Source organism: Undibacterium sp. GrIS 1.2 (genome assembly GCF_040544435.1).
In the GTDB taxonomy this organism is placed as follows: domain Bacteria; phylum Pseudomonadota; class Gammaproteobacteria; order Burkholderiales; family Burkholderiaceae_D; genus Undibacterium.
The window spans coordinates 1-115,343 of sequence record NZ_JBEONP010000006.1; the positions used below are offsets into that span (position 1 = coordinate 1).

At 46.6% G+C, this 115,343-nt stretch carries 93 protein-coding genes, 7 tRNA genes and 1 pseudogene (1 of these 101 running past the window's edge); 68 read left to right on the forward strand and 33 right to left on the reverse strand.

Annotation, left to right across the window (positions count from 1 at the left end):
- Positions 1–362 precede the first annotated feature (362 nt).
- From aroC to nadC, 25 genes are all read left to right on the forward strand, one after another.
- Positions 363–1,442, forward strand: coding sequence for a chorismate synthase (gene aroC, locus AAKU61_RS03715; RefSeq protein WP_354329765.1), 1,080 nt, complete (start codon positions 363–365; stop codon positions 1,440–1,442).
- A 551-nt stretch (positions 1,443–1,993) separates the two neighbouring features.
- A complete protein-coding gene (leuC, locus tag AAKU61_RS03720) occupies positions 1,994–3,397 on the forward strand; it encodes a 3-isopropylmalate dehydratase large subunit (protein ID WP_354329767.1) in 1,404 nt (467 codons plus the stop codon).
- A 21-nt stretch (positions 3,398–3,418) separates the two neighbouring features.
- Entirely contained in the window at positions 3,419–3,541 is a 123-nt protein-coding gene (locus AAKU61_RS03725) for an entericidin A/B family lipoprotein (protein WP_322118570.1), read from the forward strand.
- A 2-nt stretch (positions 3,542–3,543) separates the two neighbouring features.
- Positions 3,544–4,191, forward strand: coding sequence for a 3-isopropylmalate dehydratase small subunit (gene leuD / locus AAKU61_RS03730; protein WP_323492386.1), 648 nt, complete (start codon positions 3,544–3,546; stop codon positions 4,189–4,191).
- A gap of 39 nt (positions 4,192–4,230) precedes the next feature.
- Complete coding sequence (gene leuB, locus AAKU61_RS03735; protein ID WP_354329769.1) at positions 4,231–5,301, forward strand: 3-isopropylmalate dehydrogenase; 1,071 nt, start codon at positions 4,231–4,233, stop codon at positions 5,299–5,301.
- 54 nt (positions 5,302–5,355) lie between these two features.
- The gene (gene asd / locus AAKU61_RS03740) at positions 5,356–6,483 is read left to right on the forward strand and encodes an aspartate-semialdehyde dehydrogenase (RefSeq protein WP_354329771.1); all 1,128 of its coding nucleotides are present in this window, start codon (positions 5,356–5,358) and stop codon (positions 6,481–6,483) included.
- Positions 6,484–6,773: 290 nt separating this feature from the next.
- Positions 6,774–9,557 carry a motility hub landmark protein FimV gene (locus AAKU61_RS03745; RefSeq protein WP_503012574.1) on the forward strand — a complete coding sequence of 928 codons (2,784 nt, stop codon included), beginning with the start codon at positions 6,774–6,776 and terminating at the stop codon, positions 9,555–9,557.
- A gap of 316 nt (positions 9,558–9,873) precedes the next feature.
- Positions 9,874–10,701, forward strand: coding sequence for a tRNA pseudouridine(38-40) synthase TruA (gene truA, locus AAKU61_RS03750; RefSeq protein ID WP_354329775.1), 828 nt, complete (start codon positions 9,874–9,876; stop codon positions 10,699–10,701).
- Between the two features lie 206 nt (positions 10,702–10,907).
- Positions 10,908–12,701: a translation elongation factor 4 gene (lepA, locus tag AAKU61_RS03755; protein WP_354329777.1), complete on the forward strand. Its 1,794-nt coding sequence runs from the start codon at positions 10,908–10,910 to the stop codon at positions 12,699–12,701.
- The gene (lepB, locus tag AAKU61_RS03760; RefSeq protein WP_354329779.1) at positions 12,698–13,606 is read left to right on the forward strand and encodes a signal peptidase I; all 909 of its coding nucleotides are present in this window, start codon (positions 12,698–12,700) and stop codon (positions 13,604–13,606) included. The genes lepA and lepB overlap by 4 nt, the downstream gene beginning before the upstream one ends.
- A 19-nt stretch (positions 13,607–13,625) precedes the next feature.
- On the forward strand, positions 13,626–14,021 hold the full coding sequence (locus tag AAKU61_RS03765; RefSeq protein WP_354329781.1) for a DUF4845 domain-containing protein: 396 nt from the start codon (positions 13,626–13,628) through the stop codon (positions 14,019–14,021).
- Positions 14,022–14,032: 11 nt separating this feature from the next.
- Positions 14,033–14,920 (forward strand): ribonuclease III, encoded by an 888-nt coding sequence (rnc, locus tag AAKU61_RS03770; protein WP_354329783.1) that lies wholly within the window; start codon positions 14,033–14,035, stop codon positions 14,918–14,920.
- Positions 14,917–15,819 carry a GTPase Era gene (era, locus tag AAKU61_RS03775; protein WP_354329785.1) on the forward strand — a complete coding sequence of 301 codons (903 nt, stop codon included), beginning with the start codon at positions 14,917–14,919 and terminating at the stop codon, positions 15,817–15,819. Before rnc ends, era begins: the two co-directional genes overlap by 4 nt.
- 43 nt (positions 15,820–15,862) lie before the next feature.
- Entirely contained in the window at positions 15,863–16,699 is an 837-nt protein-coding gene (recO, locus tag AAKU61_RS03780) for a DNA repair protein RecO (protein ID WP_354329787.1), read from the forward strand.
- Positions 16,696–17,454, forward strand: a complete 759-nt coding sequence (gene pdxJ / locus AAKU61_RS03785) for a pyridoxine 5'-phosphate synthase (RefSeq protein WP_354329789.1) — start codon at positions 16,696–16,698, stop codon at positions 17,452–17,454. Before recO ends, pdxJ begins: the two co-directional genes overlap by 4 nt.
- An 11-nt stretch (positions 17,455–17,465) precedes the next feature.
- The gene (gene acpS / locus AAKU61_RS03790) at positions 17,466–17,873 is read left to right on the forward strand and encodes a holo-ACP synthase (RefSeq protein WP_354329926.1); all 408 of its coding nucleotides are present in this window, start codon (positions 17,466–17,468) and stop codon (positions 17,871–17,873) included.
- Positions 17,866–19,734 carry an excinuclease ABC subunit UvrC gene (gene uvrC, locus AAKU61_RS03795; protein ID WP_354329790.1) on the forward strand — a complete coding sequence of 623 codons (1,869 nt, stop codon included), beginning with the start codon at positions 17,866–17,868 and terminating at the stop codon, positions 19,732–19,734. Before acpS ends, uvrC begins: the two co-directional genes overlap by 8 nt.
- Positions 19,735–19,796: 62 nt before the next feature.
- Positions 19,797–20,381, forward strand: a complete 585-nt coding sequence (pgsA, locus tag AAKU61_RS03800) for a CDP-diacylglycerol--glycerol-3-phosphate 3-phosphatidyltransferase (protein ID WP_354329792.1) — start codon at positions 19,797–19,799, stop codon at positions 20,379–20,381.
- A gap of 41 nt (positions 20,382–20,422) precedes the next feature.
- Positions 20,423–20,498: transfer RNA gene (locus tag AAKU61_RS03805), tRNA-Gly, on the forward strand.
- A 26-nt stretch (positions 20,499–20,524) separates the two neighbouring features.
- Positions 20,525–20,600 (forward strand) — tRNA-Gly (locus AAKU61_RS03810).
- A gap of 33 nt (positions 20,601–20,633) precedes the next feature.
- Positions 20,634–20,709: transfer RNA gene (locus AAKU61_RS03815), tRNA-Gly, on the forward strand.
- A 141-nt stretch (positions 20,710–20,850) separates the two neighbouring features.
- Positions 20,851–20,924, forward strand: a tRNA-Cys gene (locus tag AAKU61_RS03820).
- A 71-nt stretch (positions 20,925–20,995) separates the two neighbouring features.
- Positions 20,996–21,088 (forward strand) — tRNA-Leu (locus AAKU61_RS03825).
- Between the two features lie 96 nt (positions 21,089–21,184).
- Positions 21,185–22,318: a quinolinate synthase NadA gene (gene nadA, locus AAKU61_RS03830; protein ID WP_503012575.1), complete on the forward strand. Its 1,134-nt coding sequence runs from the start codon at positions 21,185–21,187 to the stop codon at positions 22,316–22,318.
- Positions 22,315–23,190, forward strand: coding sequence for a carboxylating nicotinate-nucleotide diphosphorylase (gene nadC / locus AAKU61_RS03835; protein WP_354329794.1), 876 nt, complete (start codon positions 22,315–22,317; stop codon positions 23,188–23,190). Before nadA ends, nadC begins: the two co-directional genes overlap by 4 nt.
- A 191-nt stretch (positions 23,191–23,381) precedes the next feature.
- Here nadC and nadB read toward each other — a convergent pair whose 3' ends face one another.
- Positions 23,382–24,986 carry an L-aspartate oxidase gene (gene nadB / locus AAKU61_RS03840; RefSeq protein WP_354329796.1) on the reverse strand — a complete coding sequence of 535 codons (1,605 nt, stop codon included), beginning with the start codon at positions 24,984–24,986 and terminating at the stop codon, positions 23,382–23,384.
- Positions 24,987–25,117: 131 nt separating this feature from the next.
- A complete protein-coding gene (gene purT / locus AAKU61_RS03845; protein ID WP_354329798.1) occupies positions 25,118–26,332 on the reverse strand; it encodes a formate-dependent phosphoribosylglycinamide formyltransferase in 1,215 nt (404 codons plus the stop codon).
- 379 nt (positions 26,333–26,711) lie between these two features.
- Here purT and AAKU61_RS03850 point away from each other — a divergent pair, with 379 nt between their 5' ends.
- The 4 genes from AAKU61_RS03850 to AAKU61_RS03865 all read left to right on the forward strand — a co-directional run bounded on the left by AAKU61_RS03850 (position 26,712) and on the right by AAKU61_RS03865 (position 29,213).
- Positions 26,712–26,984 (forward strand): HU family DNA-binding protein, encoded by a 273-nt coding sequence (locus tag AAKU61_RS03850; RefSeq protein ID WP_322118780.1) that lies wholly within the window; start codon positions 26,712–26,714, stop codon positions 26,982–26,984.
- A gap of 52 nt (positions 26,985–27,036) precedes the next feature.
- Positions 27,037–27,112: transfer RNA gene (locus AAKU61_RS03855), tRNA-Val, on the forward strand.
- A 29-nt stretch (positions 27,113–27,141) separates the two neighbouring features.
- A tRNA-Asp gene (locus AAKU61_RS03860) sits at positions 27,142–27,218 on the forward strand.
- Positions 27,219–27,290: 72 nt separating this feature from the next.
- Entirely contained in the window at positions 27,291–29,213 is a 1,923-nt protein-coding gene (locus tag AAKU61_RS03865; RefSeq protein WP_354329800.1) for a SurA N-terminal domain-containing protein, read from the forward strand.
- Between the two features lie 165 nt (positions 29,214–29,378).
- On the opposite strand, the gene AAKU61_RS03870 is transcribed toward AAKU61_RS03865, so the two are convergent.
- The 5 genes from AAKU61_RS03870 to kbl form a co-directional block, all read right to left on the reverse strand.
- Positions 29,379–29,711, reverse strand: coding sequence for a flagellar basal body protein (locus AAKU61_RS03870; protein WP_354329802.1), 333 nt, complete (start codon positions 29,709–29,711; stop codon positions 29,379–29,381).
- Positions 29,712–29,799: 88 nt separating this feature from the next.
- Complete coding sequence (locus tag AAKU61_RS03875) at positions 29,800–30,639, reverse strand: universal stress protein (protein WP_322118246.1); 840 nt, start codon at positions 30,637–30,639, stop codon at positions 29,800–29,802.
- Positions 30,640–31,135: 496 nt separating this feature from the next.
- Entirely contained in the window at positions 31,136–32,521 is a 1,386-nt protein-coding gene (locus AAKU61_RS03880) for an L-serine ammonia-lyase (RefSeq protein ID WP_354329804.1), read from the reverse strand.
- Between the two features lie 28 nt (positions 32,522–32,549).
- The gene (locus tag AAKU61_RS03885) at positions 32,550–33,521 is read right to left on the reverse strand and encodes an NAD-dependent epimerase/dehydratase family protein (protein WP_322118248.1); all 972 of its coding nucleotides are present in this window, start codon (positions 33,519–33,521) and stop codon (positions 32,550–32,552) included.
- Positions 33,522–33,534: 13 nt separating this feature from the next.
- Positions 33,535–34,746: a glycine C-acetyltransferase gene (gene kbl, locus AAKU61_RS03890; protein ID WP_354329806.1), complete on the reverse strand. Its 1,212-nt coding sequence runs from the start codon at positions 34,744–34,746 to the stop codon at positions 33,535–33,537.
- 231 nt (positions 34,747–34,977) lie between these two features.
- Between kbl and AAKU61_RS03895 the strand changes: the two genes are divergently transcribed.
- The 6 genes from AAKU61_RS03895 to thrC all read left to right on the forward strand — a co-directional run bounded on the left by AAKU61_RS03895 (position 34,978) and on the right by thrC (position 43,201).
- Positions 34,978–35,550 carry a helix-turn-helix domain-containing protein gene (locus AAKU61_RS03895; protein WP_354329808.1) on the forward strand — a complete coding sequence of 191 codons (573 nt, stop codon included), beginning with the start codon at positions 34,978–34,980 and terminating at the stop codon, positions 35,548–35,550.
- 525 nt (positions 35,551–36,075) lie between these two features.
- Entirely contained in the window at positions 36,076–37,716 is a 1,641-nt protein-coding gene (locus AAKU61_RS03900) for an OFA family MFS transporter (protein ID WP_354329810.1), read from the forward strand.
- 219 nt (positions 37,717–37,935) lie between these two features.
- Positions 37,936–40,302 carry an FdhF/YdeP family oxidoreductase gene (locus AAKU61_RS03905; protein WP_354329812.1) on the forward strand — a complete coding sequence of 789 codons (2,367 nt, stop codon included), beginning with the start codon at positions 37,936–37,938 and terminating at the stop codon, positions 40,300–40,302.
- Entirely contained in the window at positions 40,302–40,583 is a 282-nt protein-coding gene (locus AAKU61_RS03910; protein WP_354329814.1) for a hypothetical protein, read from the forward strand. Before AAKU61_RS03905 ends, AAKU61_RS03910 begins: the two co-directional genes overlap by 1 nt.
- Before the next feature lie 15 nt (positions 40,584–40,598).
- Complete coding sequence (gene fdhD, locus AAKU61_RS03915; RefSeq protein ID WP_354329815.1) at positions 40,599–41,528, forward strand: formate dehydrogenase accessory sulfurtransferase FdhD; 930 nt, start codon at positions 40,599–40,601, stop codon at positions 41,526–41,528.
- Between the two features lie 212 nt (positions 41,529–41,740).
- Positions 41,741–43,201, forward strand: a complete 1,461-nt coding sequence (gene thrC / locus AAKU61_RS03920; RefSeq protein ID WP_354329817.1) for a threonine synthase — start codon at positions 41,741–41,743, stop codon at positions 43,199–43,201.
- A gap of 173 nt (positions 43,202–43,374) precedes the next feature.
- On the opposite strand, the gene AAKU61_RS03925 is transcribed toward thrC, so the two are convergent.
- Together AAKU61_RS03925 and AAKU61_RS03930 are read right to left on the reverse strand one after the other, a co-directional pair.
- The gene (locus AAKU61_RS03925) at positions 43,375–44,289 is read right to left on the reverse strand and encodes an EamA family transporter (RefSeq protein WP_322118800.1); all 915 of its coding nucleotides are present in this window, start codon (positions 44,287–44,289) and stop codon (positions 43,375–43,377) included.
- Between the two features lie 65 nt (positions 44,290–44,354).
- Positions 44,355–44,588 (reverse strand): DUF1272 domain-containing protein, encoded by a 234-nt coding sequence (locus tag AAKU61_RS03930; RefSeq protein ID WP_354329819.1) that lies wholly within the window; start codon positions 44,586–44,588, stop codon positions 44,355–44,357.
- Positions 44,589–44,840: 252 nt separating this feature from the next.
- Here AAKU61_RS03930 and AAKU61_RS03935 point away from each other — a divergent pair, with 252 nt between their 5' ends.
- The 9 genes from AAKU61_RS03935 (at position 44,841) to AAKU61_RS03975 (ending at position 52,694) form a co-directional block, all read left to right on the forward strand.
- The gene (locus AAKU61_RS03935; RefSeq protein WP_354329821.1) at positions 44,841–45,245 is read left to right on the forward strand and encodes an NUDIX domain-containing protein; all 405 of its coding nucleotides are present in this window, start codon (positions 44,841–44,843) and stop codon (positions 45,243–45,245) included.
- Positions 45,246–45,582: 337 nt separating this feature from the next.
- Positions 45,583–45,975 carry a VOC family protein gene (locus tag AAKU61_RS03940; protein ID WP_354329823.1) on the forward strand — a complete coding sequence of 131 codons (393 nt, stop codon included), beginning with the start codon at positions 45,583–45,585 and terminating at the stop codon, positions 45,973–45,975.
- A gap of 509 nt (positions 45,976–46,484) precedes the next feature.
- Positions 46,485–48,206: a 2-isopropylmalate synthase gene (leuA, locus tag AAKU61_RS03945; RefSeq protein WP_354329825.1), complete on the forward strand. Its 1,722-nt coding sequence runs from the start codon at positions 46,485–46,487 to the stop codon at positions 48,204–48,206.
- A 240-nt stretch (positions 48,207–48,446) separates the two neighbouring features.
- A complete protein-coding gene (locus tag AAKU61_RS03950; protein ID WP_354329827.1) occupies positions 48,447–49,670 on the forward strand; it encodes a molybdopterin molybdotransferase MoeA in 1,224 nt (407 codons plus the stop codon).
- Between the two features lie 103 nt (positions 49,671–49,773).
- A complete protein-coding gene (moaD, locus tag AAKU61_RS03955; protein WP_323492002.1) occupies positions 49,774–50,031 on the forward strand; it encodes a molybdopterin converting factor subunit 1 in 258 nt (85 codons plus the stop codon).
- 5 nt (positions 50,032–50,036) lie between these two features.
- Positions 50,037–50,486: a molybdopterin synthase catalytic subunit MoaE gene (gene moaE / locus AAKU61_RS03960; protein WP_354329828.1), complete on the forward strand. Its 450-nt coding sequence runs from the start codon at positions 50,037–50,039 to the stop codon at positions 50,484–50,486.
- 183 nt (positions 50,487–50,669) lie between these two features.
- Positions 50,670–51,062: a fluoride efflux transporter CrcB gene (gene crcB, locus AAKU61_RS03965; RefSeq protein WP_354329830.1), complete on the forward strand. Its 393-nt coding sequence runs from the start codon at positions 50,670–50,672 to the stop codon at positions 51,060–51,062.
- 120 nt (positions 51,063–51,182) lie between these two features.
- A complete protein-coding gene (gene pip / locus AAKU61_RS03970; RefSeq protein ID WP_354329832.1) occupies positions 51,183–52,142 on the forward strand; it encodes a prolyl aminopeptidase in 960 nt (319 codons plus the stop codon).
- Between the two features lie 63 nt (positions 52,143–52,205).
- Positions 52,206–52,694 carry a hypothetical protein gene (locus AAKU61_RS03975; RefSeq protein ID WP_354329834.1) on the forward strand — a complete coding sequence of 163 codons (489 nt, stop codon included), beginning with the start codon at positions 52,206–52,208 and terminating at the stop codon, positions 52,692–52,694.
- A 51-nt stretch (positions 52,695–52,745) separates the two neighbouring features.
- Here AAKU61_RS03975 and AAKU61_RS03980 read toward each other — a convergent pair whose 3' ends face one another.
- Both AAKU61_RS03980 and AAKU61_RS03985 read right to left on the reverse strand, forming a co-directional pair.
- The gene (locus AAKU61_RS03980; protein WP_354329836.1) at positions 52,746–53,117 is read right to left on the reverse strand and encodes a T6SS immunity protein Tdi1 domain-containing protein; all 372 of its coding nucleotides are present in this window, start codon (positions 53,115–53,117) and stop codon (positions 52,746–52,748) included.
- 194 nt (positions 53,118–53,311) lie between these two features.
- Positions 53,312–53,785: a hypothetical protein gene (locus AAKU61_RS03985; protein ID WP_354329838.1), complete on the reverse strand. Its 474-nt coding sequence runs from the start codon at positions 53,783–53,785 to the stop codon at positions 53,312–53,314.
- A gap of 657 nt (positions 53,786–54,442) precedes the next feature.
- On the opposite strand from AAKU61_RS03985, the pseudogene AAKU61_RS03990 reads away from it, so the two are divergent.
- The 8 genes and pseudogenes from AAKU61_RS03990 to AAKU61_RS04025 all read left to right on the forward strand — a co-directional run bounded on the left by AAKU61_RS03990 (position 54,443) and on the right by AAKU61_RS04025 (position 66,769).
- Positions 54,443–54,688: pseudogene (locus tag AAKU61_RS03990) on the forward strand (type II toxin-antitoxin system CcdA family antitoxin).
- A 222-nt stretch (positions 54,689–54,910) separates the two neighbouring features.
- On the forward strand, positions 54,911–57,487 hold the full coding sequence (gene clpB / locus AAKU61_RS03995; protein ID WP_354329840.1) for an ATP-dependent chaperone ClpB: 2,577 nt from the start codon (positions 54,911–54,913) through the stop codon (positions 57,485–57,487).
- A 232-nt stretch (positions 57,488–57,719) separates the two neighbouring features.
- Positions 57,720–58,574 carry a hypothetical protein gene (locus AAKU61_RS04000; RefSeq protein WP_354329841.1) on the forward strand — a complete coding sequence of 285 codons (855 nt, stop codon included), beginning with the start codon at positions 57,720–57,722 and terminating at the stop codon, positions 58,572–58,574.
- A gap of 780 nt (positions 58,575–59,354) precedes the next feature.
- The gene (locus AAKU61_RS04005; protein WP_354329843.1) at positions 59,355–62,642 is read left to right on the forward strand and encodes an amidohydrolase family protein; all 3,288 of its coding nucleotides are present in this window, start codon (positions 59,355–59,357) and stop codon (positions 62,640–62,642) included.
- 560 nt (positions 62,643–63,202) lie between these two features.
- Positions 63,203–64,312: a bifunctional 3,4-dihydroxy-2-butanone-4-phosphate synthase/GTP cyclohydrolase II gene (ribBA, locus tag AAKU61_RS04010; protein WP_354329845.1), complete on the forward strand. Its 1,110-nt coding sequence runs from the start codon at positions 63,203–63,205 to the stop codon at positions 64,310–64,312.
- 95 nt (positions 64,313–64,407) lie between these two features.
- On the forward strand, positions 64,408–64,905 hold the full coding sequence (gene ribH / locus AAKU61_RS04015) for a 6,7-dimethyl-8-ribityllumazine synthase (protein ID WP_354329847.1): 498 nt from the start codon (positions 64,408–64,410) through the stop codon (positions 64,903–64,905).
- A 94-nt stretch (positions 64,906–64,999) separates the two neighbouring features.
- On the forward strand, positions 65,000–65,464 hold the full coding sequence (nusB, locus tag AAKU61_RS04020; protein ID WP_322119129.1) for a transcription antitermination factor NusB: 465 nt from the start codon (positions 65,000–65,002) through the stop codon (positions 65,462–65,464).
- 141 nt (positions 65,465–65,605) lie between these two features.
- A complete protein-coding gene (locus tag AAKU61_RS04025; protein WP_354329849.1) occupies positions 65,606–66,769 on the forward strand; it encodes a pyridoxal phosphate-dependent aminotransferase in 1,164 nt (387 codons plus the stop codon).
- Between the two features lie 121 nt (positions 66,770–66,890).
- On the opposite strand, the gene AAKU61_RS04030 is transcribed toward AAKU61_RS04025, so the two are convergent.
- Complete coding sequence (locus tag AAKU61_RS04030; protein ID WP_322119127.1) at positions 66,891–67,277, reverse strand: DUF3224 domain-containing protein; 387 nt, start codon at positions 67,275–67,277, stop codon at positions 66,891–66,893.
- 630 nt (positions 67,278–67,907) lie between these two features.
- Between AAKU61_RS04030 and AAKU61_RS04035 the strand changes: the two genes are divergently transcribed.
- Positions 67,908–68,816, forward strand: coding sequence for a LysR substrate-binding domain-containing protein (locus tag AAKU61_RS04035; protein WP_354329851.1), 909 nt, complete (start codon positions 67,908–67,910; stop codon positions 68,814–68,816).
- A 67-nt stretch (positions 68,817–68,883) separates the two neighbouring features.
- On the opposite strand, the gene AAKU61_RS04040 is transcribed toward AAKU61_RS04035, so the two are convergent.
- Positions 68,884–69,732: a transglycosylase SLT domain-containing protein gene (locus AAKU61_RS04040; protein ID WP_354329930.1), complete on the reverse strand. Its 849-nt coding sequence runs from the start codon at positions 69,730–69,732 to the stop codon at positions 68,884–68,886.
- A 634-nt stretch (positions 69,733–70,366) separates the two neighbouring features.
- On the opposite strand from AAKU61_RS04040, the gene ubiD reads away from it, so the two are divergent.
- A complete protein-coding gene (ubiD, locus tag AAKU61_RS04045; RefSeq protein ID WP_354329853.1) occupies positions 70,367–71,851 on the forward strand; it encodes a 4-hydroxy-3-polyprenylbenzoate decarboxylase in 1,485 nt (494 codons plus the stop codon).
- Between the two features lie 114 nt (positions 71,852–71,965).
- Positions 71,966–72,637, forward strand: coding sequence for a glutathione S-transferase (locus AAKU61_RS04050; RefSeq protein WP_354329855.1), 672 nt, complete (start codon positions 71,966–71,968; stop codon positions 72,635–72,637).
- A gap of 140 nt (positions 72,638–72,777) precedes the next feature.
- Here the strand turns inward: AAKU61_RS04050 and AAKU61_RS04055 are convergent, their stop codons facing one another.
- From AAKU61_RS04055 to AAKU61_RS04065, 3 genes are all read right to left on the reverse strand, one after another.
- Positions 72,778–73,389, reverse strand: a complete 612-nt coding sequence (locus AAKU61_RS04055; protein WP_354329857.1) for a LysE family translocator — start codon at positions 73,387–73,389, stop codon at positions 72,778–72,780.
- A gap of 100 nt (positions 73,390–73,489) precedes the next feature.
- A complete protein-coding gene (locus AAKU61_RS04060) occupies positions 73,490–74,296 on the reverse strand; it encodes an alpha/beta fold hydrolase (RefSeq protein WP_354329859.1) in 807 nt (268 codons plus the stop codon).
- A gap of 1 nt (position 74,297) precedes the next feature.
- Positions 74,298–75,608, reverse strand: coding sequence for an O-acetylhomoserine aminocarboxypropyltransferase (locus tag AAKU61_RS04065; protein WP_354329861.1), 1,311 nt, complete (start codon positions 75,606–75,608; stop codon positions 74,298–74,300).
- Between the two features lie 275 nt (positions 75,609–75,883).
- Between AAKU61_RS04065 and AAKU61_RS04070 the strand changes: the two genes are divergently transcribed.
- From AAKU61_RS04070 to AAKU61_RS04080, 3 genes are all read left to right on the forward strand, one after another.
- Positions 75,884–76,333, forward strand: a complete 450-nt coding sequence (locus tag AAKU61_RS04070) for a CBS domain-containing protein (protein ID WP_322118398.1) — start codon at positions 75,884–75,886, stop codon at positions 76,331–76,333.
- A complete protein-coding gene (locus AAKU61_RS04075; RefSeq protein WP_354329863.1) occupies positions 76,333–76,497 on the forward strand; it encodes a hypothetical protein in 165 nt (54 codons plus the stop codon). The genes AAKU61_RS04070 and AAKU61_RS04075 overlap by 1 nt, the downstream gene beginning before the upstream one ends.
- Positions 76,498–76,559: 62 nt before the next feature.
- Positions 76,560–77,558, forward strand: a complete 999-nt coding sequence (locus tag AAKU61_RS04080) for an NAD(P)/FAD-dependent oxidoreductase (RefSeq protein WP_354329865.1) — start codon at positions 76,560–76,562, stop codon at positions 77,556–77,558.
- A gap of 224 nt (positions 77,559–77,782) precedes the next feature.
- Here AAKU61_RS04080 and AAKU61_RS04085 read toward each other — a convergent pair whose 3' ends face one another.
- The 5 genes from AAKU61_RS04085 to AAKU61_RS04105 all read right to left on the reverse strand — a co-directional run bounded on the left by AAKU61_RS04085 (position 77,783) and on the right by AAKU61_RS04105 (position 83,475).
- Complete coding sequence (locus AAKU61_RS04085) at positions 77,783–78,256, reverse strand: cupin domain-containing protein (protein ID WP_354329867.1); 474 nt, start codon at positions 78,254–78,256, stop codon at positions 77,783–77,785.
- A complete protein-coding gene (locus AAKU61_RS04090; RefSeq protein WP_354329869.1) occupies positions 78,253–80,076 on the reverse strand; it encodes an ABC transporter ATP-binding protein in 1,824 nt (607 codons plus the stop codon). The genes AAKU61_RS04085 and AAKU61_RS04090 overlap by 4 nt, the downstream gene beginning before the upstream one ends.
- Positions 80,077–80,174: 98 nt before the next feature.
- Positions 80,175–81,713: a lysine--tRNA ligase gene (gene lysS / locus AAKU61_RS04095; RefSeq protein ID WP_354329871.1), complete on the reverse strand. Its 1,539-nt coding sequence runs from the start codon at positions 81,711–81,713 to the stop codon at positions 80,175–80,177.
- A 121-nt stretch (positions 81,714–81,834) separates the two neighbouring features.
- A protein-coding gene (gene prfB, locus AAKU61_RS04100; RefSeq protein ID WP_354329873.1) for a peptide chain release factor 2 occupies positions 81,835–82,939 on the reverse strand; the annotation gives its coding sequence in 2 pieces (ribosomal slippage) (positions 81,835–82,857 and positions 82,859–82,939; 1,104 coding nt in all).
- 245 nt (positions 82,940–83,184) lie between these two features.
- Positions 83,185–83,475 (reverse strand): hypothetical protein, encoded by a 291-nt coding sequence (locus AAKU61_RS04105; RefSeq protein ID WP_354329875.1) that lies wholly within the window; start codon positions 83,473–83,475, stop codon positions 83,185–83,187.
- 258 nt (positions 83,476–83,733) lie between these two features.
- Between AAKU61_RS04105 and AAKU61_RS04110 the strand changes: the two genes are divergently transcribed.
- Positions 83,734–84,393, forward strand: a complete 660-nt coding sequence (locus AAKU61_RS04110; RefSeq protein WP_354329877.1) for a DUF4124 domain-containing protein — start codon at positions 83,734–83,736, stop codon at positions 84,391–84,393.
- 90 nt (positions 84,394–84,483) lie between these two features.
- On the opposite strand, the gene AAKU61_RS04115 is transcribed toward AAKU61_RS04110, so the two are convergent.
- From AAKU61_RS04115 to AAKU61_RS04130, 4 genes are all read right to left on the reverse strand, one after another.
- Complete coding sequence (locus tag AAKU61_RS04115) at positions 84,484–86,802, reverse strand: YgiQ family radical SAM protein (RefSeq protein WP_354329879.1); 2,319 nt, start codon at positions 86,800–86,802, stop codon at positions 84,484–84,486.
- Positions 86,803–86,878: 76 nt separating this feature from the next.
- Positions 86,879–87,505 carry a pyridoxamine 5'-phosphate oxidase family protein gene (locus tag AAKU61_RS04120; RefSeq protein WP_354329881.1) on the reverse strand — a complete coding sequence of 209 codons (627 nt, stop codon included), beginning with the start codon at positions 87,503–87,505 and terminating at the stop codon, positions 86,879–86,881.
- Positions 87,506–87,536: 31 nt separating this feature from the next.
- On the reverse strand, positions 87,537–88,001 hold the full coding sequence (locus tag AAKU61_RS04125) for a nuclear transport factor 2 family protein (RefSeq protein WP_503012576.1): 465 nt from the start codon (positions 87,999–88,001) through the stop codon (positions 87,537–87,539).
- 129 nt (positions 88,002–88,130) lie between these two features.
- Positions 88,131–88,709 (reverse strand): carboxymuconolactone decarboxylase family protein, encoded by a 579-nt coding sequence (locus tag AAKU61_RS04130; RefSeq protein WP_322119210.1) that lies wholly within the window; start codon positions 88,707–88,709, stop codon positions 88,131–88,133.
- Positions 88,710–88,861: 152 nt separating this feature from the next.
- On the opposite strand from AAKU61_RS04130, the gene AAKU61_RS04135 reads away from it, so the two are divergent.
- Positions 88,862–89,767 carry a LysR family transcriptional regulator gene (locus AAKU61_RS04135; RefSeq protein ID WP_354329885.1) on the forward strand — a complete coding sequence of 302 codons (906 nt, stop codon included), beginning with the start codon at positions 88,862–88,864 and terminating at the stop codon, positions 89,765–89,767.
- A gap of 162 nt (positions 89,768–89,929) precedes the next feature.
- On the forward strand, positions 89,930–90,229 hold the full coding sequence (locus AAKU61_RS04140) for a YciI family protein (protein WP_354329887.1): 300 nt from the start codon (positions 89,930–89,932) through the stop codon (positions 90,227–90,229).
- A 38-nt stretch (positions 90,230–90,267) separates the two neighbouring features.
- On the opposite strand, the gene recJ is transcribed toward AAKU61_RS04140, so the two are convergent.
- Both recJ and AAKU61_RS04150 read right to left on the reverse strand, forming a co-directional pair.
- The gene (recJ, locus tag AAKU61_RS04145; RefSeq protein WP_354329889.1) at positions 90,268–91,956 is read right to left on the reverse strand and encodes a single-stranded-DNA-specific exonuclease RecJ; all 1,689 of its coding nucleotides are present in this window, start codon (positions 91,954–91,956) and stop codon (positions 90,268–90,270) included.
- A 1-nt stretch (position 91,957) separates the two neighbouring features.
- Entirely contained in the window at positions 91,958–93,025 is a 1,068-nt protein-coding gene (locus AAKU61_RS04150) for a hypothetical protein (RefSeq protein WP_354329890.1), read from the reverse strand.
- A 134-nt stretch (positions 93,026–93,159) separates the two neighbouring features.
- Here AAKU61_RS04150 and AAKU61_RS04155 point away from each other — a divergent pair, with 134 nt between their 5' ends.
- The 7 genes from AAKU61_RS04155 (at position 93,160) to pbpC (ending at position 107,658) form a co-directional block, all read left to right on the forward strand.
- A complete protein-coding gene (locus tag AAKU61_RS04155; RefSeq protein ID WP_354329932.1) occupies positions 93,160–94,422 on the forward strand; it encodes a lipoprotein-releasing ABC transporter permease subunit in 1,263 nt (420 codons plus the stop codon).
- The gene (gene lolD / locus AAKU61_RS04160) at positions 94,415–95,110 is read left to right on the forward strand and encodes a lipoprotein-releasing ABC transporter ATP-binding protein LolD (protein ID WP_354329892.1); all 696 of its coding nucleotides are present in this window, start codon (positions 94,415–94,417) and stop codon (positions 95,108–95,110) included. The genes AAKU61_RS04155 and lolD overlap by 8 nt, the downstream gene beginning before the upstream one ends.
- 22 nt (positions 95,111–95,132) lie before the next feature.
- Entirely contained in the window at positions 95,133–96,545 is a 1,413-nt protein-coding gene (locus AAKU61_RS04165; RefSeq protein ID WP_354329894.1) for a hypothetical protein, read from the forward strand.
- A 113-nt stretch (positions 96,546–96,658) separates the two neighbouring features.
- The gene (locus tag AAKU61_RS04170; RefSeq protein WP_354329896.1) at positions 96,659–97,390 is read left to right on the forward strand and encodes a polysaccharide deacetylase family protein; all 732 of its coding nucleotides are present in this window, start codon (positions 96,659–96,661) and stop codon (positions 97,388–97,390) included.
- A 187-nt stretch (positions 97,391–97,577) separates the two neighbouring features.
- Entirely contained in the window at positions 97,578–99,494 is a 1,917-nt protein-coding gene (locus AAKU61_RS04175) for an MFS transporter (RefSeq protein WP_354329898.1), read from the forward strand.
- A gap of 26 nt (positions 99,495–99,520) precedes the next feature.
- On the forward strand, positions 99,521–105,412 hold the full coding sequence (locus tag AAKU61_RS04180) for an alpha-2-macroglobulin family protein (RefSeq protein ID WP_354329934.1): 5,892 nt from the start codon (positions 99,521–99,523) through the stop codon (positions 105,410–105,412).
- A gap of 8 nt (positions 105,413–105,420) precedes the next feature.
- The gene (pbpC, locus tag AAKU61_RS04185; RefSeq protein ID WP_354329900.1) at positions 105,421–107,658 is read left to right on the forward strand and encodes a penicillin-binding protein 1C; all 2,238 of its coding nucleotides are present in this window, start codon (positions 105,421–105,423) and stop codon (positions 107,656–107,658) included.
- Between the two features lie 261 nt (positions 107,659–107,919).
- On the opposite strand, the gene AAKU61_RS04190 is transcribed toward pbpC, so the two are convergent.
- The 6 genes from AAKU61_RS04190 to AAKU61_RS04215 form a co-directional block, all read right to left on the reverse strand.
- A complete protein-coding gene (locus AAKU61_RS04190; RefSeq protein ID WP_354329901.1) occupies positions 107,920–108,708 on the reverse strand; it encodes a substrate-binding periplasmic protein in 789 nt (262 codons plus the stop codon).
- Between the two features lie 149 nt (positions 108,709–108,857).
- Positions 108,858–110,432 (reverse strand): sensor histidine kinase, encoded by a 1,575-nt coding sequence (locus AAKU61_RS04195; RefSeq protein ID WP_354329903.1) that lies wholly within the window; start codon positions 110,430–110,432, stop codon positions 108,858–108,860.
- A gap of 387 nt (positions 110,433–110,819) precedes the next feature.
- Complete coding sequence (locus AAKU61_RS04200) at positions 110,820–112,439, reverse strand: DHA2 family efflux MFS transporter permease subunit (RefSeq protein ID WP_354329905.1); 1,620 nt, start codon at positions 112,437–112,439, stop codon at positions 110,820–110,822.
- Complete coding sequence (locus tag AAKU61_RS04205) at positions 112,439–113,668, reverse strand: HlyD family secretion protein (protein WP_354329907.1); 1,230 nt, start codon at positions 113,666–113,668, stop codon at positions 112,439–112,441. Before AAKU61_RS04205 ends, AAKU61_RS04200 begins: the two co-directional genes overlap by 1 nt.
- Complete coding sequence (locus AAKU61_RS04210; RefSeq protein ID WP_354329908.1) at positions 113,665–115,182, reverse strand: efflux transporter outer membrane subunit; 1,518 nt, start codon at positions 115,180–115,182, stop codon at positions 113,665–113,667. The genes AAKU61_RS04205 and AAKU61_RS04210 overlap by 4 nt, the downstream gene beginning before the upstream one ends.
- A gap of 43 nt (positions 115,183–115,225) precedes the next feature.
- On the reverse strand, positions 115,226–115,343 hold the end of the coding sequence (locus tag AAKU61_RS04215) for a MarR family winged helix-turn-helix transcriptional regulator (RefSeq protein WP_322119196.1). The gene runs 365 nt beyond the window's last position; 118 of the gene's 483 nt are visible here — the last part of the coding sequence; its start codon lies beyond the right edge, outside the window; its stop codon occupies positions 115,226–115,228.

Consider the following 115,343-nt stretch of genomic DNA (forward strand, 5'->3'; position numbering starts at 1 on the left):
CTTTCATCTTGCCAGAAATGGCCGCTCCTTTCTCATCTATTTTGCGCTTCTCGCAATAAAATTACTCTCCGGTGTTTCGTTTTGCAAGAACCTCTATTGCTACGTGTATTACTTTCTTCGATTGTAACTTTACGTGAACTATCGCATTAAATGATCAAACAGCCAAGTCGGATTTGTTGTATTGAGTCAGTATAAAACAAGAAGTACAAATATTTCTCGACTTATGTGGACAAAATTCATAAAACCAAATTTTGTGTCGAGATTTACGTACTTTTCCTAGAGAATGCTATACCTGAAGGAGACTCTTAAGCCGTTATCGCTGTTAAAATCAAGGCAATTTCGAAACAAATACTGCAAATATTATGTCTGGTAATACATTTGGAACACTGTTCACAGTGACGACTTTTGGTGAGTCACATGGCCCTGCAATCGGTTGTGTAATTGATGGTTGCCCTCCGGGGCTTGAGTTGTCAGAGCTGGATATACAGCCTGAATTAGATCGTCGCAAACCGGGCACATCGCGCCATGTCACGCAACGGCAGGAGCCAGATACGGTAGAAATTTTGTCTGGTGTGTATCAAGGTAAAACGACAGGTACACCGATTGGTCTATTGATCCGCAACCAAGACCAGCGCAGCAAGGATTACGGCAACATTACCGAGACTTTTCGCCCCGGACACGCCGACTTTACCTACTGGAATAAATACGGCATCCGCGATCCACGCGGTGGCGGTCGTTCTTCTGCACGCTTGACCGCGCCAGTGGTTGGTGCCGCAGCTATTGCCAAAAAGTGGCTTTTTCAACAGTATGGTACGACCTTCAAAGGTGGAATGAGCCAGTTGGGCGATATCGTGATCCCGTTTGAATCGTGGGCGCATGTGTCTGATAACCCCTTCTTTGCGCCCAACAATAATCCGGCTTTAATTACACAGCTAGAGGATTACATGGACGCCCTACGTAAAGACGGTGATTCGATCGGTGCGCGGATTGATGTGGTAGCGAGCGGCGTCCCGGTTGGTTTGGGAGAGCCAATTTACGATAAATTGGACGCAGAAATCGCTTACGCTATGATGGGGATTAATGCCGTTAAGGGCGTAGAAATTGGTGCTGGTTTTAAGTGCGTTGCCCAGCGTGGTTCCGAGCATGGCGACGAACTGACGCCTGAGGGGTTTGTCGGTAATAACGCTGGTGGTGTTTTAGGAGGAATCTCAACCGGGCAAGATATTACGGTTTCGATTGCGATTAAGCCCACATCGTCTATTCGTACACCACGTCGTTCGATTGATAAGGACGGCAACCCAGTTATGGTGGAAACTTTTGGACGGCATGATCCCTGTGTTGGTATCCGTGCCACACCGATTGCTGAGGCGATGCTTGCGCTGGTATTGATGGATCATGCTTTAAGACATCGTGCACAATGCGGTGATGTTAGGCAATCATAAATATTGCTATTAGGTGATTTGATGCGACTATGCAGTTTTATGGGGAGTATAGCCACTAATGATTGTTATTGACCAGATAATCTCTGGACAGTTAATTTTACTGGGTAGGAGTATTGCAAATATTCTGTAGATGTTTTGTGGTGGTGCCGGTAGTTTTTCACGAATTGGGTCAACAGAATAAAAAATGGAAATTTCTTTATTTTTCTCCAATTACCCGGTGAAAGTTTGGCTTTAATTCAATATTTTCTATTTTTCTATGGAAAAACGTATGCCTTAAATTGATGCGCAGTATGGTTCTGCGTTACACAATTGTGGCATAATCTAAGGCAAATTTTGCATAAGAGTCTCTCCGATTTCACCTGAGTCGACTGCAAATCACCTGAGTAGTGCATATTGCACCGGTTTCCTGTCAATTGTTGTGTCGTTGATCTGGCCAGACCGCACGAAACTTCGTATTTCCCTGCTCCTTTGATTTGCGCTAATCCCAAAAGGATTATCCGGCTTCTTACGCGCGTTGCAGGCTCACGTATCTCATATCAGGTTCCAACATCATGCTTAAAACGCTTTACGACAAACTTTGGGAATCCCATATCGTCAATGAGGACGATGATGGCACCGCAATTTTGTATATTGACCGCCATTTACTTCACGAAGTCACCAGCCCGCAAGCTTTTGAGGGATTAAAAATCGCTGGACGTCAGCCTTGGCGCTTATCCGCGAATCTGGTAGTCGCTGATCACAACGTGCCAACCACTAACCGCGTCAATGGTATTGATGACCCGACTTCTCGCCTGCAAGTAGAAACGCTGGATGCCAACGCAAAGCAATACGGCTTGACGTATTTTGGTATGAATGACAAGCGTCAAGGGATCGTGCATGTGATCGGTCCAGAGCAAGGTGCGACTTTGCCAGGTATGACGGTGGTTTGTGGTGATTCTCATACATCGACCCACGGCGCATTTGCTTGCCTGGCACACGGCATTGGCACCTCAGAAGTTGAGCACGTGTTGGCCACACAAACACTCATTGCTAAAAAATCCAAAGCCATGCTGGTGCAAGTCGATGGTGCGATGCCGGCTGGCGTGACCGCAAAAGATATTGTCCTCGCCATCATTGGCAAAATTGGTACGGCCGGCGGTACAGGTTATGCGATTGAGTTTGCTGGCTCAACAATCCGTAGTTTGTCGATGGAAGGTCGCATGACCGTCTGTAATATGGCGATTGAAGCTGGCGCCCGCGCTGGCATGATTGCCGTTGATCAAACCACGATTGATTATGTCAAAGGTCGCCCGTTTTCACCGGCAGGACCGCATTGGGATAGTGCTGTTGAATACTGGCGTACCTTGCATACCGATGCTGGTGCAAAGTTTGACATGGTTGTTACCTTAAATGCGGCAGAGATCAAGCCACAAGTCACTTGGGGAACTTCGCCAGAAATGGTTGTCGCTGTAGATGGTCGCGTACCAGATCCAGATCAGGAAAAAGACGCTGTAAAACGCGATGCGATGGAAAAAGCGCTGATTTACATGGCCTTGAAGCCAAACACCGCGATTGAAGATATTCGTATCGACAAAGTATTTATTGGCTCTTGCACTAACTCTCGCATTGAAGATTTACGTGCCGCTGCCGCTGTAGTGCGTGGAAAATTCCGTGCATCCAATGTGAAGTTGGCGATGGTTGTTCCGGGCTCTGGTCTAGTCAAGGATCAGGCAGAACGAGAAGGCCTGGATAAGATTTTTCGTGATGCTGGTTTTGAGTGGCGTGAGCCTGGATGCTCTATGTGTCTTGCGATGAACGCTGATCGTTTAGAGCCAGGTGAACGTTGTGCCTCGACATCGAATCGTAATTTTGAAGGTCGCCAGGGGCAGGGTGGTCGTACCCATTTGGTCTCTCCTGCAATGGCGGCTGCCGCCGGTATTGCAGGTCATTTTGTTGATGTCCGCGCTTTGCGCTAATTTTATTTCTGAGGAACGTACATGAAAAAATTATTCACTCTCGCCATTTGCGTAGTCGTTTTAGCCGCTTGCAATACCGTCCAAGGTATCGGTAAAGATGTAAAAAAAGCAGGTGAAGTTGTTGAGGATGCTGGCAGAAAATAATTATGGAAAAATTTACCGTGCTTGATGGTCTTGTCGCGCCGATGGACAGAGCGAATGTCGATACTGATGCCATTATTCCAAAGCAGTTTTTGAAGTCAATTCAGCGTAGTGGTTTTGGCCCTAATCTGTTTGACGAATGGCGTTATCTGGATCATGGTGAGCCTGGTATGGACAATAGTAAGCGTCCGCTCAATCCAGATTTTGTATTGAATCAAGCACGCTATCAAGGCGCATCGATTTTGTTGACGCGCAAAAATTTTGGTTGCGGTTCTTCGCGTGAGCATGCACCGTGGGCCTTAGATCAATACGGTTTTCGTGCAGTGATAGCGCCAAGTTTTGCCGATATTTTCTTTAATAACTGCTTTAAAAATGGTTTGCTTCCAATCGTTTTGAGTGAGCAGCAAGTTGATCAGTTATTTAATGAAGTTAAAGCTTTTCCTGGCTTTCGGTTGATCGTTGATCTTGAGAAGCAGGTTGTGACAACGTCTAATGGCATTGTCAGCTATCCATTTGAAGTCGATACTTTCCGCAAATATTGTTTGTTGAACGGGCTTGACGACATCGGATTGACTTTGCGCCAGGCGGACAAAATTCGCGCATTTGAAGAGCGCCATATCGCGATGCAGCCTTGGTTAGCGAATACGATCTAATCGAATCTTAATGCGACGATTTATTGAAATGAATAGAACATGAAAATAGCAATTTTGCCAGGTGATGGCATCGGTCCTGAGATAGTCGAGCAAGCAGTCAGAGTTTTAAATGTGTTGGGCGAATCATTTGAAATGGAAACTGCACCAGTCGGTGGCGCCGGCTTTGAGGCAAGCGGGCATCCGTTGCCAGACGCTACACTCAAACTGGCATTGGAAGCTGATGCGGTGTTGTTTGGCGCAGTAGGTGACTGGAAATACGATACTTTAGATCGCGCTTTGCGTCCTGAGCAGGCAATTCTTGGTTTGCGTAAAAATCTTGGTCTGTTTGCAAACCTGCGTCCGGCAATTTTGTATCCTGAATTAGCGGGAGCTTCTACTTTAAAGCCTGAAATAGTTTCGGGTTTGGATATTCTGATTATCCGGGAATTGACTGGCGACATTTACTTTGGACAGCCTCGTGGTGTGCGGGAATGTCCAGATGGCCCTTTCAAAGGCCAGCGCGAAGGTTTCGATACGATGCGCTACGCTGAGGGTGAAATCCGTCGCATTGCTCATGTCGCTTTTCAAGCCGCGCAAAAGCGTTCAAAACGTTTGACCAGCGTGGATAAGGCAAATGTGCTTGAGACGTTCCAGTTCTGGAAAGACATCGTCACGGATGTTCATAAAGAATATCCAGACGTTGCGCTAGATCATATGTATGTCGATAACGCGGCAATGCAATTAGTACGCGCACCGAAAAAATTTGATGTGATCGTTACAGGCAACATGTTTGGCGATATTTTGTCCGATGCAGCGGCAATGTTGACTGGCTCAATCGGGATGTTGCCTTCCGCATCGTTGGATGCAAATAACAAAGGCTTGTATGAGCCATCGCATGGCTCTGCACCTGATATCGCGGGCAAAGGTGTTGCCAACCCTTTAGCGACTATTTTGTCTGCTGCGATGATGTTACGTTTCTCATTTGGCAAAGCCGATCAGGCGGATCGTATTGAGAGTGCGGTTAAGAATGTCTTATCTCAAGGTCTGAGAACTCCAGATATTTATGAGCCAGGAACGACGAAAGTCGGAACGGTCGAGATGGGTAATGCAGTAGTTAAAGCATTGGAATAATTGCAGTAGATGTGTCAATCAGCAGGCGTTGCCTGCAAATTTTAGGGAAAGATGATGAAACTAGTTGGTCTGGTAGGTTGGCGTGGAATGGTAGGTTCGGTTTTAATGCAGCGTATGCAAGAAGAGGGCGATTTCGCTCATATCGAACCAGTGTTTTTTTCAACTTCCAACACAGGTGGCACGGCTCCTGTAATGGCAAAGAATGAAAAGACATTAAAAGACGCAAATGATATTGATGCATTGAAGAAGTGCGACATTATTATTACCTGCCAGGGTGGCGAGTATACGACGGAAGTTTTCCCTAAGTTGCGTGCAGCTGGCTGGAATGGTTATTGGATTGATGCCGCCTCTAGCTTACGCATGGAGGACGATGCTGTGATCGTACTGGATCCAGTCAATCTGGACGTGATTAAGTCTGCATTGGGCCGAGGAGTCAAAAACTACATTGGCGGTAACTGCACCGTGTCTTGTATGTTGATGGGCCTGGGTGGCCTGTTTCAGTATGATTTGGTCGATTGGATGTCCTCAATGACTTATCAGGCGGCCTCTGGTGGCGGTGCGCAGCACATGCGTGAGCTATTGACTCAGTTTGGCAGCATTAACGCTGAAGTAAAGGCGTTGCTAGATAATCCCGCAGCAGCAATTTTAGAAATTGACCGAAAAGTTCTCGCTAAACAGCACTCTTTTACTGATGATGAAACGAAGCAATTTGGCGTTCCGTTAGCTGGTAATTTGATTCCTTGGATTGATAAGGATCTGGGGAATGGCGTTTCTAAAGAAGAGTGGAAAGCAGGCGCAGAAACTAACAAGATTTTGGGTAAGGGGGCAGCTTTTGGTTCGGCGCCAATTCCAGTTGATGGTCTATGTATTCGTGTTGGTGCAATGCGTTGTCATTCGCAAGCCTTGACAATCAAGTTGAAGAAAGATGTACCGCTGGATGAAATCTACGACATCATTGCCCAAAATAATCAGTGGGTTAAAGTTGTCCCTAATGAGCGTGTTGCTTCTATGCGTGATTTAACACCTGCCGCCGTTACTGGTAGTCTGACAATTCCGGTCGGGCGTTTGCGCAAAATGCAAATGGGCGGTGAGTATTTATCGGCGTTTACAGTCGGCGATCAATTATTGTGGGGTGCGGCAGAACCTTTGCGCCGCATGCTACGTATTTTGATTACCGATTAACTCAACAGTTTTCATTGTCGTTGTTAAAAAAGGAATGATTTCTCATTCCTTTTTGTTTTTGTCCTCATATTTAGTGCTTTTATGACTTGATTGTCAAACTGCAACAACGATTTATCCAAATTGGAAATGGTTTGGCTTCTTAATGTATTTACCATAGTAGTAAATCGAGTTAAGCTTGCAGCGCTAAGTTTGTAATGTTATCTTGAGACAATATGATGCATTCATCCGTAATTTAATACGATTGCTATCGCTAACTGGATTTGTCAAATTTCCCAAATATGTCCTATAAAATGCATAACCATAAACGCTCACCGGTGATTTCCCTCGGACGCAAAGTGCTGGGTACAGCGGTAGCCTCAACTTTGTTCATGTTATCCAGCGCACATGCCACCGGTCTGGGTAAGCTGACTGTGTTGTCCTCGCTAGGGCAGCCACTACGTGCTGAGATTGAATTAACATCGCCAAACAAAGATGAAATTGGTTCGCTAGTGCCGAAGTTGGCCTCTTCCGACGCGTTTCGCCAAGCCAGTATTGATTTAAATCCTGCATTGTTGTCCTTGCGCTTTAGTGTTGAGCAACGTGGTTCAGGGTACGTAATTCGCGTTTCCTCAAATCAAGCAATGAACGAGCCGTTTGTTGACATGTTGTTGGAGCTAAATTCCAGCAATGGTAAATTATTGCGTGAATACACATTCTTACTTGATCCTGCCGAACTAAGAAACAGTCAATCAGCCCAAGTCGCAAATCCTGTGAGTGTTGCAGGAGTTACCCAATCCAACACAAATCAAACATATACGCAGAATAAACCAAATACGAATTCGACAACTACTCCTGCTGTCCGGGAGAAAAGAGTCGCAGCACCAAAAAATGAATCGAGTGTTCCAGTAAAGTCATCTGGTGACTATCAAGTCAAAGCAGGGGACACTTTAAGCAAAATAGCGGGCGCATACAAAGGTGACGGCGTATCGCTTGATCAGATGCTGGTTAGTTTATATAAAGCCAACCCACAGGCATTCGCTGGTAATAATATGAATCGCCTTAAGGCGGGACAAATTTTATCGGTTCCTGATGCTGACGCAATTCGGTCCAGCTCTGCTGTTGAAGCGCACTCCGTTGTTATGGCACATGCGGCCGATTTCAGTGCTTATAGAAATAAATTGGCTAGGCAAGTAGAGAAGGCTCCCGCAGAGAAGGTCGCGGCTTCCAAGCAAACAGCAAATGGTGTAATTACTGCTAAAGTAAAAGAAGTTCCTACTGCTACAAGCGAAGCTTTAGATAAGTTGAAATTGTCTAAAGCGGCTCCGGCAGCATCTGTAAAATCAGCTACCGGTAAAGTATTTACTGAAGAAGATAAAGTTGCTAAAGATAAAGCAATTGCAGACGCAAACGCTCGCGTCAAAGAATTGGAAAAAAATGTTGAAGGTTTGCAGAAAATACTTCAAGTAAAAGATAAAGACTTGAGTGACAAGCAGGCTGCAGCGACAAAGCTGGCTGCATCAGCGTCAGCATCGGTCAGTCCTGTCGCTGTTAGTGCACCGGTAACCACCAGTCCAGATACTAAACCAGCTCCTGTTGTTGCGACTTCAGCCTCATCAACCAGTGCGTCAACCGCAGTGGTGCCGAAGCGCAAGGTTTTGCCGCCACCACCACCGCCAGAGCCGGGATTTTTCGATAGTTTAATGGATAGTGGCTTTTTACTTCCTGGTGCAGGTGTCTTGCTAGCTTTACTTGGTGGTTTTGGTATTTACTCTAGCCGACGCAAGAAAAAACTTCAGCAATTTGAGGACAGCATACTGACTGGCTCTAGTATGAAGGCCAACTCGATGTTTGGCTCTACTGGTGGACAAAGCGTTGATACTAACAACAGCGTTTTCAATTCAAATTTTGCGCCATCAGCTAGCCAGTTGGATGCTAATGAAGTCGATCCTGTTGCAGAGGCAGATGTGTACATTGCCTACGGACGTGATTCCCAAGCAGAAGAGATTTTAAAAGAAGCTTTGCGCACTCAGCCTGACAGGCATGCGGTCAGAGTTAAGTTGCTGGAGATTTACTTTACTCGTAAAGATGCCAAATCGTTTGAACGCTTGGCTAGTGAGTTATATGGCATGACAAGTGGTGAGGGTGATGATTGGGCGCAAGCTGCATCAATGGGAATTGCTTTGGATCCTCAAAATCCGTTATATGCAGGGGGCAAGGCTCTTGCCGATTCCATGGCAGCAGGTCTTGGTTCTGGAACCCAACCGTTAGAAGATTTAGATCCAGATGCCTTACTAGCGAATTCTTTGTCTCATGATATGCTTGAATCGATCAGCATTATAGATACGGCTGCAGGTCTTGATGAAGAGCCCGTTGCCCCGGTTTTAGATCAAACAAGCATGAGCTTTAATATGGTTGATACCAAAGACAATTTAGGTTCTTTGGATTTTGATTTAGATGTGCCGGGATCAGAGCCAAAACATGAGTTTGATGCACCAAAATTGCCAGTTAGCTCAGATAGTAATGAGGGGAAAATCAAACATGATTCTCCTGTAGATCAAGAACCTGTCGATTTTGCCTCAATTGATTTTGATCTCGGCGCTGATGATTTGCCGACGGAAGTTGCGTCTGAAACATCAAAAGTAGTTGGCTTGAATGACAAGCAAGGTGTTCACAGCGATATTGATCATTTGGCTCTAGATCTTGATCATGCTGGACACGATAATATTATCTCTTTCGACTCAGTACCCGCAATTTCAGAAGATCATGCTATTGATTTTCCTAAAGAAATTCCTTTGCAAGATAGTCCGGTTGAAGAAGCTCCGCACGCTAGTACTTCCCCAGCTGCATTTGAATTTGATTTGTCTGGAATTGATTTAGATCTCGGAAATGACGCTGAAAAGGCAGATATGCACGAGCCAGTCATCGAAGATACGCCATCTTACAATGCAGAAATGGCTACTAAGCTTGATCTTGCGGTTGCCTATCATGAAATAGGAGATAAAGAAGGCGCACGTGAGCTACTTGATGAAGTAATCAAAGGCGGTACATCTGACCAAGTAGTTAAAGCTCAGGAAATGCTGACTCATTTATCTTGATCTAACGCTGTAATTTTCCACGGGCGCGACTTTTAGTTTGCGCCCGTTTGTTTTTTGCGGTGACTGAATAAAGACGCCTGCGTAAGTTTTCTTCAGTTGAGTGTTTATTCTTTGTTATTAATTTTTAAATATACTCTGTATGAGTATATTTATTGGTCCTCAATATATTTGGATAAGCCGAGGGTTTTCTTAAAAAAGATAGGGAGTATATTAAAATTATTAACACTAAAAAATAATGTACCCGTTGTTCCGCAATTAATATGGATTTTTTTGTTAATCCAGTTCTTGTTTAAATAATTGAATTTGTGAGTTGGAATTGAAACGTCTTGTTCTAGGTGTGCAATATGATGGCAGTCGTTGGCATGGATGGCAAACTCAGCCATCCGGTCAGACTGTGCAGGACCAGTTGGAGAAGGCACTCTCTGCTTTTGCTAAGTCGGCTGTCAAAACAACTTGCGCTGGGCGTACTGACGCAGGTGTTCATGCTCTTGAGCAAGTAATTCACTTTGATACCGAGTTAGATCGAAGTATGTATTCTTGGATGAATGGGGTGAATGCATTTTTGCCAGATTCAATTGCGGTTCTTTGGGCAAATGAAGTGCCATTTGATGACCCCGATGCCCAAGATAATTTTCATGCTCGGTTTAGTGCTTACGCAAGGACTTACCATTACGTTCTTTACAATAATCCTGTGCGTTCCCCACTTTGGGCGCAGCGAGCTGGCTGGGTATTTCGTTCACTCGATGTGAGTAAGATGCGCGAGGCAACTTCTTATCTGCTTGGCGAACATGATTTTACGGTCTTCCGTGCTGCCGCATGTCAGGCTAAATCACCAATAAAGCATATGTATGACGTGCAAATACTCCAGCAAGGTGATTTGCTTATCTTTACCTTGCGCGCAAGTGCGTTTTTACATCACATGGTGCGCAATATTATTGGCTCCTTACTTTTTGTCGGTATTGGTAAAAAAGAGCCCGATTGGATTGAACATTTATTAATTAGTCGTGATCGTAGTTTGTCTGCACCAACTTTTATGCCTGACGGTTTATACCTTGCAAAAATTGATTACGATAAGAAATGGGATTTGCCACAAAATAAAAACGATAACTTCTTAGGACTGTTACCGCTTAACGATTCTCAGTGAGTTAGCTAAAGGCGAATACACATGCGTTGAATGTAAATGATTTAGCCCAATATTAGTTGTGCTTCCATGTCAGAACATGATTTTTGGGCTTTCCCTAGCGAAATCCGGTAAAATGTTGTTTTGCATAACCCAAAATTGATGCGCTCGCCTGGGGATCATTGCCCGGCTCAGAGCGCCTTTTTTTTAATAGGCCTTTCCTTTCCCTAATGAATAACATCCGCAATTTTTCAATTATTGCCCATATTGACCACGGCAAATCAACGCTTGCTGATCGAATTATCCAGCTATGTGGTGGCTTATCTGACCGCGAAATGGAAGCTCAAGTTCTTGATTCTATGGATATAGAACGTGAGCGTGGTATTACCATCAAGGCTCAAACAGCAGCGTTACACTATAAGTCGCTTGATGGAAAAATATACAATTTAAATCTGATTGATACTCCCGGTCACGTGGATTTTAGTTATGAAGTAAGCCGTTCTTTGTCCGCTTGTGAGGGAGCTCTATTAGTCGTAGATGCATCGCAAGGCGTGGAGGCTCAAACCGTAGCAAATTGCTACACCGCGATCGAATTAGGTGTAGAGGTTGTGCCGGTCTTGAATAAAATAGATTTACCGTCAGCAGACCCAGACAATGCAATCAATGAAATTGAAGAGGTTATAGGAATTGATGCCAGTGACGCGGTTCACTGCTCAGCAAAAACAGGTTTGGGTGTACAAGCTGTTTTGGAATCTTTGATTATCAAAGTCCCTCCACCAAAGGGTGACCCAGATGCTCCTTTGCAAGCCTTGATTGTCGATTCATGGTTTGACAACTATGTTGGTGTCGTAATGTTGGTGCGTATAGTTAATGGTACTTTACGGCCAAAAGACAAAATTCTGTTCATGGCAACAGAAGCGCAACATTTGGTCGAAAGTGTCGGAGTTTTTACGCCGAAATCTTTGTCCTGCCCAGAATTATCCGCTGGACAAGTTGGTTTTATTATCGCTGGTATTAAAGAGCTTAAATCAGCCAAGGTTGGCGACACAATTACTATTGTAGGTAAAGCAGCCAAAGAGCCTCTGCCAGGCTTTAAAGAAGTACAGCCGCAAGTGTTTGCGGGTTTATTTCCAGTTGAGGCAAATCAATACGATGCATTGCGTGACTCTTTGGAGAAGTTAAAGCTCAATGATTCAGCCTTAATGTATGAGCCAGAAGTTTCGCAGGCGCTTGGATTTGGCTTTCGTTGCGGATTCTTAGGTTTGTTGCACATGGAGATTGTGCAAGAGCGTTTGGAGCGCGAGTTCGACATGGACTTGATCACTACCGCCCCGACCGTTATTTATGAGGTCGTGATGGCAGATGGAAGTATTTTGATGGTCGATAATCCATCAAAAATGCCTGAGCCCTCAAGAACTGAAGAGATACGTGAACCTATCGTCACTGTAAATCTCTACATGCCGCAAGAGTATGTTGGTGCAGTAATTACTCTGTGCACGTCAAAACGTGGAGTGCAACTTGACATGAACTATCATGGCAGGCAAGTCAAGTTGACCTATGAAATGCCCATGGCGGAGATAGTGTTGGACTTCTTTGATAAACTGAAGTCAACATCCCGTGGCTATGCGTCTATGGATTATGAGTTTAAAGAGTACCGTGCGGCTGACGTCGTCAAAGTAGATATGTTGATTAATAGCGAAAAAGTTGATGCGCTAGCGATTATTGTTCATAGAGCGAATAGTCAATATCGTGGTCGCGCTGTCGCAGCCAAAATGCGTGAACTTATCCCGCGACAAATGTTTGACGTAGCTATTCAGGCCGCCATTGGCGCCAACATTATTTCCCGTGAAAACGTTAAAGCCTTACGTAAAAATGTTTTGGCAAAATGTTATGGTGGCGATATCAGTCGTAAGCGGAAATTATTAGAAAAGCAAAAAGCGGGTAAAAAGCGAATGAAACAAGTTGGCTCTGTGGAAATTCCACAAGAAGCATTTTTGGCAATTTTACAAGTGGAAGATAAATGAGTTTTCAATCAATTTTAGGTAACTTTGCATTAATCCTTTTTGTTCTGATGATAGCAACTGGTGTTATCTGGTTTCTTGACATGTTTGTGTGGTCTAAGCAACGACGATTGAAGGCAGACCAAGCTTTGGCCAGTTTTGATGCTCGTAATGCAAAATTGACTGCAGATGGGAGTCGTCTGCAAGAGGGTGGGCGCTTAGAATTAGAGTCGACCATGCTAAAGCAACCCACTTGGGTTGAATACTCAGGTAGTTTTTTTCCTGTGATTGCACTGGTATTCTTTTTACGCTCTTTTTTGTACGAGGCGTTCAAGATACCTTCAGGATCAATGTTGCCGACCTTATTTGTTGGTGATTTGATTTTGGTTAATAAATATACTTATGGGATTCGTTTACCTATCCTTGATAAGAAAATATTAAATATTAATGATCCTAAACGCGGGGATATTATGGTGTTTAAATATCCAAAAGATACTAGCCTGAACTATATTAAACGTGTGGTCGGTGTCCCTGGCGATAGAATAGTGTATAAAAACAAGCGTTTATCAGTTAACGGTAAAGCATTATCTTATGAGGCTATGCCGGATTTTTTAGACGATACACTTATGTATTCAAAGCAATTTAGTGAGAATTTGACTGGCGTACAACATAGTATTTTGAATGATGATCAGAAACCAGTTTTTGTAGATAATCCTGATCAATTTCCAAAACGTGAGTCATGCTCATATGATAGTTTTGGTTTTGCCTGCACAGTACCTGAAAATCAATATTTTATGATGGGTGATAATCGAGACAATAGTGCTGATAGTCGTTATTGGGGCTTTGTTCCAGATCAAAATATTGTTGGTAAAGCGTTTGTAATTTGGATGAACTTTAGTCATCCAAAAAGAATCGGTAGTTTTCAATAACGTTTGGAGTTGAATACTTATGCAAAATATTAAAAATCAGCACTTTGGTCGACAGCTAGGTATTACCTTCATAGGTTTAATATTTATGCTTGTAATTATTGGCCTGGTTGCGATGTTGGGGATAAAAATTTCGCCAACAGTTATAGAGTTTATGTCAATAAAAAAAGCGATACTGACGGCTAAGCAGTCCGGAACTACGGTGCGCGAAATACAGACGGCGTTCGATAAACAAGCCGAGATAGGTTATTTTGATGCGATTGCTGGTAAAGATCTTTCCATTGTGAAAAATGGTGATGGTATGGATGTGAGCTTTGCGTATACAAAAAAAATCCCCTTAGTTGGTCCTGCAAGCTTATTGCTTGAGTATGAAGGTACCACAGCAAAAAATGGTGCGGTCACCAAAAAGCAGGAATAAGCAGATCTCGTATGAATGAACAATTATTGCAAAAGAGATTGGGGCATCAATTCAAGAATGCAGCTTTATTGCAGCAAGCTTTAACGCACCGTAGCCACAGTGTTTTGCATAATGAGCGCTTGGAATTTTTAGGTGACTCTATTTTAAATTGTGTTGTTGCTTCGCTTTTATTCGATAGCTTCGCCAATATTGATGAGGGTGATTTATCTCGAGTTAGGGCAAATTTAGTAAAACAGCAATCTTTGTATGAGATAGCACAAAGAATTGAGTTGTCTCAGTTTTTACGCCTGGGCGAGGGGGAGTTGAAATCTGGCGGCTTCCGCAGGCCATCTATTTTGGCGGATACCCTAGAGGCCTTGTTTGGGGCAATTTTTTTAGATGCGGGATTTGATGCCGCACGTGAAGTGATTAAGTCTCTATACTCACCAGTCCTAGTTACAATAGACCCAACTACTTTAGGCAAAGATGCTAAAACATTGCTGCAAGAATTTTTGCAGAGTAAAAAAATAGCCTTGCCTCAATATAACGTTGTTGCTACACATGGTGCTGCTCATAATCAGGAATTCGAAATTGAGTGCCTGGTTCCAAAATTAGAGATACAAGTATTTGGCGCTGGCGGTAGTCGCCGTGCCGGTGAGCAAGCAGCAGCAAAGCTGGCTCTGGAAACGGCTTTAAATTTACTTGCTAAAACTCCAGCGTCTCGCAAAAAGAAACCCCGGACGTCACAACTTAAACTAGCTGGAATAGCGACGATACAATCAGATGCACAAGCCAACGCATCGGCTGATGATAATAAATCTAACGGTTCGACACAGAAATCTTTGTTAGACATACCTAGTAATCAGCCCGCTGCAAAAACTGACGTTCTAACGCATCAATCTCAACCTAAGACCGCATGACCGATATCATTAATAACGCAGACTTTCGCTGCGGCTATATAGCCATTGTTGGCCGTCCTAATGTAGGGAAATCTACATTGATGAACGCCTTGATTGGCGCTAAAGTCAGTATAACTTCACGTAAGGCACAGACGACGCGTCACAGAATCACAGGAATTCAGACAAAAGACAACACTCAATATGTGTACGTTGATACTCCTGGTTTTCAGACCCGTCACTCGAATCCCTTAAATAAGACTTTGAACAGAACTGTCACGACTACTTTGACAGCCTCGGATGTCATTTTATTTATTATAGAGGCAGGTACTTTTGGCGCCGCCGATCAACAAGTAATTGATTTGTTACCAAAAGATGTTCCTTGTATTTTAGTGATCAATAAGTCGGATCGAGTCAAAGATAAAGCAATCATGATGCCGTTTGCACAAAAAATTATGGCTTTGTATCCTTTTGCTGCAGTGGTGCCTGTGTCGGCTACTTTGAGATTTCAACTGGAAAATCTTGAGGGTGAAATAAAGAAATATCTTCCATTGAATCCTCCTGTTTTTGGCGAGGACGACATTACTGATCGTAGCGAAAAGTTTTTAGCAACTGAGATCGTCAGAGAGAAGTTATTTCGCTTTGTAGGTGATGAGTTACCTTATACAAGCACAGTTTTGATCGAGAAGTTCGAACAAGAAGGTAATTTGCGTCGGGTATTCGTTGCGATTCTTGTGGACAGAAATACTCATAAATCCATGGTGATTGGAAATAAAGGCGCTAGATTAAAAGATATTTCTACTCAATCACGTCAAGATATGGAGAAGCTATTTGGTGGACCTGTCTATTTAGAAATTTGGGTTAAAGTGAAATCTGGCTGGGCCGATAACGAAGCTGGTTTGCGCGCGTACGGATACGAATAGCGACATCATGAGTGTGCAGGTAATAGATCTGAATACAGATGCTATGTCAATCACAGAACTTGTGGCTAATGCTTCTGCTGAGTTATCCATAACGGTAAAACCTGCCACAAAATTTCCTCGAAAATCATCTGTAATCTCCAAAGCACCGCGTACTAAACCAATGACCAAAGATGTGCGCATCGTAGGTCAGCCTGGCTTTGTATTACATTCATATCCCTACAAAGAAACTAGCTTAATCATTGATGTATTTACTCGTGATTACGGGCGATTAGCGTTAGTAGCTAAGGGTGCCAAACGACCACATTCTCAGTTGCGCAATATATTGCAAACCTTCCAGCCTTTAACTATGTCGTGGAGCGGTAAATCAGATATTAAAACGCTTAGCGCCGCAGAATGGGTGGGCGGCATGCTGCCGTTAGAAAAATCGGCACTACTGTGTGGATTTTATCTAAATGAATTATTGGTTAAATTTTTGATGCGCGATGAGCCATGCCCATCACTTTTTGATCATTACGTTTCTACCATAAATCAGTTGGCACATCAGGAGCCTGCTCTAATTGTTTTGAGAAAATTTGAGCATGCGTTGCTACGAGAGTCAGGCTTTATAGGCGACTTGACTCGTTGTTACATGACGAAAGCGACTGTGCTGAATCAAGAGTTTTATATAATTGATCCTGAGCTTGGTGCGCGTCCAGCGCGCCCATCAGACACGACTCCCCGCGTCAACGGTAAAACTCTGATTGATATGCATGCCGGAGAATATCAAGATCCTATAACCCAATCTCAAAGTAAAATGTTAATGCGCTTTTTACTGGCTCATCACTTGCATGGCACGCCACTCAACACTCGCCAAATTTTGATCGATTTGCAAAATCTATGAACATACATCAACAAACTCAAACCATTGAACTTGGTATCAATATTGACCATATCGCTACCTTACGCAATGCACGTGGTACCAATTACCCTGATCCCTTGCAAGCTGCATTAATGGCGGAAGAGGCAGGTGCTGATTGCATTACTTTGCATATGCGTGAGGATCGCCGTCATATCAAAGATGCAGATGTTGAACGTATTCGTCCTCAACTCATTACGCGCATGAACTTAGAGGCTGCAGTAACAAATGAGATGATCGCCTTTGCTTGCAAAATAAAACCTCAAGATGTTTGTTTAGTGCCGGAACGCAGAGAAGAGGTGACTACAGAGGGTGGCTTAGATGTGGTTAAGTATTTTTCTCAAGTGCAGGCGGCGGTACGTCAGTTACAAGCGGAAAGTATTCGCGTCAGTTTATTTATTGACGCCGACGCACAACAAATTCAGGCGGCATCTGAGACAGGTGCAACGGTGATTGAGCTTCACACTGGTCGCTATGCCGATGCGAATGACAATACACAGCAAGCAGCAGAATTACTCCGAATTAAACAAGGAGCTTTGGAAGGTATAAAGCGAGGATTGAAGGTTAATGCGGGACATGGTTTGCATTTTACGAACGTGCAGGCAATTGCGGCAATACCTGACATTTCTGAACTCAATATAGGCCATGCTATTGTTGCTCAAGCGATTTTTGTTGGTTGGAAAAAAGCGGTGAGTGATATGAAAGCGATTATGAGTCAAGCTCGTTCACATGCGCTTTGATTGAATCAGTAATGATCTACGGAATTGGTACCGATATTGTTCAAACAAGTCGCATAGAATCATCTGTGAAACGACATGGTGACCGCTTTGCAGAAAAAATTCTCGGTGTCGACGAACTCAAGATATATCATCAACGCAAAGCTAGTGCAGAAGTCCGTGGTTTGCGATTTTTAGCTACACGTTTTGCGGCCAAAGAGGCATTTTCCAAAGCAATCGGACTGGGAATAACCGCGCCGATGAATTGGTCTTCTGTACAAATACTAAACCTCAGTAGTGGCCAGCCTATCATATCGACCATTAACGATTTATCTGACTGGATGAAAGCGCGCGGCCTTACTGCACGTGTATCCATTTCAGATGAAGCTGATTACGTAGTTGTTTTTGTCATCGTAGAGAAAAATAGTGACTCTGATGTCTGACGATCAATCAAAAAAAACAGTAGATAATGCTAGAGACATTGTTATTGATACTGTTGCTAAGCTACCTAATTTACCTGGCGTTTATCGCTATTTTGATTCGCAAGATCAAGTTCTCTATGTCGGTAAGGCTCGTGACTTAAAAAAGCGTGTTTCAAGTTATTTTCAAAAAACTGCAAGTAGTCCACGCATTGCAATGATGGTGGAGAAAATTGCGCGGCTTGAAACTACAGTCACGCGAAGCGAGGCTGAAGCTTTGATTTTAGAAAATAATCTGATCAAAGCTTTACGTCCGCGATATAACATTCTTTTTCGTGACGATAAATCTTATCCCTATTTAAAAATCACAAATCAAACTTCTCCGCGCATGACTTATTATCGCGGTGCTGTCGATAAAAAACACCAATATTTCGGACCATTTCCATCTGGATGGGCGGTCAAAGAATCGATGCAGATTCTTCAGAAAGTATTTTTGCTGCGTAGCTGTGAAGATAGCGTTTTTGCAAACCGCACACGTCCTTGTTTGTTACACCAGATTCATCGCTGCAGCGCTCCCTGTGTTGACATTATCTCGAACCGAGACTATTTGGTTGATGTGGAAAACGCGTCCAAATTTTTGCGTGGACGGCAATCTGAAGTAATGCAGGACTTAGAAAAGAAAATGCTTGCGTACTCGCAAGAACTTAAGTTTGAACAAGCGGCATTAGTTAGAAATCAAATGTCAGCTTTATCAAAAGTATTACATCAGCAAAGCATGGAAACTACCGGCGATGCTGACATCGATATCATCGCAGTGGTCGTTGAAGGTGGTCGTGCTTGCGTCAATCTAGCAATGGTGCGTGGTGGACGTCATCTTGGTGACCGTGCTTATTTCCCGTCTCATGTTGATGATGCGCAGTTTGCAGCGGAAGATTCTATTGAGGCCGAAGTCCTTTCAGCATTTTTGGCTCAGCATTATGTCGATCAATTTATTCCTTCCACCTTGGTTTTGAACATGGTGTTGGACGCACCCGATTTAATGCTGGCGCTGGCAGAGCAATGCGGACATCGTATCCATCTCTCGTTTCAGCCCCAAGAACAGCGTCGTGCTTGGCTTGAGATGGCGGTCAAAGGCGCGCAACTGGCTTTGGCGCGTATGTTATCCGAACAAGGCTCGCAGCAAGCGCGGACACGTGCCTTGGTCAATGTTTTGGAGTTGGAAGTCCAAGACATTGAAACCTTACGCGTAGAGTGTTTTGATATAAGCCATACTCAAGGCGAAGCCACGCAAGCTTCTTGCGTCGTATTTCATCATCATGCGATGCAAAATGGAGAATATCGCCGTTATAACATTAGCGATATCACGCCTGGAGATGATTACGCCGCTATGCGGCAAGTGCTGACCCGGCGTTATGAAAAAGTTGCGAACGGTGATGGTGTAATGCCTGACGTCGTATTGATCGATGGAGGCAAGGGACAAGTTGAGATCGCGCGTCAGGTCTTCGTTGAACTTGCACTCGATATTAGTTTGATTGTTGGTGTCGCCAAAGGGGAGGGACGCAAGGTCGGTTTGGAGACACTGGTATTTGTCGATGGCAGAGCACAAAAAGAGTTGGGAAAAGAATCTGCTGCCTTGATGCTGATAGCACAGATTCGGGATGAGGCGCATCGCTTTGCGATCACTGGAATGCGTGCAAAGCGAGCCAAGGCCAGACAAAGCTCACAGTTAGAGGAAATAGAAGGTATAGGTCCTAAGCGCCGTCAACGCTTGCTGGTGAGGTTTGGTGGCTTAAAAGGTGTTTCCGATGCGAGTGTTGATGATTTGGCTTCTGTGGAGGGTATTTCTCGTCAGTTAGCTGAAGAAATTTACAAGCGATTGCGTTAGCCAAATATAATACTACGAATAATATGATGATTCACAGGTATATACCTTTTCGATAATTACAGATGCCATTCAACATTCCTATATTGCTTACTTGGTTGCGCGTGGCACTGATTCCTTTGGTCGTTGGTGTTTTTTATTTGCCTAATACATGGCTCAGCTCATTTGACCGAGGCTTAGCATCAACCTTAGTATTTATCGTTGCCGCTGCGACTGATTGGTTCGATGGATTTTTAGCTCGTCGCTGGAATCAAACTTCCGCTTTTGGTGCTTTCCTCGACCCGGTAGCAGATAAGCTAATGGTCGCTGGTGCTCTTTTAGTTTTGGTTCAATTAGATCGGGTGAACGCAGTAATCGCCTTCGTCATTATCGGTCGTGAAATTACGATCTCTGCATTGCGTGAATGGATGGCACAGATCGGAGCATCAAAATCTGTTGCAGTGAGCTCATTAGGTAAGATAAAAACTACTGCACAAATGGTCGCGATCCCGATGTTGCTCTATTACGATAATTTATTTGGCGTGATTGATATGGCATATTGGGGTGCCTGGTTATTATTGATTGCTGCAGTTTTAACCGTGTGGTCGATGTTCTATTATTTGCGCCGCGCATGGCCTTTGATCAAAGAGTCCACGGACAAAATGTCTTGACAGTGAAATTGGCTGATATATAATGTGCCCCTGTCTTTGATGCGGGAGTAGCTCAGTTGGTAGAGCGCAACCTTGCCAAGGTTGAGGTCGAGAGTTCGAGACTCTTCTCCCGCTCCATTAAAGATGAAGTGATATAAAAATTTGCGGGAGTAGCTCAGTTGGTAGAGCGCAACCTTGCCAAGGTTGAGGTCGAGAGTTCGAGACTCTTCTCCCGCTCCAGATTTTTGTGCTTGCTTGCGGTAGATTGTAAATGCGGGAGTAGCTCAGTTGGTAGAGCGCAACCTTGCCAAGGTTGAGGTCGAGAGTTCGAGACTCTTCTCCCGCTCCAGATTTTGAAGGGAAGCAAGGCTTCCCTTTTTTATTCAGTTATATGCTGAATAAATTTTTAGTAAGATTAACCGCGTTTTAATGTAAATAATTTCACTGGCGTCAGCAAGTAAAAATTATTTGAATTAGAATAGCAACCCTTGGCGGGGTAGCAAAGAGGTTATGCAGCGGCCTGCAAAGCCGTTTAGAGCGGTTCGATTCCGCTCCCCGCCTCCAGAATAAATGCGTCGTTTGACGTATGTTTGGCTTTAATGAGTAGCGCATTAGCGCTACTTTTTGAGTAGCGTGCCCGAGTGGTGAAATTGGTAGACACATCGGACTTAAAATCCGCCGCTTCGTTAATAGCGGGCGTGCCGGTTCAATTCCGGCCTCGGGCACCAAATTAATCTGTAATAAAACGACCCGTCTTCTGGTTTCAGAAGCACGGGTTTTTTTATAACTGCTAGACTGAGTTTTTCACCTTGATGAGAATAGAGATGGAAGCAACCAAAGTCATTGAATTTGAGCGCCCGCAGATGGACTTGGGGACGAGTTGCACGGCTGCTGCCTGGGCTCGTATACCCGACGCTCCTAGTTTGGCGGAAAAAGAAATATTGAAGTCGCGCATCAAGCAGCTATTGCGTGAGAAAGAAGCGGTTTTGGTAGCGCATTATTATGTCGATGCTGACTTGCAAGACCTTGCTGAAGAAACTGGTGGTTGTGTTTCTGACTCTTTAGAGATGGCGCGTTTTGGCCGCGATCACTCAGCAAAAACTTTGATTGTCGCTGGCGTTAAGTTCATGGGCGAAACAGCCAAAATACTAAGCCCTGAAAAAACGATCTTAATGCCTGATCTGGATGCAACATGCTCGCTGGATCTTGGCTGTCCTGCGGATGAGTTTGCAGCGTTTTGTGATGCGCATCCTGATCGCACTGTCGTGGTGTATGCCAATACCAGTGCCGCGGTGAAGGCGCGTGCGGATTGGATGGTGACTTCCAGTATAGGCTTGGATATCGTCGCGCATTTGCATGCACAGGGTAAAAAAATTCTTTGGGCGCCGGATAAACATCTCGGCGCCTATATTCAAAAACAAACTGGCGCTGATATGTTGCTGTGGCAGGGTTCTTGTCTAGTACATGACGAATTTAAAGGTATTGAGCTGGATATACTTAAGGCCGAGCATCCTGATGCCAAGGTCTTAGTCCATCCAGAGTCACCTGCTGCAGTCGTAGCACTAGCGGATATGGTTGGTTCTACCTCGCAAATGATCCATGCAGCGAAAACCATGGACGCTACTGAGTTTATCGTGGCAACGGATAACGGTATTTTGCATAAAATGCAGATGGCAGCCCCCGGGAAAAAATTCATCGTCGCTCCGACTGCGGGTAATAGTGCTACCTGTAAGAGTTGCGCACACTGTCCTTGGATGGCGATGAACGGTCTGCGTAATTTATTGCAAGTATTAGAGCAAGGGAATAACGAAATTCTGGTAGATCCTGTCGTGAGTGTAAAAGCCAAATTATGTATCGATCGTATGCTTGATTTTGCAGCGGCGAAAAAAGCGAATGTGCGCCCTGGCGCTGATTTGGCTCAAGAGCAAAAACTATTTTCGGGTATAGGTCCAGCATGACTCATCCAATAAGTAATCTTAAAAATCCGTTCGAGCCATTCGATGCGGACTTGATGGCAGCCTTTGAACGCAATATCAGCACAGCGTTGGCGGAAGACGTCGGTACCGGTGATCTGACGGGCTTACTGGTGCCAGACCAGCAGTTAGTGCAAGCCCAAGTAATTGTGCGCGAAGAAGCTGTTTTGTGCGGTGCGCCGTGGTTTGATGCTGTGATGGAGCGCCTAGATGCAAGGATTAAGATTGAGTGGATGGTAGAGGAGGGCGCGTTGATGCTTCCGAATAGTCTGGTCTGTAAGATCACAGCGCCAGCCCGGGCTTTGCTGACTGCCGAGCGCAGCGCACTCAATTTTTTGCAGCTGCTATCTGGCGTTGCTACGGCAACACGTGACTATGTGCGCATAATTGAAGGCACAGCCGCAGCGATTTTGGACACCCGAAAAACCTTGCCTGGACTGCGCCTGGCTCAAAAATATGCAGTGCGTGTTGGTGGCGGTCAGAATCAGCGTCTGGCTTTGTATGATGGGATTCTGATTAAAGAAAATCACATCGCAGCAGCCGGCGGCATTGAGGCTGCAATGCAGGCTGCTCACGCCTTGCAGGCGGATGTCAGCATACAAATCGAGGTGGAAACGCTAGATCAGCTCAAACTCGCGTTAAAAGCGGGAGCAACGTCGATTCTATTGGATAACTTTACGACTGACATGATGCGTGATGCAGTCAATCTGAATGCCGGACGCGCATTGTTGGAAGCATCTGGTGGCGTCGATAAAAGTTCTGTGAGGGCGATCGCTGAAACCGGTGTTGACCGGATTTCGATTGGCAGCCTGACAAAAGACATCAAGGCTACCGATTATTCTTTGAGAATTATCTAACTTATTGCCTATACTCTCCCTTCTTTTTAAGAAAATACCCTTATTGTCCAGATATCGCTTGGACGATTTAAATTACTGGGTGGGAGTATTAATTTATTGGTTTTATGCTTTAGATTTATTTTTGCAAAAAAAAGCGCCGCAAATTCGTTTTGATACGAACTTGCGGCGCTTTTTTATTTGGTGGAGCTTTATTATTTTTTACGTTTAGGCGATAGCACGGTAGGCAAGGCTTTCGGTAAGGTGTCTGGATAATCGCGACTAAAATGCAGGCCTCGGCTTTCGCGGCGAGACAGTGCGCTATTCACGATCAGTGAGGCGACATCAACCAGATTGCGCAGTTCCAGCAAATTATTTGTAATGCGGAAATTAGCGTAATACTCATCGATTTCTTCTTTCAATAAACGTATCCGATGTTTTGCGCGCTCCAGTCGTTTATTGGTGCGAACGATGCCGACATAATTCCACATAAAGCGACGCAGTTCGTCCCAGTTGTGAGCGATGACGACTTCTTCATCTGCATCCGATACACGGCTTTCGTCCCATGCTGGTAAGTTGAGAGACGGTCGTAATTCTTGTGCCGCGATGTCTTGCGCCGCAGCTTTGCCGATAACCAGGCATTCCAACAAGGAATTGCTGGCTAATCGATTGGCGCCATGCAGACCGGTGTAGGCGGTCTCTCCTACGGCGTATAAACCAGGCAAATCTGTTCTGCCGGTCGTATCGGTCACAATCCCGCCGCAGGTGAAATGTACTGCAGGTACCACGGGAATAGCTTGCTTAGTAATGTCGATACCCAATTCCAGGCAGCGGGCATAAATCATTGGGAAGTGTTCTTTTAAAAATTCCGGTGATTTATGCGTAATATCGAGCTCTACAAAATCTAAACCACGTTTTTTCATTTCGAAATCGATCGCTCTTGCGACCACATCGCGCGGTGCGAGTTCTGCCCGGCTATCATGATCGAGCATAAAGCGTGCACCTGCGCTGGCACCTGCCTCTGCTGGCAACTTTAAGATGCCACCTTCACCACGTACCGCTTCAGTGATCAGAAATGATTTGGCATACGGATGATATAAACAGGTCGGATGGAATTGCATAAACTCCATATTCGCTACGCGACATCCAGCACGCCATGCCATCGCAATGCCATCCCCCGTCGCCGTGTCCGGATTGGTCGTGTACAAATACACTTTGCCAGCGCCGCCAGTCGCCATGACGGTATGTGGCGCTTCAAACGTATGGACTTTACCCGTTTTGACATCTTGCACATACAGACCCAAACAGCGCGGTGTCGCGGATGTTTCGCCCAGCTTGGCTGAGGTAATAACGTCGATTGCGTAGTGATGTTCAAACAAACTGATGTTCGGATGCGCCCGAACTTTTTGTTCCAGTGTCTGTTGTACGGCATGACCTGTGGAGTCAGCAGCATGAATAATCCGTCGCTGGCTGTGACCGCCTTCGCGCGTCAGGTGGAAGCCTAATTCAGCATCGTCGTCACGCGTAAATGGCACACCTTGTTCGATGAGCCAATCAATTGCTTCGCGTCCGTGTTCAATGATGTAGCGGGTCGCACCTTCATCACACAGACCACCGCCAGCGATCAGCGTATCTGAAATATGCTGCTCGTGACTGTCATGCGAATCCAGTACGGCGGCAATACCACCTTGCGCCCAATCACTGGCACCATCGAGTAAAGCACGCTTAGAAACCACCGCAACTTTGCGGGTCTTAGCGAGATGTAGCGCGACCGATAAACCTGCTAAGCCACTACCTACAATTGCGACGTCAAATTTCATAAGGATGACCGTTAATTCAAGCGCTTGCTTGTACTGCACTAAAAAATATCTTAACTAAACTCACCATGCTGAATTTATCGAGTTTAGTTATCGGTATAAAGCGGGTTGTTTTTTTGCGTATGCTTGTTGCGTTATTCGTCAACAATCACGGGCTTCACTTTGGCAGCAGCAGCTTTTGCCAGCAACCGAGCCGTATCGGTATCTGCCGCAGTGGCTAGTGCAACACCCATGCGGCGGCGACTAAATGATTCTGGCTTACCGAATAAACGGATATCGGTGCCTTCCACTTGCAAAGCTTCTGCCACACCTTCAAACGCAATTGCTTTGTGATTATGCTGACCGTAGATTACCGCAGATGCAGCGGGCGTGCGCAGCGCTACGTTAACCGGCAAGCCGAGGATTGCTTTGGCGTGTAACTCAAATTCATTCTGGACTTGGCTGGACATCGTCACCATGCCGGTATCATGAGGACGTGGGCTGACTTCAGAGAACCAGACCATATCGTTTTTCACAAATAGTTCGACGCCAAATAAGCCAAGGCCGCCAAGATCGTCCGTGACTTTTTTAGCGATATCACGTGCACGCTCTAATGCCTTACTGTGCATAGCTTGTGGTTGCCATGATTCGACATAATCGCCTTGTACTTGCACATGGCCGATAGGTTCGCAGAAATGGGTCTCGACTTCTCCGTTGCTTCCGATCGCGCGCACGGTCAACAAGGTGATTTCATATTCGAAGTCGATGAAACCCTCAACAATCACGCGACCAGAATTGACGCGACCACCTGCTGCAGCGTAGTTCCAGGCGGCTTCCACTTCTTCTGCACTATCAATTTTTGATTGACCTTTTCCTGATGAGGACATCACTGGCTTGATGATGCACGGAAAGCCGATTTCGCTTGATGCTTGTTGTAATTTAGCGAGACTATCAGCGAACCGGTAAGGTGAGGTTGGCAGGTTTAAGGTCTCAACCGCCAGGCGCCGGATGCCTTCACGATTCATGGTCAGCCATGCGGCGCGAGCAGTTGGGATGACGCGCGTTTTGCCGGCCTTCTCAAGCTCCATCAACATGGTGGTGGCTATGGCTTCGATTTCCGGTACGACTAAATCGGGCTGCTCTAACTCAATCAAGCGAGCGAGTGCTGCGCCATCAGTCATGTCAATCACGTGCGCTCTGTGCGCAACCTGATGTCCCGGCGCATTTTCATACCGATCTACTGCGATAACTTCGACGCCAAGACGTTGCAAAGAAATAATAACTTCTTTACCGAGTTCGCCAGAGCCAAGCAGCATAACTTTAGTTGCGGTAGCAGATAAGGGGGTGCCGAATCGTTTGATCGTTTTCATGGTCATTTGGAATAAAGAGATTGAGTTAGGATAATAAGGATCGCCGAGCTAATTTTTGGGCTTGAGATTGTGTATATGTCGATGGTTCAATTTGGTGCTGAACCAAATATTGTCAAACAACATCTGCAAGCACGCCGTATTCGAGTGCATTTTTAGATGCGATGATGGTGCAAATCAATTATTTGAAATTATACTTTTGATTTGAAGAAGAAAACCCAAGAAGATTGTAGGGAAACGCTGCAAACCGCTTGACACAAGGGTTTCCGGCTTGATTTAATACTGGATGCAGATTTTCTGCTTGGCGTGATCGATGCCCGACCAATAAATAATCGAATACATCATCGCGGAGTTAAATTGGACTTTTGTGAGGGGGACGTAAGTGAATAAAACTGAATTGATCGAACACATTGCTAACACGGCTGATATTTCCAAAGCAGCATCGGCACGAGCATTAGATGCAATTATTGGTGCTGTAAAAACGACATTGAAAAAAAGCGGTACTGTTACTTTGGTCGGTTTTGGTACATTTACAGTGGGTAAACGCGCTGCTAGAATAGGTCGTAACCCACGTACTGGCGAGGCAATTAAGATCAAAGCAGCCAAGGTTCCTAAATTTAAGCCTGGCAAAGCATTGAAAGATGCTGTAAACTAATGGACTTCGTGACGCAGTGATAAGCGTCACAAGTATTGGCAGTAGATGGATGGGGCGCTTAGCTCAGTTGGTAGAGCGGAGCCCTTACAAGGCTTAGGTCGGGAGTTCGAGCCTCTCAGCGCCCACCATGATTGTCAATATAAGTTGTAGCAAATAAGGAGTGGTAGTTCAGTTGGTTAGAATACCGGCCTGTCACGCCGGGGGTCGCGGGTTCGAGCCCCGTCCGCTCCGCCAAGATTAAAAAGGTGAACGTAAGTTCACCTTTTTTCATATTCGGTAACAGTTTGTCAGAGTGATCGGTTGACCATGTTTGAGTATATTCGTACACACCAACGCTTGATGCAGTTTCTCTTGCTGCTCATTATTTTTCCGTCGTTCGCATTTGTTGGATTGCAAAGTTATACAAGTTCACGCGGCGCGAGTGATGCGGTTGCGACCGTAGCTGGCCAGTCGATTAGTCAGCAAGAGTTTGATGCGGCACAGCGTGATCAGCTAGAACGTTTGCGTCAAGCCTATGGCGCTCAATTTGACTCCAAATTACTTAACACTCCAGAAGCACGTCAATCGATACTGGATGAATTGATTACTCGTAAAGCCTTAATGGCTGAGTTGACTAGCCAGCATTTGAGTGTGGCAGATCAAACTCTGCAGCAGACGATTATTGCTACCCCTGGTTTAACGAAAGCTGACGGTAGTTTTGACAATGAGAGATATAAAGCATTATTAGCAGCACAAGGTATGACGCCAATGATGTATCAGGAACGTCTGCGTCAAGATATGTCTTTGCAGCAGTTGTTGACGGCAGTTCAGGGAACTGCGTTTGTACCTAAGACAGTTGCCGAGCGTTTTTCTGCGATCAATGAGCAAGAGCGTGAAGTCCAGGCTTTGAATTTCCAATCAGGTGATTTCGCTGCTCAAGTAAAAATTACTGATGAAGCCTTAAAAGCGTACTACGAAAAAAATGCTGCACAATTTGAAATTCCTGAGTCGATCAAAGCAGAATATGTTGTGTTGAATACCGACGCACTGAGTTCACAAATCACGGTGACAGACGCGGAAGTGCAAGCACTATATGAACAAAATAAAAAAGCTTACTCAACTGAAGAGCAGCGTCGTGCCAGCCACATCTTGATTTCGACTAAGAAAGATGCCAGCGCTGCTGATAAAGCAGCGGCCAAAGCAAAGGCGGAAGGTTTGCTAGCAACCTTGCGCAAGAATCCTGAATTGTTTGCGAAGTTAGCGAAAGAAAATTCTCAAGATCCGGGTTCTGCAGAACGTGGTGGCGATTTAGATTTCTTCGGCAAAGGCGCTATGGTGAAAGCTTTTGAAGATACGGCTTTCAAATTGAAGCAGGGTGATATCAGTGATGTGGTGCAGACAGATTTCGGCTATCACATTATCCAGCTGACTGCGATAAAGCCTGCCAGCGTAAAGTCTTTGGATGAAGTTAAACCTCAGATTACTGCTGAGATCAAAAAACAAAAAGCAGCAAAAATTTATGCAGATGCAGCCGAGACTTTTACAAACTCCGTGTATGAGCAATCCGATAGTTTGAAAGATGTTGCTGACAAACTTAAATTAAAGATCGAGACAGTATCATCGTTGACGCGTCAGCCAAATCCAGCTTTGCCAGCGACAGCTTTATTTAATAATACTAAGTTTTTAAAAGCAATTTTTTCTGATGATGTCATCAAGAAAAAACATAATACTGAAGCAGTAGAAGTAGCCCCGAGCACCTTGATTTCAGGACGTATTGTTGAATATAAAGCAGCAAGCAAACGTCCTTTTGATGAAGTTAAGGCGTTGATCGTTGCCCGTGTTACTCAAACTGAATCTGTGGCGCTGGCGAAAAAAGCAGGCGAAGATAAATTGAAGTCCTTGAAAGCCGCTGATAGCACAGCTGGTTTTTCAGATGTAAAAGTGTTTTCTCGTTTGAAGAATCCAGAGATATCTCCAGCGGCGTTTGCTGAGGTGATGAAAGCGGATGTGCAAAAATTACCCGCGTTTGTCGGTATTGATGTTCCCGGTGCTGGTTATACGATCTACCGTATTGGCAAGGTCACTGCTGGCACGGTTGATGTAGCAAGACGTAAATCTGAGCAACAGCAATTGTCTGATGCTCTGGCGCAGCAAGATGTTTATTCTTATATAGAAGCTTTAAAGCAAAAGGGTAAAGTAACGATCAATAAGTCTTTGATTTCTGCGCCTGTTTCTAACGCTACTGAATAAAATATTTTGCTCAATAAAAAAGCACCGTTCGCGGTGCTTTTTTATTGCCTGGTTTTATACTTACTTATTACATTCATTTATTTCGCATAATTATTATGCTTCGTCAGGCTATATTAGTTTCTTGATTTTGGTTGTAAATTAAAAATCGGCAATATTATTTCAAACCTAAGCGGTAATGTTGAACAATGTTCCTAAAACTTGATCAGCAGTTTTAACGATCTTGGCTGAAAAATCGAAACCGGCTTTATATTCTAAAGACTGTACAAGTTCAGTGGCGAGGTCGGTACCACTAGTGGCGCTTGGCGCGGTAGCTCCCGAGCTGTTGCTAAAGCTGGTAATACTACTATTTACCCCGCCGTTTGTGGCTTCCTGAAATTGTACTTGCTGGGGTTGGAAGCCATTCGTATTGGCGTTTGCAATATTGTGAGCAGAGCTATCCAGTGCCCGTTGATAAGATTGAAGTCCTGACAGACCAGTTTGTAGTGCCGAAATAGACATAAATCACCTTTCTTACAAGGTCTAAATTAAACGTGAACGACGCATGAATGACGCATTATAAAAAATTGTTCGTCCACCTTAGTGTAGCTTAATGCGACATTAGCACAGGAATAGTCATGCTTTTAAGAATGGTTCTGGTTACGCCACCCATAATCATCTCGCGGAAGCGCGAGTGCCCATAACCACCCATCACCAGTAAATCACTATCCAGATCATGTGCCAGCGACAGCACGGCATTGCCGATATCAGTAGATGTTTTATGTACTGACACTTCAACTTTGATGCCATGTCTAGCCAGATACAGAGCGATATCTGCACCAGGTTGCTCTCCATGTGCGTCGGGTGTGGACTTGGGATTGAAGATCGCCACTTGTACTAATTCTGCCCGCTTGAGCAGTGGGATTGCATCAGTCACAGCGCGCGTCGATTCGCGACTTGCGTCCCATGAAATAAGCGGACGCTTTGCTACTGACGTGAAATCACCCGTGTAGGGAATGATCAGCACAGGACGTCCAGAGTTCATGATGATGTATTCTGGAAAATCAGGTAAAACCGATGGCGATGGCTCATCATTATTAGTTTGTCCGATCACGACCAGATCGCTGTAACGTGCTTGCAAGCCAATGCCACCACCAGCCTCGTCATTGGCAATCATGCTGGCAAAAGATTGCACACCAGATTCCTGCATACTTTTATTGAAACCAGAAATAGCTTTTTCTGCACGCTCACGTAGCAAGTTTAAATGAATCACTAAGTTAGGGTCACCCATGCTGATGTTGCCGTCCTGGTAGATAAAACGCGATACGCCAGTCACGGCAGTACCAATCAGGTGAGCATTTTCGGCAATCGCAAGTTCGGCCGCGACCTGGATTCTCAGGTGGGAGCGGTTGGATTCATCCACATGGACGAGTATGGTCTTGTAGGACATGGCGTACTCCTGATCGAAGATTACAAAGCTAAGCGACAAAAACTAAGTGATGTAGCTAAGTGATATCGCTAAGCGTATACCCATTTCATTTAACTGCAACTTTGATTATTTTTTGGATAACGTATTTATATTTCATCTTCAAAAAAGAGAACAGAGCAGATGCATTCAGACCAGAGTTAAAAATATACTCTCTGCCTGTATATATTCATTGTTCAGGTAAATATTGGACAATAGAGGGTTTTGGAGAAAATTTATGGGGAGTATATAGTCAAGGATATTTACTAAGACCTACTCGACTTGCATAAGCTCGATGAATAAGCAGGATCTGATTCTGCTTCTTCATTGACTAAAGTAAGTTTATTTGTGTAGGTTTAGTTGTATAGTTTTTCTATGCTGGTATAGCTGTTAAGCACAGTGTGATGTTGCAAATGCGGGTCGCAGATATCACATCTTAATGAGTGCAATAAAACAATAGTCGCAGAGCAGAGTACCGCAATTAGCAGGCTGCATGATTGACTGTGATGACATGCACAGCCAAACCACCGAGTGAGGTTTCTTTATATTTAGTTTGCATGTCCGCGCCGGTCTGTCGCATGGTTTCTATTACTTGATCGAGGCTGACATGATGCGTGCCATCGCCTCTGAGCGCCAGTGATGCTGCTGTAATCGCTTTAACTGCACCCATGCCGTTGCGTTCTATACAGGGGATTTGTACCAGGCCGCCGATTGGGTCGCAGGTCATGCCCAGGTGATGTTCGATACCGATTTCGGCTGCCGATTCGATTTGTTCATTAGTGCCGCCCAGCGCTGCGGTGAGCCCGGCAGCAGCCATGGCGCAGGCTACGCCGACTTCGCCCTGGCAACCGATTTCTGCTCCGGAAATAGAAGCGTTTTTCTTACAAAGCATGCCGATTGCCGAAGCAACTAACATAAAATTGCGGATACCTAATTCTGGATTACTTGGTTTGCAGTCTTCTGCGTAATATCGCAATACAGCTGGGATAATACCAGCGGCACCATTGGTAGGGGCAGTAACGACGCGACCGCCTGCAGCATTTTCTTCGTTTACCGCCATCGCATATAAGCTGACTTTATGCATGCCGTCATGTGGTAAGACGTCCGCACTTTCATTGGCGCTGCGCCACAATTTTGCTGCGCGTCGTTTCACGTGCAAACCGCCAGGTAATTCACCTGAGATTTGCAAGCCGCGTGAGATGCATCCCTTCATTACAGCCCAGATTTTGTCGATACCTGTATCGAGTTCTGCATCGCTGCAATGAGTGATCTCATTCGCCCGCAGCATCGCGGCAATGGAGAGCCCAGTGCGCTGACCGTGTGCCAATAATTCTGCCATTGTGCCGAATGGAAAAGGTCGGGAGGACGTGGCGTGATCGTTATCCGCGCTGGCCGATTGCAGCAGCTCTGCCTCAGTCGAAATAAAACCACCACCAGTAGAGTAAAAGACCTGATCGCAGCTAGTGCCATCGTTACGCGTCAAGGTAAAGCGCATGCCATTTGGGTGTCCTGGCAAAACTTCTTGTTTGTGCCATAAGAGGTCGTCCATCATGTCAAACTTGACGGGATATTCCCCCAGCAAATTCATACTGCCGCTGCTTGCGAGCGCAGTCAATTTATCTTCAATCGTATCGGGAATCACATCTTGCGGTGTCTCGCCCATCAGGCCGAGTAATACTGCTTTGTCAGTGGCATGACCATGCCCCGTTAACGCTAGCGAACCGTATAAGGCAACTTGTACTTTACTGACTTTAAATAATTCAGGACATTCGAGTAAAAACCGCCGCGCCGCAAGCATCGGGCCGACGGTATGTGAGCTGGATGGACCTACACCTATTTTAAATAAATCAAATACACGCATGTCCATACCAAACCTCACTTTGTCTCAAAAATTTTTATGCAGCCTGGGCTTGTGCTCCAGTGCTGATCTTTACGTTCTTCAGCATGTCATTGACTAATTGTGTCATGCCGATCTCTGCCTGCCATCCCCAATCCTTGCGGGCGGCACTGTCGTCAAGGCTCTGTGGCCAAGTAGCAGCAATCGCCTGGCGGCTATCTGGCGCGTAGTGTATGTCAAAGTCGGGCAAATTTTGTTTGATTGCGAGGGCCAATTCCCGTGGATTGAAGCTTAAACCAGCGACATTGTAAGAAGAACGTATACAAAGTTTGCTGGCAGGTGCATCCATCAAAGAAATCGTCGCCCGGATCGCATCAGGCATATAGATCATCGGCAATGTTGTCTCAGCTTCCAGGAAGCATTCATATGATTCTCCACGCAAAGCGGAGTGGAAAATCGCAATCGCATAATCAGTCGTGCCACCGCCCGGTGGCGACTTGTAGCTGATGATGCCTGGATAACGAATGCTGCGAACATCAACACCATATTTTTGGAAATAATATTCGCACAGACGCTCACCCGCTAATTTGCTGATGCCATAAATCGTACTTGGGTCCATCACCGTATATTGCGGTGTGTTGACGGCTGGCGTGTTAGGACCAAATGCAGCGATGGAGGACGGCCAGAATATTTTTAAAGGTTTACCCGCTTCACCTCGGATACGCGCCAGTTCTAAAATATTCAGCAAGCCATCCATGTTCAAGGTCCAGGCTTTTAACGGTGCTTGCTCGCCTGTGGCAGATAATAATGCAGCCAGTTGGTACACCTGAGTCACGGTATATTTTTCTACGACCTCTGCAAGACGGGCTGTGTTTAACACGTCGATGACTTCATAGATTTTTGCGCCATACAAACTGTTAGGGCTGATATCCGCCGCAATGACATTGTCTGCGCCATATTGTGTGGCTAATGCTTCAACCAGTTCACTGCCGATTTGACCATTCGCGCCGATGACTAAAATACGTTCCATGTGCTGTCCTTTATTAAATTAAACCAAGTTCACGGCCTGCTTGCGCAAAGGCGGCGAGGGCGGTATCGAGTTGTTCTGTTGTATGCGCTGCGGATAATTGCACTCGCACGCGTGCCTGACCCATCGGTACCACCGGATAAAAGAAACCAGTAACTAAGATGCCTAGTTCATACAAACGCGCAGCAAATTTTTGTGCTACCGGAGCATCGAATAACATCACTGGTACGACAGGATGTGTGCCGGGTTTGATAGTGAATCCGAGCGCTGCAATTTCACGACGGAAGTGTGCAGTATTGGCATGCAAGCGATCGCGCAATTCGGTAGAAGTCGATAAGCGTTCCAGCACCGCCAGCGATGCACCGGCAATCGACGGCGCTAAGGTATTAGAAAATAAATAAGGACGGGATTTTTGACGCAAGGTGTCGATCACTTCTTTACGCGCTGCGGTGAATCCACCCATCGCACCACCTAAAGCTTTGCCCAATGTACCGGTGATGATATCGATGCGACCTAAGACGTTGTGATGCTCGTGTGTACCGCGACCTGTTGCACCCATAAAGCCCGAGGCGTGACACTCATCAATCATGACCAAGGCATCATATTTGTCAGCCAGATCACAGATCTTGTCGAGCTGGGCAATTGTGCCGTCCATTGAGAACACGCCATCGGTCACAATCACGCGATGACGTTTGCCTGCCGCTGCTTGCAATTGAACTTCCAGATCTGCCATATCGTTGTGGGCATAACGGAAGCGGGCAGCTTTACATAAACGGATACCGTCGATAATCGATGCATGATTAAGAGCATCAGAAATAATCGCATCGTTCTCATCAAACAACGGCTCGAACACACCGCCATTGGCATCAAACGCCGCCGCATACAAAATCGTATCTTCAGTACCCAAAAAATCAGCAATCGCACGTTCTAATTGTTTATGTACCGTTTGTGTGCCGCAGATAAAACGGACTGAGGATAAGCCATAACCATATTGCTCAGTCGCCTTGATTGATGCCTGTACCATCGCCTCGTCGCCGGACAAGCCCAGATAATTATTGGCGCACAAATTAATCAGTTGGCGACCATCATCGCAAGTGACTTCGGCACCCTGACGCGACGCAATCACACGTTCCGGTTTGTACAGACCTTGTGAACGCAGGCCGTCTAAGTTCTGGCTTAGGCCGCTAAAAAATGATTGCTTACTAGATGTGTCGGTGACGTTGCTCATGCTTGGCTCCTGATGACTGGGTAGAACTATTCTATGACTTTTCAGGACTTACACAAGATCGCTTCAGCAATGCTGCTGGAGCAAGTTTATGCAAATCCTGGATTTAAAACTAACCCACCCATCGTAATGCTCTGGTAAGATGTTTTCAAATCATTGAAGTATTCGATATGAAGAACTAAAGTTCGATATAGTGGATATTATCTGTGCTTGTTCAACTATGCAAGAGGCAATATGAAAAAAGTTTTGAGTAATACGCCGCCAGAAGTAGGTGCTACTTTGCAAAGAATGCGTCTGGAGCGTGGTCTGACGCTGGACGATTTATCGCGTACAGCCGGTGTTTCTAAATCGATGCTGTCACAAATAGAGAGAGAAAAAGCCAATCCCACGATTGCAGTCGCGTGGCGGCTGGCGAATGCACTAGGCGTCAGTATTGCCGAATTACTGTCAGCAGAAGTGCCCAAGGTCGATGTCATCCGTATGCTGGAACCGCATGAGACACCAACTTTGCCAGGTGAACACGCCGGTTATGTTTTAAAAATTTTAGGCCCGATGGAACTGGCAGGTAAATATGAGTGGTATGAACTGATCTTGGCTCCGGGCGGCGCACTGGTGTCTAATTCACATGACCCTGGTGCGACTGAGCACTTGACCTTACTCAATGGTCAGATAGAAGTAGAAGTAGACAGTATTAAGAAAAAACTCAAAGTCGGCGGCACAGCGCGGTACGAGGCTGACAAAAATCACGCAATCCGCAATATTGGTAAGACGGAAGCTAAGGCGCTGATGGTGGTGATTCATCGTTAAAATTTCCTACTCTTTATGTGTGTAGAGTAATTTTTTTATGGATTTCAGTGCGGTTTTGCAACACATTTTTTCTTAATATTCATGCATTGCCAAATAAATCCTTCATTCTGCAATGCTGGATATTCTTCAGGCGTGACTTAAAAAGCGGGTCAGTAAGTATCGCTTTTTTATATACTCCCATAAAAAAATCATCAAATACTTCTATCGTCCAAGTTATTATTGGACAATCAAAATATACTCTGAGCAGTATGTTAAATTTATCACCACAGACAGTTCGTTTAAAAAGCCTTTTACTGGTTAACATCTGTGTGTGACGAATTAGGTTTATTTCTTACAGGAATGATCTAAGATATCTATTCATTCGCTTTGAAATTAGCTTTAAAAACTGTTGCCAAAAAGAATTTGCGATAACACAATGCACTCTCATGCCGAATGTAACAATTTGTTCGACCTGTTTTGAGCTGAACCTCTAAGCTAAACTTTTCCTAACCTTGATTTTCATCATCAACATAAAGGCAAAATTTTATGTCCCAATCGCAATTTTCTTTGCTAGCTAAGGAGCGCACCATTGCTGGTGAAGGCTTCAATCGTTGGCTAGTACCGCCTGCGGCTTTGGCGATTCATCTTTGTATCGGTATGGCGTATGGTTTCTCCGTGTTTTGGTTGCCGCTTTCGAAAGCAATCGGTATAGATAAACCGCTTGCCTGTGCCAGCGATGTTGGTCTATTGCAAGAACTGTTTGCCAGTGATTGCGATTGGAAAATCTCTACTCTGACGTTGATGTACACCTTGTTCTTCATCTTCCTCGGCTCTTCCGCTGCCTTATTTGGTGGTTGGCTGGAGCGTGCAGGCCCACGAAAAGCTGGTGTGGTTTCTGCATTGTGCTGGTGTGGTGGTCTAGTGATTTCCTCCTTTGGTGTGTACACGCATCAGGCCTGGCTGTTGTGGTTAGGCGGTGGTGTCATTGGTGGTATTGGCTTGGGTCTGGGCTATATTTCACCAGTATCGACGCTGATTAAATGGTTTCCGGACAAGCGTGGGATGGCAACTGGTATGGCGATCATGGGCTTTGGTGGCGGTGCTTTGATTGGATCACCATTAGCTGATTGGTTAATGCGTCATTTCGCGACACCTACTTCTGTCGGCGTATGGCAAACCTTCTTGGTCATGGCTGCGATTTATTTTGTATTTATGATGGCTGGTGCATTTGGTTACCGTGTACCCGCTTCTGGTTGGAAGCCAGCCGGTTGGACGCCTCCAGTACAAACTAACAATGCAATGATCACGAACAAACATGTCCACTTGAACAAGGCTTGGAAGACTAAGCAGTTCTGGTTGATCTGGGCTGTGCTGTGCTTAAACGTGTCTGCTGGTATCGGTATCTTGGGTATGGCATCGCCTTTGCTGCAAGAAGTGTTTGGCGGTAAATTGATTGGCGTCGATCTTGGCTTCAATGACTTAAATCCAGACCAAAAGAAACAGATTGCGACTATCGCAGCGGCATTTACTGGTTTGCTGTCCTTGTTCAATATTGGTGGTCGCTTCTTCTGGGCGTCGATTTCAGACTATATCGGTCGCAAAGGTACTTACTTCGTCTTCTTCGTACTTGGCTTCATTCTTTACGCATCGATTCCTACAGTAGCGCATGCAGGTAGTTTGGCTTTGTTCGTATTGTTTTTCTGCATTATCTTGTCTATGTATGGTGGTGGTTTTGCCACTGTGCCAGCGTATCTGGCAGATATGTTCGGCTCGCAAATGGTTGGTGCTATCCACGGTCGTTTGCTGACGGCATGGTCAACTGCGGGTGTGCTCGGACCTTTGCTGATTACGTATATCCGCGAATACCAATTGGCGCACGGCGTAGCAAAAGCGCAGGCATATGACATCACCATGTACATCTTGGCGGGTATGTTAGTTCTCGGCTTTATTTGTAATTTATTAGTGCGCCCTGTTAAAGACAGCACTTTTATGACAGATGAAGAACTGGCGACTGAACGCAAGCTGGCACATGATCGTGTTATCGCTAGCTCCACCGATGGTAGCGTTGTTGGAAAAGGCGGTTCGACTAGCCAGGCAACCGTATTGTTTGCTTGGGCAGCAGTAGGTATCCCATTAGCAATCGGTATTTGGATCACTTTGCAAAAAGCTGTTTTGTTATTTAAATAATAGATGTAAGCAAAAAAAGGTCGCCTCAGTGCGATCTTTTTTTTGGCGTAGACTTAGAAAATATTACGAAACTTGGATGCTTACGCTCATCGATTTTATTGATGATGTAGAAAAATTTAAGTTCTCAAAGCCCGTATTAAAGTCCCAATTTTTAAAGTCCAAGTTTTAAAAAGCCACGTTTTCAAAGTTCAAACCGTTAGTAAAATGAAGAGCGCAATTATGAGCAAAAAAATAGTTCAAGTGTATGACCGTCCCGCTGGTGGCTGGGGTGCCTTAAAAAGTGTTGCTGAGCAGATTTTCCAGCAAGGTATTCCCGGTAAAGGCGCGCGTACTTTATTGTCGGCGAATCAGCCAGATGGCTTTGATTGCCCTGGTTGTGCATGGCCTGATCAAGACCATACATCGACGTTTGAATTTTGTGAAAATGGTGCAAAAGCAGTCGCGGCAGAATCTACAGCACGCCGCGCTACACCAGAGTTAATTTCCAAGCATACGGTGCAGTGGCTAAGCGAACAAACCGATTTTTGGTTGGAAGGGCAGGGACGCTTAACGCAACCTATGCAATACGATCGTGCCACGGACAAATATCAGGTAATCGAATGGGCACAAGCATTTGATCTGATCGCTAAGCGCCTGAATGCGCTGGCATCACCTAACGATGCTATCTTTTATACATCAGGCCGCACCAGCAACGAAGCTGCATTCTTGTACCAGTTATTTGTACGCGAGTTTGGTACTAATAATTTTCCTGACTGCTCTAACATGTGCCACGAGCCTTCGGGCTTTGCAATGAAGGCTGCAATTGGTGTCGGCAAAGGTACCGTTCTGTTGTCAGATTTTGAAGTGGCAGATGCGATTTTAATTTTTGGACAAAATCCTGGCACTAATCATCCGCGCATGCTCGGTGAGTTGCGTGCGGCGTCTAAACGTGGCGCATCAATCGTCTCTTTTAATCCTTTGCGTGAACGTGGTTTAGAAAAATTCCAAAACCCGCAAAATATGGTGGAGATGATCGGAGATCAATCAACCTCAATCTCTTCCGATTATTTTCAGGTAAAAATTGGTGGCGATTTAGCGACGGTTAAAGGCATGATCAAGTGCGTGCTGGAGGCTGATCTGGCGGCCCAGCAAGCTGGTAAGGCGCGCATCATTGATCTTGATTTTATTGCCCAGCACACCGCTAATTTTGATAGTTTTGCTGCCGATGTCATGGCTGAGCCTTGGGATGTTGTGTTGCGTGAATCTGGTTTAGAGCGTGCACAAATCCAGCGTGCTGCTGATATTTATATCGGCGCAGGTAAAGTGATCGCTTGCTGGGGTATGGGTATCACTCAGCATAAACATTCTGTCGCAACAATACAGATGATCGTCAATCTGTTGCTACTTCGCGGCAATATTGGCCGACCTGGTGCCGGTCCTTGTCCTGTGCGTGGTCATAGCAATGTGCAAGGCGATCGCACAATGGGAATTTATGAGAAACCTAGTCCAGCATTTTTAGACCGCCTTGGGCAGGTGTTTGATTTTGCCCCGCCACGTGAAGACGGCTACGACACCGTTGGTGCAATACAAGCGATGCTGGATGAATCAAATAAAGTGTTCTTCGCAATGGGCGGTAATTTTGCCACCGCTACACCTGATACCGACTTGACGCATCGCGCTTTGCAAAATTGTGCTTTGACTGTACATGTCGCGACTAAGCTCAATCGTAGTCATTTGATTTGCGGGCGTGAAGCCTTGATCTTGCCATGTCTTGGCCGTACGGAGATTGATATACAAGAGACTGGTCCGCAAGCAGTTAGTGTTGAGGATTCGATGAGTATGGTGCATCTATCGTCCGGGATTAATGCGCCGGCCTCAAGCAACTTGCTCTCGGAACCTATGATCGTGGCGCGTATGGCAGCAGCGACGCTAAAGGGGCGTAGTAAAACTGATTGGATGTGGCTGGCAGCTGATTACGACCGGATTCGCGACAAGATTGCTGAGGTGTTTGATGATTTTGCTGATTTCAATAGCAAGGTAAAAGTGCCTGGCGGCTTCCATTTGCGTAACACTGCATCCGAGCGCAATTGGGTTACAGCGAATAAAAAAGCAAACTTTTACGCACATCCGGTGCCGACGGATTTGCCAATACATCAGGCCCGCCAAAGTCGTACTTCCCCAGTATTTAATCTGGGTACCATGCGTTCACATGATCAGTACAACACCACAATCTATGGAATGAACGATCGTTACCGGGGTGTGTTTGGCGAGCGCAGAGTTTTGTTCATCAATAAAGAAGACATCGCAGAATTAGGGATGAAAGTCGGTGATTGGGTTGATCTGGAAAGTTTGTGTGACGACAAAATTCAGCGTCAGGCAAAACGTTTCATGCTCGTGGAATACAATATTCCACGCGGTTGTCTTGCCGCCTATTTCCCCGAAACTAATAATCTAATACCGTTATCTAGTTTTGCGGACTTCGCTCGGACACCGACTTCTAAATCGATCCCCGTGGTAGTGATGCCGCATACAGCTAGTCAAAATTCATCTGAGAGCAAGGCGGTAAGCAAGCCGCAGATGGCATCGGATGCGGTAAGTCACGTTTGATGAGTAATGAAGTAAATGATGCTTCGCTCGCTGTTTCTGTTGATCTGATCGAAGCCTTATTGCTAGAGTTAGCTGCACAGAGCGAGCCAGTGTCACTGGCGCGTTTAAGTAAGCGTTTGCGTGTACGTCAAAGTAGCTTATTACGATGTATCGCTTATTTAGGTGACGAGGTCATAGGTACGCAAGCTGGCCCAGGTTTGGTTCAGGTTCAGCAAATCGATGACCGTACTCTCTGCTCTTTGACCGAAAAAGGTCGTATGGCTTGTGCGCTGCAGGAATAAACTAGATATAAAAGTATGAGCCAAGAAATTGAGCATGCCTACCGCGAAATGTTGGTCTTACGCCATAGCGCAAATCAGAACGATAGTCCGGTGTTACCTACGCCAGACCAGTTGGCAGAAGAAATCCCCATCGCCTTAGTCTTCAACGGCATCTCACATGCGGTGATGATGGCTACACCCTTGGACCTGGAAGACTTTGCTGTCGGTTTCAGCCTGGCCGAACAAATTATTGATCACGCCAGTCAAATTTACGATATCGAATGCATTAATAATGACGCGGTAGGTCAATCGGCAAATACTGTTGGCGTAGAAGTGCGAATGACCATCGCCAGTGAATGCTTTGTCCGTCTTAAAGATAAACGGCGTAGCCTGATTGGCAAGACTGGCTGCGGCGTATGTGGTTTAGAAAGTCTGAATGCGCTCGATCTTAATATACCGACCCTTGTACCTGCCGTTATGCTTGGCAATGCGTCTGCCAGCAACGGCGATGTTCAACCGGAAACTCGTTTAGATAAGCAAGCTTTGCTGAAGGCTTTCGACTCACTAAAAAGTAAGCAACCCATCAATGCCATCACCGGTGCCATGCATGCTGCCGCCTGGGTAGGCATGGCGGGGACAATCCAACTGCTAAGAGAAGATGTGGGCCGTCACAATGCCCTGGATAAATTGGTTGGTGCGTTAGCTATTGATGCCAAGCTCAACTCCAAAGGTAAATCAATCCGGCAACCCGGTTTTGCCATCATGAGTAGTCGTGCCAGTTATGAATTAGTGCAAAAATCTGCACGTGCCAATATAGCCATTCTTGCCACAATTTCTGCTCCAACCGCATTGGCAGTGAGGCTCGCTGAGCAGGCTGGGATGTGCCTTATAGGATTCGTCAGGCAGAAAAATTTTGTCGTATATTCACATCCAGAAAGATTGTTGCTGATCGATAATGCCGAATAAATAGCAATCACATGGCCGTTTTGGCCAAATTTGCGCAGGTTTTTGAGTGTTAAGAACGATATAATAGAGAGAATATTTGTCCAGGTAAATTTTAAAGGCGTTTCGCTGATTGCTCTCAGCACACGTTCTTGGTACATTTTCTGCGACATTCTCAGCTATCCATCAAATTACATTCAAATTCCTCCAACTTAGTCTCTTAAAATCAATTATTTATGCAATACGCCTCAACTCGCGGACATGCCGCAAGCCCCCATTTTTCTGAAATCCTGTTAGGCGGTCTGGCTCCTGATGGCGGTCTATATCTGCCTAAAAGCTATCCGCAAGTTACTAGCGATGAACTCAATGCTTGGCGCGAGTTGTCTTACGCTGATCTGGCATTTGCCGTGCTCAAAAAATTTGCTACTGATATTCCAGAGGATGATCTCAAAGCGATTACCGACAAAACGTATACTGCTGATGTTTACCGCAATGTCCGCGACGGCGAAGACGCCAGCCAGATCACACCTTTGCGTATGTTGGAAGACAAGGATGGTCGCAAACTATTGTTACAAGCCTTATCAAATGGCCCGACTCTGGCTTTTAAGGACATGGCGATGCAATTGCTGGGCAATTTGTTTGAATACACGCTGACAAAAAAAGAGGCTGAGTTAAATATTTTTGGTGCGACCTCTGGTGACACTGGCAGTGCGGCGGAATACGCAATGCGTGGCAAAAAAGGCATACGGGTTTTTATGTTATCGCCGCATAAAAAAATGAGTGCTTTTCAGACTGCGCAAATGTTCAGCCTGCAAGATCCAAATATTTTTAACATCGCTGTCGAAGGTGTTTTTGATGATTGCCAGGACATGGTTAAGGCAGTTTCTAACGATCTTGAATACAAAGCCCGTCAAAAAATCGGTACCGTCAATTCCATCAACTGGGCGCGTGTTGTTGCGCAGGTGGTGTATTACTTCCGCGGTTATTTGAGCGCCACTAGCAGTAATGATCAAAAGGTATCGTTCACAGTCCCGTCGGGTAATTTCGGCAATATCTGCGCCGGTCACATCGCCCGTATGATGGGCTTGCCAATTGCCAAATTAGTTGTGGCAACCAATGAAAACGATGTGCTTGATGAGTTCTTCCGTACAGGCATATACCGCGTGCGTAAATCGGCAGAAACCTGGCACACTACCAGCCCGTCAATGGATATTTCCAAAGCCTCCAATTTTGAACGCTTTATTCATGATCTATTAGACGGCGATAGTACGCGTTTGGTAGCCTTATTCCATAAAGTAGAAACACAAGGCGGGTTCGATTTATCCGGCAATCCGGGCAGTGATGGTGATGAATTTAAAAAGATTGCGCGCTTCGGTTTCGAGTCAGGCAAATCCGTTCATGCTGATCGCCTGACTACCATACGTCAGGTAGAAAAAAATTACGGCATCACGGTAGATACACACACCGCAGATGGCATCAAGGTTGCCCTGGAACGCATAGAGCCAGGTATCCCGATGATCGTATTAGAAACCGCCTTGCCGGCCAAGTTTAATGAGACGATAAAAGAAGCATTAGGGCGCGATGCAGAGCGCCCAGCCGGGTTCGAAAATATCGAGGCTTTGCCGCAGCGATTTGAGGTAATGACGACCGATATTGAAAAAATGAAAGCCTATATCGCAGGTCATACAGGTTTGTAGAACCTGCTGTTTTGATCAATAAAAAATCCAGAGATATTATTCAATATCACTGGATTTTTTTATGGTAATTTTTGCATCCTCCAGTATATATGCGGCCTCTGGAACGATATTGGCCTGAGAGCCGCAGAATCATTGGACGATCAAAATTTGGATTTTTGTTGATAAATTCTGATTCAGCTCGCAAACAAAACGCGAGTACGCTCTAGCAAACGTGCGCCAAACACATTGATCAGCAAGCCACACATCACGATCAGCGCCCCCACAATTTGTAAAGGCCGCAGTGCCTCACCAAGCAAAATCCAGGCGGCGGTCAAACCAATAACAGGCACCATTAAGGTCAGCGGCGCCACCATATGCGTGGGCAGACTAGACAATAAGCGGCCCCACAAGGTGTAGCCAATCAGCGTTGCTGCCAGCGCCAGATACACGATCGTCAAAGCAGAAGACAGACTCATATTGCTCAGGCTATGCGCAATCACGTCGGGACCTTCAAAAATGAGCGACAGTAGGGCGAAGGGAATAATCGGGATCAAAGCACTCCACGACACCAGACTTAATACCGCGGTCGGGCCAATTTTTTTATTGATCACATTGCCGCTGGCCCAAGAGAAGGCAGCGCAGATCGTCAGCACAAAACCCAACAAACTCACCTGACTGCCAGAACTTGCAATACTAGCGCTACCAAGAAGTATCAACCCCGCACTAGCGATCAACATACCAATCAAATTGCTGGCGCGCAGCTTGTCGCCAAACACGATGGCAGACAGACCAACCGTAAAAAATGCCTGCGCCTGTAGCACCAGCGAGGCCAATCCAGCAGGCATGCCAACCGCCATGGCCGAGAACAAAAAAGCAAACTGACCAAGACTAATGGTCAAAGCATAGGCCACCAGCAATTTAAACGGCACCTTAGGTCGTGGCAAAAATAAAATCGCAGGAAAGGCCACCAGCATAAAACGCAGTGCGCCCATCAAAAATGGCGGAATCCCTTTCAAACCAATCTTAATCACGACAAAATTCATTCCCCATAAACAGACAACAATCAATGCGGTTATTAAATGACGAGTGGTGAGGACATTTTTAGACATGAAAATAGATGTGCATGGAGTGAATAGGAAGTCGTCTTGACCAGAGCTTACAATAAAGCCATCGATCAGCTAACGGGTCTGTGTACACGTTCTTGTGAGGCTGGATATGTGGTCAATTTATTCGCTGGTCGGATTGGTCTGGCGACCAGATTGCCTCCGCAATTGGGGCAGATATTCTGGTACACCTGATCTGCGCAGCTTGCACAAAATGTGCATTCAAAAGTGCAGATACGAGCCTGCTGGGAATCGGGAGGTAAATCACAATCGCAATGCTCGCAGTTAGGACGAAGTTGTAGCATGTTTTTCTGATGGATGTGCTTAAGGTGAAAGTAGAATATCACGCATAGTTCAAAAAAACTGATCATAATACTTGTCCGATCAAGCCCCGTTCATTGAAAAAATTACCGAAGACTATGCTCCAGCAAATCCGAGACGAAATTTTGTCTATTTCCCCTTTCGACACTTTGGAGCGTGATGATATTTCTCGCTGCCTGACATGGATAGACTCCGGCGTTGAATTATGCAGAGTAACAAAACCGGCCACACCTCCAATGCACCTGGTGTCTTATTTTGTCGTAATAGATGATGGGTATGTCCTGCTGGTTGACCATCGGAACGCCAAGCTATGGCTACCGCCTGGCGGCCACGTAGAACAAGGTGAACACCCTCGCGTTACGGTTGGTCGAGAATTAGAGGAGGAGCTAGGTTTTGTCGCGTCGCATCCAATTGAGGCCCCTCTATTTGTGACTATAACTGCGACTGTCGGGCTTACTGCTGGACACACAGATGTCTCGTTATGGTACGTACTTCGTGCCAGCCGGCATCAAAACATTAGATTTGACGAACGGGAATTTGAGGGCATTTGTTGGTTTCCGTTTAACGAAGTTCCGTTTGAGCGTGCAGACCCGCATATGAAACGATTTCTGGCCAAATTGGCGATTAGCGAGAAAGTTTAGTCAAGGACTTACGTGATATCTTCCAATACTGCAGCTAACCAAACATTCATCATAAGGTCGGAAAATATTATTAATCTTGTTTATCCGCCTGGATTGTTTTTGCGTACGCGTGACGCTATCGCTGCTTGGCAAAATTGCCTCCATGTTCCGATTTAGATCGACTGTTTTGTACGCCCATCGTCTATACGTCGCTGTTGTTTGTAATGGTTGAATAGACCGACGGTATCAACCAATACTCTGGCTATGTTTTTTTTCGGTTCCCGGAACATTCTCTCGCTTGTAAAATATCATTAACTAAACCGGAATCTATCCCACATAACCGAAAAAAACATAAACCATGTTTTCCCACATCTCCATCGGCATCACCGACTTCCCAAAAGCATTGGCGTTTTATTCTGCGTTGATGGATGTACTGGCGTTGCAATTAAAATTTTGTGATCACGACAAACCTTGGGCTGGTTGGATGTCTCCGCTTGCTGCTCGTCCTCTGTTGGTAATCGGCCGACCTTTTAATGGTGAAGTTGCTACTCCGGGTAATGGGCAGATGACTGCTTTATTGGCTTCCGACCGCGCTACAGTTGATCGTGCTTATCAAGTCGCTTTGGCGTCTGGCGGTCGTTGTGAAGGTGCTCCTGGCTTGCGGCCTGAATATCATCCCAATTACTACGGTGCCTATTTCCGTGATCCTGACGGCAATAAGCTGTGTGTTTGTTGTCATGAGCCTTTGTAGGTAGTTATAAATTGGCACCGCTCAAACACAAGGCCAGTATTAAGTAATTTCCGACATTGTTGTAGTCCGCTATTGACAGCCACGCGCATCGTCGCCTACATTAGCGGCATGTATTCCGCAAAAACTCATTCTATACTAGCTTTATCGCACGGCGCCAGCACTCTGCTAGCGCTGCTGCTACTGGCTGCGCTACTACTAAGCGTTGCTCAGTAATTCTCCCTAGCTGTTGTTGTATCCCTCGGTGCTGCTGCACCAAATCCAAACAAAATAGTCCGACGTTGTAGAAAGCTGGCATATGCACTTTAAGTCCATACTCGTAACGCTCATCTCTGGCGATGTCATCGCTGTGATGATCTTTGCGCGTGCGCTAGCTCTGCTACCACTACCGATCGGTTACCTGGCCTAGTGTTCCGTGGCCGTCAGGTAGCCTGGTGCCACATTAGATTCTCCCCGATTCAAGATTTTTGCTTCACCCAAATTCACCCGCATTGACCAAAATAGGACTCATCATGATGTTGACTAATCCAGCAGCGAAGTACCGCGCTTTCCCACCTGTGCAATTGACTAACCGTACCTGGCCTGACAAGGTCATTACCCATCCGCCGATTTGGATGAGTACAGATTTGCGCGATGGTAACCAGGCTTTGATCGAGCCGATGAGTCCTGAGAAAAAATTACGATTCTTCGAGATGCTGGTGCAGATCGGTTTGAAAGAAATTGAAGTCGGCTTTCCATCCGCATCACAAACGGATTTTGATTTTGTCCGTAAGCTGATTGATGAAAATCGTATTCCCGATGATGTCACGATCATCGTATTGACTCAGTCACGTGATGAGTTAATCCGTCGTACTGTGGAGTCAGTTATCGGCGCAAAGCAGGCGATTGTGCATTTGTATAATTCCATAGCACCAGCCTTCCGCCGTATCGTTTTTGGTATGTCGCGTGAAGAGATTAAAGCCATCGCCGTCAACGGCACCAAGCTCGTTAAAGAACTGGTCGCACAACATCCGGAGACCAAATGGGGTTTTGAATATTCGCCAGAATCTTTCAGCCTCACTGAACTCGATTTCTCTAAAAATGTGTGTGATGCCGTGTCTGAGGTCTGGCAACCGACGCCGTACAACAAGATGATTTTTAACTTGCCATCCACTGTTGAGTCAAGTACGCCCAATGTGTATGCCGATCAGATCGAATGGATGCATCGCAAATTAGCACGTCGCGATTCCATCATCATCAGTGTGCATCCACACAATGATCGCGGCACGGCAGTCGCCTCGGCCGAGCTGGCTGTGATGGCCGGTGCAGATCGGGTTGAAGGCTGTTTGTTTGGTAATGGCGAGCGTACCGGCAATGTTGATCTGGTGACTTTGGCATTGAACCTTTACACCCAAGGCGTGCATCCTGGCCTCGATTTTTCTGATATTGATATGGTGCGTCAATGCGTAGAGGACTGTAATCAATTGCCGGTGCATCCACGTCATCCTTATGTCGGTGATCTGGTATTTACTGCTTTCTCTGGCTCACATCAGGATGCGATCAAAAAAGGTTTTGCCCAACAAAAACCAGATGCGATTTGGGAAGTGCCGTATTTGCCGATTGACCCTGCGGATTTGGGTCGCAGCTACGATGCGGTGATCCGAGTTAACAGTCAGTCAGGTAAGGGCGGCGTTGCCTATTTGCTGGAGCAAGATTACGGATTGTCTTTGCCACGTCGTTTGCAAATTGAATTTAGCCGCGTCGTACAAGCAGTAACCGACACCAGCGGAAAAGAAATTGTTGCCAGTGATATCTATGCCGTTTTCAAAAAAGAATATCTGGATCAGTTGGCGCCGTATGCTTATGTTGGTCATCGCATGAGCGAAGACACCGCACAAGCCGAATCAGTACAGATTGAAGTCGACATCACAGATCATGGTAAGAAAAAAACCTTGAAAGGTCATGGCAATGGCCCGATTGATGCCTTTGTAAATGCAATAGGTATCGACATCAAATTGATGGACTATCACGAGCACGCAATTACCTCGGGTGCTGACGCTCAAGCGGCCTGTTATGTGGAATTACGGGTAGAGCAGGGTGTGACTCAGTTCGGTGTTGCGCTGGATGGCAATATTGTCAGAGCGTCTTTTAAAGCGGTGATTGGTGCGATCAATCGTAGTGTGAACATCAGCAACAAAGTGACAGCAATTATCGCGGATAAAGATCAGCCCATCGCTATCAGTAAGGCGGCGTAACGTAGGCTTACTTAAGGAGCATATAAGCGGCACGTAATGAGCACTTAATGGGTACTTAATGGGTACTTAATGGGCACGTAATGGCCACGTAATGGCCACGTAAGCGCCCTTGATACTCACCGGCCACAGTTTGTGCGCTGCACATCGCTATGATGCAGCGCCAAATGGTGCGGAAGGCTACAATGTTGGGCAAATTACTCAACACTTTTCCGAACTATTTCCGCGATGACCGACAAGGCTATGACTGAAAAAAAACCGATGCTCAGCGTCGCCCAAGCTCTTGATTTTTTATTGAGTGCAGCGCGACCTTTGACCGAGACTGAAATTGTCTCCACGCTAGAGGCCAATGGTCGCGTGCTGGCGCAAGCGCAACGATCTTTGCTGCATGTGCCGCCGATGGACAATACCCAAATGGACGGATATGCCGTGCGCGCAGCTGATTGTGTCAGCGGCACTGCGCAACTGCGCGTGACCCAACGTATTCCTGCAGGGCATATCGGACAAGCGCTGGCTGCCGGGACTACAGCCAGAATTTTTACAGGGGCGATGATACCTGACGGTGCTGATGCCGTTGTCATGCAAGAGCAATGCAGTCTGGATGGCGACATCGTGACAGTGGCGCATGCGCCTAAGCCAGGTGAATGGATACGTCGGCAAGGCGAGGACATTCAATCCGGCGCCACGATTTTGCCAGCAGGTACTCGCCTGCGCGCGCAAGAACTCGGCTTGGCTGCCTCGGTCGGTCTGGCAACCTTGCCTGTGGTGCGCAAACTCCGGGTAGCGATATTTTTTACTGGCGATGAACTGGCAATGCCAGGCGAAGCCTTAAAGCCAGGTGCGATCTACAATTCCAACCGCTTTACCTTGACCGGCCTGTTGCAAAACATGGGCTGCGAGATCACCGATTACGGCATCGTGCCTGATAATTTGCAATCGACCCGCGACACCCTAAGGCTGGCCGCACAAACGCATGATCTGATCATTACCTCGGGCGGCGTTTCTGTCGGCGAAGAAGATCATATCAGGCCCGCAGTCGAGGCAGAAGGTCGTCTCAATATGTGGCAGATCGCGGTCAAACCCGGCAAGCCATTGGCTTTTGGTGAAGTCCAATCAGCCTTCTTCTTAGGTTTGCCTGGCAATCCGGTCTCCAGCTTCGTCACGTTTTTATTATTTGTGCGGCCGTTTATTTTGGCGATGCAGGGCGTGACTGATATCGCAACAAATATTGCGCCGCAATCGTATAGGATGCGCGCCGATTTTGATTGGCCCAAACCGGATCGCCGCAACGAATTTTTACGCGTTAAACTGAATCAGTCAGACGGGCTGGATCTGTTTACCAACCAAAGCTCAGGCGTACTTACCTCGACCGTTTGGGGCGACGGTTTGATCGACGTGGCGGCAGGGCAGGCGATTGCAAAAGGGGATTTAGTACGCTTTATCCCATTTGCCAGTTTGATGTCGTGATACGGTCGGTGGCGCAATTCATAATGCAATGAACGCTGTCGCTTTCAGCGTTAATTTTTTCTCCCGTTAGTCATCCCGTTAGTTAAACAGTTTTAGCTTTTTTATGAAAATTCAATTACGTTTTTTTGCCAGCATCCGCGAAGCACTTAATACCTCGGAAGAGACGGTCAATTTACCCGCAGAAGTTAAAACCATCGGCGATGTCCGTCACTGGTTAATCGCTCGCGGTGATGTTTGGGCCGACGCTCTGGCTGAGGGGCGTGCTTTGCGCATGGCCTACGACCAGCAGTTGACGGATGCCGATACCTTGATCGAAGACGGTGGCGAGGTCGCGTTTTTCCCCCCTGTGACTGGCGGTTGATCGCAATGCCTATCTTTGTACAAACCGACGATTTTGATGTCAGTACCGAACTGGCCAAACTCCGTTCAGGCAATCCTGCCATCGGTGCCATCGTCAGCTTTGTTGGTCTGGTGCGCGATCTGAATGACGGCTTGGATATTCATGCCATGGAGCTGGAGCATTATCCCGGCATGACAGAAAAAGCCCTAGAGCAAATTGTTCAGCAAGCCCACGCGCGCTGGCACTTGCTGGACGCTTTGGTGATCCACCGGGTCGGTTCGCTCAAGCCTTTGGATCAGATTGTGTTGGTAGCAGTTGCATCGGCACACCGAGGCGAAGCCTTTGCCGCCTGCGAATTTGTGATGGATTATCTGAAGACGCAGGCACCGTTTTGGAAGAAAGAGCAAACTCCGCAAGGCGCACGCTGGGTCGATGCGCGGGAGACGGATGATAAGGCGCTGGATAAGTGGAAGTAAGAGAGATTTAGCGCCATTAAATTAATACTGGTAATGGGTATATTTTAATCGTCCAGAGAATCATTGGACAATAAGGCATATTTAGTAAAAATAATGGGGAGTATGTGATTTTCTCTCCTGCATTCATTCTCACTCGCTTTTGTATTCACCTGCTTTAACTCTCACCAACCTTGATTGCTCATAATGATGAACACCCTCAGTTTTCTCGCAGTCGGTCTGGGTGCTGCCCTTGGTGCCTGGCTACGCTGGGGCTTGGGCATCTGGCTTAACGCCACGCATCCATCCTTTCCCATCGGCACCTTACTTGCCAATCTCGGCGGTAGTTACATCATCGGATTATCGGTCGCGTTTTTCTCTGCCAATCCGCACCTGTCGCCCGAATGGCGCTTGCTGGTGATTACCGGATTTTTGGGCGGCTTGACGACGTTCTCCACTTTCTCGGCAGAGTCCATGGGGCTATTACAGCGCGGCGATTATACCGTCGCCCTATTGCACACCAGCCTGCATTTGTTTGGTTCTATTTTGTTGTGTTTCGCCGGATTTGCCAGTTGGCGTGGATTGACTCATTTATCCTGAAATATAGTATTTATAGGGGAGTATGTGCCAATTTATACCTTTATGTCCAAATAATCATTGGACGATTAAAAATACAGTCCCCTAGTATTTATTTGCTGTTTAACCTGATCGAGCGTATTTATGTCCAACTTATCTCTATTTCCACCGATTGAACCCTACAAGACAGGCATGTTGCAAGTCGATGATTTGCACACCTTGTATTGGGAAGAATGTGGCAATCCTGACGGGCAGCCAGTGCTGTTTTTGCATGGCGGACCCGGTGGCGGCACCTCGCCTACGCACCGGCGATTTTTTGATCCGGCGCATTACCGCATCGTCCTGTTCGATCAGCGCGGCGCTGGCAAATCGACTCCGCTAGGTGAATATCGCAATAACACGACGCCGCTCCTGATCGACGATATTGAAAAAATTCGCGTCATGCTCGACATCTCCGAGTGGCTAGTTTTCGGCGGATCATGGGGTTCTACACTGGCTCTGGCCTATGGCGAAGCGCATCCGGAACGCTGCCTCGGTTTCATCCTGCGCGGCATCTTCTTGTGCACCAAGGCGGAAGTCGATTGGTTTGTCAACGGCATGGGCAATTTTTATCCCGAAGTGCATCAGCGCTTTGCCGACGCCATTCCCGCAGAAGAACGCCACGATCTGCTGCAAGCCTACGTAAAGCGCCTGTTTTGTGACGACCCGGCAATCTACATGGAAGCCGCCCGCAACTGGAGCCGCTACGAAGGATCTTGCCTGTTCCTGGAGCCGCAGCCGCAAGCGATTGAAGACTTTGAGTCAGACGCGGTTAGCCTCGGCATCGGTCGTTTAGAAGCGCATTACATGCTGCACGCAGCCTTCATGGAAGAAGACCAGTTGATCCAGAAAATCAGCAAAATCCAGCACCTGCCAGCCGTCATCGTACAAGGCCGCTACGACGTCATTTGCCCACCAATCTCAGCCTACCGCTTGCATCAGGCTTGGCCAGAAGCGGCTTACCACGTGATCGGCGATGCTGGTCACGCCGCGATGGAGCCCGGGATTGCGAGTGCGCTGGTGAAGGCGACGGAGGATTTTAAAACTGGTGGGCGGTTTTTTTAGGGAATTGAATATGAGTTTCACTTACGTTTCGGCTGCTGGTAATTGTTCGGTAAGTTTGTACGAATGAAATCAAATTTCCGCCGAAAGATTATCTGCTATGCTTTTTTGGCTGGGATACTCCATTGCTTTGCTTGGTCATTGCTTATTTATGAGCTGAGAAATAGCGAGTTTCAGGATATAGAGAAGCGTCCAGTACTACTCGTTTCTTCAGTTTTTACCGACCAAGACCCATATCGCCATGCAAGAAGTTATTGGCGTTTATATTTGACATTGAAAAGTTCGAACTCTCCTCAAGCCGAAATTCAAACGATTATTCCAGATCACCCGATTCCAATGTTGCACGAATTCCACGAGCGTCACGGGAAGGACATCACTCTGGTCGCTTGGGTGAATAAACGTACTGGTCAGATTGTTGATGTCTTTCCACCTGCGGCACCAGAGTTTCTGACATTATTTTATATTTTATTGCCTACTCTTGGTCTTGTTACGGCACTGTGTATTGCTGTTGGGTTCTTACCGGATGCAAAACCGTGTGATCAGAGAGTTAATTAAAAAAATGAGAATGAGCGTATGAAAGGCTTATTCTGCACTCGTACCCAAAGCTCAGTCTGAGATAGTCACTTGAACCTGTGCACCGTCTGGGAGCTTTCGAATGCTCTCATGCAGATGGCCGCTCATGGAGAAATGCTCGGCCGCCAGCACCGGGTACATGTTCTCTGCGCTGAAGCTGCCTTCCGAAAAAATTGGCAGAATGGCATAGGTGTAGCACTGATCTTCTCCGAGTTGTTTGCCTTGTGCGTACAACACCTCCACCAGACACGGCAGAAACCATTCGTCAACTGCGTCACCTTCAAGCAACGACGCAAACTGCTCACGCGATTCTGCCACTTGCTCTAATGCACCTGTCGCAGTGCTCAGCCACCAAACCGTTCCTGCCGAAACTTCAAAAAAGACGTCGCCGATGGCAGAGAACATGAGCGGCGTCCAAGCATCTCCAAGCTGCCATCGCCAACTTTCGCGAAGAACATTGACTGCTGCGTCGCTTGGGTGGATCGTGATCTGGGACCAACTTACCATTTGTAACCTAACGCAGAGGTGCCGGGATCGCAGCTACCAGAAAATTAATAAATGGTGAAATCGTCATTCGCGATTCCCCCTCGACCGTCCTGCTATCCATGATCACGGAACTTCTCTGCAAGAGTTTTAAGGTATTTGGCCCCTGAAATAGTTAGTCCATCGTCGAAAAAACCATACTTTTCTAAATCTTCGATGTAACCACCAGGAAGTTCGCCTGCGATTTCGGAGAATTTTTTACGGATAATTGAACTGGGGAGCGCGATAACTCTATCGGGCCCCATTTTTCGGATCACATTGTTGAAAGTGAAATCAGAAATGCCGCTCTCCATACTTGGCAAATCGTCGCGAGCTGCTCTTCGGCTCGCTCGCTCCAGCGCAAGGCGGCGGTTGAGCTTCGCTATCTCGTGTTGGAATTGAGCTAGCTCTTCTTCTTTCGCCTTTAACTGCGATAATATCTGCCCCTTTTCTTCTTGCTGGAGATGCGAGCGTTCCACCAATTGCTGAATAATTTCATTGCGCTCAGCTACAACTTTCTCAACTTCCTGCTCTTCTGATTCCAACTTCATCTTTGTTCGTTCGACGTTGTCTGTTTGATTCGAGGAACCATTTTGCAGGTAATTTCGCATCGACGAGTAACCCTCATCAAGGTGCCGCAAGCGCTCTCCAAATCCACTCTCAATCTTTACCAATAGCTGAGCGATATCACGTGTGAATTTATATGTGTTGTCGCAGAACGCGTTGCTTGTATCTGTTGCCTTAAAATAGAACAATGCCGACAGAGCCACTGAAAAAAGTGCTAGTAGCAGTGATAGAAGTGTTGGGAAGTCGATACTTAAAGATGTTGGCGTTATGTAGATCTTGTAGGCGATAACCCCAACTAAAATTAGGGTCGAAATGGCTTTTACCCAATCCCATAGTCTAAGTTCTGAAATTTTTTCTTGGTCCGTGGATTACCTTTAAGATAGTAGATAACGTGATTTAATTTTCATTTTGCGATAATACCCGACGGCATCAGAAAAGGATGCTTGCTTCGTACCTCATGCAACGTTCATGAATGTGAGCTGTATTTGGTTATGATGATTAAATACAAAGTATAACCAAATAGACAAAAACATCACACCTGCAAAATCACGCTTACCAATTTAATGTCACATCTTGATCCTTATAAACCGTCCGCATGATTACGTGTAAATATTGATCTTCAACTGAATATGGGGTAGGCAATGTCAGCCTTATACGATCAAAATACACCCAAAAAAACGACAAACCTGAGTATCAATAGTGATTTGCTCAGAGGTGTCAGGGACTTGGATATTAATCTATCTGCCACATTAGAATTCGCGCTGATTAATCAACTTAAATTAAAACAGGCTGAACTTTGGTTAGCTTAAAATCAGAACGCTATTGCGGCATACAATCAATTCGTGGATGAGAATGGCGTGTTTAGTGACGGTCTTCGGAGTTTTTGATGTCTTGGGTCATCATTCGTAGGAATCAAAATTCACAAAACAAAAAATAGCATTCCTTCCCCGCGGGCTAATCTTTCACTCACTAAGCAGTTCATCTTCTTAACTTATTCCTCACTTCTTTGATACAGAACAAGCTTTCCGCAGCTTGTTCCAACATCACGCCTTGAAATGCATCCCTAAAGTCCTAATCTATCGGACATACGATTACTTAGGGAGCATCCAGTGCGACTCGACAAACTAACTACCAAATTGCAAGAAGCCATCTCTGACGCGCAAAGTCAGGCGGTGGGTAATGACAACCAATATATTGAGCCAGTGCATGTGCTGCTGGCACTGATCAACCAGGAGGATGGCGGTAGCCGTTCGCTGTTGCAGCGCTCTGGCGTCAATGTGCCTGCGTTGACCAACGCTTTAAAAAGCGCCTTGGATCGTTTAGCCAAGGTGTCTGGTACCGACGGGCAAGTACAAATTGGCCGCGAGCTGATGGGCTTGCTTAATCTGGCGGATAAAGAGGCTCAGAAGCGGGGTGATGAATTCCTTGCTAGCGAAATGGTCTTGCTAGCTTTATCTGATGACAAATCAGAAGCCGGCAAGCTGGCACGTGAAAACGGTCTTACCCGTAAATCCTTAGAAGCAGCGATTGCCGCAGTACGTGGTGGCGGTACGGTCAATTCGCAAGAGGCCGAAGGTCAGCGCGAAGCCTTGAAAAAATATACGCTCGATCTGACTGAGCGCGCCCGCCTGGGCAAGCTTGATCCTGTGATCGGTCGGGATGACGAGATTCGTCGTGCTATCCAGATTTTGCAACGTCGCAGTAAAAATAATCCGGTATTGATCGGTGAACCTGGCGTTGGTAAGACCGCCATTGTGGAAGGTCTGGCGCAAAGGATCGTCAATGGTGAAGTGCCGGACAGTCTGAAGTCTAAACGGGTGTTGTCGCTAGACATGGCGGCCTTGCTGGCAGGCGCTAAATTCCGCGGTGAGTTTGAAGAACGTCTCAAAGCGGTGCTCAAAGAAATCGCCATGGATGAAGGTCAGACCATCGTCTTTATTGACGAGTTGCACACCATGGTCGGCGCGGGTAAGGCAGAGGGCGCTATGGATGCCGGTAATATGCTTAAGCCTGCATTGGCACGCGGCGAATTACATTGCGTCGGAGCCACGACGCTGGACGAATATCGCAAATATATAGAGAAAGATGCGGCGCTGGAACGCCGCTTCCAAAAAATTATCGTTGATGAACCTAGCGTCGAGGCAACAATTGCTATCCTGCGTGGACTGCAAGAAAAGTACGAAGTCCATCACGGTGTAGACATCACTGACCCTGCGATTATCGCAGCGGCAGAATTGTCGCACCGGTATATTACTGATCGGTTTTTACCCGATAAAGCGATTGATTTGATTGATGAGGCGGCGGCTAAAATCAAGATCGAAATTGACTCGAAACCAGAGGTCATGGATAAGCTGGATCGTCGTCTGATCCAACTCAAGATCGAGCGCGAGGCAGTCAAGCGTGAGAAAGACGAAGGTTCTAAAAAGCGGATGGTATTGATCGAAGAAGAAATCGCCAAACTCTCGCTAGAATACGCCGATCTGGAAGAAATCTGGAAGTCAGAAAAAGCTACTGTCCAAGGTAGCACCCATATTAAAGAAGAGATAGAAAAAATCCGCCTGCAAATGGAAGATGCCAAACGTCGCGGTGACTGGCAAACCATGTCCGAGTTGCAGTATGGCCGTATGCCAGAACTAGAGGCGCAGCTTAAGCAAGCAGACGCAACTCAGGCGGGTAACCAAGGCAAGCACAAGCTGCTGCGCACCCAAGTCGGTGCGGAAGAAATTGCCGAGATTGTCTCGCGTGCGACCGGTATCCCAGTCTCGCGCATGATGCAAGGCGAGCGCGAGAAGTTGCTGCAAATGGAAGAGGTTTTGCATAAGCGTGTGGTCGGGCAGGACGAGGCTATTGGCGCGGTATCAGATGCCATCCGCCGCTCCCGCGCTGGCTTGGGTGATCCCAACCGGCCTTACGGTTCTTTCTTATTTTTGGGCCCGACGGGCGTTGGTAAAACCGAGCTTTGCAAAGCCCTCGCAGGCTTTATGTTTGATACAGAAGATTCGCTGATCCGTATCGACATGAGCGAATTTATGGAGAAGCATTCTGTCTCGCGTTTAATCGGTGCGCCTCCTGGCTATGTAGGTTATGAAGAGGGCGGTTATCTGACCGAGGCAGTACGTCGCAAGCCGTACAGCGTGATTCTGTTAGACGAGGTAGAGAAAGCGCATCAGGATGTCTTTAATGTGCTGCTGCAAGTGCTGGACGACGGTCGTCTGACCGATGGGCAAGGCCGCACGGTGGATTTTAAAAACACGGTCATCGTGATGACCTCCAACCTTGGTTCGCATCAGATTCAGGCGATGGAAGGCAGTGATCCGGCAGTGATAAAAATGGCGGTCATGGGCGAAGTAAAAATGCATTTCCGCCCAGAGTTTATTAACCGGATTGACGATATCGTCGTATTCCACGCGCTTGATGCCAAAAACATCGGCGCCATTGCTAAGATCCAGTTACATGATTTGGAAAAACGTCTGACACAAATGGACATGGGCTTGCACATCAGCGAAGCGGCATTGCAGAAAATCGCAGAAGCAGGTTTCGACCCGGTGTACGGCGCACGACCACTCAAACGCGCGATTCAGCAAGAGATCGAAAATCCATTATCCAAGTTGCTGTTGCAAGGTAAGTTTGGACCTAAGGATGTGATTAAGGTTGATGTTGATAATGGGGTGTTGGTGTTTAACTAAAGTAAGTGAAGTCATCGAAGTTAGGCGAAGTGAGATGAAGTGAGTTCCAAGCCCTTACTGCGCAATGCAGTAAGGGCTTATTGCTGTAGCGCTTGTATTCAAATCGTGGTGGTATTATTGCTCTCAGCACTGGATGTAATCTGGGTGGCGGTTTCAACTACGGAGTGGTAGCGGTCTAATGGAAAATCTGGGTTTAAACATCTAATCTAGTTGGAAATTGAAAGAGGTGGTTATGAGATTTCCGATTATTTTGGGACTGTTTTTGCTGTCTATTTACTCTTTAGGATTTGCCGCTGGAAAACAAAATTGTCCAGATTTAAACGGTAGATTTAGCATTCATTCTATTGATAGGAATGGTGTCGCTTTTATTGATCCTGCATTCGTTGATGCCAGTAAATTATTCAAGCTAAATTTGATCAATGTTACTTCTGGTGAACTTGAAATCAAAGGAGATACTCTTCATGGCTTATATTTTTTTTGGAAAACCGAAAGAGATGGCGTACTGCCGATAAGCATGCCTACCAGTGCAAATAGTGAGTGGACATTTAACAGAGACTATAAATGTGAGGATGGATGGGTAAGTTTTTCACAGCGAGCGCCAGCACGCCGGTATGACCTTCTCAAGAGTTATGAGGGTGACGCTAAGATCCGTATTGCAAGGGACGATCTTTATGAAGGATTAAAGATTGAGTCAACATTTAGTGGTCACGAGGTTGTTACGATATTTTCTTACGACTCAGCAAACATCAGCATACCAAAGTGGTGGAGCCGTAAAACATTGCGGGATACTGTTCTTTTGGCTACTGCGCCAGCGGACTCATCAAAACAAGTAACTCAGCTTGAATCGCAAGCCGCATTGGATGTTCGACGCATGTTTAGTGACAAGCTGTTGGGTGGCGTAATTTTGGCAGGAGTAGCGGATCGCGAAGGTGTTGTGACCGTCACATTGAAAGCATTGCGTTCCTCAGATATAACGCCATTCGAAGAGCGTTTGCGCGCGGCGTCGATATCTTATCAAATGAAGACAGAGCCAATTTGGACCAACAATAGTTACTTCATGGAATTGCTGGTTAAGACAAAACCCTAGTTCATTTTTAATGTAAAAGGCGTTCAATATCGCAGTCGATGAAGAGATTTTGAATATTGCTGGGAGTTTGTTCATTAGTTCGTTCGTTAGTTTTTTTAATCGGATTGACGACACCAAGATAACGGTGTGTTGGTGTCGGAGTAAAGTAAGTGAAGTAAATTGAGTTCTAAACCCATGCTGCGCAATGCAGTAAGGGTGTTGACCGATCTCTTTAGATTGGATTTGTTTTTGATCTGCGGTACGTCTACTCCCTAGTTTGAATTTTTATATACACCTGGTAAGTATATTTAGATCGTCCATATAAAGTATGGGCAATAGGGTGATTTTCCTGTAAATAATAGGGAGTATATTGATATCTCACTTATATGCAGATTGAATGTCGCCAGTTTTTTTATCGGTGTCTCATTGTTTTTTTCATGTCATTCCGGCGCGCTTTAAGCCAGCATCCTGTGTCGTTATCCTGATAATCGGTTTGTCGTTTCCAAGCCAGGTGTTTTGCGCAATAACGTCGCCGGGTTCTGCCTAAAACCATGCCGGAATGACGCCTTAGCTCTTTTTAACAATGACGTGACGGCGATCAATATGTGAGATTGTGCTGACACATAATTAAATCGGACAATTTAATTCAATCTGGCAATGTTCTTTTACAATACGAGCAGCGTAATTCAATCGCCGAACAATCATTGAGCAATCGCTGAGTTTAATCGCCGTGCTGTTGGTTCAATCTATCCAAATTTTCCTAACGCTGATCCTGCTGATTCAATACCCACTGGAGACAAGATGCAATTCATCACAAAAGCACATTGGTGCGCCTTACTACTAAGCTTGTGTAGTACCGTCGCCATCAGTGCAGAAACCCCCAAAGACGCCGCTGATGCCAAGAAAAAATGGGACGTGAATGCGCCGCCAGGTGTGGCGAGCACGGTGACTATCGATACCAAAACCGGTACCTGGATGAGTGTTGACGTCAGCCCTGACGGTAAGCAAATTGTGTTTGATTTGCTGGGCGATTTGTATTTGATGCCAGTTGAAGGTGGCGAGGCTAAAGCACTGACACATAGTATCGCGTGGGAAATGCAGGCGCGCTTTTCGCCAGATGGTAAGCAATTAACCTACATGTCAGATGCCGGTGGTGGCGATAATATTTGGGTGATGGATGTGGATGGCAGCAACGCACACGCCTTGACCAAAGAAGATTTCCGCTTATTGAATAATCCTGTCTGGCATCCGAATGGTCAGTATATTGCTGCCCGTAAGCACTTTACTGGTACGCGCTCGTTGGGGTCTGGCGAGATCTGGTTGTATTCCATTGGCGGTGGCGCTGGTGTGCAGTTGAATGAGAAACCAAATTGGCAAAAAGATTTGGGCGAGCCTGCTTTTTCTCCTGATGGTCGTTATGTTTACTACTCACAGGACACGACACCGGGAAATTCATTTGAATACAATAAAAATGGGAATGCCCAGATTTATCAGATTTTCCGTAAAGATTTAAAAGACGGTAAGACCAAAGCATTTGTCAGCGGCGCTGGCGGTGCGGTACGTCCAACGCCTTCGCCTGATGGTAAATACTTGGCGTTTGTGCGTCGCGTGCGCAACCAAAGCACTTTATTTTTGAAAGACTTAGAGACCGGTGAAGAGAAAGTTGCATGGAGTGACTTAGAGCGCGATATGCAAGAAACCTGGGCTGTGCATGGCGTGTATCCATCGATGAGTTGGCTTCCGGGCAGCAAACAAATGGTGCTGTGGGCCAAAGGTAAAATCTGGCGTGTTGATCCATTTGCGCATACCGCAAAAGAAATCGCTTTTCACGTCAAAGACACCAGAGAAATCCGTGCCGCCGTCCGTTTTGAAACGCCCGTCGCGCCAGATAAATTTGATGTGCATCAACTGCGCTGGGTCAATGTTTCGCCACAAGGTAATAAAGTGGTGTACTCGGCTTTAGGGCAATTGTATGTACGCGATCTGCCAAATGGCACGCCGCAGCGTTTGACCAAACAACAAGACCATTTTGAATTTTTCCCACGATTTTCTCGTGATGGTCGCAGCATCGTATTCACCACCTGGGATGATGAAAAACTGGGTTCGGTGCGCACCATTGATGTGCGTGGCGGATCAGAAACGATTATCACCAAGAGTCCGGGTAAATACGTGAATCCTCAATTTTCTCCCGACGGCAAACAAGTCGCTTTTGAAAAAATGCATGGCGGTTATTTGACGACACCCTGGTTTGGTTTGGATACCGGTATTTTTGTGACGAGTGCAGATGGTAAAGCCACTCCGCGCTTAGTCACTGATGACGGCAGTGCACCACAGTTTGGTAAAGACAATGATCAGCTGTATGTGTCGCGCATGCAGCGTGCCGGTGAAGTGGATTGGACGACATCGCTCGTCCGTATTGATTTAAACAAAGGGGAAGAGCAAGCCGTTGCTAAAGGTGAATTTGTCAGCGATTTTGCCTTGTCGCCGGATGGTAATTGGCTGGCGTTTACCGAGCGATTTCATACCTATGTGACGCCACTGCCGGTTGCGGGTAAGCCTGTGACCGTGGGGTCAAAGATGGATGCTTTGCCGGTTAAACAGCTGGACGTCAACGCTGGTGACTATACGCATTGGTCGGGTGATAGCAGCAAGATTTTTTTCTCGCTGGGTGATGAGTTATTTAGTAGCGAGTTAAAAAATGCCTTCACGTTTTTACCCGGCTCGCCTAAAGAAATCGCTAAGCCAACCGAGGCGGGGTTGAAAATTGGTTTCCAGGAAGCCGCGAATAAGCCCGTCGGCACCAAGGTAATTTCTGGTGCGCGTATTGTGACCATGAAGGGGGATGAAGTCATCGAGAATGGACGCATTGTGATTAAAGACAATCGCATCGTCGCCATTGGTAAGGCTGCAGACATTGCAATCCCGGCTGGTGCTATGCAAATCGACGCTGCTGGCAAAACGATTATTCCTGGCATTGTAGATGTGCATTGGCACGGCGGTATGGGTGAGGATGAAATCATTCCACAGCAAAGCTGGATCAACTATGCCTCACTTGCCTTTGGTGTGACGACTATCCATGATCCATCCAACGACACGGCTGAGATTTTTAGTCAGAGCGAACTGCAGCGTGCGGGCAAAGTGGTGGGACCGCGGATTTTTTCTACCGGTACGATTTTGTACGGCGCTAAGGCCAATATGAGCGCCATCGTGAATAATCTGGATGACGCACTCACGCATTTAAAACGCCTGAAAGCGGGCGGCGCCATCTCAGTCAAGAGTTATAACCAGCCACGTCGTGATCAGCGTCAGCAAATTTTGGAAGCGGCGCGTGAGACTGGCATGATGGTGGTGCCAGAAGGCGGTTCACTGTTTGAGCATAATATGACCATGGTCGTTGATGGGCATACAGGCATCGAACATGCGATCCCGGTTGCCAATGCCTATGACGACGTAAAACAATTATGGTCGCAAACTAAAGTAGGCTACACACCGACCCTGATCGTTGGTTATGGCGGACTGGATGGCGAGCATTACTGGTATGCACACACGGATGTATGGCGTCATCCGATTTTGTCGCGTTATGTACCAGCCACGGTGTTGCAAGCGCGTAGTGTCCGGGTAGAGACTGCACCGGAAGAAGATTACAACGTCTTCAACATCGCCCGCACAGCAACCGAATTGCAGCGCGCCGGCGTCCCGGTCAATCTAGGCGCACACGGTCAGCGTGAAGGTTTGGGCGCCCATTGGGAAATGTGGACACTCGGTCGCGGTGGTATGACATCGTTAGAAGCGATCCGTGTCGCAACGCTAAACGGTGCTAAATATCTTGGTATGGAAAAAGATGTCGGGTCATTAGAGACCGGCAAACTGGCCGATCTGGTTATCATCAACGGCGACATTTTGGCGAACATCCAAAACTCCGACAAAATTGCTAACGTCATGCTGAACGGTCGTTTGTACGATGTCAACACGATGAACGAGGTGGGTGGTACGGCTAAAGCCAGAAAGCCTTTCTTCTTCGAAGGTAAAAATGGTGGTGCGGTGCCGGTAGAAACCCGTGGACACGGCGATGGTGACGGACCAGGATAGTCATTTGTGATCAATGAGTAGATCGCATGAATGCAGAGACTGGAAGTGGAATCCAGGTTTCTGCATTTTGTTTTAATTTTGTTTGGAACCAGTTGACGTTTGGTAATGGCTTATTTAGAACTTATTCAGAACTTATTTAGAACTTGGTTAGAGTGAAATTTAATATACTCCCCATTATTTTTTTGGAAATTGGTCAACTGTCCAGCAGTTATATGGACAGTTTAAATATACCTCATGGGAGTATATTTATATTGCGAGTAGATTTTTAATCAGATTGTCCAAAATCTTACGAGAGCATTTGGGGAAGGCGGCATTTAGGTCTGATTTTTATGTAACTCCCTACGCACTATGTCTACACCTTGTATATCGAAGTTGCTCCTGATTTTGCGTCAGTCTGACTAAGTTGTATAATGCGGCCTACTAAAGCAGTCTGGTTTTGAGAAAAAATTGCCGCTTTTTAGCGGCTTTTTTTATTTGTGCGGCCTTGTATTTAAGTCTAAGCGCACGAAGTACTAGCAATTCCAACTGAAGCACAACACAAAAACTCCAGGACTCCCCCCATGAACATGTCGAATACCTTAGAAATTGTTGCCGAATTGCGCGCTGGTCGTATGGTCATTTTGGTTGATGAAGAAGATCGTGAGAATGAAGGCGATTTGTTGATGGCAGCAGAGTTTGTGACGCCAGAGGCGATTAATTTTATGGCCAAATTTGGTCGCGGTTTAATCTGTCTCACACTGACAGAAGAACGCTGTGATGAGTTGAACCTGGCGATGATGTCCAGCCGTAACGGTACCGCTTACGGTACTAACTTTACTGTCTCTATCGAAGCCGCCGAGGGTGTCACCACGGGGATTTCTGCTGCAGACCGTGCGCGTACAATACAAGTAGCCGTCGATAAAAAAATGACCGCGAACGACATAGTGCAGCCGGGTCATATTTTCCCGCTCAAGGCGCAAAAAGGCGGCGTTTTAATGCGTGCTGGTCATACTGAAGCCGGTTGCGATCTGGCGGATTTAGCAGGCTTGACGCCAGCTGCCGTCATTTGCGAAATCATGAAAGACGACGGCACTATGGCGCGTCTGCCGGACTTGATGGAATTCGCCAAAGAACATGGTTTAAAAATTGGCACGATTGCTGACCTGATCCATTATCGTAGTCAGAACGAAAGTATCGTCGAACGTGTAGCCGAGCGCGAAATGCAAACAGTGCATGGCACGTTTAACGCCATCGTCTATCGCGACAAACCAAGTGGCTCTGCCCATTTAGCCTTGGTACATGGCGAGATTAAATCGGAAGAGGTCGCCTTGGTGCGCGTGCATCAACCAGTCTCGATTCTTGATCTGTTAGAGAGCAAAATCACGACGCATTCCTGGAATGTAGCCAGTGCAATGGCGGCGGTACAGGCCTCACCATGCGGTGTGCTGGTATTGTTGAATTGCGAAGAAACAGCCGAGCAGATGTTTGATCAATTCAAAGCATTGACGACACCTAAAACTAAACCGCAAGGACGCGCTGCCAGCATGGATTTGCGGACCTACGGTATCGGCGCGCAGATATTGAAGGATGTCGGTGTCAGCCGTATGAAGTTACTCGCCAATCCAAGAAAAATGCCGTCAATGATAGGTTTTGATCTGGAAGTAGTTGGTTATATGGACAAACCTGTTTGAAGAAAATTATTTGAGTAGGAGAAAATAACCTATTCTTGTTGAAATCCATTCTTTACTTTATTTATTGCAGCGCCAAGGCGCAAAAAGGAAACATCATGACTGTTGGACATTACGACTCAAATCTGGATGGCGCTGGCGTGCGCATTGGTATCGTGCAAGCGCGCTTTAACGAAAAAGTTGGCAATGGTTTGCTGTCTTCTTGCCTGGCCGAATTATCCCGTCTCGGTGTTTTGGATGAAGATATTTTGCATGTCACCGTCCCGGGTGCTTTAGAAGTACCGCTGGCTTTGCTTAAATTGACTGAAACTCATCAGTTTGATGCTTTAATCGCGCTAGGCGCAGTGATCCGCGGTGAGACTTATCATTTTGAACTGGTGTCGAATGAATCTGGTGCAGGGATTACGCGTGTTGGTCTGGATAGCGGCATTCCGATTGCGAATGCGATTTTGACGACGGAAAACGATGACCAAGCAGAAGCGCGCATGATAGAAAAGGGCACTGACGCTGCCCGCGTCGCAGTTGAAATGGCCAACTTGACGCTGGCATTGGAAGAATTGGCAGAAGCTACAGAAGATGCTGATTTTGATGCTTGATGATTGAGTGACCAATATTCATAGTACAGAGTTAAAATAAATTGCGTAAAAAATCAAACAGAGCGCAATCAAAATACATTTGCAAGAGAAAAATATGACAAGCAAACAAATCCACGCCAACCCGAGTAAAAGCCGTTCGCCAAGACATCGCGCTCGCGAATTCGCTTTGCAAGGATTGTATCAATGGTTATTGAACAATGAAGATTCTGGCGTGATTGATGCCCATATCCGTCAGGCGCATGGCTTTGACAAAGCGGATCGTGAGCATTTTGACGCGCTCTTGCATGGCGCAATCAAACAATCGATCCAATTGCGCGAAGAGATCGCTCCCTTAATTGATCGCACCATTGCTGAATTGTCGCCAATTGAACATGCCGCCTTGCTGATCGGTGCTTACGAATTAAAGCATCATATAGAAATCCCCTATCGCGTCGTCATCAATGAGGCGGTAGAACTGACCAAGTCATTTGGCGGTTTGGATGGCCATAAATATGTGAATGGCGTGTTGGATAAATTGGCTGCCAGATTGCGAGCTACTGAGATCAGCGCAGGGAAGTAAATCTGAGTTAGGTTTTTACCCGAAAGTAGCAATCAACATGATTTTACGAAAGCCGTCTTATTTCTGTTCTGAAGTAAGGCGGTTTTTTTTAGCCGTACTATCTCCGCAATTGATTTGAAATTGATTTTTATTGAGCCTTCTATGGACCACAATCTCGCCACCCGTTTAAATAATATCGCGCCTTTTCATGTCATGGAGCTAGCCAAAATGGCGGCAGATCTGGAGGCGCAGGGGCGGCATATTATCCATATGGGAATAGGTGAGCCGGACTTTACTGCGCCGCAAGTAGTGATTGATGCTGCTAGCAAAGCGATGGCCGACGGTCGTTTGCAATACACTTCAGCACTGGGCGTGCCTGCCTTACGTGAGGCGATCGCCCAGCATTATTTACGTACTTATGGTCTGACGATTCCGGCCAGTCGTATCATTGTTACCGCAGGTGCTTCGGCTGCATTGTTACTGGCATGCGCTGCATTGGTGGAACCCGGGGCAGAAGTTTTGATGCCAGATCCTTGTTACCCATGCAATCGGCATTTTGTCGCTGCGTTTGAAGGCAAGGCGGTATTGGTCGAGAGCGGGCCAGCCGAGCGTTTTCAGTTGTCTGATCAGATGGTAGGTCAGCATTGGGGCGATGCGACTAAAGGCGTATTACTCGCATCGCCCTCTAATCCAACTGGCACCTCGATTGCTGTTGATGAGCTGGCAAAGATTATTGCCACGGTCAAAAGTCATGGCGGTTTTACGATTGTGGATGAGATTTACCAAGGTTTATCCTATGACGCTGCGCCTGTTTCGGCGTTGTCGCTGGATGATGATGTGGTGATTATCAATAGCTTTAGTAAGTATTTCAACATGACCGGTTGGCGCTTGGGTTGGCTGGTGGTGCCAGAGCGAATCGTGCCTCAGTTCGAAAAATTGGCACAGAATCTATTCATTTGCGCCTCGTCGGTCGCGCAACATGCGGCGATTGCCTGTTTTTCGTCCGAGGCTCTGGCAATTTATGAAGAACGTAAAGCGGAGTTTAAACGTCGTCGCGATTACATCGTGCCTGCGCTGATCGCTTTAGGTTTTGATGTGCCAGTGATGCCAGACGGCGCTTTTTATGTGTATGCAGATTGTTCGCGCTTCTCAGACGACGCGGACGAATTTACACGGTCTTTGTTGCAAGAGGCAGGTGTGGTGATTGTGCCGGGCTTGGATTTTGGTGCATCCGGCGCACGGCGTTATGTGCGGATTTCTTATGCGACTTCGATGGATAATTTAAAAGAAGCAGTGAAGAGAATCTCGCACTATTTGCAGGGCTAAAGATCGGCCTAACGATAGGACTTATAACAGAGATGAAGTTAATCGCTTAAGAAGTCGAGTAGCTCTTCGACTACTTCTCACCGAAATCGTTAGTTTGATTTATTGACTCTAGCGTTGATGTCTAGTCAAAATGATATTCAAGTAAAACCTGGGACACCTGACCACCAATATCGCTCCAGGTACAACGTCCGTAACCCTTGATGCCAGCCAGTTCTCCTGTGCCTGAGCCGGTTAACACATTTAATGTGCTTTCAGATTTACCCGATTTGATTGATCCTACGTGTTGCAGAATAAATCCGCCCCGGCGATTGCCAATGCGACCCGTCAGATATTCTAGTCCGACAAAATTTCCGGAATTGGCGTTGGCGGAAAAACTAAGACATTCAAAACAAGACTCGGCTTCGATGTCACCCGCATAGTGGTGCTTCACCTTGGATTGCATCATCCCCGTGTGCTGGTTGAATTTTTCATCCATCCCATTCAATTTGACAGTTCCTACGGCAAGCATATTCTCCCTCATGTTGTTAAACAACAGACAAATAGTGTCTTTACTATGTCATCAAGCTCTTTAGCCGAATAAAGTCCGCGCCAGATTTTGGTCGGACTCTGTTGATGACGATGATAAAAATAATTAGTCAACGCAACTCGATCTACTTATGGGAGATGGAAGCGCGTCGATGTTTCACCTTGTGGGTATTACTTTGATGCTGTAATGCTTACGGCTGGACTGACCAACAAGCCATTATATTGGCCGTGGATTTTGAATGGCAGAGCAGCTTACGACGATGTTAAAAGTAATTTACTAAGACTATTTGGTTGTCTTTGTGAACTAATTTTAACAAGGTGTAACAAATTATCACAATATTGCCATATCATGTCCACTCACAAATTCGCATACTTAATGTGAATTCGTTATGTGGCAAGCGTCTAGTTATATTGTTTTATCCAGAAAGTTGAGTACTTAGATAAAACTCTAACAAAGCTATGTTGATCTTGATTTTTAAGATAAAAAACAGATACTCCCAATAATTATTTAAAAATACTCGTTATCGTCCAGAATTTATATGGACTATTAAATAATACATCATGGGAGTATATTTTTTTCCTGTTTGTTTTTCGATGTGGGATAAGAAACTCTATGATTCAATTTAGGCAAATTGAGGCGTTCCGGTGTTTGATGATCGCTGGAACCAGTGTTGGCGCCGCTCGGAAAATGAATATTACTCAGCCAGCCATTAGCCGTCTTATTGCTGATTTAGAGAGTGCTCTCGGGTTTAGGTTGTTTAACCGCGACAAAGGACGTTTAGAGCCTACTTTGGCTGGTGTGCGGTTTTATAGCGCAGTGGAAGAGAATTTTTTGGGGCTAGAGCGCTTGACTCAGGTTGCCAGCAATATTCGAAATGAAGCGCCAGAAGGCATTACGATCGCTTGTCTGCCTGTCTTGTCCACCACGATTTTGCCGCTGATTTTGCGTCAATTTTTTAAACATCATCCCGATGTGCCCGTGACTGTAGATAGCTGCAACACGCCAGAGATTTTAATGCGATTGCAAAATCTTAAAGTGGATATCGCTATATGCATGGCGTTTCCGCCACTCGCCGGCATGGAACAAGAAACCATTAAAGAAGTCAGTGTCATGTGCGGCTTGCCCGAAGGGCATCGCCTGGCGGATAAAGAGATGATTGATCCCATGGACTTGGATGGGGAAAATATCATCGGTTTCTTACCCATTATTTCGCAAAGTTATGAGCTGGAAAAGATTCGTCTTGATGAAACCGGTACTCGTCCGCGCCATAGAGTTAAGACACAAACATCGCATACACGTTATGCGATGGTTGCGAATGGTTTGGGTATCTCGATTGTTGAACCTTTTGGTGCTAAGGTCTGGCGCTCTAACGGTGTGATCGTGCGGCCGTTTGCCAGCGATATTCGTCACCAGTATGTCCTGGCATACCCAAGTGGCGGCAAACGTTCAGAGTTAATGCATGATTTCCGCGAGCTAGCTCTGGATGTAGCAAAGGACTACGATTTTGGCTTTGACGCGTAAAAAAGCCACCTGACTTTTATAGTGGGGGTGGCTTTTTTACGACTTGATGAAGTTTTCAACTACATTATTACAGCTTTGCTATTTGCTCCGGATGCGCTGGCTTTTGCTCGGCAGCTTTAGTCTCTGTAGCAGCATCAACTTTAGTCGCGATATTTTCTATCTGACGTGCTGGCGGTGTTACTGGAATTGGTACCGGTGCATTAAAAGTAGGAATATTTTTGCCGTTAGCAACATCTTTTAAGCGGCGATATTCGGCCAAAACGCGCGAACCATAACCAGCATCATTTTCAAACGCAGCTGCACCAACATACAGTTTTAAACCTGCTTCAACCGAGCCACCACGTGAGACGTAATCTTTTAAGATCAGGGCACCGACTTTGATGTTGGCAACCGGATTAAGCGCGGCTTTAATACCGCCCATTTCCTGAAACTTCTCATGATGTACTTTGGACATGACTTGCATCAAACCTTGCGCACCAACCGGGCTTTCGGCAAAAGGATTCAAGCCGGACTCAATCGCCATCACGGACAAGATTAACAAAGGGTCGAGTTTGATCTCTTTCGCTGTCAAGTAACTGGCAGAAACCAGCATATTGGTCGCATCGCTGGCAATACGATAGCGTTTAGCCAGCCAGTTTGTTACCCATTGCTGCTGGCGTTGCGTGCCAAGCATTTTGCTATCTTCTTCAGTTAGTTCAGTTACGGTAACAGGCGCTTGGTCAGATTGTGCTACTTGCAGTGGAGTTGCCATCAGCATCGCCAAGCTCGGTGCTTGTGCAGCTTCTTCTTCGACATCCTGTTTAGCGATTGTAAAAGGAGAAAGGGATTTGAATTTTTCAACTAGATCTGGTTTGATAAACATCAGACCAAGCACAACAATCGCGCTTACGCCAAATATCATCAAAAGGTGGTGCATCGTTGTGATGAAGCCATTGCGTGCATCGCGCAATGCGGTGAGTATTGCTGTAGCGGTCATCTTGCCGCTAAATAAAGTACTATTTTGCAAATTACTTTTTTGTGCTGCTAGGTTAAAACTTTGAATCATATTACCTCCTGAACCTTCGTAGACTATGTACTTGCTAATCAGCGTTACTGCTGGTGTGCTGTATAGCGGACTAGCTACGAATCAGAAACATCGTCTTCGTCGCAGGCGCGATCGGAAGACGCCGGAATTATTTGTCAGTTATATATACATATATGGGCGACTCGCAGTCTCTCCAATGACAAACAACTTTTTTCGGGTCAAGGCAGACGCCTTTTGAAAACAATCCTTACAATGTTGTATGTGGGGCCCGATCCCCGTGAATGATGTTACCGTTTGGCGCTACCATCTTAGTTAGATAGCAACTGAGTGCGATTAATTTATAGCCTCTTCATCAAGTTGGGCGAATTGTAGGGTCGGTTTTATATCAAGTCAATACTATAGAAGTTAATCGTTATTACTTTTAAATCTTAAAATTCATGCTGCATTGCGGCGAATCGTTGTCAAATCAAGCACTTAGCCAACTTCTTTACTTTACTTAGTTCAAACTCATAAAAAGCTAAAAAACATGAAATATTCGGATTTGAGAGATTTTATTGCTCAGCTTCAACAACAAAATGAATTAAAACAAATAGTTACGCCTGTTTCACCGTATTTGGAGATGACAGAAATCTGCGACCGCACCTTGCGCGCAGAAGGTCCTGCGCTTCTATTTACCAAGCCAAAAGGACATAGCATCCCAGTGCTGGGTAATTTATTCGGCACACCGCATCGTGTCGCGATGGGAATGGGCGCAGATAGTATTAGTGAGTTACGCAAAATCGGCCACGTTCTCTCATCGCTGAAAGAGCCAGAGCCTCCGAAAGGATTTAAAGATATTCTGGGTCTCGGGTCGCTGGTGAAAGCGGTATGGGATATGGCGCCTAAAGAAGTACGCGGGGCCAAATGCCAGGAGATAGTTTGGGAGGGTAACGATGTCGATCTGGCGAAACTGCCGATCCAGCATTGCTGGCCTGGCGATGTCGCTCCTTTAATTACCTGGGGTCTGGTGATTACCAAAGGCCCCTATAAGAAGCGCCAAAATCTGGGTATATATAGACAGCAGGTTTTAGGTCGCAACAAAGTCATCATGCGCTGGCTTGCGCATCGTGGTGGCGCTCTGGATTTTCGTGAGCACGGCATCGTCAATAAAGGTCAGCCTTATCCGATTGCTGTTGCACTCGGCGCTGATCCGGCGACCATACTTGGCGCAGTCACTCCAGTGCCTGATAGCTTGTCCGAGTACCAATTCGCAGGACTGTTGCGTGGCAGCCGTACCGAGCTGGTTAAAGCGATCGGCAGTGAGTTGCGTGTACCTGCCAGTGCCGAGATTGTGCTGGAAGGGCATATTTACCCAGATGAGTCGCATCCGACTGGCTATGAGCACGCGCTCGAAGGCCCTTACGGCGATCACACTGGTTACTATAATGAGCAAGACAGTTTTCCCGTCTTTACGATAGATCGCATCACAATGCGCCGTGATCCTATTTATCACTCAACCTATACTGGTAAACCGCCAGATGAGCCTGCGGTTCTCGGCGTGGCACTTAATGAGGTGTTTATACCTCTGCTGCAAAAACAGTTTAGTGAAATCACTGATTTCTACCTGCCGCCAGAGGGCTGTAGTTATCGAATGGCCGTAGTACAAATCAAAAAAGCCTATGCAGGCCATGCCAAACGAGTCATGTTTGGCGTCTGGAGTTTTCTGCGCCAGTTTATGTACACCAAATTCATCATTGTGGTGGATGAAGATGTGAATATCCGCGACTGGAAAGAAGTAATCTGGGCGATTACGACCAGGGTTGATCCACTGCGCGATACGACTCTGGTCGATAACACGCCGATCGATTATCTTGATTTTGCCTCACCCGTCAGCGGGCTTGGTAGCAAAATGGGATTGGATGCCACTAATAAATGGCCGGGCGAAACCAGCCGGGAGTGGGGCACTACGATACAGATGTCGACCGAAGTGAAGGCGAGGGTGGATTTGATCTGGCAGGAGTTGGGATTGTAGATTTATTCCTGCACGTCTAGGATCAAATGCAGGGCTAAGCTCGTTGGTTCCACATTTGTCGTAATCACAAAATAGTCACGCTATCATTATAGTTAGCAATCAAACCAAGTCCTCATGAGCGTCACCGTCAAACCTTTGTTATACAGTTTTCGCCGCTGCCCTTACGCCATGCGTGCCCGACTAGCGATCAAGCTCAGCGGCGTCGACGTTGACATACAAGAAGTCAGTTTGCGTAACAAACCACAAGCGATGCTTGATCATTCCCCTAAAGGCACTGTGCCTGTGTTGGTATTGACGGATGGACGAGTGATAGATCAAAGTCTGGACATCATGTGTTGGGCAATGGCACAACATCAACAACACGACACTACATTATGGTTGATGCCCGACGGTACATTGCCAAGCGAAGTACTAAACTTGATCAGTCAAAATGACAGCAGGTTTAAGTACGATCTGGATCGATATAAGTACGCTGAGCGTTTCCCAGAATACAGCGCAACAACGTATAGAGAAAGAGCCGAAGTATTCCTGCTGATATTAGATAGCCGCCTGCAACAACACCAATATTTAAGCAGCGAGCAGCTGAGTATGGCCGATCTGGCGATTTTGCCGTTTGTACGCCAATGTGCGCTGGTGGATGCCGATTGGTTTTACTCCAGCCGATACCAGCATTTGATTGCATGGTTGGATAGATTCTTGCAATCGGATTTGTTTATTGCTGTGATGGCGAAAGCGCCAACAATATCCAGCGCCAATCCGCTTGTAATTGAGTCGTCAGTGACTTAGCAATGTTAATCGTTTTGAGTAAGGCATGGCGTTAACGAAGTTGCATTGCAAACTCTAATGTGAAAAGGAGAGGGATTATTTTATTGCAGCGAGTTTATATATCTTTGTAATAATTAGTCTTATTTGATTTTTCAACTCAGCTAAACAACTGCGATTAATATTCCTGCTGTTAGTACCAAGGCTCCGGAAATTCTCTCAGTGATTAAACTATATTTTGCTTGTGTTGCCCAATGACTGGCTTTGTTTGCCAGCATGCCATAGCCCAGCAGAATAAAAAATTCTGGAATGATGGAGCATGCAGCAAGGATACTCATTTGTGGAATGATGGGTTTTTGTGGATCAATAAACTGCGGCAGAATCGCGACAAAGCCTAGCAGTGCTTTTGGATTTGTCATTTGCAGCATCACCGCTGTACTAAATATCCGTTTGCCACTTTGCGGTTTACTGTCTAATTTGCTCAAAGTAATGGGTGATGGTCTGCCAAAAATAGCGGACAAACCTAAGTACACCAGAGACGCCGCACCGATATATTTGATCGCCATAAACACCTTGGGCGAAGCTAATATGAGTGATCCTAGGCCAGTTGCTGAGACGGCAAAATAAATAGCATTGCCAGTCAAAATCCCCAAAGTGACGAAGAGAGAAATACGCCATCCGCGTGCCATGCCATAGGCAACGACCATCATAACGGCGGGTCCTGGAGATAAAGAGAGTGCTGCCTCAGTCGCAGCGAATAGTAGCCAGTTGTCCATATAATATTTTTCTGTATTGGCTTAACAATGTGGCTTCAGCATTTCTGGCGGAACCCTCTCCCGTAAGCGGGAGAGGGGGGTGATCTCAGTCTGCTTACACTTAGGATTTTATAAAATCAAACAAGGCTGTCAGCACTGCATCGCCTTGTTCTGCCATCAGCGAGTGTCCGCAATTTTCTATCAATGTCGTTTTGCTGTGCGGGATCGCAGTGCGTAGCGTAGCTGCCGCTTTGGGCGGCGTCATCATGTCTTTTTTTCCTAAAACAAATAGGGTTGGACAGCTAACCGCCTGCGCCGCCTGCTCACCGTTAGCATAGGCATTGCATGCTGAAAAATCGGTATAAAAGACTTTATCGGGATTGATCTTGGAAATACGTTGCATCAGACGCTGGCTGCCGCCCATGACATAAAATCCCGGCCCAGGGCAAGATGGTTTATGCGCGATGGAACTATGGGACCAGATATTCACCATATCGATGGCGGTCTGCTCCTCGTCGCGTGCAGCATTGAGTAAGGTGTCTGATACCTTCATCGGATAGGCAGTACCGATGAGGGCTAATTTACTGACTTTTGCCGGCGCGCGTGCGCTAGTTTCTAAGGCAATCAGAGACCCCATGCTGTGACCAACCAGCATTGCTTGCTGCACGCCAGCGGCATCTAACAAGGTGATCAGCCAATCTGCCATTTGTTCGACTGTCGTCAGCGCCGCACCTTTGCTGCGACCATGTCCGGGCAGATCAACTGCCAGAACATTAAAGCCGTGATGAGCAATGTAACGGGTTTGCAATGCCCACACGGAATGGTCGTTTTGTGCGCCATGGAGGAAGACCACGGTTGCTTGCTCTGGATTGAATTGTTTGCCGCCTGTGTAACAGTATGCGATGTGGTCATGAACGGTGAGTAGCATCTCAGGCTCCTTTCTGAGCAGCTTTTAAGCCGCGCGCCAAGTCTTCAATCAAATCATCGACGTTTTCTAATCCTATCGATAAGCGCATGGTTCCCTCGGTAATGCCGGAGGCGATCAATTGTTCTGCCGGGACGCGGAAGTGCGTCGTTGACGCGGGATGAATCACAAGTGATTTGGCATCACCGACATTAGCCAGATGCGAGAATAAATTTAAAGATTCGACAAAGCGCTGACCAGCGGCGCGGTTACCCTTGATGCTGAACGAGAATACGGCACCACAACCTTTGGGTAGCAAGGTTTTCGCTAGTTCGTAATCGGGATGTGATTCTAGTTCTGGATACGAGACCGATTCAACCGCCGGATGGGCGACTAAAAATTCGACGACTTTGCGGGTGTTGGCAACATGCCTGTCCATGCGTAGGCCGAGTGTTTCTATCCCTTGCAGAATAGCAAAGGCATTGTGCGGGCTCATGCTGGCACCAAAGTCACGCAAACCCTCACGCCGTGCGCGTAATGAGAAGGCGGCGACGGTGGATTCTTCTGAAAAAACCATGCCGTGAAAACCATCATAAGGCTCGCACAGCTCGGCAAAATGTCCGGTTTTTTCATACGCTTGTTGCCAGTCGAAAGTGCCGCCATCAACCAGTAAGCCACCGATCGCCGTACCGTGACCACATAAGAACTTGGTTGCCGAATGGAATACCAGATCAGCGCCATGATCAAATGGGCGCAGTAGATAAGGCGTCGTGAAGGTGGAGTCCAGCATCAATGGCAAATAATGGCTGTGAGCGATTTCTGCGACCGCCGCAATATTCAAGACATCCAGGCCGGGATTGCCCAAGGTTTCTGCAAACAGCACTTTAGTATTAGGGCGAATAGCCGCACGCCATGCATCCAGATTGCGAGGGTCAACAAAGGTCGTCTCTATGCCAAAGCGCTTCATCGTGTAAGCCAGCAAGTTTTGCGAACCACCATACAGGGCGCGTGAGGCTACTACGTGGGAGCCTGCGCCGGCAATCGTTGCGAGGCCTAAATGCATGGCGGCCTGGCCGCTAGCAACCGCAATCCCAGCGACACCACCTTCCAATGCGGCAATACGTTCTTCTAGCACGGCATTGGTCGGGTTAGAGATACGGGAGTAAACATGACCAGCGCGTTCCATATTGAATAAGGATGCCGCATGGTCAGAATCTTTAAAGACAAACGAGGATGTCAGATAAATTGGGGTTGCACGTGCGCCGGTTACCGGGTCTGGTGCCGCGCCAGCGTGCAGGGAAAGAGTGTCAAAGCCGTGGTATTTTGGACCGCTCATGATGTTGTTGTTCTCCTGATTTTTAGTGTGCTAATGCTACCATCGAAACACCGATGTTTGGGATGCGCTTGCGACCCTGTTCTGCTATGAAAATGAAGCGGTTTGCTTGAAATTGTTATGCTTTCGTGCAAATTAGTTGGCATCTGTGCTGGATTTTTTGCGATGCTTGCGATACATTGAACATACAACATCAAATGTGCTGGCCAATCTCGCGTTCGTTGGCACAAAAAATTAAACATCAGTCAATGTCAACTGATGACAAAGAGGAGAGCGGTATGAAAGTCTCAGAAATTCTTCAGGTAAAAGGCAATATTCTTTACACCATTACTCCCGATACTCCGATTTCAGAAGCGGTCAGTGTGATGGAAGAAAAGGATATTGGTTCGCTGGTGGTGATGGAGTACGGCGATTTGTCCGGCATCCTTACTTTCCGTGAAGTGATCCGTGCGATCCATGCCAATAATGGCTCGTTAGGTAACGGCACTGTGCGCAAATATATGGATGATCATCCATTGACCGTTACTCCAGATACCGAGGTCAATGAAGTACGCCGCATGATGCTGGAAAAACATTCCCGCTACTTGCCAGTGATGAATGCGAAAACACTGCTAGGTATTATTTCCTTCTACGACGTGGCAAGAGCAGTGCTCGAAGCGCAAAGCTTTGAGAACAAAATGCTGAAAGCGTATATCCGCGATTGGCCAGTAGAACAGCAGGAAGAATAATGACTCTGCGGATCGACGCAAAACCGCCTTTGCGGCGTGATTTGGCGGTGCAGTACTTTTTGTATTGCCGCCGCCGACGTGCGTTGCAGGGACAATTTTTCGTCACTCCCTCAGTTCAAGCCTTGCTCAGTTTGTCGCAATTTTTTAATATCCGTACAGAATAAAACGACGCCTGCAGATGTGATTTGCGGGCGTTTTCTTTTGCTCAAATTTTTGAAGGAACTATATGCAAATCGCCGTCGTTGGAGCAGGATTAGCAGGACTCACTGTCGCCCGTCAATTACAGTCACAAGGTCATCATGTGACGGTGTACGAGAAAAGCCGTGGTGTCAGCGGGCGTATGAGTACACGGATGACAGAGTTGGGAGGTTTTGATCATGGCGCACAGTATTTCACTGCGACTTCGGATCGCTTTAAAAAAGAGATTAACGATTGGCGCAAATTAGGTTGGGTTGTGCCTTGGGAAAGTAAGCTAGTGACGCTGGATCATGGTCTGAGTAAGCCAACTGGGAACTCCGCCAAACGATATGTCGCGGTTCCCGGGATGAGTTCTTTGGGTAAGCAACTGGCACATGGTCTGGATATTCGCACCGAGCAGCAAGTGGTTGCGATTGTGCCTTTCGAAAAACAATGGATACTATCGATCAAATCCGACATGGTGCCTGTCCCGGCATCGGCAGGGCCTTTTGATGCGGTACTGCTGGCGATTCCGCCAGAGCAGGCAACACCTTTGCTGCAAGTGGCTCCTGCCATGGCGAAGCAAACTGCCAAAGTTCATCTGGCACCGTGCTGGACGTTAATGCTGGGTTTTCAGACTCCGCTCAATTTGCCGTATGAAGGCGCCTGGGTCAGTAATTCACGCCTGGGCTGGATCGCCAGCGACACTGCTAAACCATCACATCGGGTGGGCGAGCGTTGGGTTTGTCATGCGACGCAAGAGTGGAGCATAGAACATCTGGAAGATGATAACGAGCGTGCCAAAGAGAAGTTGTCCAAGGCTTTTCATGAGGCAACGGGATCATTGATACAGCCAATCCATGCCGTCGCCCATCGCTGGCGTTATGCGCAAGCAGTGGAGCCGATGGCAGAAGATTGCTTATGGAATGCGAAACAGGGGATAGGCGTGTGCGGCGACTGGTTTGCAGCAGGGTTGGCCGGATCAGGACGTGTTGAGAATGCCTTCACCAGTGCATTGGCACTAGCGAGTAAATTTTCCGCTGCTTAGCCCTTGGGGTCGATAAAAAAAGGGGAGTATAGGCGTAAACCATGGTTAATGTCCATATTATATATGGACGTTTAAAAATACAGTGAGTAGTATATTTTTGAATGATTTGTAAGAATTTGTCGTTTCTGGGTCATAGAAACGACAAATTGGTTTTCTGATTTTGGGGATGCCTTAGTGGTGATTCAGTGCGGTTTCGGTTTGGTTGCCTAGGCGCTTCGACAGAGTTATTTACCTAGACGTCCTAGCCAGCGAGCTAGTCTGCCCGGATTGTAAAGCGTCCAGGTTTTTTTGATACCGACCGGCACATGCCACAATGCCACCGTGCCAGCGCGGAAAAATGCCGTATCGCCCTCCTTTAAGGTGAAGTGCTGGCCGAGATAATCAATCTCCACGCCGCCACTCAACACATAAATCGACTCGTCCAATTGGTAATGCCATTCAAATGTAGATGGTCCTTCTGCTTCAAAAATACCTGAGCTGGAACTGCCATCTGTCGCCGCTGAAAACTCAACGGCTTTAAAATTGGGTTTGCCCGACTTGACCCAACTAGGATCGACCGCAAATGCTTGAATCGGCATGCTAACGGTGCTACTGGTCGCAGGCGCTACATGCGTTACATAGGCGACGGCACCGTAAATAGCGACACCGATGACACCGGCGAATATTCCTGCGATCCCGTATTTGAATGATTTGTTCATGTTGTCGTCATCCTTTCGCCTGTTTGTAAACGCCATAATGACGCATAGCCGCCATTGAGCGCCAGCAATTGTTCATGCGTGCCGCTTTCAACGATCTCACCCGATTCTAAGAGATAGATGCAATCAGCCTGACGAATTGTCGATAAGCGATGTGCAATCACGATGGTTGTGCGGTTGCGACTGACGACATCCAAACTGCGTTGGATCGCGGCTTCAGTTTCATTATCGACCGCGCTAGTCGCCTCATCCAAAATAAGGATAGGCGGATTTTTTAAAATTGCTCTTGCCAATGCTAGACGCTGACGCTGACCGCCAGACAATTTTTGGCCGCGCTCACCGATGCGGGTGGCAAATCCTAACGGCAGTTTGTTGATAAATTCAGTCGCCTCCGCCGCTTGTGCTGCATCAGCAATGGCTTGTTCTGATATGTCACTCAGACCATACGCAATATTCTCGGCAATCGTACCATCGGTTAAAAAACTATCCTGTGCCACATAGCCAATCGAACGCCGCAAGTCTTGTAAGTTGATATCATTAATCGGCTGATTATCCAGCAAAATCCGTCCCGACTGTGATTCATAAAAACGTAATAGCAGTTTCACTAAAGTTGATTTGCCCGATCCAGTTGACCCGACAAACGCCACTGTTTTGCCTGCAGGAATATGCAGGTTGATATTCTTCAGCGTGGTCGTGTCACCATAGGCAAAGCCGAGCTCTTCAAAGCGTAATTCACCTTGGACCTGATGCGGTGGCAAATGCGCACCCTCATAAGTAATCTTGATCGGCGTGTTCAGTAAATTCATCGCACGATCAATTGCAGACATAGATCGCTGATACATATCGGCGACATCTGCCAAACCGGTCATTGGCCATAGCAAACGCTGGGTTAAAAATACGAGCACAGAATAAGCACCTACTGCCAGTTGCCCGTGAATTGTCAGCCAGCCGCCATACACCAAGGTCGCGGTAAAACCTGCCAGAATCGCCATCCGTATGACAGGTGTGATAGCGGAATTTATTGCGATCGCACGACCATTCGCATCGCGATAGGCGTTACTGGCTTGGGCAATATGGGCGCTTTCAAAATTCTCTGTAGCAAAGGCTTTGATGGTGGCGAGTCCGAGCAGATTATTATTCAGGCGCGCACTGACGTCACCTGCTGCTTCACGCACTTCTGCATAACGCGGTGCTAAGCGTTTTTGGAACCAGAATGCGCCGATCAAAATGGCTGGCACGGGTAGCAAAGAAATGATGGCCAGCGAAGGTTGCAAGGCGAAGAATACGGCACTGACCATTACAGAGGAGCAGATCACCTGAATGATCTGATTAGCACCGCCATTTAAAAAGCGTTCCATTTGATTGATGTCTTCATTTAATATCGACATCAGATTGCCGGTGCGCTGATTCTCGAAATACGCCATCTCCAGTTTTTGCACATGGTCGTAAGTATCTAGTCGCAAGTCATGCTGCAAATTTTGGGCAAGTTTGCGCCATTTCAGGCAGAGCAGATATTCAAACCAGGACTCTCCACCCCATACAATTACATTCACAATACCTAGCAAGACTAATTGATGCCAGGTATCGACGACACCAAAGCTACCCAGAACTTTTTTTGCTAAAAAGCTTTTATCGCCGTTGACGACAATATCCACAGCAACGCCAATCAGGACTTCTGGCAAGACATCAAAAAATTTATTCAGAATCGAATATAGTGTCGCCAGACGAAGATCAGTACGGTATTTTTTTGAATAGCTAAGTAGTTTTTTGAGCGGGTGTGTGGGTGTCGTGCCTGCAGTTGCTGTCATTGGAGTTTTTGTCATAGCGTTCGATCAATTTGACGACGGGTTTTGCAAATGAAGCAAAATAAAAAGGGACTGCAAATTTTACAGTCCCTGAGGATTTCTAGCTTACAGCACGATTATTCTTCGCGACGCAGATGCGGGAACAAAATCACATCACGGATATTCGGCGAGTCAGTGATCAACATCATCAAACGATCAATACCAATGCCGCAACCGCCGGTTGGTGGCAAGCCGTATTCCAATGCGCGGATGTAATCTGCATCGTAATACATGGCTTCTTCGTCACCAGCGTCTTTTGCTGCTACCTGCGCCTGGAAGCGTGCCGCCTGATCTTCCGCATCGTTTAACTCAGAGAAGCCGTTAGCGATTTCACGACCAGTCATGAATAACTCAAAACGCTCAGTGATACCAGCAACGGTATCAGAGGCGCGTGCTAATGGCGACACTTCAACTGGATAGTCGATGATGTAGGTCGGCTCCCAAAGTTGTGCTTCTGCTGTTTCTTCAAACAAAGCTAGCTGCAATGCCCCCAGACCTGCAGTCGCAAACGGTTTTACGCCAAACTTGAGCAATTCTGTTTTGATGAAGTCAGCATCATGCAGTTGTTCATTGGTGTAATGCGGTGCATATTTGTTGATCGCGCCGACAATGGTCAAGCGTTGGAAAGGCTTACTCAGATCCAGCTCTTTACCTTGGTATGTTAGGACTGCTGTGCCATGCGCATCCTCTGCGGCCTTACGGATGACTTGCTCAGTAAAATCCATCAGCCATTTGTAGTCAACATAGGCCGCGTAAAATTCCATCATGGTGAATTCTGGATTATGACGCGGCGAGACACCTTCATTACGGAAGTTACGGTTGACCTCAAATACACGGTCAAAACCGCCGACCACCAGACGCTTCAGATACAGTTCTGGCGCGATGCGCAGATACATTTGCATGTCGAGTGCGTTGTGATGTGTGATGAAAGGTTTCGCCGCGGCACCGCCAGGGATGACGTGCAACATTGGTGTTTCTACTTCCATAAATTCATTGCTGATCATGAAATTACGGATCGAAGTCATTGCAGCGGTACGCGCTTTAAATGTGCGGCGCGTTTCCTCGCTCATGATCAGATCAACATACCGTTGACGATATTTCGTCTCTTGATTAGCCAGTCCATGGAATTTATCCGGAAGAGGGCGCAGTGATTTAGTCAGCAAGCGTAATGTCGTGACTTTGATCGTCAGCTCATCAGTCTTGGTTTTAAAGAGCGTACCTTCGATACCTAAAATATCACCCAGATCGTAGTGGCGGAAGGCATCCATCTCGACTTCGCCAGTTTTGTCGGAGGTGACGTACAACTGAATACGACCATCTGCCTTAATGCCAGAGGCATCTTGTAGAGTAGCGAAGGCAGCTTTTTTGCCAGCCTCGCGCTTTAGCATCATACGACCAGCAACCACCACCGTAATATTCAACTCCTCCAGCTCTTCACGCGTCGTCGCGCCATATTGCGCTTGTAAAGCAGCAGCTTTATGTTGCGGACGGAAGTCATTTGGGAAAGCAACACCTTGTTTGCGAATGGCATCTAACTTTACACGACGCTCGGTGATGATGGAGTGTTCATCGACTACGACTTCTGCCGGTACTGCGTTATGAGTTTGGTCTGACATGAAATTTCTCTCAGTATGTAATTTATTTACTTATCCGTAGCTGGAAAATTCAGTGATGGACTTTGCTATCACCAAATTTGCGCTTAGCTTGTGCTGAATTTGCACTAGATTGGCACTAGATTTAGACGCCTTGCTTGAGTGAGGCCGCGATAAAGTCATCCAGATCACCATCCAGAACTGCTTTGGTGTTGCCCATTTCAAAGTTGGTACGCAAATCTTTGATGCGGGATTGATCCAGTACGTAGGAACGAATTTGATGACCCCAGCCGACGTCGGTTTTAGTGTCTTCCAGATTTTGTTTTTCGCTCATACGTTTGCGCAATTCCAGCTCAAACAATTTGGCTTTCAACATCTCCCAGGCTTCTGCGCGGTTACGATGCTGACTTCGATCGTTCTGGCACTGGACTACGATACCGGATGGGCCATGTGTTAAACGCACTGCGGAGTCGGTCTTATTAATATGCTGACCACCCGCACCGGAGGCGCGATAGGTATCCACACGAACATCAGCAGGATTGATATCAATTTCAAACGATTCATCTACTTCAGGGTAGACAAACAAGCTGGAGAAAGAAGTGTGGCGACCGTTAGCAGAGTCAAATGGTGATTTGCGAACCAGGCGATGCACGCCAGTTTCTGTGCGCAAAAATCCGTAAGCGTATTCGCCTTCCACCTTCAGCGTTGCGGTCTTGATACCGGCAACCTCACCATCAGATTGTTCCAGAATCTCGACCTTAAAACCTTTACGTTCGCAATACCGCAAATACTGACGCAGCAGCATCGACGCCCAGTCTTGTGCTTCAGTACCGCCAGCACCAGCTTGTATATCGATAAAGCAATTGTTGGGGTCCATGGGATTATTAAACATCCGGCGGAACTCCATGCCTTCGACTAAGCCTTTGAGTATTTCCGCATCCGCTTCGATGGCTTCTAAGGTGTCGTCGTCACTCTCTTCGCGTGCCATAGCGAATAAGTCGGTGGCATCACGCAAATCGATATCGATTTTAGTCAGCGTATGAACGATGGCTTCAAGGGATTTTTTTTCTTTGCCCAATTCTTGGGCACGCTTTGGTTCTTCCCAGACTTTGGGATCTTCCAACTCGGCGTTGACTTGCTCTAGTTTCTCTGACTTGACATCGAAGTCAAAGATACCTCCGAAGTTCGGCTTCACGACCAGTCAGGTCGATAAGCAGGGCGGACAGGCTATTGAGGCGTTCGGCTTCCATATTTTTCTTCTAAAGTATTTAAATCAAACCCTAGATTATACCCGAGGGGGAGCTTGATCTAATTTAGATTGCTGAGGATTCAAACCGAAAAACACGGCCTACATCTGATCATTAGTAATAAGATAATTGATTGGCAATAGGACGGTTTACGGTTAACAGAACCGTTCATAGTTATTTTAAGATCTAAAGTCAGGCTTAGCTAATAAAGTTCTGTTAATGCAGTTCTGTACTAAATAATTCCATCATTACCAGACCGACTTGATTTCGGTTGGTTTGTTATTTCTGTGACTTTCAAACCATTTTGACAAATGATCTTTAAAGCAGCTCGGGCAAATATGATATTGAGTTTGAGTCGATTGCCCACCACTGGCGAGAGAGACTTCTTCGTATAACTGGATTGTAGTGGTGACTTTTTGGCTTTCTTCACTACTCCAGTCCTCATCCCATTTAGATTCTGCGCCGCAGACATCGCAAGTCAATTTTTCAAATACTTCTTCTGTATGTTCTAGTATCAAAACCGTTTTCATGTGCTTCATGCTGATCTCCATGTTAGGTATGTAAAAATTATGGTGTTCGTCCTCTATATCGTTATATCTGCAACTATTATAGGATAGCTACGCTTTTGTAAAATATAGTAATTTTAGATATTAGTGAAAAGTATTCAGTATGATTAGAAAGATATTACATTCAAACTTATGATGAGATTTGTTGTAAATCAGTCCATGTGTCGCAAAAATAATTTAGTCATGCGTATCAGTTTGTGAGATATTTTGAAGCCTATTAAGGATGATTGCTTGGGAACGCAGACCAAAAAGATGAAAACAATTTTTACTATCATCCTAGCGGTTACTAGCGGGCTTGTTTTTTCAAGCGTGCACGCAGAGATATATACGTGCAAAGACGCGGCGGGGCATTTGCTCACATCTGATCGTCCTATACCCGAGTGCGCAAATCGCTCCATGTTTGTAAGAAAAACGCTTGGCCAAAATCCACGCGAGATTCCGGCGCCTCTGACGCCAGAAGAGCGGCGCAAGGCGGATGAAGAACAAGAAAAACAAAAATCTGAAATGTTGCTAGAGGAGCAGCAGAAAAGAGAAGATCAACATCTCTTGGCAAATTATAAAAGTGAGAGCGATATTGAATTGGCTAGACAAAGATCACTTGAATTCGTTAAAGAAAAAATTCGCGCTGGTAATGATCAGATTAAAGCTATCGCTGTCATGCAGGCTGAATTTCAGAGCGAGCAGCAACGTAATGCTAAAAAATCGACTGAACAAAATGTAGATTTACAAAGACGTTCTGGTCAATTATCTTTGGCTAGTAAAAATGCACAGTCTACAGTAGCGGAATATGAGGCGGAGCGTACTCGTATCAATACCCAGTTTGATGAGATTTTAAAACGGTATCGCGAGATTGTTCAGAAGCGTAAAGGCGGTGGGAAATCATCAAGCTAGTTTGTCTTGATAGACGTTCGGAGCGAAGCCCTTTCAGCTAAGACTGAAGGGGCTTCTTTCATTCTGTGCGACGTATTTATTCCGATGTTTTTACTTACGTCCGGCCTTAGCCGCAGCCGGCTTAGTTTTGGCAGAGCGAAATGCCAATGCCGGGCGCGCTGACGATGTACTGATAGTATTAATGCTGTTTTTTGAGGCAGTTATTTTGTCAGTCACCCCTCGTGCTACTGCAGCTGGTTTTTTACCAAAGGTATTCATTTTTGGTGCTGCGATACGGCGGCCATTGCTGACGCCGACATCCTTAATTGGCACCACCGGTGCACGTGGCGGTATCAGATGTCTGTCGCTACTGCCAATCAGGTCGCCACGTCCCATGCGTAGTAAGCCTTCTTTCACAATTTCCCAATTCTCTGGCGCTTGGTAGCGTAAGAGTGCTTTATGGAATTTACGTACTTTACCTGAGCGAGCGGTTTCCACAATTTCCGAGTTTTCGTCCACTTTTTTCAGTGGATTTTTACGGGTGTGATACATCGTCGTCGCAAGCGCCATCGGCGTTGGCATAAAGGTCTGAACCTGATCGAGCTTAAAGTCGTTTTTCTTCAGCCACAACGCGAGGTTGACCATATCTTCATCGGTGGTGCCAGGATGTGCCGCGATGAAATAGGGGATCAGATATTGTTCTTTGCCTGCTTCTTTTGAATATTTTTGGAACATCGCCTTAAATTCGTCATAAGCACCAATCCCGGGCTTCATCATTTTGGATAAAGTATTCGCTTCGGTATGCTCTGGCGCGATTTTTAGCAAGCCGCCGACATGGTGCGTGACCAATTCTTTGACGTACTCTGGCGAACGCACTGCCAAGTCGTAGCGCAGACCCGAACTGATCAACACTTTCTTGATGCCAGGGACAGCTCGCGCTTTGCGATAAAGTGAAATCAGTTTGCTGTGATCGGTTCCCAGATTGCTGCAAATGCCCGGGTACACGCAAGATAAACGACGACAGGATTCTTCTATCGTTTTATCTTTGCAGGCTAAGCGATACATATTGGCAGTTGGTCCACCCATGTCAGAAATCGTTCCGGTGAAGCCCTTAGTCTTATCGCGGATTTCTTCAATTTCACGCAAGATAGAGGGCTCGGAGCGACTTTGTATAATCCGGCCTTCATGCTCTGTAATCGAACAGAAAGTACAGCCACCAAAACAACCGCGCATGATGTTGATGGAGAAACGGATCATCTCCCATGCAGGAATGCGCGCCTTGCCATAACTAGGATGAGGGGCACGTGCATAGGCACGGTCAAATACGCCATCCATCTCATCCATTGCCAGTGGCAGCGGTGGCGGATTAAGCCAGACATCACGTTCGCCATGTCCCTGGATTAAGGATTTTGCATTGCCCGGATTGGCTTCCAGATGGAAGACGCGGGAGGCATGTGCATACATCACAGGATCTTCTGACACTGATTCATACGATGGCAAACGGATTGCGGTTTTGTGCAATTTTTCCCTCAGCATCGCTTGTCGTTCTTCACGACTCATGATGCGTATCGCTTGCTGTTGAACGACGTCCTTGGGTACGGCTTGTTCTGCAGTTTTATCTGCAATTTTGGTTTCGCATGAAGAGGCGTTTTCAGGCGCCATGTAATACGGGTCAGGATGCGGCTCGACTTTGCCGGGTGTATCGATACGGGTGGAATTGATTTCAGTCCAGTCATCTGATGGCAACCAGCCGCGCGGCACCATAAATGCAGTACCACGTAAATCACGAATTTCTTTAATCGATTCACCCGCAGCAAGACGATGGGTTAAATCTACTAGCGCGCGCTCGGCATTGCCAAACAACAGAATGTCCGCTTTAGAGTCAGGCAAAACAGACCGTTTTACTTTATCGGACCAATAATCGTAATGGGCAATCCGGCGCAAACTCGCCTCAATACTGCCAATCACGACATTCACACCGGGAAAAGCTTCACGCACGCGCTGTGAATACACAACCACTGCGCGGTCTGGCCGTTTGGTGGAATCGCCATCTGGTGTGTAGGCATCTTCAGAACGAATTTTGCGATCTGCCGTATAGCGATTCACCATCGAATCCATGTTGCCCGCAGTAATCCCAAAATATAAATTAGGCTTGCCTAGTACACGGAAATCATCGGCAGAATGCCAATCCGGCTGGCTGATAATCCCAACGCGAAATCCCTGCTGTTCCAACAAGCGACCCACTAATGCCATGCCAAAACTTGGGTGATCAATGTATGCGTCACCGGTCACCAAAATAACGTCACAACTATCCCAACCCAGCGTATCCATTTCGGCACGTGACATCGGTAAAAAAGGAGCAGCCTTGGCTCCGCCAACATCAGGGCGGAAGCGAGGGAAGGAGAAGAGGTTTTTTGGCGCGGTTTTCATGCGTGCGATTGTACCTGAAAACCTAAGAATACGTTGCGCTGAATATCTTTAAGTTGATGATTTTGTTACGTTTTTTCTATATGTGATTTTGATCGGGCTGTAATTGCCGGATTTCTTTTTCAAGCTGACGAATGCGTTGATCACGTCGTTCAATTTCCGCATCCACATACGCTGCTTCGTAGCGGACAGGAATATGTTGATGGCAATTTGCATCCCATGCAGTTACCTTAAACATCATCACCCTCTCGGCTCGTGCCTTATAGTCATCCGGCATCAATGTCGACAAAAGCGCTGGATCTTCTTCGATCACTGTCGCTTCTCCCCATATTTTTACCCTTTGCTGTTGTGCGTAATCGATCAAAAACAACTGAGCTTTGGCGTTTTCGCTTAGATTGCCTTGGCTAATAAACTGCCTGTTTCCCGCAAAGTCAGCAAACGCAATCGTGTGCTCATCCAGCACCCGTAAAAAACCCGCAGGGCCACCGCGATGTTGAATATATGGTTGACCTTCTGCATTTGCGGTTGCCAAAAAAATACTAACTTGCGCCTCAATAAAAAATTTCAGCTCCTTGGTAATTATCGACTGCCAACCTGATCCGTTTTCCATTCTGGCATATGCCGAGCGCGACCCCATGCGGCTTTGCAGTGCCTTGACCGCCGGTGTGAAAACGATATCGCTCACATGCTTAATACTATTATTCATTACGCGCTCCTTTAGAGCAGAGGCGGATTGACTAAAGACCTAATACACTCAACGAGGGGTGATCATCAGGGCGACGTCCTGATGTCCAATGAAATTTTCTCTCTTTTTCTTCAATCGCTAAGTCGTTGATGCTGGCAATGCGCAACGCCATCAGACCAAATTCATCAAATTGCCAGTTCTCGTTACCATAGCTTCTGAACCATTGATTATTTTCGTCGTGCCACTCGTAAGCAAAGCGAACGGCAATTCGGTTTTCGCTATGCGCCCAGAGTTCTTTGATCAACCGGTAGTCCAGTTCCCGCTGCCATTTACGTGTCAAGAACATCTCAATTGCATCTCGACCTTGCAAAAATTCTGATCGGTTTCGCCATTGGCTATCCGCGGTATAGGCAAGGGCGATACGCGCCGGTTCGCGCGTGTTCCAGGCGTCCTCGGCCATACGTACTTTTTGAATGGCAGTTTCTTTTGTGAAGGGCGGAAGTGGCGGACGACTCATGATGTAATTCTCCATAGGAATGATCGGTATCGATGGTTCTGCTTGCTAGCTCAATTTTAGCTTTAGTTTGAGTTTGACCAGGTAGTGATGATCAACATCATCGAGCTGCAAACACGAACTTACTACAATTTATGCGACTGAATACGTGGCCGAATTCAAGGCTGAATTCAAGGCGTGCACTACCGGAAAATCAATATCCGTTTTAGCAACCGAGTTCATGTAATTGGTCCAGGTATTGAGTGCAACGTGCAGCACGATTTCTATCATTTGAGCGTCGTCATAACCTGCAGCTTTAATGGCTTGAAAATCGGCTTCGCTGATGTGACCCCGTTCTTTTGCTACCGCTGTTGCAAATTTTAATGCCGCATCAGCTTTGGCATCGCTGGAGTTAGCATGGCGATTAGCAGTGATTTCTTCGTCATCCAATTTAGCGAGATTTTTTGCCAAGTAAGTATGGGCAGATAAGCAGTAATCGCAGCCGTTGATTTCTGCAATGGCAAGTGCGATACGCTCACGAGTCGGTGCTGGAATGTTACCTTTAGCCAACGTCCCGGACAGACCCAGATACGCCTCCAGAGCGATAGGGCTGTTCGATACCAAGCGGAATAAATTTGGTACGACACCAAGTTGTTTTTGAACTGCATGTAATAGTGCCTGAGACGCCGCCGGAGCTGCCTCAATCGTCGCTGGAGTTGGGATGAGTGACATGATGATTTCCTTTTAAATTAGTTTGTCGAGTTGACCAAGAGAACTGTAGCAAGTTTCATTAAATAAGATAATCTGGTAAATTTAGGAATAACTATCTCAATTTTTGAGATTTTTAAAAGTCGTTCGAAAAGAACATGCCTGTGGAGATGTGGATGACAGATCGATTAGATTCGATGGCGATTTTGATCGCGGTGGTTGATGCAGGCAGTTTTTCTGGTGCTGCACGTCGTCTTGCTATGCCGCTGGCAACGGTTAGTCGCAAAGTAGGTGAGCTGGAGGCGCATTTAAAAATACGTCTGCTATTGCGTTCTACTCGGCAATTGGCATTGACTGAGGCAGGGCAGTCGTATGTTGCCGCTTGCCGGCGTATTCTGGAAGAGGTAGCCCAGGCAGAACGCATTGCCGCGGGCGAATATACGATGCCCAAAGGCGAGCTGGTGATTACCGCACCCGTTGTTTTTGGACGTTTGCATGTGTTACCTATGGTGGTCGAATTTTTGAAAAAATATCCGGATATTGACGTGCGTCTGACGCTGTCAGATCGCAATGTCCACTTATTGGAAGACCACATCGATGTGGCGTTGCGCATCGGTGCATTGCCTGACAGCGATTTGATCGCTATTCCCGTTGGTGCAGTGAGGACGGTGGTTTGCGCTAGTCCAGAGTACTTTGTGCAGCGAGGCAAGCCGACGACGCCAGAGCAACTGGCTCAGCACGATTGTGTTTCGTATGATGTGTTGACATCCCCGCATAGCTGGCGATTTTTGCAGGGGAAGTCCGAGATTACCGTGCCAATCCATTCGCGCCTGATCGTCAATACGGCAGAAGCGGCAATTGATGCCGCGGTTGCGGGTGTTGGAGTAACGCGAGTCTTGTCTTACCAGATCGCAGCGGCCAAACGCCAGGCTTTGTTGGAAATTGTGCTTAAATCGTTTGAGTCGCCCGACAGACCGGTTAATCTCGTACATGCGGGCCAAGGCATACTGCCTTTAAAGCTGAGAGCCTTCCTTGATTTTGGATCAGCGTATTTAAAAAACCGGTTATCTGATGCAATATAAAATCGGTGCGTCAGGCATTTTTAATTGAATATTGAATATACTCCCCTTTATTTTTATAAAATATGCTTCATTGTCCAATGATTGATTGGACGACTTTATTTTACTGGATAGGAGTATATTCAATACCAGGTTATAAAGTATCTTAAATTTACTGGAAGTAATATGACGCTTTTTGCCGTATATTTTTTAGATAAACAAGGCAGTCTGGCTGTGCGCCAGCAGTATCTCCGGGCGCATATTGCTTGGCTGGATCAGCACAAAGAGCGTATCTTGGTTGGCGGTTCATTGCGTCATCAGCCCGGCGATGCGGCGCTGGGCGGCTTGTGGATTGTCGAAGCGGAAAGCAAAGCCGAGATTGAGGAGCTGATATTGACTGATCCTTTTTGGATCAATGGTCTTCGCGCCAGTGTTGAGATTCTGTACTGGTCAAAAGCTTTCCCTGAGCGACAGAGCTTGATTTAGCGTAGTTGATTTAGCTTTGGTTTAGCTTCACCTTCACCTTACTCGACATGCTCCACCAGCAATTGCACCCGCGTCACGCCGTTATAGGTATTGGCATCCAGCCTGAAGGCAACATTCACACGCTCTGGCAGATGATCAGTGTGACCAAACCAGATGGCATCGTAGCGTTTGCCATTTTTTTCCAGTTCCATTTTCAGGTGGCGTTCTTTCAGAATCCGTTGTGAAATCAGCTTGAAGCCATCACAAAATATCGGTGGCGCAAAGCCTTGGCCCCAGACCTGTCCATCCATCAGGCTAATAAAGTCCGTGCTGAAATACGCATCCTCTAAAGGACCATCGGTTTCGATAATCCGCTCTAACTGATCGGCTTGCAGCCAGCTCTGCGCTACGGCTTCAAAGGCTGCTTGAAAGGCAGGAAAGTTTTCTGCCTTCAATGTCAACCCCGCTGCCATCGCATGTCCGCCGAATTTTAAAATCAGGTCTGGTGCATGTTTAGACACCAGATCCAGCGCATCGCGCATATGGAAGCCGGGGATGGAGCGGCCAGACCCTTTGATCAAACCCTCATCGCCGGGCGCGAAAGTAATCGTTGGGCGATAGAATTTATCTTTGAGGCGAGAGGCGACAATCCCGATCACGCCTTGGTGCCAGCTCTCGTCAAATACGGTGATGGTATTGCTGGCGGCGGGTTGAAAATCATCCAGATGCAGCAAGGCCACATCCTGCATCTCACGCTCGATATCTTTGCGATCGGCATTGATGGAATTGAGTTCTTGCGCAATTTGCCAGGCGCGACCTTCGTCATCGGTCGTTAAACACTCTATGCCCAGCGACATGTCGGACAAGCGACCCGCTGCGTTGATTCTGGGACCCAAGGCAAAACCCAGATCGAACGGACTGGCCTGATGCGGTTCTCGTCCTGCAACGCGGAACAGGGCGGCTATGCCCGCATGCATGCGACCTGCACGCATGCGTTTGATTCCTTGCGCGACCAGAATACGGTTATTCGCATCTAGCTTGACGACGTCGGCGACTGTGCCTAAGGCGACCAGATCCAGTAAGGTATCAAGCTTGGGTTGCTGCTGCTGATCAAACACGCCACGCTGGCGTAACTCTGCACGCAAGGCCAGCAAGGTATAAAACATCACGCCAACACCAGCCAGATTTTTGCTCGGGAAGCCGCAGCCCGGCTGGTTGGGATTCACAATCACCGCAGCGTCTGGCAGGGTATCTGCTGGAAGATGATGATCGGTCACGACCACCGCCATACCCAGGGCGTTGGCAGCAGCGACACCGTCGATACTGGCAATGCCGTTATCGACGGTGACAATAATATCTGGCGATTTTTCTTGCTGCGTTAATGCGACGATTTCCGGCGTTAATCCATAACCGTGGATTTGCCTATCCGGCACGATGTAATCGACCGTTGCACCCATCATGCGCAGGCCGCGCAAGCCCACTGCACAGGCCGTTGCCCCGTCACAATCGTAGTCGGCGACGATACACATTTTTTTGCCAGCGGCGATTGCGTCGGCTAAATACACCGCCGCTTGCTGAACATGCAGCAATTGAGTCGGTGCGATCAATTGCGGTAATTCGCTACGTAATTCGGCGACGTCTTTCACGCCACGCGCGGCATATAAGCGCGCCAATACCGGATGGATGCCGCTTTGGCGCAGCATTTCTGAATCACGGAAAGAATAAGGGCGGGTGCTGATACGTGTCATGTTAGTTGGATGTTTCTTGCGCTGGTAGCGAGAATAAAGGATGCAATGTCGGTTTGCGCCAGAATTGACGGAGCGACCAGGGCGTTAAACTAAATTGCACCAGCGTGTTGGCATCGGTGACGATCAGATTGAGTTGGTTAATTTGTTGGTCGCGTAAAGCTGCCAGTGCAGGTGCAAAGCAGTGCTCCTCCAGCAACTGCATGCGCTCCAGCCAGCTTGCCCAGTCGTTATTCAGTGCAGGCTCTAGCAGCGCATCGATTAAAACGGGGCGTTTTGACGCCAGATCGATTTGTTGAAATTCAGTCACTTTTTGGATATCCGGCATGTCCATTAATTGCGTGCTACCGCCGGACAGCCAAACTGAGTTGACTGGCTTTAAACCTTGCATCTCTCGTTCTTGGTTGATGGTGTGACTAAACCATTGCATCTGGATTTCATTTTGAAGCTTGCGCCATGGGCGTGCTTGCTCACCTTTGGGCATCCAGATATCGATATTGTGGCCGCAAGCCGCATCTGGCGTGGCTGTTTGCAGGCCTTGCCAATCATCGGCGCGTAAAAACCAGTGAAGTGCGTCGCCATACACTAAAGTTTTGCCCAGTTCGTCACAAATGATTTTTGCCTCGGCAAACAGGGCGCGCGACTCAGGCTCCGTCAATGTCAAGCGGCGTTGGTCTGTAAGTACCAGATGGTCGCGTGCAATATGGATATGAACAGGTTGCAGCGTGAACCAAACTGCGGTCGTACCGGTCACATCAGTCGCCATCGGCTGAACGCCAAGCGCTTGCATTTTGTTGTGCGTATTAGCGGGACTGCTCTTGATGGCTGATTCTAAACCTACAGAGTTTGAAAAAGGAGGTCCAATGACTCTGCCGCCCCCAGGGCTAAAATGCCCTGCAAGCAAGGATTCATGCGGTAATTGTCTTGCAAAGTCTTCAAAGTGATGGGGAGTGTCGGGTTTAGCTTTGCCAATTAAGCAGCTCAATGCTGGTACACGTAGCTCGCGTAGCAGGTCTTTGGCAAGCGGGGCGGGAGGGATGGCAAACGGCAGTATCATTTCTAAATAGCTCATAACGACATTGTATGGCAAGATGCTCGCTGACTAAAAATATTACTTTTAAGACTATGCAAAATCGCCGTCAAAACTCCTTAGCGCGACAATTTTGTGTAAGCCCTAATTAAATTATCTATTCTGGATCAAGTTCTATAGTGAAAAATTACCCTTTTGAATGGCTGGTCGGCCTGCGTTATACCCGCGCTGGACGACGTAGTGGCCGTAACAGTTTTATCTCGTTTATTTCAATGATTTCTATGGCCGGCATTGCCTTAGGTGTCGCAGCATTAATTGTTGTGTTATCTGTGATGAATGGCTTCCAAAAAGAAGTGCGCGACCGTATGTTGTCGGTGTTGGCGCATATTGAAGTGTTTGATGCCACTGGTACTTTGCCAGATTGGAAGACTACTGCACTGCAAGCGCAAAAAAATCCCTCGGTCACAGGGACTGCGCCTTATGTCGATGCACAAGCCATGATTATTGGCGGCGATGTAATGCGCGGCGTGGTGTTACGTGGCGTATTGCCAGAAGAAGAGCCAAAGGTATCTGACGTTACAAGCAAAATGAAGTACGGCAAATTTACTGATTTGAAACCGGGCGGTTTTGGCATTGTGCTAGGGATTGAACTGGCTCGCAGCTTGCATGTGCAAGTCGGTGAAAAAGTCACGTTAGCCGGAGCGCCGGAAGGCCAGATTACGCCAGCCGGCATGGTGCCGCGTCTTAAAGTCTTTACCGTGGTCGGTATTTTTGAAGCAGGACATTTTGAATACGACTCTGGCATGGCATTTATTCAGATGGAGGATGCTGAGAAGTTTTTCCGGCTATCGGCACCGTCGGGTTTACGCCTGCGTATTGTCGATATGTTGAAAGCGCCGCAAGTCGCAGTGGAGTTATCAAAAACATTGTCTGGTGATTTGTATATACGCGACTGGTCGCAACAAAATCGTAATTATTTTGCTGCGGTAAAAACAGAAAAAACTATGATGTTTATTATTTTGACGCTAATCATCGCAGTAGCAGCCTTCAATCTAGTATCAACCTTGGTGATGACGGTGACAGACAAGCAAGCGGATATCGCGATTCTGCGCACCTTGGGTGCGTCCCCTTGGTCGATCATGAAAATTTTTATGATCCAAGGTGCTCTGGTTGGCTTACTGGGCACCGCGATCGGTGTCGGCTCTGGCATAGTAGTCGCATTAAATATCGATATTATTGTGCCGTTTATTGAGCATGTTTTAGGTGTACAGTTTTTGTCCAAAGAAGTGTATGTGATCAGCACTTTGCCTTCTGATTTGCAATGGAAAGATGTTTGGACCATTGGCAGTGTTGCAGTCGTATTAGCTTTTGTTGCAACGATTTACCCAAGCTGGCGTGGTGCCCGCGTTAAACCAGCGGAGGCATTGCGCTATGAATAATCATATTACTGACCAATTAGTTCTATCTTGCAGCGGCTTAGGGAAGACTTTTACTCAAGGTACTTACTCAGTCAAAGTACTTGGTAATATTGATTTTAAAGTGAATAAGGGAGAGCGGGTTGCCATCATTGGTGCATCTGGTTCTGGTAAATCAACCTTGTTGCATTTGTTGGGTGGCTTAGATGCACCGACGACGGGTAGCGTTACTTTACAAGGTAAAGATTTCGCAACCTTAAACGAAACCACCAGAGGCGATTTACGTAACGCTGCTTTAGGTTTTGTGTATCAGTTCCATCATTTATTACCTGAGTTTTCTGCCTTAGATAATGTGGCAATGCCTTTGCTGATACGTCGGGTTAATCGCAATGAGGCTCAGGCAACTGCGCGGGCAATTTTAGCGCGAGTTGGTTTGGATCATCGTGTCAGCCACGTACCCGGTGAATTGTCTGGCGGTGAGCGGCAACGCGTTGCTTTGGCGCGGGCTTTAGTGACACAGCCAGCCTGCGTATTAGCGGATGAACCCACTGGCAATTTAGATAGGGCGACTGCGCAACAAATATTTGAATTAATGCTGGAGCTATCGCGCACTTTAGGTACGGCGTTTGTAATCGTAACGCATGATGCTGAGTTGGCGAAACGCTGCGATCGAGTATTGCGTTTATCAGAAAACGGATTGCTGCCCGCTTGATGGGATTGATGTGACCAATGTGATGAATTTGACTGCGCAGCTTTTACTTTATTTACAAAAAACTGAGCATAGTTTTGGCCATGTCTTGGTTGGACGTAAATTAGCTGGGCGTAAATTAAGTGACCTCAAATTGCTTGAGCGTACATCTCATTCCTCGCCTTTGTTGCTAGGCGCAGTCTTGTCTGCCTCTTTATTGACTGCACCAGCTTTTGCTACCACCGAATTAGCTTTGCAGTTAGCAACATCATTGACCAGCGATAGTAATCCTTTACGTTTTTACGATGGTGATGCAGCCGCGGTGCAAAATGGCAACACCAGTACTTCAGATAAAGTCAAAGCACTGGATGTACGAGCCGGGGCGATTATTCCCATCCTGTCAGACAGGACACGTTTGATTTTGACCGGCAGTTTGGGTACGCGACAATATCAAACTTATCAAGACCTGGATCATCAGGAAAAAGCGGGTGACGCTAGCTTTGAATACGCGATTGGTAATATTCTTACGGGGCGCGTTACCGCTGGAAAAGAAGATCGCTTATTTCAATATATTAATGGCTCGTTGACGGCAAAAGACATTTCTCATTTTTCTCAAACCGGTGCTGAACTTACACTAAAAATTACGGATGAATTGTCCGTTCCTGTGAAGTTGGATCGCTCTAACTTGCATTACGATCTGGACGTCAATCAGCTATATAATTTTCACCAAAATGGACAGCAGGCTGGTCTAAAGTATTACTCGCCAACCGGATCAAACTTAGAGCTTGGAGTCCGGTTTTCTGATACCGATTATCCCAATCGTAATCCACAGCAAATTGCTGATCTCGATCAGCGTTATCGAGAAACCGAAACCTATATTGAGGCCGAGTGGAAGTACAGCGTTAAGACGGTCGTCAGCACGCATTTAGGCCTGATACGGCGACGTTACGATAGTCTTAGTGATTTAAATACCAATTTGGTATCAACTCTGGTGCGTGGGACGTATTTCTATTCACCCAAATTACGTTTAGACGCACAAATTTTTGATCGTCCGTTTGCCATCGTTGATCCTTCTATTTTATATGTCGTCACAAAAGGCTTACGCCTGGATGCGCAATGGAATATGTCGGATAAAACGCAATTTCATTTGATGGGATTAGCGCAAAATAGTGATCAAAAATTAGTCCCAAGATTGGCCGAAATTCAAGACTCAGTTTCTCGTAAAGAAAAGCTGACTCGCGCTGGCTTCGGTATCAATTATCAATTGCAGCGTGGTGTTCGATTAATGTTAGATAGTTTTTATGAAAAAGTGGAGAGAGACGCCAATTTATCCGGACTAAAACAGGGCGTGATTATGATAGGTCTTGAATATAGCTATGAAAATTTACCTGGTAGCACCGCTAAAATGGGATTGTCGCGGTATCAGCATTCACTGAATAATACCGATGCATTACGATAATAAATATTTTGGACAAATTTTCGCAAGTCCAAATCTTGATGAATATTGTTTGATGAGAACTGTCATCGTTGAAATCAAATAAACTGCATAAATAACTCTGGGTAAGATCATCAATGAAGCTTTTCGATAAAATCAGTCGTCGTTTATCTAACTATATTAGTTGTGCCTGGATGCCATTAAAGCAGGGGCAGGGTATAGTCAGTTTCTCTTTTGATGACGTACCTGCCAGCGCTTGTACTATCGGCAAAGCATTGCTGGAAGAGTTTGACGCTCGCGGTAGTTTTTATGTCTGTGGTGGTCTTACTGATGGTCAGGAGCAAGGACGTACCTGCCATAGCGTCGCAGAATTACAAGCGCTAGATGCTGATGGTCATGAGATTGCTTGCCACACTTTTTCGCATACTAATTGCACTCTTTATGGTGCTACAGAGTTAAATCAGGATTGGGAGAAAAATCAGGATTTCTTTAAAGAAAACGATATCAATAATAGTGGCTTTGCGTTCCCATTTGGCGCTTATGATTTAGCTAGTAAACGTTTAGCGTCTCGTCGTTTTGCTTATAACAGGATTACCGGTGGCGGCACCCAGATTGGACGCGCTGATTTAGCTGCCTTGCGAGCACAAGCACTTTACGAACAAAAAACTAGTCTTGAATTAATTAAAGAGCTAATACAGCAAACGGCTCAACATGGTGGATGGCTGATTTTTTACTCGCATGAAGTAGATGATGAGCCCGGCCCTTGGGGTACATCACCAGCACAATTGCGTTACGCCTTAACCGAAGCAAAAAATGCTGGATGCAAAATATTGCCAGTTCGTGATGCGATTCTCTTTTTTCAGCAATAAATTAATTAAAACACACAAATGTTGAGTTTGTTTTGCATGTCTAAATTATAATTGTGTTAAATCTGTTTTGATCGTCATAGATATTTTTGATATCTCGTTTTAATTCTCGTTCTTTGCTTTCCGTCTCGGTCACTCTGAGCGTATTCATCTTTACTTCTCCAGTTACATTTAATCGGACTATTCGCCCATGAGCCAACAAAGCCAGTTTGCCCTGCTCACGCAGCGTCGTTTTGCCCCATTCTTCTGGACGCAATTCCTGGGTGCATTCAATGACAACGTGTTTAAAACCGCCTTGCTGACGATATTGACTTATGACGCTTTGTCTTGGACTAAGCTCGATATCGGCTTGTTGAATAATTTGATCCCGGGGCTGTTTATTTTGCCGTTTGTCTTGTTTTCAGCAACATCTGGCCAGTTAGCAGATAAATTTGAAAAAGCGGGATTAGCCCGCAAAGTCAAATTGCTAGAAATTGTAATCATGTGTATTGCAGCAACGGGCTGGATGACGCATACCTTGTGGTTATTAATAGCCGCTGTTGCCGGTATGGGGATTCACTCAACCCTTTTCGGTCCGGTGAAATATGCGTACTTGCCACAGCACCTTAAATCCGAGGAACTGGTCGGTGGTAATGGTGTGATTGAGATGGGTACGTTTGTCGGTATTTTATTGGGCGAAGTTCTGGGTGCGATGCTGGTCGTACATAAACCTTGGGGAATACAACTAGTTGCTGGCGGTACCATCGTGATCGCCATCATTGGCTGGCTGACTAGTCTGCGGATTCCTAATTCCCCAGCGCCGGAGCCTGAGTTAAAAATCAATTGGAATGCTGCAACAGAGACTGTCCGTAATATCCGGTTTACCAAGCAGAATCGCCCCGTATTTTTATCGTTGCTGGGTAATTCTTGGTTTTGGTTTTATGGCGCCATAATTTTGGCGCAGTTCCCTTTGTATGCCAAAGATTATTTGCATGGCGATCATAGCGTATTCGTTTTACTACTAACTATTTTCTCATTTGGAATTGGTGCCGGCTCGCTTTTATGTGAACGTTTGTCTGGTCATAAAGTGGAGATTGGCTTGGTGCCGTTTGGTGCAATTGGCTTATCTGTATTTGGCTTTGATTTGTATTTGTCTAGCGTCGCTTATACACACGCCTTGACTGCAATTAATGCAGGTGCTGTGGCACCGGCAATTGACGCAATGGGATTTTTTCATCAAGTTGGAAGCTTGCGTATCGTATTTGATATCGTGATGATCGGCTTGTTCGGTGGTCTATACATCGTGCCGTTATTCGCGCTGATACAAACCCGATGCGATCCAAAACATTTATCCCGTACCATCGCAGGTATGAATATCATGAATGCTTTGTTCATGGTGGTGGCTGCATTGAGTGCGACTTTAATGCTGAGCCGGGGATTTACTATCCCACAAATTTTTATGGCAACAGCGATTTTGAATGCGGTTGTGGCCTTGTATATTTTTAGTTTGGTACCTGAATTTTTAATGCGGTTTATCGCATGGTTACTGATCCACACTATTCATCGCGTTAAGGGAGTAAATACTAATCGTATTCCGGTTGAGGGCGCAGCAGTTTTAGTTTGTAATCATGTTAGTTATATGGATGCCATCGTGATTATGGCCTCCAGCCCGCGACCGATTCGTTTTGTAATGGATCACCGGATTTTCAAGATTCCATTTTTGTCCTGGGTTTTTAAAACGGCAAAAGCCATTCCGATTGCACCTGCTAAAGAAGATCAATTGCTCATGGAGAAAGCTTATATTGATATCGCTAAAGCCTTACATGAAGGTGAACTGGTTTGTATTTTCCCAGAAGGTAAATTGACGACTACTGGTGATATGAATGAGTTTAAGGGCGGTATTATGAAAATACTAGAACGCTCTCCAGTACCTGTATTCCCAATGGCGCTGCGTGGTCTCTGGGGTAGCTTTTTGTCGAGAGATAAAGGCAACCCGTTTGAGCGTTCTTTCAGCCGTGGTCCTTTCTCACATCTAGAACTTGCAGTGGGCGAGGCTTTGCAAGCATCAGAAGTAACACCACAATTATTGCAAGATAAAGTGCAATCTTTACGCGGTGAATGGAGATAAAAATGACTGTTCTGCATCGCGTGATAATGTTATGTGTATTTTTTCTTGGTTCTATCCTCAACATTATCGAAGCGAATGGTGCCAGCATTACTCGATTTTCACCTCAAGGTGAAGTGGCTCAGGTTCGACAGATCAGAGCCACATTTTCTGAAGCAGTGATTGCCTTTGGAGACCCCAAAGCGGCTGCTCCTTTGGATATTAAATGTATCCAAGCAGGCTCAGGTCGATGGGCAGATGATAAAAACTGGGTCTACGATTTTACCGCTGACTTGCCGCCGGGTACGCTATGCAGCGCTCAGTTAAAAGCTAATTTTAAGACAGTTACCGGCGCGGCGATCACAGGTAAAAGCACTTTCCAATTCTCCACTGGCGGTCCGGCAATCGTCAGTGTTCGCCCTTATCAAGGCGAGTCTATTGATGAGGAGCAGGCATTTATTCTGTTTCAGAATGGTGTAGCCACCAGCGCCAGTATTTTGCAGCACACTTATTGCGAAATTGAAGGTGTGCATGAGCGGGTTCCGGTACGGTTTATTGAAGGTGCTGCCCGTACTGAATTACTAAAACAATACAGCTCAACCGACGAGAATACCGCTAGCCGTATCAGTATTGTGCAATGTCAGCAGCGTTTTCCTAATGCGGCGGCTGTGCGTCTGGTCTGGGATAAGGGAATTGTGACGCCATCAGGTGTGCTAAATAGTCAGGTGCAATCGTATAAATTTAAAGCACGTCAGGCATTTACTGCTAGCTTTACCTGCGAGCGCGAGAACGCCAAAGCTGCATGCACGCCGATACAGGCAGTAGCATTAAATTTTAATACGCCAATTAGTCGGAAACTCGCAGAACAGATCGTTTTAAAAACTGCAAAAGGTAGTAGTAAGCCGACGTTTAAACGTGATGAAAAAGAAGAAACCGTACAACGGGTTGAGTTCGCCCCACCGTTCGCCGAAAAGACAGAATACACACTGGAGTTGCCGGGTAAATTACAAGACGATAGTGGTCGTAGTTTAGGCAACGCTGCACAATTTCCTCTGAAGTTTTCTACCGCTGATTATCCACCGCTGGCAAAATTTCCTGCTGCTCCGTTTGGTATTGTTGAACTGAACGCGGATGCAACCTTGCCAGTCACCTTGCGTAACGTAGAAAAAAATCTGATTGCCCGCAGTGCCGACGGTAAGCAGTCACCGGGCACGCTTGCGAACTTAAAAGTCGATGATGATGCAGGTATCATCAATTGGATACAACGACTTAACCGTTATCATGAAAGCAGTATTCAGGTTGCAAACAAGTCTGTAGAAACTCGCAGTATTGGTTTGCTAGTTAAAGAAGCCGGCGTGCGAAAACTCGATTTGCCTAGCTCGCCAGAAGACAAAGATACAGCAGCCATTGCATCCAGGCCATTTGAGGTGATTGGTATTCCACTCAAAGATCCGGGTTTTTATGTGCTGGAACTGGAATCTCAAAAACTGGGTAGTGCCTTGTTGGGCAAGCCTGCTCCGATGTTTGTGCGTACCAGTGCGTTGGTCACCAATATGGCAGTACACATTAAATTAGGTCGTGAAAACGGCGCAGTCTGGGTAACGAGTTTAGACTCGGCTAAGCCTGTAGGCAATGCAGATATCCGTGTATCTGACTGCACAGGTAAAGAAGTTTGGCGCGGCGTTAGTAACGCAAACGGTATCGCAATGATACCGACAGCACTGGATAATCCTTGTCGCTACAGCGAAGACAACACGGACGTCAGCAAGGGCAAAATTAATGGATTCTTTGTCAGTGCTCGTAAGACCGATGAAAAAGGGCGCAAGGATATGGCGTTCGCTTTATCGTCCTGGAATAGCGGTATTGAATCGTATCGCTTCAATTTGCCAACGGATACGAGTAAAGTCGCGACGGTCAGAGCACACACTATTCTAGACCGTAGCTTATTCCGAGCGGGTGAAACTGCTTCAATGAAGCATGTGATCCGTATTGAAAATATGCATGGATTCGGTTTTCAGAAAGCAAGTTTATTACCTACCCGCGTTCGTATTATCCACCAAGGAAGCAATCAGGAATTCCAGTTTCCGCTGGTATGGCGCGGACAGAATACGGCTGAAACAACTTTTACGATTCCAAAACAAGCTAAATTAGGAACCTACAATATTGTGCTGGATCAGGGAACATCAAAGACAAGTGAGGCGGGCAATGACACCACTAATAACGATGCTGATAACGAATCCGATGGTGAAGACCGCTACGGTCGAAATACCTACAACAGCGGTAGCTTTAGGGTAGAAGAATTCCGTCTGCCTTTACTACAGGGGCGTATTACTCCACCCAAAGCCGCGCAAATTGCACCGAAAGAATTAGCTCTTGATGTGCAGCTAAATTATCTTAATGGCGGCGGTGCTTCTGGTTTGCCGGTAGAGATCAGTAGTTTGCTGCGAAATAAAAATTTAAGTTTCCCCGCCTATGATGGCTATGCGTTTAATGCTGGCTACGAAGCCGATGATGAACAAAAAATCGTTGCCAATAAATTACCGGTAAGTCTGGATAAAAACGGCAGCGGTAAAACGATTATCAAAAATTTACCCGCGATTAGTAAGCCGCAAGAATTATTGTCTGAGATGACCTACGCCGATCCTAATGGCGAGATACAGACTATATCTGCTGTGACGACTCTATGGCCTTCTGCCGTGATTGTCGGTATTAAAGCCGGTGGTTGGGTCTCAGTTAAAAAGAAAGTCACATTAAGTACTGTAACGCTGGACACCAATGGCAAACCGCAAGCGGGCGTCGCTGTGGCACTAACAGGGTTATCGAAACAAAGTAATTCACATCGCAAGCGTATGGTCGGCGGATTTTATGCCTATGAAAATGCAGAGACAACCAAGGACTTAGGCGAGCTATGCGCTGGCAAATCTGATGCGCGTGGTTTATTCCTCTGCGATGTAGAAATTAAAGAATCCGGCAATGTAGAAATCACTGCCAACGCAAAAGACGACAACGGCAAGAGCGCGTTAGCGAAAACTTCTGTCTGGGTCGCTAATCAAAATGAAATTTGGTTCGATGGCGAAAATCAAGATCGTATGGACGTCTTGCCTGAGAAAAAACAGTATCAGCCCGGTGATATCGCTAAGTTCCAGATCCGTATGCCATTCCGTTATGCAACCGCATTGGTTGCGGTTGAGCGTGAAGGTGTAATCGATACAATGGTGGTGCAATTGAACGGACGCGATCCAAGTATTACGGTCCCGATCAAGGCTGGCTATGGGCCTAATATTTTCGTATCTGTGTTGGCTGTTCGTGGACGGATGCGTGAAGTTCCTTGGTATTCCTTCTTTACCTGGGGTTGGAAAGAGCCACTGAACTGGTGGAGCGAATTCCGCGAGTATCAAAATCCCGGCGCGACTGTCGATCTGGCAAAGCCAGCCTACAAGTATGGAATTGCCGAAATTTCTGTTGGCACTGCCGCACATCAACTGGCAGTCACCGTAACTAGTGATAAATCGGTATATCCAATTCGCACTACCTCCAAAATCACAGTGCAGGTAATGCGGCCAGATGGCAAACCTGCCGCCGGTGCTGAAGTCGCATTGGCCGCCGTTGATGAGGCGTTGTTAGAGCTGCAGCCAAATACTTCTTGGGATATTTTGGGAGCCTTGTTACAACGACGAGGATATGGTGTCGAGACCGCGACTGCACAAATGCAAGTGATAGGTAAACGTCATTACGGTCGTAAAGCCGTTGCAGCGGGCGGTGGCGGTGGAAAATCATCGACGCGTGAATTATTCGATACATTACTACTCTGGAAGCCCTCTATCATCCTAGATGCAAACGGTCGGGTGCAAATTGACGTGCCGTTAAACGATGCACTAACCAGCTTTAAGATCGTCGCGATTGCGCAAAGTGGCGCTGATCTTTTTGGTACCGGTTCCGTCAGTATCCGGTCCAGTCAGGATTTGCAATTGATTTCTGGCTTGCCGCCATTGGTGAGGGAGGGCGATCAATTTGTCGCCATGCTAACGGTACGTAATACAACGACTCGGTTGATGAAAGTCGAAGTGATGGCGAATGTCGCAGGCTTGTCGTCCGAGCTGAGCAAGCAAAATATCGTAATACCAGCAGGTGAATCGAGAGAGGTAAATTGGAATGTGGTGGTGCCAGCTTCGCCCAATAATTTAAGTCCATCTTCCTTCTCTAATGCCGACAGGCAGCAGTTGACTTGGGATATTAAAGCGCAAGAAATCTCAGCAGCAGGAGTGCAAGGCGTGAAGGATGCACTGAAGATTAGCCAGCGTGTGATTGCCGCAGTACCTGTTACGGTGCAGCAGGCTAGTTTGTTCCAGTTAGAGGCACCTATGACGATGGCGGTTAGTCAGCCTGCCGACAGCTTGCCTGGGCGAGGTGGTCTGGCGATTTCTTTAATCCCTAGTCTGGCTGGTGGTAACGAGAGCTTACGTCGTTATTTCAGCGAATATCCTTACTCCTGTCTTGAGCAAAAGACATCACGCGCTATCGGCCTGCGTGATGCTGCTATGTGGCAAAAGATAACGGCTGATTTACCTAGCTATCTGGACGCCGATGGTTTGGCATATTATTACCCTCCGGGCGACAGCAGCCAAAGGCATGGCAGCGATAGTTTGACTGCGTATATCTTGGCTGCAACCAACGAGGCTGGATTTGCTGTACCGGATGCCAGTCGCGACAAGATGTTGCAAGGCTTGAGTGCGTTTGTCGAAGGCAAAATAACACGCGATTTCTGGTCGCCGAAAAAGGACCTGGATATCCGTAAAATCGCCGCGCTAGAGGCAATGTCTCGTTATGGTCAAGTGCAGCCTCGGATGCTGGGTTCAATTCAAATCGCGCCGAATCTATGGCCAACCTCCGCCATTATTGACTGGCTGTCAATTTTGCAGAGAACCGCTAATTTACCCAAGCGTGAGGCCTATCTTAAAGAGGCGGACCAAGTGCTGCGGTCACGGCTGAATTACCAAGGCACTCGTCTTGGTTTCTCTACTGAGGCCGATGATTATTGGTGGTGGTTAATGAGCAATGGCGACAGCAACGCAACCCGACTTATTTTAGTCATGCTGGACAATCCTGCATGGCGTGATGATATGCCGAAGTTGATGACAGGAGCCATTCAGCGCCAAACTCGAGGCCGCTGGATGACGACTACGGCCAATGTCTGGGGCTCATTAGCATTAGAAAAGTTTGCCAATAAGTTTGAAACTGAAAAAGTTTCCGGCATAACCAAAGCAAGCTTGCAGCAAGGTGCTGTGCAAAGTTTTAATTGGCCCGTGATTGGAACTAGCACTACAACAGCAACTGGTGGTGGTAATTTGCAATTGCCTTGGCCTGCCAATACTTCTACTGCGATGCCATCGCCCAAATCGCTAACTCCGGCAGATGGTTTAAAACTCAGCCACGAAGGCAAAGGTAAACCATGGGTAGTATTGCAAAGTCTGGCTGCAATTCCCCTAAAAGCGCCATTCAGCAGCGGTTATAGAATCAACAAAACCATCGTACCAGTTGAGCAAAAAGAGAAGGGTAAATACAGTCGTGGTGACGTCCTGCGTGTTAACCTAGAAATCGATGCACAGACTGATATGACTTGGGTCGTCGTCTCCGACCCCATTCCCGCAGGGGCTAGTTTGCTGGGTTCAGGTTTAGGCCGTGACTCTGCAATTGCCGCAACTACTGGAGTAGATAATAGCAATGCAGGTAATTGGAGTACAGCCTGGCTTGCCTATGAAGAGCGCAGCTTTGAAGCTTTCCGTGGTTATTATGAGTTTGTGCCTAAAGGAAAATTCTCACTGACTTATACGGTTCGCCTAAATAATGTTGGCGAATTTAAATTGCCACAAACTAGAGTTGAGGCCATGTACGCCCCAGAAATGTTTGGAGAAATTCCGAATCCTGTCATGACAGTCAAGTAATGCGATTGATGAAGTACCGTTGGATCAGATTCGTTTGCACCGCGTCCATTGTCTGTGCATTGAGTTTAGCCGCAGGCATCGCTAACGCGGTGCCCAGTTTTAAAGAAGTACAGGCTGACTTTGTCTCGTCAGAAGGGTTTTTGCTAGACAGGCACGGGGTTGTAGTTCATCAATTAAGGCTTAATCAAAAAGAGCGCAAGCTCGCCTGGGTCAAATTGGAAGATGTCTCTCCGGCGATTAGAAATGCTTTAATCGCGTCGGAAGATAAACGTTTTTACCAGCATAGCGGTGTAGATTGGAACGCCGTGGCCGCCGCTGCCTGGGGCAATTTGTGGAATAGCAAAACCCGCGGTGCCTCTACTATTACAATGCAATTAGCGGGCTTACTCGAAGAGGATTTACGCCGTAAATCCAATGCCCGCACAACTACCCAAAAACTCACTCAGGTATTGGTGGCGCAATGGCTGGAGCGCAGCTGGCGCAAAGATCAAATCCTCGAAGCGTACTTAAATCTCGTACCATTCCGTGGTGAGTTAGTTGGCGTACACGCCTTATCACGGGTTATGTTTGACAAGCATCCCAGTGGCTTGGATCAAGTTGAGGCAGCAATTGCTGTAGCCTTGCTCCGCGCACCCAATGCAACCTATACCAAAGTGGCAGAGCGTGCCTGCAATATCCTTAAAGATCAGGGTGCTCCGGCATTTTGTCAAAATCTGGCAGGACAAACTTCGCTCTACTTTGCGCGACTGACGGCTAAATCCGATTTAATTAATGTCAGCAATGGACCTCAATTAGCACCGCATCTTGCGCAGCATTTAGCAAATAAGTTATTGAACGCGAACATGCATTCTCTGCGATCTACCTTGGATGCCGGAACCCAGCAATTCGCAAAAGATGCTCTAACACGACAGTTATCTGCTTTGGTTGACCGCAATATTGAAGATGGCGCAGTTCTGGTACTAGATAATGCTAGTGGCGATGTACTCGCATGGGTTGGCTCCAGCGGTAACCTGTCCGATGCCCGCCACGTAGACGGAGTCCTTGCTTTACGTCAGGCCGGATCAACCCTGAAGCCGTTTTTATACGAACTGGCCTTAGAGAAAAAATGGTTGACTGCGGCATCCATCTTAGACGACTCCGCCATCAATTTACCCACCGCATCCGGTTTGTATATTCCGCAAAATTACGACAAACATTTTAAAGGTTTGGTTAGCGTACGCACTGCCTTGGCATCGTCGTTAAATATTCCTGCCGTGCGCACTCTGGTCACAGTCACTCCTCAACTGTTTTTTCAACGCTTACAGAGTCTGGGATTTTCTTTGCGTGAAGAGGGTGATTATTACGGCTACAGTCTGGCGTTAGGCAGTGCTGATGTGAGTCTGCAAGCCTTAACAAATGCATATCGGACACTAGCCAATCAGGGTAAATATAGCGCTATCCGCACCAGCGAAAAAGATCCCAAGTCTGTAATGCTGCCCAGATTATCGCCTGCTGCGACGTTTATCATCAGCGATATTTTGTCCGATCGCACTGCGCGAGCTGTAACCTTTGGATTAGAGAACGCCTTGTCTATACGCTCTTGGTCTGCGGTAAAAACCGGGACATCCAAAGACATGCGAGATAACTGGTGCATTGGTTATTCTGACCGCTATACCGTAGGCGTATGGGTTGGCAATGCATCCGGCGCGCCGATGTGGGATGTGTCTGGCGTAACAGGTGCTGCGCCGATCTGGCAAGAGGTCATGCAATATTTAAACCGGTCGGTTTCAAACACGAAGAGTACCGCTAAAAAAGAATTGACCAGAACTGTTCCCGATGATGTCGTTATGCACTCGATTAGCTACGACGATCAATTAGAAGCGCCAAGGAATGAATATTTCATCAAAGGGACTGAGCAAAGCCACATCGCCATCGCAAAATCAAACGAAATTAGACCGTCGATCACTTATCCCACTGCAGGGATGTTGGTTGCCCTTGATCCAGACATTCCACCAGATAGGCAACGCATACGATTTGCTACACAGGGATTACAGCAGGGTGGATGGATATTAGATGGCCGAAGTTTGAGCAACCCTGGCAAAACAAAATCGCAGTCAGGCCAACTGGCACAAATTGACTGGATGCCATGGCCGGGCAAACATCTATTGCAGCTTGTTGATAGCAAAGGTTTGGTTGTGGACGAGATCCGGTTCGAGGTGCGCGGAGCTCAGCTTGCGATAAGAAAAAATACTAAGAAGTCAAAATAGCTTGATTAGCAGATCAACTAGAGCAGAGTTTTATTTTTGATTCTGCTCGAGTATAGCCAAGAGTATGGTCTGTGATTTTTACTAGTTTAAAAAGGAATGTCATCCTCTTCTATCGGCTTAGTATAACGTTCAACGGCGTCCAATCTTGCATGCAAGTTTGCAAGTACGATTCGTTGCTTTGTAGGTGAGGCGTCATTGAAAAAATGCAGAAAGTCACGAAGCGCTTCTATAGAAAAATCCTCTTTTTTAGAGTAATACTATCTACTTCAAATAACTACTTTCAATCTTCGCAGCACTACCATTTTTTTTAATCGTTTCAATCGCTGCATTCATCTTCATAATAAAGTCCGCTTTATACGCAGGATTATTATTGACGCTATAGCCAATAAATGTTTCTTCACCAGATAACTCAAGTGCCTCTCCTTGTAGTTTGAAATTGTTCAGATCCGGATCAGCTTGTAATTTTTTTGTCGTATAAAAAGCAGCGCCTCTATCAGTTGCGTAGCAGGCGATACGTTTTGCTGCTAGTTTTTTTATATTGGCTTCATTACCTTTGGCTTCTGACAAAGTAATTTTGCCTGCCTTAGCTGCGTCGATCAGTCTGGACGATAAAAGAAAACCAGCGTTGACGCCTATCGTTAAACCTGTAAAGTCGTCCGGGAATTTTTTTCTTGGGGCTGCCATCACATCCGGATTACAAAAGAGTACGACCGTTTCCGTGTAAAGCACGACAGAGTAAGTGGAGATATAAGTGCGTTCTTTTTTAAACCCGGGCGGGAATAAAGCGAAGGACGCGCCGCTTTCCAGATCAGCTAAACCTCGCTTCCAAGGCCTTGGTTTAAGCTCTACCTCATAAGCTGGTTTTAATAACTCAGACGCCTTATGCAACAGCTCTACATACATCCCTTTAAACTGACCGTTTTCTACATAAGAGTAGGGTGCATAATCATCGTCACCTAAGAGAATCACTTTTTCAGTTGCGTACGCGCTTGAGCCGACTGCTGATACAAAATAACTGGCAAGAAAAAAATAGAAAAATTGACGTTTCATTCGTAATCCTTCGATAAAAATTCCAAGGTCTAATATGTAGTCGTAGTCACAGGGTTTAGCATGAAGTTATTCGTATCTGAAAATACATCTGAAATCTGCGGCATGTATGCGGTACCTGATTCTCTCGATTGAATTCTTAATCGCGTATTTCAGGTCAAAATAGTATTTGTTTTGGGTGCGACTATGGGTAAAGTGAGGATGAATTTTGTATACGAGTTATGTCCCGTTTTGCTGTCCACTAAGATGGTTCCACCAAGCACGTCATTGGCGATGTTGTAGACAATATTCAGACCAAGACCACTGCCGCCTTGCCCCAGTTTTGTAGTGAAGAAGGGGTCGAAAATCCGATTAATATTTTCTTGTGAAATACCTTTGCCGTTATCCATAAAGACAAATTCAATTTGACCCAAAGGTAATTTTTTAACATAAATACTAATGATGCCGAGATGCTCGGAATCAAATCCATGCGCTAGTGAATTATTAAAGAAATTAGTAATCATTTGCCCAATGGCGCCTGGATAACTGTCCATCATGATGTCGTCTTCCAGGACGGTATTAATTTTATGCGGTGTTTTTTTAAGTAAATGATGAAGCGTTGCCAGTACCTCGTTGATGACTGATTTAAGGTTAAAGGTACGTCGTTTGTCACTTGACTGGTCAACCGCAACCTGTTTGAAGCTACTGATGAGTTCGGCTGCATTATTGAGATTTTGAATAATTAATTGGCCTGCTTCAACCGACGCGTTGGTATAGTCTTCTAAGATTGAGCGTTTCAATAATCCGGCCTGATAATTAGCAGAGAAGTTTTTACTTCTATCCAGGAACGAGGTCGATACCAGAAGCGCATTGCCAATTGGCGTATTGAGTTCATGTGCAACTCCAGCGACCAGCGATCCTAGCGCTGCGAGTTTTTCTGATCTGATTAATTCATTTTGCGATTGATTTAGCTCTACCGTACGGGCTTCCACTTTGCGTTCAAGTGAATCATTCAGATCCCGAATGATTTGCTCGTTTCTTTCTCTCTCAATCAGGTCGGCTTGTAATTGCTTATTTTTATCCGCTAATTCGGCCAGTAGCTGGTTAAGTGTGTTGCGGGTTACCTCTAGCCTATCGGCCAGGCTGCCAAGCTCATCATCGCGGTAAGGCCGGATCGGCGTCGCAAAATTGCCTAGTGCAAGCCGGTCTGCGTCTAGCCTTAGTTGATGGATTGGACGTACAAAGCGGTAATACAGCAGCACTAAAATGATGATCAGTGAAACGATTAATTGGAGGGCGATACTGCCGACATAGTTTCTTATGCGCCGCAAAAACTCGGCATCTAAATAACCGCTATCAAGACCGACTTCAACACGGCCTAAGACTTCGCCCTGATACAAAATTGGTTGGGCGCTGACGACGACGCTACCTATTTTTCGTTCCGGTAAGCTTTTACGGAAAATGGATTTGTCGCCTTCAAATATTTCTACTTTGGTGATGGCAGGGGTTGCCATAGCGGCTTCTACCTGATCTTGGATTGCAGAGGGATTTTTGTTCCAGACTGGGTCGCGCAAATTTAGCGCCAGCATATTGGTAATTCTTTGCAGATCACTTTTTTGCTGCTCTACTGCGGCATTTCTCTCTACGCCCCATATGAATATCCAGCCAGATATAAAGGCGGGTACGAGCAGTCCAGTTAATATGCCAAGCAAAATGGCGATCTGTATGCTGAGATGCGGTTTTTTCATTAGAAAATACCAGTTCCACTGGGGTTAGTGGGACGCTAAAAATTTAGCGAACAGTCGGTGATGTGAATCTCTTGCTCATGTGCAAATGATTATAAAACACATTAGAGAAAAAATACGAATAGTGATGTAAAACTAACAAAAGCTTTAGTGGAAAAAAATGGAGTAAAGCGTTTGGGGGGCTTACTCCATACGCTTTACTCCACTGGCCATACTGATGCAGACCCGAACTTAGCCTGCAATGAATCATTGTCTGACGGTATTGCTGATGCCGATACTTACATTGCTATAAATTATCTTACTCCCGTCTAGTATATTTTACTGTCCATGTAATTTCTGGTCTATAGCCTGTTTTTTAATAAATTATGGGGGAGTATAGGTAATTTCTACTTAATGTGCTCCTCCGGCATCGATTGGTGCAGACGACTTTTTCGGTTTGGTGATCCATACCAGCGCAATTAGCGATAAGAACATAAACGACGATAAGTAGAAAATATCCGTCGCCGCCATCGTGCTTGCTTGTATTGACATGGTTCTGTCTATCACTGCCCACGCTCCCGTTTCTGGCAGACCTTGTTGCATTAACGCTTGCATGCTCTGAACAAACGCGGGATAGTTGCTGCCCGTATGTTCAGTCAATTGCGCATGGTGCAAGGTGGTGCGGCTATCCCAGATGGTGGTTGCGATGGATGCGCCCATACCGCCGCACATGATACGTACAAAGTTAGATAAGCCAGACGCCGCCGGAATTTTATCTGGCGTTAGACCCGACAAAATAATCGAGGTCAGCGGGATAAAGAACATCGACATCGCTGCACCTTGAATCAAGGTTGGAATCAGCAAGGTCATCGTATCCACATCTGTTGTAAATTGTGCCCGCATATAAAAGACCACGGCAAATAAAATAAACGCTGTAGTGGCTACTTTGCGCGCATCCAGTTTTGGTAAAAACTTACCGATCAGCGGTGACAAGATAATCGCAAAAACACCGACCGGCGCCATCACCTTGCCTGCCTCCGTCGCGGTATAGCTAAGCTGTGTTTGCAGCCATAATGGCATGATTACCAGGCTGCCAAAGAACAAACCATAGCCGACAGAAATCGCTACCACACCACCGCTAAAGTTGCGTCCTTTAAACAGCGACAGGTCAACGATAGGATGTTCTTCTCCAAGCTCCCAGATCACAAAATAGATCAGACCAACTGCGGCAATTACGGCTAACAAAATAATCTCGCCAGAGTTAAACCAGTCTAATTCTTTGCCTTTATCTAACATCACTTGCAAAGAGCCAACCCAGATCACGAGCAAGCCTAATCCGACGACGTCAATTGGCAGTTTTTTAATTTTGGATTCGCGTGTTTTATAAATCGACCAGGTTGTCCATGCCGCGAAAAGTCCCACCGGAATATTGATGTAAAAAATCCACGGCCAAGTGTAATTATCTGAAATCCAGCCCCCAAGCAAGGGGCCCATAATCGGTGCGACGAGCGTCGTCATCCCCCATAAGGCAAGCGCCATCGAACTTTTGGCGGGTGGGTAACTGCCAAGCAGCAATGATTGCGACAAAGGGATCATCGGGCCGGCGACCGCGCCTTGCAAAATACGGGCAGCAATCAGCGTCTCGATATTAGGAGCCATGCCGCATAGCCAGGACGAGATAACAAATAACAGGATGGAGGTGGTGAACAAGCGCACCTGCCCAAACCGATTCGTCAAAAAGCCAGTCAGGGGAACCGAGATCGCATTCGCCACCGCAAAAGAGGTAATGACCCAGGTACCTTGCTGCGGCGAGACCCCCATGTTGCCGGAAATCGCCGGGATTGAGACGTTTGCGATCGATGAATCCAACACGTTCATAAACGTGGCCAGTGACAACACTAAAGTGCCCAGTGCTAACTGAGCCCCTTTTAATGGTGGAAAAGGCGCGGCAGTGGCAGAAGCAGAAGGCGCACTACCTTGCGGTGCGCTCGCCCCTTCCGACCCGTCCGATGCAGAGGTAGACGTGCTCATTACAGCTTCTTGCCCATGTTGTTGAGGATGATTTGTGCGATACGATCATCGGCTTCTTTGCCACTTTGTTCAAATACCGTCGTTTTGTAATTAGCGGTATTGCGCAGCGGTGCGCTACCTGCAACCGGGCTACCGTTTTGCTGTGAGATATCCACTTTGACTTGCATGGACAAACCGATGCGCAGCGGATGCGTGGCTAATTCTTTCTCATCTAAGGCGATTCTGACCGGAACCCTCTGAACGACTTTAATCCAGTTACCGCTGGCGTTTTGCGCAGGCAATAAAGCAAATGCAGAGCCGGTACCAGCGGATAAGCCAGCAACTTTACCGTGATATTCAACATCAGACCCATACAAATCGGACTCTAAAGTCACGTCTTGTCCTATGCGCATGTGGGCTAATTGCACTTCTTTAAAATTAGCATCTACCCATAAAGAGTTTAACGGTACGATCGACAACAACGGTGCGCCAGCAGCGACGCGCTGGCCGACTTGTACCGAGCGTTTAGCAATGTAGCCTGACATCGGCGCTGGTAAGCTGGTACGGGCATAGGCCAGATACGTCTCACGCACACGCGCTTCTGCGCGCAATACGTTTGGATGTTGCTCAATATTGGTACGATCAGTCAATACACTGTTAGATGCCAGTTGCTCACGTGCCGCCAGCAAGGCTGATTCTGCGCTTTGGACTGCTGAACGGGCATGATCAACTTCTTCTGAGGAAACGGCACCCGTGCTGACCAATTGCTGACGACGGGCCAGATCGGATTTTGCACGTTCTACTTCAGTCAGACGTGTGCTGACATTGGCTTGCAAGGGCGCATTGTTGGCAAATAACACTCGGACTTCGCGGACTGTTTGTGCCAGTTGTGCCTCGGCCTGATCAAGCGCTACTTTGGCATCTGCACGATCGAGTTCTATCAGTGGCTTGCCGACTTGTACCAACTCGGTATCGTCAGCATGAATTGCCAATACCGTACCTGCGACTTGCGGCGTTACTTGCACCACGTTACCTGCGGCGTAAGCATCTTCTGTATTCTCAAAATGACGTCCGACAGTGAACCACCAAAAGGCATAGACAATCGCGACGATGACCAGCACAATTGTAACGATAATCAATAAGCCACGACGTTTTTTGCCCGGTGGCGGTGTCGTTGCCGAAGTTGCTGAGGTTGCTGCTGGAGTTGTAGTTGTGGCGTTAGTGCCATTATTAGTAACGGGCGCGTTCATTGTGCGGCCTCCGAGTGAATGATTGATTGAGCGTTATTATTTGATGCTGCACTTGCCGGTAGTTGGGATAGCTGAAGTTCTGGTGCTATCTCGTAACCGCCTCCCAGTGCTTTAATTAAATTGATTTGTAAATCAGCACGGCGTACCTGTAGTTCTAATGAAGATTTTTTCTGTAAGACATAAATATTTTCAGCGACTAATACTGGCAGGACATTCGCTGTGCCAACACGTTGGCGCTGCTGTGCCAGTTTGATCGTTTGCTCTGCCGCTTTTTCTGCATTTTTTTGATTACTTTTTTGGAGCTCTGCTGTTTTCAGCGATTGCACTTGATCCGCCACTTCACGCAGGGCATCTGTCAGGCTTTGGTTGTAGGTCGCTACTGCACCGTCATACGCTGCCACCCGGCCTTTTAACTGCGCACGCAAAATGCCGCCCTCAAATATCGGCAAACGGATTGCAGGGCCAGCGCCAACGATGCGGCTGCTACCTTGCAATAAATTAGTCAGACCAAGACTGGAGAAGCCGGCAAAACCAATTAGATTGATATTCGGATAGAACTGGGTTTTTGCTGTGTCTATCTCGCTTTGCATAGACTCGACTCTCCAGCGTGCCGCGACAACATCGGGGCGACGACCAAGGAACGCCAACGGCAATTCGCCAGGCAATGCCGTATTCATACTGGGATTAAATCGTGGACGGGCGATAGCTTGGCCACGCTCAGGCGCTTGCCCCAGCAATGCTGCTAATTGATTGCGAGTGAGCGCGATGGCTTCTTGCCACTGGTTGATATCCGATTGCAGATTCGCACTTTGCAATAAGCTTTGCTGGATATCGGTATTGTTATCCAAACCTGCCTTCACGCGTTGGCGTGTGATCTCATCAAACTTATTCCGTATTGCCAGTTGTTGTGTGCTCAAATCGAGTTGCTCGTATTGACGCAGCAACTGCACCCAGGCATGCGCTACTGCGGTACTCAGCATTAAGCGGGCACTTTGTTGCTCTGCCAAGGCGACCTTTTCTTGCGACAGAGCAGTGCGCATTTCGGCGGAATGCTTACCCCAAAAATCCAGGTCGTAAGAAAAATTCAACGCTAGCTGGTTATTTGTTTCTACAGCGCCGGCGAGTGGCGGCGGAATTAACCCGTTCTCAGTAAAGCGCTGGTAGGTACTGTCAAAACTTGCGCCAACACTAGGTAATTCATTGGCGCGCGTGGCTTGTATCATGGCTCTGGCACTGGCAACACGGGCAGCCGCAACTTGTAGACTCGGACTATCGGTAATTGCGGCGTCAATTAGGTCTTGCAAGGCTTGTCCGCCAATATCTTTAGCCCAGTTGGCATTGAGCCATGCTGCATTTTGCATTGCCGTTGCGCTGGCTTTATCGCCGGACTCAAACGACTTCAACTTGGCATCGCTTTGTATACCACTAAAATTGGCGCAAGCGGTGAGCAAGACAAAGACGCTACTGGCTAAGCCCAGTCGTATCGATGCTTGTCTTTGGAATGGAATTTTCATGATTTTTATTGAAATAGAAAAATAATGTTTGTCAGGGCAATGATTATTTGGGAACTGCTGTTTGCTCTAATAAAGTTCTGTTGGCTAATAATTTTTTGAGTAAGCTTCTTAAAAAACCAATTTCTTCCGGGCTAAATCCCGTAAACCCGATATTTAAAACA

Bases quoted from the DNA above. Each gene is read 5' to 3' on its own strand.
- aroC (WP_354329765.1), top strand. From the start codon at position 363: ATGTCTGGTAATACATTTGGAACACTGTTCACAGTGACGACTTTTGGT.
- leuC (WP_354329767.1), top strand. From the start codon at position 1,994: ATGCTTAAAACGCTTTACGACAAACTTTGGGAATCCCATATCGTCAAT.
- AAKU61_RS03725 (WP_322118570.1), top strand. From the start codon at position 3,419: ATGAAAAAATTATTCACTCTCGCCATTTGCGTAGTCGTTTTAGCCGCT.
- leuD (WP_323492386.1), top strand. From the start codon at position 3,544: ATGGAAAAATTTACCGTGCTTGATGGTCTTGTCGCGCCGATGGACAGA.
- leuB (WP_354329769.1), top strand. From the start codon at position 4,231: ATGAAAATAGCAATTTTGCCAGGTGATGGCATCGGTCCTGAGATAGTC.
- asd (WP_354329771.1), top strand. From the start codon at position 5,356: ATGAAACTAGTTGGTCTGGTAGGTTGGCGTGGAATGGTAGGTTCGGTT.
- AAKU61_RS03745 (WP_503012574.1), top strand. From the start codon at position 6,774: ATGCATAACCATAAACGCTCACCGGTGATTTCCCTCGGACGCAAAGTG.
- lepA (WP_354329777.1), top strand. From the start codon at position 10,908: ATGAATAACATCCGCAATTTTTCAATTATTGCCCATATTGACCACGGC.
- lepB (WP_354329779.1), top strand. From the start codon at position 12,698: ATGAGTTTTCAATCAATTTTAGGTAACTTTGCATTAATCCTTTTTGTT.
- AAKU61_RS03765 (WP_354329781.1), top strand. From the start codon at position 13,626: ATGCAAAATATTAAAAATCAGCACTTTGGTCGACAGCTAGGTATTACC.
- rnc (WP_354329783.1), top strand. From the start codon at position 14,033: ATGAATGAACAATTATTGCAAAAGAGATTGGGGCATCAATTCAAGAAT.
- era (WP_354329785.1), top strand. From the start codon at position 14,917: ATGACCGATATCATTAATAACGCAGACTTTCGCTGCGGCTATATAGCC.
- recO (WP_354329787.1), top strand. From the start codon at position 15,863: ATGTCAATCACAGAACTTGTGGCTAATGCTTCTGCTGAGTTATCCATA.
- pdxJ (WP_354329789.1), top strand. From the start codon at position 16,696: ATGAACATACATCAACAAACTCAAACCATTGAACTTGGTATCAATATT.
- acpS (WP_354329926.1), top strand. From the start codon at position 17,466: ATGATCTACGGAATTGGTACCGATATTGTTCAAACAAGTCGCATAGAA.
- uvrC (WP_354329790.1), top strand. From the start codon at position 17,866: ATGTCTGACGATCAATCAAAAAAAACAGTAGATAATGCTAGAGACATT.
- pgsA (WP_354329792.1), top strand. From the start codon at position 19,797: ATGCCATTCAACATTCCTATATTGCTTACTTGGTTGCGCGTGGCACTG.
- nadA (WP_503012575.1), top strand. From the start codon at position 21,185: ATGGAAGCAACCAAAGTCATTGAATTTGAGCGCCCGCAGATGGACTTG.
- nadC (WP_354329794.1), top strand. From the start codon at position 22,315: ATGACTCATCCAATAAGTAATCTTAAAAATCCGTTCGAGCCATTCGAT.
- nadB (WP_354329796.1), bottom strand. From the start codon at position 24,986: ATGAAATTTGACGTCGCAATTGTAGGTAGTGGCTTAGCAGGTTTATCG.
- purT (WP_354329798.1), bottom strand. From the start codon at position 26,332: ATGAAAACGATCAAACGATTCGGCACCCCCTTATCTGCTACCGCAACT.
- AAKU61_RS03865 (WP_354329800.1), top strand. From the start codon at position 27,291: ATGTTTGAGTATATTCGTACACACCAACGCTTGATGCAGTTTCTCTTG.
- AAKU61_RS03870 (WP_354329802.1), bottom strand. From the start codon at position 29,711: ATGTCTATTTCGGCACTACAAACTGGTCTGTCAGGACTTCAATCTTAT.
- AAKU61_RS03875 (WP_322118246.1), bottom strand. From the start codon at position 30,639: ATGTCCTACAAGACCATACTCGTCCATGTGGATGAATCCAACCGCTCC.
- AAKU61_RS03880 (WP_354329804.1), bottom strand. From the start codon at position 32,521: ATGGACATGCGTGTATTTGATTTATTTAAAATAGGTGTAGGTCCATCC.
- AAKU61_RS03885 (WP_322118248.1), bottom strand. From the start codon at position 33,521: ATGGAACGTATTTTAGTCATCGGCGCGAATGGTCAAATCGGCAGTGAA.
- kbl (WP_354329806.1), bottom strand. From the start codon at position 34,746: ATGAGCAACGTCACCGACACATCTAGTAAGCAATCATTTTTTAGCGGC.
- AAKU61_RS03895 (WP_354329808.1), top strand. From the start codon at position 34,978: ATGAAAAAAGTTTTGAGTAATACGCCGCCAGAAGTAGGTGCTACTTTG.
- AAKU61_RS03900 (WP_354329810.1), top strand. From the start codon at position 36,076: ATGTCCCAATCGCAATTTTCTTTGCTAGCTAAGGAGCGCACCATTGCT.
- AAKU61_RS03905 (WP_354329812.1), top strand. From the start codon at position 37,936: ATGAGCAAAAAAATAGTTCAAGTGTATGACCGTCCCGCTGGTGGCTGG.
- AAKU61_RS03910 (WP_354329814.1), top strand. From the start codon at position 40,302: ATGAGTAATGAAGTAAATGATGCTTCGCTCGCTGTTTCTGTTGATCTG.
- fdhD (WP_354329815.1), top strand. From the start codon at position 40,599: ATGAGCCAAGAAATTGAGCATGCCTACCGCGAAATGTTGGTCTTACGC.
- thrC (WP_354329817.1), top strand. From the start codon at position 41,741: ATGCAATACGCCTCAACTCGCGGACATGCCGCAAGCCCCCATTTTTCT.
- AAKU61_RS03925 (WP_322118800.1), bottom strand. From the start codon at position 44,289: ATGTCTAAAAATGTCCTCACCACTCGTCATTTAATAACCGCATTGATT.
- AAKU61_RS03930 (WP_354329819.1), bottom strand. From the start codon at position 44,588: ATGCTACAACTTCGTCCTAACTGCGAGCATTGCGATTGTGATTTACCT.
- AAKU61_RS03935 (WP_354329821.1), top strand. From the start codon at position 44,841: ATGCACCTGGTGTCTTATTTTGTCGTAATAGATGATGGGTATGTCCTG.
- AAKU61_RS03940 (WP_354329823.1), top strand. From the start codon at position 45,583: ATGTTTTCCCACATCTCCATCGGCATCACCGACTTCCCAAAAGCATTG.
- leuA (WP_354329825.1), top strand. From the start codon at position 46,485: ATGATGTTGACTAATCCAGCAGCGAAGTACCGCGCTTTCCCACCTGTG.
- AAKU61_RS03950 (WP_354329827.1), top strand. From the start codon at position 48,447: ATGACTGAAAAAAAACCGATGCTCAGCGTCGCCCAAGCTCTTGATTTT.
- moaD (WP_323492002.1), top strand. From the start codon at position 49,774: ATGAAAATTCAATTACGTTTTTTTGCCAGCATCCGCGAAGCACTTAAT.
- moaE (WP_354329828.1), top strand. From the start codon at position 50,037: ATGCCTATCTTTGTACAAACCGACGATTTTGATGTCAGTACCGAACTG.
- crcB (WP_354329830.1), top strand. From the start codon at position 50,670: ATGATGAACACCCTCAGTTTTCTCGCAGTCGGTCTGGGTGCTGCCCTT.
- pip (WP_354329832.1), top strand. From the start codon at position 51,183: ATGTCCAACTTATCTCTATTTCCACCGATTGAACCCTACAAGACAGGC.
- AAKU61_RS03975 (WP_354329834.1), top strand. From the start codon at position 52,206: ATGAAATCAAATTTCCGCCGAAAGATTATCTGCTATGCTTTTTTGGCT.
- AAKU61_RS03980 (WP_354329836.1), bottom strand. From the start codon at position 53,117: ATGTTCTCTGCCATCGGCGACGTCTTTTTTGAAGTTTCGGCAGGAACG.
- AAKU61_RS03985 (WP_354329838.1), bottom strand. From the start codon at position 53,785: ATGAAGTTGGAATCAGAAGAGCAGGAAGTTGAGAAAGTTGTAGCTGAG.
- AAKU61_RS04000 (WP_354329841.1), top strand. From the start codon at position 57,720: ATGAGATTTCCGATTATTTTGGGACTGTTTTTGCTGTCTATTTACTCT.
- AAKU61_RS04005 (WP_354329843.1), top strand. From the start codon at position 59,355: ATGCAATTCATCACAAAAGCACATTGGTGCGCCTTACTACTAAGCTTG.
- ribBA (WP_354329845.1), top strand. From the start codon at position 63,203: ATGAACATGTCGAATACCTTAGAAATTGTTGCCGAATTGCGCGCTGGT.
- ribH (WP_354329847.1), top strand. From the start codon at position 64,408: ATGACTGTTGGACATTACGACTCAAATCTGGATGGCGCTGGCGTGCGC.
- nusB (WP_322119129.1), top strand. From the start codon at position 65,000: ATGACAAGCAAACAAATCCACGCCAACCCGAGTAAAAGCCGTTCGCCA.
- AAKU61_RS04025 (WP_354329849.1), top strand. From the start codon at position 65,606: ATGGACCACAATCTCGCCACCCGTTTAAATAATATCGCGCCTTTTCAT.
- AAKU61_RS04030 (WP_322119127.1), bottom strand. From the start codon at position 67,277: ATGCTTGCCGTAGGAACTGTCAAATTGAATGGGATGGATGAAAAATTC.
- AAKU61_RS04035 (WP_354329851.1), top strand. From the start codon at position 67,908: ATGATTCAATTTAGGCAAATTGAGGCGTTCCGGTGTTTGATGATCGCT.
- AAKU61_RS04040 (WP_354329930.1), bottom strand. From the start codon at position 69,732: ATGCACCACCTTTTGATGATATTTGGCGTAAGCGCGATTGTTGTGCTT.
- ubiD (WP_354329853.1), top strand. From the start codon at position 70,367: ATGAAATATTCGGATTTGAGAGATTTTATTGCTCAGCTTCAACAACAA.
- AAKU61_RS04050 (WP_354329855.1), top strand. From the start codon at position 71,966: ATGAGCGTCACCGTCAAACCTTTGTTATACAGTTTTCGCCGCTGCCCT.
- AAKU61_RS04055 (WP_354329857.1), bottom strand. From the start codon at position 73,389: ATGGACAACTGGCTACTATTCGCTGCGACTGAGGCAGCACTCTCTTTA.
- AAKU61_RS04060 (WP_354329859.1), bottom strand. From the start codon at position 74,296: ATGCTACTCACCGTTCATGACCACATCGCATACTGTTACACAGGCGGC.
- AAKU61_RS04065 (WP_354329861.1), bottom strand. From the start codon at position 75,608: ATGAGCGGTCCAAAATACCACGGCTTTGACACTCTTTCCCTGCACGCT.
- AAKU61_RS04070 (WP_322118398.1), top strand. From the start codon at position 75,884: ATGAAAGTCTCAGAAATTCTTCAGGTAAAAGGCAATATTCTTTACACC.
- AAKU61_RS04075 (WP_354329863.1), top strand. From the start codon at position 76,333: ATGACTCTGCGGATCGACGCAAAACCGCCTTTGCGGCGTGATTTGGCG.
- AAKU61_RS04080 (WP_354329865.1), top strand. From the start codon at position 76,560: ATGCAAATCGCCGTCGTTGGAGCAGGATTAGCAGGACTCACTGTCGCC.
- AAKU61_RS04085 (WP_354329867.1), bottom strand. From the start codon at position 78,256: ATGAACAAATCATTCAAATACGGGATCGCAGGAATATTCGCCGGTGTC.
- AAKU61_RS04090 (WP_354329869.1), bottom strand. From the start codon at position 80,076: ATGACAAAAACTCCAATGACAGCAACTGCAGGCACGACACCCACACAC.
- lysS (WP_354329871.1), bottom strand. From the start codon at position 81,713: ATGTCAGACCAAACTCATAACGCAGTACCGGCAGAAGTCGTAGTCGAT.
- AAKU61_RS04105 (WP_354329875.1), bottom strand. From the start codon at position 83,475: ATGAAGCACATGAAAACGGTTTTGATACTAGAACATACAGAAGAAGTA.
- AAKU61_RS04115 (WP_354329879.1), bottom strand. From the start codon at position 86,802: ATGAAAACCGCGCCAAAAAACCTCTTCTCCTTCCCTCGCTTCCGCCCT.
- AAKU61_RS04120 (WP_354329881.1), bottom strand. From the start codon at position 87,505: ATGAATAATAGTATTAAGCATGTGAGCGATATCGTTTTCACACCGGCG.
- AAKU61_RS04125 (WP_503012576.1), bottom strand. From the start codon at position 88,001: ATGAGTCGTCCGCCACTTCCGCCCTTCACAAAAGAAACTGCCATTCAA.
- AAKU61_RS04130 (WP_322119210.1), bottom strand. From the start codon at position 88,709: ATGTCACTCATCCCAACTCCAGCGACGATTGAGGCAGCTCCGGCGGCG.
- AAKU61_RS04135 (WP_354329885.1), top strand. From the start codon at position 88,862: ATGACAGATCGATTAGATTCGATGGCGATTTTGATCGCGGTGGTTGAT.
- AAKU61_RS04140 (WP_354329887.1), top strand. From the start codon at position 89,930: ATGACGCTTTTTGCCGTATATTTTTTAGATAAACAAGGCAGTCTGGCT.
- recJ (WP_354329889.1), bottom strand. From the start codon at position 91,956: ATGACACGTATCAGCACCCGCCCTTATTCTTTCCGTGATTCAGAAATG.
- AAKU61_RS04150 (WP_354329890.1), bottom strand. From the start codon at position 93,025: ATGAGCTATTTAGAAATGATACTGCCGTTTGCCATCCCTCCCGCCCCG.
- lolD (WP_354329892.1), top strand. From the start codon at position 94,415: ATGAATAATCATATTACTGACCAATTAGTTCTATCTTGCAGCGGCTTA.
- AAKU61_RS04165 (WP_354329894.1), top strand. From the start codon at position 95,133: ATGAATTTGACTGCGCAGCTTTTACTTTATTTACAAAAAACTGAGCAT.
- AAKU61_RS04170 (WP_354329896.1), top strand. From the start codon at position 96,659: ATGAAGCTTTTCGATAAAATCAGTCGTCGTTTATCTAACTATATTAGT.
- AAKU61_RS04175 (WP_354329898.1), top strand. From the start codon at position 97,578: ATGAGCCAACAAAGCCAGTTTGCCCTGCTCACGCAGCGTCGTTTTGCC.
- AAKU61_RS04180 (WP_354329934.1), top strand. From the start codon at position 99,521: ATGTTATGTGTATTTTTTCTTGGTTCTATCCTCAACATTATCGAAGCG.
- pbpC (WP_354329900.1), top strand. From the start codon at position 105,421: ATGAAGTACCGTTGGATCAGATTCGTTTGCACCGCGTCCATTGTCTGT.
- AAKU61_RS04190 (WP_354329901.1), bottom strand. From the start codon at position 108,708: ATGAAACGTCAATTTTTCTATTTTTTTCTTGCCAGTTATTTTGTATCA.
- AAKU61_RS04195 (WP_354329903.1), bottom strand. From the start codon at position 110,432: ATGAAAAAACCGCATCTCAGCATACAGATCGCCATTTTGCTTGGCATA.
- AAKU61_RS04200 (WP_354329905.1), bottom strand. From the start codon at position 112,439: ATGAGCACGTCTACCTCTGCATCGGACGGGTCGGAAGGGGCGAGCGCA.
- AAKU61_RS04205 (WP_354329907.1), bottom strand. From the start codon at position 113,668: ATGAACGCGCCCGTTACTAATAATGGCACTAACGCCACAACTACAACT.
- AAKU61_RS04210 (WP_354329908.1), bottom strand. From the start codon at position 115,182: ATGAAAATTCCATTCCAAAGACAAGCATCGATACGACTGGGCTTAGCC.